Raw genomic sequence first — 115,343 nt, 5'->3', positions numbered from 1 at the left:
CCGTGCTGCCCCGCCTGGAGGCAGTCGTCCCGGAGGCCGCCCGGCGCGGCACACCCGCCAACTCGCCCGCGCTGCGCGCCGTGCGCTGCCTCTCCTCGGTGCTCGCCCAGTCCGGCGGCGAGCACACCATCGCGCTGGCCGAGCAGGTGCTGCAGGACGAGAGCGTCGCCCACGGCTCGTTCGACGGGGTGGCCTTCGCCATCCAGTCCCTCGTCTACGCCGACCTGATCGACACCGCGGCCGACTGGTGCGAGCGGCTCCTCGCCGGCACCCGCGAGGACGACACCCCCGCCTGGCAGTCCTGGCTGCGCTCGCTGAGCGCGCAGGTCGCGCTGCGCCGGGGGCAGATGGACGAGGCGATCGCGCTGGCCGAGCGGGCGCTGGCCTACTTCACCGAGTGCGGGTACGGCGAGGCGGCCGCGATGCCGCTGTCCGTGCTGGTCGAGGCGCACACCGCCACCGGCAACCTGGAGGAGGCGGCCGCCTATCTCACCCGGCCCATGCACCCCGCGCTCTTCGAGACCCGGCAGGGCCTGCACTACCTCTACGCGCGCGGCCGCCACCACCTGGCCTGCAACCGCGGGCACGCCGCGCTCGCCGACTTCCTGGCCTGCGGCGAGCGGATGGACCACTGGAACATCGACACCCCGGCCCTCGCCCCCTGGCGCACCGGCGCCGCGGAGGCCTGGCTGCGGATCGGCGACCGGGAACGCGCCGCCCGGCTCATCGACGAGCAGCTAGCCAAGGTCGGTACGGGCCTCACCCGCACCCGCGGTATCACCCTGCGCTCCCTCGCCGCGGTGCGCGAGGTGCACGAACGCCCCTCGGTCCTGGCCGACGCCCTCGACGTACTGCAGCTCAGCAACGACCGTTACGAGAGCACCCGCGCACTGGTCGACCTGAGCGAGGCCTACCAGACCCTCGGCGACAAGGCGCAGGCGCGGACGGCGGCCCGCAGGGCGCGCCGCACGGCGAAGGGCTGCCACGCCGACGACGGCCATCAGTCCTTCATGGCGGCCTGTTCGCTGCCGGGCTCCCCGGCGAATCCGGGGCACTCGGGGAAGAGTTCCTGCGTCGTCCCCGACGACCACTTCGCGGAACTGAGCGACTCCGAGCGCAGGGTGGCGATCCTCGCCGCGAGCGGCTATTCGAACCGCGAGATATCCGCGAAGATCTATGTCACGGTCAGCACCGTCGAGCAGCATCTCACCCGTGTGTACCGGAAGTTGAAGATAAGGAATCGCGAGGAACTCCCCGTGGAATTCCACGCCGACGCCGCCGAACTGGCGTAGGGCGGACCCGGCAAAGCAGTGGCCGGTACCGGAGAGATCCGGTACCGGCCACTGCTTGCTGTCCGGGAAGAAACGCGCGACGGAAGCCGCCCACGCGTCACGCGATATACGTGGAGACCTCCATGCCGTCGCCGACGTTGATCAGGTTCGAGACGAAGTTGCCGCCCCGCACGTGGTCGAAATAGGCCTGCTGCGGGAACAGCCCCATGTCGTCGGCGATGATCAGGGCGTTCGGCGCGAGCTGCGGCTCCAGGACCTTGAGCACCGGCAGGTACAGGTCCTTCCAGCCGTCGAGGAACACCATGTCGACCGGGCCCGGCAGGTTCGCGAGCGACTCCAGGGCGTCACCGTCGCGCACGTCGGTGATGTCGTCGAGGCCGGCGTCCGCCATGTTCTTGCGGGCGGTCGCGGCCTTGTCGGCGTGCCACTCCGACGTGATGACCTCGCCGCCGTTGTCCCGCGCGGCCGCCGCGAGGAACACCGTGGAGATGCCGAACGAGGTGCCGAACTCGACGATGCGCTTGGCGTTGCGGGCGCGGGCCTGCTGGTAGAGGAAGTCACCGCACTCGCGCGGAATCGCGAGGTAGGCACCGGACAGCATCGTGGTCTGTTCCTGGTGCGTGAAATCGTCGATCGGCCGGTTCTTGGCGATGAGTTCCGCCGTCGCCGGTCCTTCGACGACTTCCTGGTCGGCAAAGAGATGGTTGATTGTCGCCTGGACACGTTCCGTCGTCAGGGTGTTCATTCCGCGCCTTTCGAGAAGGACTGCAACGGCGGCCGATGCTACGGGCCCGAGGTCGCGAGAAGGAAGGTGATCGGCCCCCATGACCCCATGGTTAGGGGGCAGTTGACGGTTCTTAGGGGGCGGACCCCGTGGTGCGGCCCAGCGCGTCGCGTATTGAATGGGCGGCAGTTCAGGAGCCTTGTGCCGAGGGCTCGGACAAGTACACCGCACGTACCACGAAAAGGAGTCGATCAACGATGAGCATGCTTGATCTGAAGCCCGTCTCGCTGACGTGTCTTCACATGCTCGGTGTCCCTTTTGGGGAGCCCTCGCGCTATTCCTTCGAGGAGCGCGTCGCCGCTGCCGCGACTGACGGAATCGCCGACCTCGGAATGGACGCGAGCGAATTCGACACCCTCCTCGCCGAGCGCTCCGCCGACGACATCAAGGCCATCCTCAAGGACCACGGGGTGCGCTTCGGTGAGCTGATGGGCCACTACGGCTGGCACTTCGGCGGCGACTACGGCAAGCAGGCCCGGCAGATGGAGGACCGTCTGTACGAGATCTGCGACACCTTCGAGATCACGAACCTGAAGACGTTCGTCATGACGCCGACCGAGATGCCCACGAAGGAGGAGCTGGTCGAGCGCTTCACCGGCGTCTGCGACCGCGCCGCCGGCCACGGCGTCCAGATGGTCCTGGAGCCCGTCACGGTCAACCCCGGCTTCGGCTACACCGAGGCCATCGACCTGCTCATCGCGGCCGACCGCCCCAACACCGGCCTGATGATCGACTGCTGGCACTTCTTCCGCGACCCCGACAACTACAAGGCCCTGGACCGGCTCCCCGCCAAGTACTTCCTCGGCGTCGAGCTGCGTGACGCGGCGGCCGAGCCGCAGGGATCCCGCCAGGACGACTGCACCACGTACAACAAGCTGCCCGGCCAGGGCGAGTTCGACCTGCTCGGCCTGCTGCGCCACCTGGACTCGCGCGGCATCGACGTCCCGCTGTCGGTGGAGTGCATGTCCGACGAGCTGCGCAAGGTGTCCGCGCAGGAGAACGTCGACCTCACCGTGGCCGCCGTCCGGTCGCTGCTGGCCGGCGCCTGACGCGCATCCCGGCGGATTCGCGAATCTCCAAGATCTCAAAGGATTGATGGGTGTCGGCGGTGAACGATGACAAGGTCCGTGACTATCTCCGGCGTGCCACGGTAGAGCTGAAACAGGCTCGGCACCGGCTGCACGACATCGAGACGCGGAACACGGAACCGATCGCCATCACCGCCATGAGCTGCCGTTTTCCGGGGGAGGTGAGCTCGCCGGAGCAACTGTGGGAGCTGGTGACCACAGGCACCGACGGGATCTCGCCCTTCCCGGAGAACCGCGGCTGGGACACCGGGCGGCTCTACGACCCGGAGCCCGGCACCCCCGGCAGGAGCTACACCCGGCACGGCGGATTCCTGCACGAGGCGGGGGAGTTCGACGCCGAGTTCTTCAAGATCAGCCCCAACGAGGCGCGCGAGATGGACCCGCAGCAGCGGCTCCTGCTTGAGACGTCCTGGGAGGTCCTGGAGCGCGCCGGCATCGACCCCGCCTCCCTCAAGGGAAGCAGGACCGGCGTCTTCGCCGGCATGGTCTACCACGACTACGCCTACAACAGCAGTACGGGCTCCATCGCCTCCGGCCGCATCGCCTACAGCCTCGGCCTCGAAGGCCCCGCGGTCACGGTCGACACCGCCTGCTCGTCCTCCCTGGTCGCCCTGCACTGGGCGATCCAGGCACTGCGCTCCGGCGACTGCACCCTGGCGCTCGCCGGCGGCGTGAACGTGATGGCGACCCCCGAGGCCTTCATCGCGTTCAGCGGCCAGCGCGGGCTCTCCGCCGACGGCCGCTGCAAGTCCTTCGCGGCCGCCGCGGACGGCACCGGCTGGGGCGAGGGCGTCGGCATGCTCCTGGTGGAGCGGCTCTCGGACGCCCGGCGCAACGGCCACCCCGTTCTCGCCGTCATCCGCGGCTCGGCCGTGAACCAGGACGGCGCGAGCAACGGCCTCACCGCGCCCAGCGGCCCCTCGCAGCAGCGGGTGATCCGCCAGGCCCTCGCCAACGCGGGCCTGACCTCCGCCGACGTCGACGCGGTGGAGGCACACGGCACCGGCACGGTCCTCGGCGACCCGATCGAGGCACAGGCACTGCTCGCGACGTACGGCCAGGACCGCCCGGAGGACCGGCCGCTCTGGCTGGGCTCCCTCAAGTCGAACATCGGCCACGCCCAGGCGGCGGCCGGTGTGGGCGGCATCATCAAGATGGTGCAGGCGATGCGGCACGGCCTGCTGCCCAAGACCCTGCACGTCGACGAGCCGACACCCCAGGTCGACTGGTCGGCCGGGAACGTGGAGCTGCTCACCGAGCCACGGGACTGGCCGCGCACCGATGGCCGCCCGCGCCGCGCGGGCATCTCGTCCTTCGGCATGAGCGGCACGAACGCCCATGTGATCGTCGAGGAGGCGCCGGCCGCTGCCGAGGCGGAGTCGCAGGACCCCGCACCGTCCGGTCCGCCCGCAGGCGCCCCGATCCCGTGGCTGGTCTCGGCGCGCGGTGACGACGCCCTGCGCGCCCAGGCGTCCCGCCTCGCCGGGTACGCGGACGGAGTGGGGGCGGCCGACTCCCTGCCGGACATCGGCTACTCGCTCGCCGTGACGCGCACGGCCCTGGAACGGCGGGCCGTGGTCCTCGCCGACGACCGGGAGAGCGCGCTGGGCGGCCTCGCGGCGGTCACCGACGGAATCTGGCGTCCGGGCGTGCTGAGCGGCACCGCGACCGAGGGGCTCACGGCGTTCCTGTTCACCGGGCAGGGGAGCCAACGTCTCGGGATGGGCCGGGAGTTGTATGAATCGGTTCCCGTGTACGCCGATGCTTTCGACGCGGTGTGTGCGGAGCTGGACGCGCACCTGGACGGCGACGGTTCGGTGCGGGATGTGATCTGGACCGATGAACAGGCCCTGAACCGCACCGAGTTCACGCAGGCGGGGCTCTTCGCCGTCGAGGTGGCGCTGTTCCGGTTGATGGAGCACTGGGGTGTGCGCCCCGATTTCCTGCTGGGGCATTCGGTGGGGGAGCTGGTTGCGGCGCATGTGTCAGGAGTTCTGTCGCTGGCGGATGCGGCCCAACTGGTCGCGTCGCGCGGCCGGTTGATGCAGGCGCTGCCCGCAGGCGGCGCGATGGCGGCCGTCCAGGCCACCGAGGAGGAGATCCGGGAGACGCTGACCGACGGTGTGGGCATCGCCGCCGTCAACGGGCCGTCCGCCACCGTGATCTCCGGTGACGAGTCGGCGGTCGCCGCGCTCGTCGACGTATGGCGGGCGCGGGACCGCAAGGTGAAGCGGCTGAACGTCAGCCACGCGTTCCACTCCGCGCGGATGGAACCGATGCTGGCCGAGTTCCGCGGCGTCGCGGAAGGGCTGACCTTCGCCGAACCCCGTATCCCGATCGTCTCGAACGTGACCGGCGCCCTGGCGACCGCCGAGGAGCTGGCGTCCCCCGACCACTGGGCCCGGCACGTCCGGCAGGCCGTGCGGTTCGCCGACGGGGTGCGGCTCCTGGAGGCGCAGGGCGTGACGACATTCGTCGAACTGGGGCCGGACGCCGCGCTCTCGGGCATGGGCCCTGACTGCCTGAGCGGCGACACCGACGAGCCCGGCGACACCGACGACATCGCCTTCCTCCCCCTCCTCCGCAAGGGCCGCGACGAGGTCCGCCAGACGGTCACCGCCCTGGCGTCCGCGCATGTGCGGGGCGTGCGGGTGGACTGGCGGTCGTACTTCGGCGGCCAGGGAGCGCGGGTGGATCTGCCCACGTACGCCTTCCGGCGCAAGCTCTACTGGGAGACGGCCGACCCCGCGCCGGCCGCCGATGCCGGGCCGCAGGGCACGGACTCCTGGCGCTACCGCCTCGCCTGGGCCGCGGCCGAAGCTCCGGCGGCGCCCACGCTGACCGGCACCTGGCTCGCGGTCCTGCCCGCCCAAGACGGCATCGACCGGCGAATCCCGGCAGTCCTCGACGGTCTCGCCGGGCACGGAGCCCGCGTCGTCACCGTCGAGCTGCCGGACGACGCCGACCGCTCCGACGTGCTGCGGCTGCTCCGCGCGCACACCTCCGGGACGGCTCCCGCCGGAGTCCTGTCCCTGCTCGCCCTCGACGACCGCGCCCACCCGCGCCACTCCACGCTCTCGCGCGGCACCGCCGCCACGATCGCCCTCGTGCAGGCGCTCGACGAGGCCGGGAGCGGATCGGCCAGGCTCTGGTGCCTGACGTCCGGCGCCGTGGCGGTCGACTCCGACGCGGAGGTCGGCAGCCTGCCGCAGAGCGGGATCTGGGGAGCCTCCGCCGCGCTCGCGCTGGATCACCCCGACTTCTGGGGCGGCGTCATCGACGTACCCGAAGAGATCGGCCGCGAGACGCTGCGGCACCTCTGCGGTGTGCTGTCCGGTGAGGTCGCCGAGGAACAGATCGCCCTGCGCCCCGGCGGGATCTTCGGGCGGCGCATGGTCCGCGCGGAGTCCAACGGCCAGTCCACCCAGGCGACTTGGAGCCCGACCGGTACGACGCTGATCACCGGCGGGACCGGCGGCGTAGGAGCACATCTGGCGCGCAAGCTGGCCCGCGAAGGCGCCCGGCATCTGCTGCTCACGAGCAGGCGGGGCCGCGCCACCGACGGTGTCGCGGAACTGGAGGCCGAGCTGACGGCCCTGGGCGCCGAGGTCACCACGGAGTCCTGTGACGTCACCGACAGGGAAGCGGTACGGCGGCTGCTCGCGGCCATCCCCGAGGACCGCCCGCTGACGGCGGTGATGCACGCGGCCGGTGCCATCCAGCTCGACGCCCCGCTGCCGAAGACCACGCTGGAGGAGTTCGCGGAGGTCGGCCACGCCAAGATCGGCGGCGCGCTCGTCCTCGACGAACTGCTCGCGGACCGCCCCCTGGAGGCCTTCGTGCTGTTCTCCTCCGGGGCCGCCGTCTGGGGCAGCGCGGGACAGCCCGCGTACGGCAGCGCCAACGCCGTGCTCGACGCGCTCGCGCACCGCCGCAGGGCCCGCGGGCTCACCGCGACCTCGATCGCCTGGGGCGCCCTGGAGAGCGGCATGGTCGACGCGGAGATCAGCGCGTTCATGCGGCGCATCGGCGCACCCGCGATGGACCCCGGGCAGGCGCTCGACGTGCTGCGGCAGGCGATCGTCCGGGACGAGAGCCATCTGGTCGTCGCCGACTTCGACTGGGCCCGCTTCGCGCCGACGTACACCCTGTCCGGACCGCGCCCGCTGCTCGACGCGCTGCCCGAGGTACGGGCGGCCCTGGACGGCGGCGACACCGCCGGGGGCGCGGAAGGACCGGAGCGGGGCGCGCTCGCCGACATCGCGGGGAAGCCCGAGGCGGAACAGCGGCGGACCCTGCTCGACCTGGTGCGCCGCACGGTGGCGGGCGTGCTCGGCCACGACGGCCCGGCCGCCGTCGAGCCGAAGCGGGCCTTCCAGGACCTCGGCTTCGACTCCGTGGCCGCCGTCGAGCTGCGCACCCAGCTGAACCGGGCGACGGGACGGCGCCTTCCGGCCACCGTCGTCTTCGACTACGCCACGCCCGTGGCGCTCGCCGGCTACCTGTGGGACGAGATCTGCCGCGGCACCGGCGGCCAGGTCCTGCCCGTGACCGCGGAGCTGGACCGCGTCGAGGCGCTCCTTTCCGGCCTCCCGGCGCAGGAGATCGAGGCCCACCGCGTCACCGCCCGGCTCAAGGCCCTGGTGGCGACGCTCGACGAGCGGCTCGGCGGACCGGACGCGGCTGATGTGAGCGACGTCCTGGAGAGCGCGTCCGCCGAGGACGTCCTCGCGTTCATCGACAAGGAACTCGGCTCGGCCTGACGGCGACGGGTCGTTCTCTGAGAAAGCTGTGAGGCCTGGATGCCGACTGACGACAAGCTCCTCGACTATCTCAAGCGGGTCACCGCCGATCTGCACCAGACCCGCCGCCGCCTCCAGGAGGCCGAGGCGCGGGAGCCGGAGCCCGTCGCGATCATCGGGATGAGCTGCCGCTACCCCGGCGGGGTCCGCTCGCCGGAGGACCTGTGGCGGCTGGTCGACGAGGGCAGGGACGGCGTCGCGGACTTCCCCGACGACCGCGGCTGGGACCTCCAGGAGCAGGGTACGAACTACGTCCACGAGGGCGGATTCATCGACGGGGCGGGCGACTTCGACCCGGCCTTCTTCGAGATCTCGCCGCGCGAGGCCGTCGCGATGGACCCCCAGCAGCGGCTGCTGCTCGAAGGGTCCTGGGAGGTCTTCGAGCGGGCCGGTATCGCCCCGCGCGGCATGCGGGGCAAGCCGGTCGGCGTGTTCGTCGGCTCCGGCATCCAGGACTACGGCGATCTCCTGCTGCGCGCGCCCGAGGCCGCCGAGGCGTACATGTCGACGTCGGTGTCCCCGGCGGTGCTCTCCGGCCGGGTGGCGTACGCGCTGGGCCTCGAAGGACCCACGCTCACCGTCGACACGGCCTGCTCGTCGTCGCTGGTCGCGCTGCACCTGGCGGCGCAGTCGCTGCGCAACGGCGAGTGCTCGCTGGCGCTCGCGGGCGGCGTCATGGTGATGTCGACGCCCGCGGCGTTCGTCGCGTTCAGCCGCCAGCGCGGCCTCGCGCCGGACGGCCGCTGCAAGGCGTTCTCGGACGCGGCGGACGGCACCGGCTGGGCGGAGGGTGTCGGACTCCTCCTGGTGGAGCGGCTCTCGGACGCGCGCCGCAACGGCCACCGGGTACTCGCCGTCGTACGCGGCTCGGCCGTGAACCAGGACGGCGCGAGCAACGGCCTGACCGCGCCGAACGGTCCCTCGCAGCAGCGGGTGATCCGCCAGGCCCTCGCCGACGCGCGGATCTCCGCAGCGCAGGTGGACGCGGTCGAGGGACACGGCACGGGCACGACGCTCGGGGACCCGATCGAGGCGCAGGCGCTGCTGGCGACGTACGGCCAGGACCGCCCGGAGGGCAGCCCGCTGTGGCTGGGCTCCCTCAAGTCGAACATCGGCCATGCGCAGGCGGCAGCGGGCGTGGGCGGCATCATCAAGATGGTGCAGGCGATGCGGCACGGCGTCCTGCCCAAGACCCTGCACGTGGACGCGCCTTCGTCGGAGGTCGACTGGGCGTCGGGCGCCGTGGAACTCCTGACGGAGGGCCGCCCCTGGCCCGAGTCGGACCACCCGCGCCGGGCCGGCATCTCCTCGTTCGGCGTCAGCGGCACGAACGCGCATGTGATCGTGGAGGAGGCCCCCGCGGAGCCCGCGTCCGAAGAGGCCGAGCCGTCCGGGCCGCCCGCCGGCGCGCCGGTCCCGTGGCTGGTCTCCGCCCGCAGCGCGGACGCCCTGCGCGCCCAGGCGTCGACTCTGGCCCAGTACGCCGATGACGCCGGCGCCGCCCACTCCGTACCGGACATCGGCTACTCCCTCGCCACGACGCGCTCGCCGCTGGAGCGCCGGGCCGTGGTCCTCGCCGCCGACCGCGCGGAGGCGCTGGCAGGGCTCGCGGCGGTCGCGGCGGGCACCTCGCGCGCGGGCGTCCTGACGGGCACGGCGACGGACGGCCTGACGGCGTTCCTCTTCACGGGGCAGGGCAGTCAACGCCTCGGAATGGGGCGGGAGTTGTACGAGATCTTCCCTGCGTACGCCGATGCCTTCGACGCGGTGTGCGAGGAGCTGGACGCGCACCTGGACGGCGACCGTCGGCTGCGTGACGTGATCTGGGGCAGCGACGAAGAGGCCCTGAACCGCACCGAGTTCACGCAGGTGGCGCTCTTCGCGGTGGAGGTGGCGCTGTTCCGGCTGATGGAGCACTGGGGCGTGCGCCCCGACTTCGTGGCCGGCCACTCGGTGGGCGAACTGACGGCGGCCCACGTGTCCGGCGTGCTCTCCCTCACCGACGCGGCGCGACTGGTGGCGGCCCGCGGAAGACTGATGCAGTCGCTGCCTGCGGGCGGGGCGATGATGGCGGTACGCGCCTCCGAGGAGGAGGTGACTCAGCTCCTCGGAGAGAGCGAGGGTGCGGGCGAGGGCGTGGGTGTCGCCGCGGTCAACGGCCCCGAGTCGGTGGTGATCTCCGGCACCGGGGCGGCAGTGGAAGCGGCGGCGGCGCGGCTCGCCGACGCGGGCCGGAAGACGACCCGGCTGCGCGTCTCGCACGCGTTCCACTCACCGCTGATGGAGCCCATCCTCGACGAGTTCCGGCGGATCGCGTCCGCACTGACCTACGGCGAACCCCGCATCCCCGTCGTGTCGAACGTGACGGGCACCCTCGCCACCGGCGACGACCTGCGGACCCCCGAGTACTGGGTCCGCCATGTGCGCGAGGCGGTGCGGTTCGCCGACGGGGTGCGCCGCCTTGAGCAGGAGGGCGTGACGACGTTCGTCGAGCTGGGCCCGGACGCCGCCCTCTCGGGCCTCGGCCCGGACTGCCTCACGGGCGACACCGACACGGACATCGCGTTCGTGCCGCTGCTGCGCAAGGGCAGGGAAGAGGTGCCGCAGGCGCTCACGGCTCTGGCGTCCGCGCATGTGCGGGGCGTGCCGGTGGACTGGGAGACGTACTTCGGCCCCCGCAGGGCGCCCGTCGACCTGCCCACGTACGCCTTCCAGCGGGAGCGGTACTGGCTGCGGCCCGAGGCGGGCGCGGCCGACGTGGCGGCGGCGGGCCTGGACCGCGCCGACCATCCGCTGCTGGGCGCGGCGGTCACCCTGGCGGACTCCGACGCGGTGGTCCTGACCGGCCGCCTCTCGGCCCAGGCACAGCCGTGGCTCGCCGACCACGTCGTACTCGGCAGCATTTTCGTACCCGGCACCGCCTTCGCCGAACTGGCGATCCGCGCCGGCGACCAGGTGGGCTGCGGCCGCGTCGAGGAGCTCACCCTGCGCGCCCCTCTGGTGCTGCCCGAGCGCGGTGCGGTCCAGGTGCAGGTCGCCGTGGGCGCACCGGACGGCACCGGACTGCGCCCGGTGAACGTGTACTCGCGCGGCGAAGACGCGGCGGAGTGGACCACGCATGCGACGGGAGCACTGGCGGCGGGAGCACTGGCGACGGGCGCACTGGTGGCGGGAGCACTGGCGGCGGCCGGGTCGCGAGGTGCCGATGCGGCGGATCTGGGTTCGTCGTTGGAGCAGTGGCCGCCGGTCGGGGCTGACCCCGTCGAACTCGACTCCCTGTACGCGGACTTGGCGACGACCGGCCTTGAGTACGGGCCGGTGTTCCAGGGCCTGCGGGCGGCATGGCGGTCGGGCGACGACGTGCTCGCGGAGGTGGCGCTGCCGGAGGGTGCGGAGGCGGGCGCCTTCGGGTTGCATCCGGCGCTGCTCGATGCGGCGTTGCACGGCATCGCGTTGAGTGGCGTGGCGGGGGAGCGGGCGATGCTGCCGTTCTCGTGGAGCGGCGTGGAGCTGCACGCGTCCGGTGCTTCGGTGCTGCGGGTCCGGCTCTCGCCGGTCGGGACGGACGCTGTGTCGCTGGTCGCCGCCGATGCGGTCGGCCGGCCGGTGGTGACGGTGGACTCACTGGCGCTGCGGGAGGTTTCGGGAGAGGGGGTCGCCGGGGCCGCTCGGGGCGGGGGCGGGTCCTTGTTCCGGGTGGAGTGGGTGCCGGTTTCGCCGGGTGCCGGGGATGTCGACTCGTCGGTCGCCGTGTTGCGGTGTGGTGGTGGCGGTGATGTTCGTGGTGAGTTGGGCCGGGTTCTTGAGGCGTTGCAGGGGGGTTCTTCGTCGGGTCGGTTGGTTGTTCTTACTCGGGGTGCTGTGGCGCTTGAGGGTGAGGATGTCCGCGATTTGGCGGGTGCGGCTGTGTGGGGGTTGGTGCGGTCTGCTCAGTCGGAGGATCCGGATCGGATTGTGCTGGCTGATGTGGATGCCGATGAGGCTGACCTTGGGTTGATCCTTGGGTCGGGGGAGCCGCAGGTTGTTGTGCGGGAGGGTGTGGCGTACGCGGCGCGACTGGCTCGTGTTTCGGGTCAATCGGGTGGGTCTGAGGGTGTGTTCGGGGCGGAGAGCGCTGTTCTGATCACTGGTGGTACGGGCATGTTGGGTGCGTTGGTGGCCCGGCATCTGGTTGCCACTCATGGCGTACGCAGTCTGCTGTTGACCAGCAGACGGGGGCTGGAGGCTCCGGGGGCGTCGGCCCTCGTGTCGGAGCTGGAAGAGCTGGGTGCTGAGGTCGAGGTCGCGGCCTGCGATGTCGCGGACCGGGGTCAGCTCTCGGCTCTCCTTGAAGGTCGGACCCTCACGGGCGTCGTGCACACGGCCGGTGTCCTGGACGACGGCGTGATCACCTCCCTGACCCCGGAGCGCCTGGCCACGGTGCTCGCCCCGAAGGCGGACGCCGCCCACCACCTGCACGAACTGACCCAGGACATGCCGCTGACGGCGTTCGTCCTCTTCTCCTCCGCATCCGGGGTGATGGGCACGCCCGGCCAGGGCAACTACGCCGCCGCCAACGCCTACCTCGACGCCCTCGCCACCCACCGCCGCGCCCAGGGCCTCCCGGCCCAGTCCCTCGCCTGGGGACCGTGGGACCAAGACGGCGGCATGGCAGGGGAGCTGGGCGACGCGGACCGGGCCAGGATGGCGCAGGGCGGCATCGTCCCCCTCTCCGCCGATGACGGCCTCGTACTGCTTGACGCAGCTGTCGCGGCAGCCTCCGAGCCTCTGCTCATCCCGGTGGATCTGAACGTCCCGGCGCTGCGGGCGCAGGCCGACAGCCTCCCCCCGCTGTTCCGGGGGCTGGTGCCGGCGGGGCGGCGGAGTGCGGCGGGGAGTGCCCGGGAGGACGCCGACTCCCTGCGCAGGCGGCTCGCGGAGCTGCCTGAGGAGGAGTGGGAGGGCGCGCTGCTGCTGATGGTGCGGGAGCAGGCGGCCGAAGTCCTCGGCCACGCGTCGGTTGACGCGGTCGAGGCGGACCGGGCCTTCCGTGACCTGGGCTTCGACTCGCTCGCCGCGGTCGAACTGCGGAACAGCCTGGGCGGCGTGACCGGCCTCCGGCTGCCCGCGACGCTGGTCTTCGACTACCCGTCCCCGCTGGTCCTCGCCCGGTTCCTGCTGGGTGAGGTGTCGGGATCGGTGGACGAGGTCGCCGCGGTGGGCGCGTCCGCGGTCACGGCCGACGGCGCCGACGATCCGATCGTGATCGTCGGCATGAGCTGCCGCTACCCCGGCGGCGTGGAGTCGCCGGAGGGCCTGTGGCGGCTGGTGGCCGAGGGGAGCGACGGCATCGCGCCGTTCCCCGAGGACCGCGGCTGGGACGTCGAGAACATCTACGACCCCACGGCCCAGCGCCCCGAGACCAGTTATGTGAACGAGGGCGGATTCCTCTACGACGCCGCCGACTTCGACGCCGACTTCTTCGGCATCAGCCCCAACGAGGCGCCGATCATCGACCCTCAGCAGCGCATGCTCCTTGAGGCGTCCTGGGAGGCGCTGGAGCGCGCGGGCATCGACCCCGGCTCGCTCAAGGGCAGCAGGACCGGCGTCTTCGCCGGAATGATGTACCACGACTACACGTACAACAGCAGCACGGGAGCCATCGCCTCCGGCCGCGTCTCGTACAGCCTGGGGCTCGAAGGTCCCGCCGTCACCGTCGACACCGCGTGCTCGTCGTCGCTGGTGGCGCTGCACTGGGCGATCCAGGCGCTGCGTTCCGGCGAGTGTTCGCTGGCGCTCGCGGGCGGTGTCGCGGTGATGGCGACCTCCGAGGTCTTCGTGGAGTTCAGCCGCCAGCGCGGCCTGGCGCGGGACGGCCGCTGCAAGTCCTTCGCGGCTGCGGCGGACGGCACCAACTGGGCCGAGGGGATCGGCATGTTGGTGGTCGAGCGGCTGTCGGACGCGCGGCGCAACGGGCACCCCGTGCTGGCGGTCGTGCGCGGCTCGGCCGTGAACCAGGACGGCGCGAGCAATGGGCTGACCGCGCCGAACGGTCCCTCGCAGCGTCGTGTCATCCGTCAGGCGCTGGCGAACGCGGGTCTTTCCGTGGCCGATGTCGACGCGGTCGAGGCGCATGGCACCGGTACGACACTCGGCGACCCCATCGAGGCGCAGGCGCTGCTCGCGACGTACGGACAAGACCGTCCGGAGGACCGGCCGTTGTGGCTCGGGTCCCTCAAGTCGAACATCGGCCACGCCCAGGCCGCGGCAGGCGTCGGCGGCATCATCAAGATGGTCGAGGCGATGCGGCACGGCACGCTGCCCAAGACCCTGCATGTCGATGAACCGACCCCTCAGGTCGACTGGGCGGCCGGGAATGTGGAGCTGCTGACCGAGGCGCGCGAGTGGCCGCAGCTCGACGGGCGCCCGCGCCGCGCGGGAGTCTCCTCGTTCGGCATCAGCGGCACCAATGCCCACGTGATCCTTGAGGAGGGCCCGGCGCTCTCCGTTCCGAGCGGCGAACCGCGTACCGAGGAGCCGACGGAGACGGAGACGGAGACGGAGACGGAGACAGCGACGGCATGGCTGCTGTCCGCCCGCAACGACGCCGCGTTGCGGGAGCAGGCCGAGCGGCTCGCCTCGTACGTGAGCGATCGTCCCGGACTCGACCCGCTGAGCGTCGCGTCGACCCTCACGCAGGGGCGTGCGCGGTTCGGGCGGCGGGCGGTGGTCGTCGGTGCGGGCCGGGACGATCTGCTCCAGGGGCTGCGGACGCTCGCCGAGGGGCAGGAGGGTCCGGACGCCGTACTCGGCACGGTGGCTCCGGGGCTCACGGCGTTCCTGTTCACGGGGCAGGGCAGCCAACGCCTCGGAATGGGAAGGGAGTTGTACGAGACCTTCCCTGCGTACGCCGATGCCTTCGACGCGGTGTGCGAGGAGCTGGACGCGCACCTGGACGGCGACGGTTCGTTGCTGGACGTGATCTGGAGCGATGAAGAGGCCCTGAACCGGACGGAGTTCACTCAGGCCGCGCTCTTCGCGGTGGAGGTGGCGCTGTTCCGGCTGATGGAGCACTGGGGCGTGCGCCCCGACTTCGTGGCCGGCCACTCGGTGGGCGAGCTGACGGCGGCCCATGTGTCCGGCGTGCTCTCGCTCGCCGATGCCGCACAACTCGTCGCGGCACGCGGCAAGTTGATGCAGGCGCTCCCCGCCGGTGGCGCGATGGCGGCGGTGCAGGCCGGCGAAGAGGAAGTACGCGAACTGCTCGTCGATGGTGTCAGTGTCGCCGCCGTCAACGGTCCGTCGTTGACGGTGGTCTCGGGCGACGAAGCCGCCGTCGAGAAGATCGCCGACACGCTGCGGGCGCGCGGCCGGAAGGCCAAGCGGCTGGTGGTCAGCCATGCCTTCCACTCGGCGCTGATGGAGCCGATGCTGGCGGAGTTCGGACGCGTGGCGTCGGCACTGACCTTCGGTGATGCGCGCATCCCGGTCGTGTCGAACGTGACCGGCGCGGTGGCCGACGTGGCCTGCGCCGAGTACTGGGTGCGCCATGTGCGGGAGGCGGTGCGATTCGCCGACGGGGTACGCCAGTTGGAGTCGCAGGGCGTGACGCGCTGGGTGGAGCTGGGTCCGGGCGGGGTGCTCTCGGCCATGGCCCAGGAGTCCATCGAGGGCGACGAGGCGCTGGTCGTGCCAGTCCTCCGCAAGGACCGCGAGGCGCTCGGCCTGCTGTCCGCGCTAGGTCGGCTGCACGTCTCCGGTGTGCCGGTCGACTGGGAGAAGGTCCTGGGCGCCGGTCGACCCCGGGTCGAACTGCCGACGTACGCCTTCCAGCGTCGGCGGTACTGGCTGCAGGCCCCCGTGACCTCGGGCGATGTCACGTCGGCCGGTCTGGACGGTGCCGGGCATCCGCTGTTGGGTGCGGCGGTCGCGTTGGCGGGGTCCGGTGGTGTGGTCCTGACGGGGCGGTTGTCGGTGCAGGGTCAGCCTTGGCTGGCGGACCACGCCGTCGGCGGCGTGCCGCTGTTCCCCGGCACCGGGTTCGCGGAGTTGGCGATCCGGGCCGGTGACGAGGTCGGCTGTGGTGTGGTGGAGGAGCTGACGTTGCAGGCTCCGCTGGTGCTGCCCGAGCGTGGCGGTGTCGCCGTGCAGGTGGTCGTCGGTGAAGCCGATGAGACGGGTCGGCGTCCGGTGAACGTGTACTCGCGTGGCGAAGACGCCGGGGAGTGGACCAATCACGCGGAGGGCGAACTGGCTCCCAGCGGCGCCGAAGGGCCCGCGTTCGACCTGGGCCAGTGGCCTCCGGCGGGCGCCGAGCCGGTCGAAGTCGCCGATCTGTACGACGGTTTCGGCGAGGTCGGCCTCGACTACGGGCCGGTGTTCCAGGGGCTGCGCGCCGCCTGGCGGTCGGGCGACGACGTGTACGCCGAGGTCGCGCTCCCGGAGGGCACGGAGGCGGGAGCCTTCGGGGTGCATCCGGCGCTCCTCGACGCGGCACTGCACGGCATCGCGCTCAGCGGGATCGCGGGGGAGCGGGCGATGCTGCCGTTCTCCTGGAGCGGCGTGGAGCTGCACGCGTCCGGGGCTTCGGTACTGCGGGTCCGGTTGTCTCCGGCCGGCACGGACGCGGTGTCCGTCGTCGCCGCCGATGCCGGGGGCCGCCCGGTGGTCTCGGTCGGGTCGCTGGCGCTGCGGGAGATCACCGCGGGGCAGATTTCCGCGGCACGGTCGGGCGGCGGGGGCCCGGAGCCGCTGCTGCGGGTGGAGTGGGTGCAGACGCCCGTGCGGACGCGGGAGGTCGGGGACGACGTCACCGTGCTGCGGTGCGGCGGCGGCAGCGACGTACAAGGCGAACTCGTCCGGGTGCTGGAGGCTCTGCGGGGTTCGTCGGGGCGGTTGGTTGTTCTTACTCGGGGTGCGGTGGCACTGGAGGAGGGTGACGATGTCCGTGATCTCGCGGGTGCGGCGGTGTGGGGCCTGGTGCGCTCGGCACAGTCGGAGGATCCCGATCGAATCGTGCTGGCTGATGTGGATGCCGATGAGGCTGACCTTGGACTGATCCTTGGATCGGGGGAGCCGCAGGTCGTCGTACGGGACGGGCATCTCTACGTCGCGCGGCTGGCCCGCGTTTCAAGTCAACAGGGCGCGTCTGAAGGTGTGTTCGGGGCGGAGAGTTCCGTTCTGATCACTGGTGGCACGGGCATGCTGGGGGCCCTTGTCGCCCGGCATCTGGTTGCCACTCATGGCGTACGCAGTCTGCTGTTGACCAGCAGGCGGGGGCTGGAGGCTCCGGGGGCCGAGGCCCTGGTATCGGAGCTGGAGGCTCTCGGTGCTTCGGTCGAGGTCGCGGCCTGCGATGTCGCCGACCGGGGACAACTCTCGGCTCTCCTGGCGGACCGCGCCCTGACGGGCGTCGTGCACACGGCCGGTGTCCTGGACGATGGTGTGATCACCTCCCTGACTCCCGAGCGCCTTGCCACGGTGCTCGCCCCGAAGGCGGACGCGGCCCGGCATCTGCACGAGCTGACGCAGGACATGCCCCTGACGGCGTTCGTCCTCTTCTCCTCCGCATCCGGGGTGATGGGCACGCCCGGCCAGGGCAACTACGCCGCCGCCAACTCCTACCTCGACGCCCTCGCCACCCACCGCCGCGCCCACGGCCTCCCCGCCCAGTCCCTCGCCTGGGGACTCTGGGACCAGGCCACCGGCATGACGGACCAGCTGGCCGACGCCGACCGGGCGCGGCTCGCGCAAGGCGGAGTCATCCCGCTGGGCACAGAGGAGGGCCTGGCCCTGCTGGACGCGGCGGCCTCGTACCGGCACCCCGTGCTCGTCCCCATCCGCCTCGACCTCCAGGCGCTGCGTGCGCAGGCCGACGCGCTGCCGCCGCTCTTCCGCACCCTCGTCCCCGCGGGCCGGCGCAGTGCCTCGGGGGCGCGGCCCGACGCAGGCTCGCTGCACAAGCGCCTGGCCGGGCTCTCCGAGGCGGACCAGGAGCGCGAGGTGCGGGAGCTGGTGCTCGGGCAGGCCGCGGCGCTGCTCGGGCACAGCGACAGCGGTGCCGTCGACCCCGACCGGGGCTTCCTGGACTCGGGATTCGACTCGCTCACCGGCATGGAGCTGCGGAACTGGCTCGGCAGGGCCACCGGGCTCCGGCTGCCGACCACGCTGATCTTCGACTACCCGAATCCCCGGACCCTGACCGCGTACCTCCTGGAGCAACTGGCGCCCGAAGCGGGGAGCGGCGCGGGCGCGGACACCGAGCAGGAGGTGCGCCGCATCCTCCAGGCCATTCCGATGACCCGGCTCCGTGACGCGGGCCTGATGGACGCGCTGCTCGAACTCGCCGGAGTCTCCGCCGGGTCCGGGGCCGGGCTCGACGGCCTCGCGGGAGTCGCCGGTCTCGGGAGCCCCACCGGGCAGGACTCGGCGGCGATCGACGAGATGGACGCGGATTCCCTGATCACCATGGCTCTCGATGGCGTTGGCATCGAGGACGAGATACGAGAAGTGTGAGAGAGCGATAGCGATGACGACGTCAAACGAGAAGCTGGTAACCGCACTTCGCACTTCCCTCAAAGAGACGGAACGCCTGCGGGCGCAGCAGCAGAAGCTGACCGCCGCCGCGCGCGAACCCATCGCCATCGTCGGCATGAGCTGCCGATATCCCGGCGGCGTCGCGTCGCCGGGCGATCTGTGGCGGCTCGTGGCCGAGGGCACCGACGCCATCGACGTATTCCCCACGGACCGCGGCTGGGACGTGGAGCGGCTCTACGATCCGCTTCAGGAACGGCCCGACACGAGTTATGTGAACGAGGGCGGATTCCTTTACGGGGCAGCCGAGTTCGACCCCGGGTTCTTCGGGATCAGCCCCAACGAGGCGCTGCTGATGGATCCGCAGCAGCGGCTGCTCATGGAGACGTCCTGGGAGGTCCTGGAGAGCGCGCGGATCGATCCGGGCACGCTGCGCGGCAGCCGCACCGGCGTCTTCACCGGGATGATGTACCACGACTATCTCTACAACAACAATGTGGGCGCGGTCGCCTCGGGCCGGGTCTCCTACGTGTTCGGCTTCGAGGGCCCGTCCGTCACCGTGGACACGGCGTGCTCGTCGTCCCTGGTGGCGCTGCACCTGGCCGTGCAGTCGCTGCGGTCCGGCGAGTGCTCGCTCGCGCTCGCCGGCGGTGTCGCGGTGATGGCGACGGCGGAGACCTTCATCGAGTACTCGCGGCAGAAGGCGATGGCACGCGACGGCCGCTGCAAGTCCTTCGCGGGCGCGGCCGACGGCTCCAACTGGTCCGAGGGTGTCGGCATGCTGCTCGTGGAGCGGCTCTCGGACGCCCGGCGCAACGGCCACCCCGTCCTCGCGGTCGTCCGTGGCACCGCCGTCAACCAGGACGGCGCGTCCAGCGTCATGACGGCCCCGAACGGTCCCTCGCAGCAGCGGGTGATCCGCACGGCCCTCGCCAACGCGCGGGTCTCCGCCGACCAGGTGGACGTGGTCGAGGGGCACGGCACCGGCACGAAGCTGGGCGACCCCATCGAGGCGCAGGCCCTGCTGGCGACGTACGGACAAGAGCGTCCCGCGGGCCGGGCCCTGTGGCTGGGCTCGTTGAAGTCGAACATCGGGCACACGCAGGCGGCGGCCGGTGTCGGCGGCATCATCAAGATGGTGCAGGCCATGCGGCACGGCGTGCTGCCCAAGACGCTGCACGTGGACGAGCCGACGCCGCAGGTGGACTGGTCGGAGGGCAACGTCCGGCTGTTGACCGAGGCGCGCGACTGGCCGGAGCCCGAGGGCCGCCCGCGCCGTGCGGGAGTCTCGTCCTTCGGGATCAGCGGCACCAACGCCCACGTCATCCTCGAACAGGCCACGGAGCCGGTCGCGGAGCCGGTCGCGGAGCCCGATCCGGCCCCGGACGCGGACACGGACTCCGAGCCCGCCCTCCAGGCACCGGCCCCGGTCGCCGCCGACGGAACCCTCGTCCCCTGGATCCTCTCCGCCAAGAGCCGCGAAGCCCTCCGGGCCCAGGCGCTGCGCATCGCCGCGCACACCGAACTCCACCCCGAGCTGAGCCCCGTCGACATCGGGCACTCGCTCCTCGCCACCCGCGCGGGCTTCGGCCACCGGGCGGCCGTGATCGGCGGCGACCGCGACGACTTCCTCGCGTCCCTCAAGGCGCTGGGCGCCGACGAGCCCGCCTCCGGCCTCGGCCTCGTCCATGGACGCCGCACCGCATCCGGCAGGACGGCCTTCGTCTTCCCCGGCCAGGGCTCCCACTGGCACGGCATGGCAGCCGAACTCCTCGCCGAATCCCCGGCGTTCGCCGACAGCATCGACGCGTGCGAGCGGGCACTGGCCCCGCACGTCGACTGGTCGCTGCGCTCGGTCCTGGAACAGCGCCCCGACGCGCCCACCCTGGACCGGGTGGACGTGGCGCAGCCCGCGCTCTGGTCGGTCATGGTGTCCCTCGCGGCACTGTGGCGGGCACTGGGCGTGCGGCCCGACGCCGTCGTGGGCCACTCGCAGGGCGAGATAGCCGCCGCCTGTGTGGCGGGCGCGCTCTCCATGGAGGACGGCGCACGCGTGGTCGCACTGCGCAGCAAGGCCCTGACGGCGATCGCGGGCAAGGGCGGCATGCTGTCGGTCGTCAAGTCGGAGGAGTGGGTACGCGAACACCTCGCGCCCTTCGCCGGACGGCTCTCGGTGGCGGCCGTGAACGGGCCGAGCGCCGTGGTCGTCTCCGGCGACGCCGACGCACTTCAGGAGTTCGGCGTCGTACTGGCGAAGGCGGGTGCCATGCGCTGGCAGATCCCCGGCGTCGACTTCGCCGCGCACTCCGCCCATGTCGACCTGATCAAGACGGAACTCGAGGACGTACTCGCCGGCGTCACGCCCCGCCCGACCGACGTCGCGTTCTACTCGACGCTCACCGGCGGCCGCGTCACCGACACCACGGACCTCGACGCCGACTACTGGTACCGCAACCTCCGCTCCACCGTCGAGTTCGAGCGCGCGACCCGCGCCCTCGTCGCCGACGGCTACGCCCTCTACGTCGAGTCCAGCCCGCACCCGGTGCTCAGGCCCGGCCTGGAGGAGACCTTCCAGGACACGGGCGCCGACGCGGTCTCCGTGGAGTCCCTGAAGCGCGACGAGGGCGGCCTGCGCCGCTTCGCGCTGTCGCTCGCCGAAGCGCATGTCGGCGGCGCCCCGGTCGACTGGTCGGCGTTCTTCGCCGGCACCGGAGCCGAGACGGTCGACCTTCCCACGTACGCCTTCCAGCGCGAGCGCTTCTGGCTGGAGGCGCCCGCCGAACTCGCCGACGCGACGGACCTCGGCCAGACTCCGGTCGACCATCCGCTGCTCGCCGCCGCCGTGGCGGTCGCCGACAGCGACGCACACCTGTTCACCGGCCGCCTGAGCCTGCGCACCCACCCCTGGCTGGCCGATCACGCGGCGTGGGGCACGGTCCTCCTTCCGGGCACCGCGTTCGTCGACCTGGCGATCCGCGCGGGCGACGAGGCCGGCTGCGGCACCCTGGAGGAACTGACCCTGCACGCCCCGCTCGTCCTCCCCGAGGACGGCGCCGTCCAGCTCCAGCTGGCCGTGGGCGCGGCGGACGCGTCCGGCCGCCGCACCGTCAGCGTCCACTCCCGCCCGGACGACGGCCCCGCACTGTGGACCGTCCACGCCCAGGGGCTGCTCGCACCCTCGGGCCAGGCGCCCGAGTACGACCTGAGCGCCTGGCCGCCGGCCGGCGCGGAGCCCGTACCGCTGGAGGGCACGTACGAGGCCCTCGCGGACCAGGGCTACGACTACGGGCCGGTGTTCCAGGGCCTGCGGGCCGCCTGGCGGCTCGGGGACGACGTGTACGCGGAGGTGGCGCTGCCGGAGGGCACGGAGACGGATGCCTTCGGGTTGCATCCGGCGCTGCTCGACGCGGCGCTGCACGGGATGAGCCTGCGGCCGGGCGCCGGGGGCGAGCGGATGCTGCTGCCGTTCTCGTGGAGCGGCGTGGAACTGCACGCGTCCGGGGCCTCCGTGCTGCGGGTCCGCTTGTCCCCTGCCGGGACGGACACGGTGTCGGTCGTCGCGGCGGACGCCGCCGGCCGCCCGGTTCTGTCGGTGGACTCGCTGGCACTGCGGGAGGTTTCGCAGGAGCAGCTCGCCGGGGCGCGCGAGGGCGGGGACGGGGCGTCGGATTCCTTGTTCCGGGTGGAGTGGGTGCCGGTTTCCGCTGCGGCTGCGGCAGTTGATGGTGACGTGGCTGTGTTGCGGTGTGGTGGTGGCGGTGATGTTCGTGGTGAGTTGGGCCGGGTTCTTGAGGCGTTGCAGGGGGGTTCTTCGTCGGGTCGGTTGGTTGTTCTTACTCGGGGTGCTGTGGCGCTTGAGGGTGAGGATGTCCGCGATTTGGCGGGTGCGGCTGTGTGGGGGTTGGTGCGGTCTGCTCAGTCGGAGGATCCGGATCGGATTGTGCTGGCTGATGTGGATGCCGGTGAGGCTGATCTCGGGTTGATCCTTGGGTCGGGGGAGCCGCAGGTTGTTGTGCGGGAGGGTGTGGCGTACGCGGCGCGGCTGGCTCGTGTTTCGGGTCAATCGGGTGGGTCTGAGGGTGTGTTCGGGGCGGAGAGTTCCGTTCTGATCACTGGTGGTACGGGCATGTTGGGTGCGTTGGTGGCCCGGCATCTGGTTGCCACTCATGGCGTACGCAGTCTGCTGTTGACCAGCAGACGGGGGCTGGAGGCTCCGGGGGCGTCGGCTCTCGTGTCGGAGCTGGAAGAGCTGGGTGCTGAGGTCGAGGTCGCGGCCTGTGATGTCGCGGACCGGGGTCAGCTCTCGGCTCTCCTTGAAGGTCGGACCCTGACGGGCGTCGTGCACACGGCCGGTGTCCTGGACGACGGTGTGATCACCTCCCTGACCCCGGAGCGCCTTGCCACGGTGCTCGCCCCGAAGGCGGACGCCGCCCACCACCTGCACGAACTGACCCAGGACATGCCCTTGACGGCGTTCGTCCTGTTCTCCTCCGCGTCCGGGGTGATGGGGACGCCCGGCCAGGGCAACTACGCCGCCGCCAACGCCTACCTCGACGCCCTCGCCACCCACCGCCGCGCCCAGGGCCTCCCGGCCCAGTCCCTCGCCTGGGGGCTCTGGGATCAAGTCAGCGGCATGACCGGTGACTTGGCGGCCGTCGACCGGGCCAGGATGGCGCAGGGCGGCGTGCTCCCCCTCGGTACCGAGGAGGGACTCGCGCTCCTTGACGTGGCCGTCTCGCAGGGCAGCCCCGCCCTCGTCCCTGTCCGTCTCGACCTCCGCGCACCGGCCGGGGCCGAGATCCCGCATCTGCTGCGCGGACTCGTCCGGGGCCCTCTCCGCCGGGTCGCCGAGGGCGGGGCGGCCGCCGCGTCGGACCTTGCCGGGCGGCTCGCCGGGCTGCCGGAGCGGGAGCGCGAGTCGGTGCTCCTGGAGATCGCCCGTACTCAGGCCGCGGCCATCCTCGGGCACGCCAAGGGCGAGGCGATCGATGCCTCGCTGCCCTTCCGCGACCTGGGCTTCGACTCGCTGGCGGCGGTGCAGTTCCGTAACGCGATGAGCGCGGCCACCGGGCTGCGGCTGCCCGCCACGCTCGTCTTCGACTACCCGACGCTGCAGGCGCTCGCGGGGCACCTTGTCACGGAACTCTCCGACGCCGTGGACGAGAGCGCGGCGCTCGTTCCCGCCTCCGTCGCGGTCGCGGGCGACGACCCGATCGTGATCGTCGGGATGAGCTGCCGCTATCCGGGCGGCGTCGCGTCGCCCGAGGACATGTGGCGCCTCGTCGCGGACGGCGTCGACGCGATCTCGGAGTTCCCGCGGGACCGCGGCTGGGACATCGAGCGTATCTACGACCCGACCAGGGAGCGTCCCGAGACGAGTTACGTCAAGGAGGGCGGGTTCCTCTACGACGCCCCCGAGTTCGACCCGGACTTCTTCGGGATCAGCCCCAACGAGGCGCTCACCATGGACCCGCAGCAGCGTCTGCTGCTCGAGGCGTCCTGGGAGGCGATGGAGCGGGCGGGCATCGACCCCGCCACGCTGAAGGGCAGCGCCACCGGTGTCTTCGCCGGGCTGATGTACCACGACTACACGTACAACAGCGCGACCGGAGCCATCGCCTCGGGCCGGGTCGCCTACAACTTCGGCTTCGAGGGCCCGGCGGTCACGGTCGACACCGCCTGCTCGTCGTCGCTGGTCGCGCTGCACCTCGCGGCACAGGCGCTGCGCTCCGGCGAGTGCTCGCTCGCTCTCGCCGGCGGTGTGTCCGTCATGGCGACGCCGGAGATGTTCGTCGAGTTCAGCCGCCAGCGGGGCATCGCGGGCGACGCGCGCTCCAAGGCGTTCGCTGACGCGGCGGACGGCGCGGGATTCAGCGAGGGCGTCGGCATGCTGCTTGTCGAGCGGCTGTCGGACGCGCGGCGCAACGGGCACCCCGTGCTGGCGGTCGTGCGCGGCTCGGCGGTGAACCAGGACGGTGCGAGCAATGGGCTGACCGCGCCGAACGGTCCCTCGCAGCGTCGCGTCATCCGTCAGGCGCTGGCGAACGCGGGTCTTTCCGTGGCCGATGTCGACGCCGTGGAGGCACACGGCACGGGCACCAGGCTGGGCGATCCGATCGAGGCGCAGGCGCTGCTCGCGACGTACGGACAAGACCGTCCGGAGGACCGGCCGTTGTGGCTGGGCTCGCTGAAGTCGAATGTCGGCCACGCCCAGGCGGCGGCCGGTGTCGGCGGCATCATCAAGATGGTGCAGGCCATGCGGCACGGAGTGCTGCCGAAGACACTGCACATCGACGCGCCGTCCACGGAGGTGGACTGGACGGAAGGCAACGTCGAGTTGCTGACCGAGGCGCGGGACTGGCCCCGGCTCGACGGCCGCCCGCGCCGTGCGGGAGTCTCGTCGTTCGGGATCAGCGGCACCAACGCCCACGTCATCCTCGAAGAAGGGCCCGCGATCCCGGCGTCGGCGGCGCTTGGTGCCGGTGACCCGGTCGAGCCCGACCCCGTCGAGCCCGGCCCCGTCGCCTGGCCCGTGTCCGGCAGGAACGAGTCCGCGCTGCGTGAGCAGGCTCAGCGGCTGCTCGCGTATGTGGAGCGTGGTGAGGCGGGGAGTGATCGGGGGAACTACCCGGTGAACGACCGGGTGAACGACCCTGCAGCAGACCTGGCCGGCATCGGCTACTCCCTCGCCACCGGCCGCGCGCACTTCGATCACCGCGCGGTCCTCGTCGCCCAGGACATCGACGGCTTCAAGTCGGCGCTGACCGCGCTGGCTTCGGGCACCCCGTCCCCCGAACTCGTCGGCGGGACGGCCTCCCGCACCCTCGGCAAGACCGTCTTCGTCTTCCCGGGGCAGGGCACCCAGTGGGTCGGCATGGGGGCCGAACTCCTCGCGGAATCCCCGGTGTTCGCCCAGTCGATGGCACGCTGCGAGGAGGCGCTCGCCCCGCACGTCGACTGGTCCCTCACGGAGATACTCTCCTCGCGCGCCGAACTGGACCGCGTGGACGTCATCCAGCCCGTCACCTGGGCGGTCATGGTGTCGCTCGCCGAGCTGTGGCGTGCGGCGGGCGTCCGGCCGGGAGCGGTGATCGGCCACTCCCAGGGCGAGATCGCGGCTGCGGCGGTGTCCGGCGCGCTCTCCCTGGAGGACGCGGCGCGCGTGGTGGCGCTGCGGGCCCAGGTGATCGGGCGCGAGCTCGCGGGCCTGGGCGGCATGGCGTCCATCCCGCTGCCGGTGACCGAGGTCGAGGCGCGGATCGGCGAGGGCTTGAGCATCGCCGCCGTCAACGGCCCGGGCTCGACCGTCGTCTCCGGGGACGCGGAAGCCGTGGGCGCGCTGGTGGCGGCGTACGAGGAAGAAGGCGTCCGGGCCCGTCGCATCCCGGTGGACTACGCCTCGCACTCCGCGCACGTCGAGCGCATCGAGGAGGAGCTTCTGGAGGTCCTGGGGCCCATCAGGCCCCGCTCGGCCGCCGTGCCCTTCTATTCGACGGTCGAGAGCGCGCTGCTCGACACGGAGGCGCTCGACGCCGGGTACTGGTACCGCAACCTGCGGCAGACCGTCCTCTTCGAGCCGACGGTCGACGCGCTGGTCGCGGACGGCTTCGGCGTCTTCGTCGAGTCCAGCGCGCACACGGTGCTCACGGGAGGCATCGAGGAGACCGCCGACGCCGAGGTGGTGACGTGCGGTTCCCTGCGCCGCAAGGAGGGCGGGCTCGCCCGTTTCCTGCTCTCGGCCGCCCAACTGCACGTGGCGGGCGTCGAGTTGGACTGGACCCCGTTCTTCGCCGGACGGGGCACGGGCGGGGCGCTCGACCGCCCCCGGCGGGTCGAGCTGCCGACGTACGCGTTCCAGCGGCAGCGCTACTGGCTGGAGTCCGCGGCGGGCGCGGGTGCCGGAGATGTGGCGGCCGCGGGCCTGGACCGCGCAAACCATCCGCTGCTGGGCGCGGCCGTCGCCCTCGCCGACTCGGGCGGCGTGGTCCTGACCGGCCGCCTCTCGGTGCAGGCCCAGCCGTGGCTCGCCGACCACCTGGTACTCGGCAACATCCTCACCTCCGGCACCACCCTCGTGGAACTGGCCGTGCGGGCGGGCGACGAGGTCGGCTGCGGCACGCTGGAGGAACTGACGCTGCACGCCCCGCTGGTGCTGCCCGAGCAGGGCGGTGTCGCGGTGCAGGTGGTCGTCGGTGAGCCCGACGACGCCGGGCGCTGCGCGGTGTCCGTGTTCTCGCGCGGCGACGACGGCCGGGGCGACCGCACGTGGGTGCGGCACGCCGAGGGCCTGCTGGCCCCCGGCACCGACGCGCCCTCGTTCGACCTGACGCAGTGGCCTCCGACGGGCGCCGAGTCCGTCGACGTATCCGATCTGTACGCCGCTTTCGCCGACGTCGGGCTCGACTACGGGCCGGTGTACCAGGGCCTGCGGGCTGCCTGGCGGCTCGGGGACGACGTGTACGCCGAGGCCGACCTGCCGGAGGGCACGGAGGCGGGCGCCTTCGGGTTGCATCCGGCGCTGCTCGACGCGGCGCTGCACGGGATGAGCCTGCGGCCGGGCGCCACGGGTGACCGGCTGCTGCTCCCGTTCTCCTGGAGCGGCGTGGAGCTGTATGCCTCCGGGGCTTCGGTGCTGCGGGTCCGGTTGTCGCCCGCGGGCCCGGACGCGGTCTCGATGGTCGCCGCGGACGCCGCGGGCCGGCCGGTGGTGTCGGTGGGTTCACTGGCACTGCGGGAGGTCGCTCCGGAACAGCTGGCCGCTGCGGGTGGGGCGGCCGGGGAGGGGAGTCTGTTCCGGGTGGAGTGGGTGCCGGTTTCCGCTGCGGCTGCGGCAGTTGATGGTGACGTGGCTGTGTTGCGGTGTGGTGGTGGCGGTGATGTTCGTGGTGAGTTGGGCCGGGTTCTTGAGGCGTTGCAGGGGGGTTCTTCGTCGGGTCGGTTGGTTGTTCTTACTCGGGGTGCTGTGGCGCTTGAGGGTGAGGATGTCCGCGATTTGGCGGGTGCGGCTGTGTGGGGGTTGGTGCGGTCGGCTCAGTCGGAGGATCCGGATCGGATTGTGCTGGCTGATGTGGATGCCGATGAGGCTGACCTTGGGTTGATCCTTGGGTCGGGGGAGCCGCAGGTTGTCGTGCGGGAGGGTGTGGCGTACGCGGCGCGGCTGACCCGCACGGATGCTCAAGTCCTTTCTAGTGATGGGGTGTTCGGGGCGGAGAGCGCTGTCCTGATCACTGGTGGTACGGGCATGCTGGGTGCGTTGGTGGCCCGGCATCTGGTTGCCACTCATGGCGTACGCAGTCTGCTGTTGACCAGCAGGCGGGGGCTGGAGGCTCCGGGGGCGTCGGCTCTCGTGTCGGAGCTGGAGTCTCTCGGCGCCGAGGTTGAAGTCGCGGCCTGTGATGTCGCGGACCGGGATTCGGTGGCGTCGCTGCTGACTGGGCGCACCCTGACGGGCGTCGTGCACACGGCCGGTGTCCTGGACGATGGTGTGATCACGTCTCTGACTCCCGAGCGCCTTGCCACGGTGCTCGCCCCGAAGGCGGACGCGGCCCGGCATCTGCACGAGCTGACGCAGGACATGCCGCTGACGGCGTTCGTCCTGTTCTCCTCCGCGTCCGGGGTGATGGGCACGCCGGGCCAGGGCAATTACGCGGCCGCCAACGCCTACCTCGACGCCCTCGCCACCCACCGTCACGCCCAAGGCCTCCCGGCCCAGTCCCTCGCCTGGGGATTCTGGGATCAAGTCAGCGGCATGACCGGCAACTTGGACGACGCGGACCGGGCGCGGCTCGCGCAGGGCGGTGTGCGGCCGCTGGCCAGCGAGGAAGGGCTCGCCCTCCTTGACGCGGCGGTCGCGCAGGACCGCCCCGCCCTCGTCCCCGTCCACCTGGACGTCTCGGCCCTGCGGGCCCTTGGTGACTCCCTCGCCCCGCTGTTCCGGGGGCTCGTGCCCGCCGTACGGCGCAGTGCGTCGGCGGCGCGGCCGGACGCGGACTCGCTGCGCAAGCGCCTGGCCGGGCTCTCCGAGGCGGACCAGGAGCGCGAGGTGCGGGAAGTGGTGCTCGGCTACGCCGCCGCGCTGCTCGGACACAGCGACAGCAGTGCCGTCGACCCCGACCGGGGCTTCCTGGAGTCGGGCTTCGACTCGCTCACCGCGCTGGAGCTGCGCAAGAACCTCAATAACGCCACCGGGCTGCAACTGCCGCCCATGGCGGTCTTCAACAGCGGCAACCCCGCTGCCCTCGCGCGCGAGATCCTGGAAGCACTGGCCGCCGCACCGGCGGCGCAGACTTCCGGAAGCGCGGCGCCGACGGCCGGCGCGGGTACCGGGAGCGGCGGCCATGGGGCGCCCGACACCCTGAGCGCGCTGTTCCGTACGGCGGTGCTCAGCGGCGGAGACATCCCCAAGAGCTTCACCATGCTCAGGGCGGTCGCCGATCTGCGCCCGCAGTTCACGGCGAAGGACCAGCTCGACCGGTTCCCCGAGCCGACCCTGCTCGCCGACGGGCCGGAGAGCCCCCGGCTGATCTGTGTCACTACGCCCATGGTGGCCGGCGGTGTCATCCAGCACGCCAGGCTCGCCGCCGCCTTCCGCGGCAACCGGAAGGTGTCGGGCCTCGAACTGCCCGGCTTCGGCATGGACGAGCCGGTGCCCGTCACCGGCGACGCGGCGGTGGAGGCGGTCGCGGAGAGTGTCGCCCGGACCGCGCAGGGCGAGCCGTTCGTCCTGGTCGGCTACTCGTCCGGCGGCCTGCTCGCCTACGGGGCGGCGAACCATCTCGAACAGGTCATGGGCATCAAGCCGGCCGGTGTCGTCCTCCTCGACACCTATTCCGTGAAGGACAACGGAATGCAGTCGGGATTCGAGCACATGACGTACCGCATGCTGGAGATGGAAGAGACCTTCGGCCCCTACACGAGCGCGCAACTCACGGCGATGAGCCGCTACTTCCATCTTCTTCCGGAGTTCCACCAGAAGGGAATCGAGGCGCCGGTCCTGTTCATCAGTGCCGACAAGAGCTTCATCCCCGACACCGACACGGAGTGGAGTCCCGGCGACTTCCCGCGCGCGCTGCCGTGGCGCCCGGAACACACCTTGCGCATGTCGCCGGGCAATCACTTCACGATTGTCGAGGAGGACGCCGAGTCGACGGCCGGGATGATCGAGGAGTGGCTCGGCTCCATGGCGTGACGGCCGGGGAAAGGGCGTGACGGCGGCGGAATCGCCGTGACGGCCAGGCAGGAAAGGTAGGGGGCGGTCCGGAGACCTTAGGGGCTTCCAGGCCGCCCCCGCCTCACTACTGTCACGAAGAGGCTGTGCCGAGTCGATTGAGGTGGTTGGAATGACGCTGGCTCCCGACGCCAAGGGGACCGTGCCATTCGGTGAGTTCGAGACCTGGTACCGCGTGACGGGCGATCTGCGCTCCACAAGGCCCGCACTCGTCGTCGTACACGGCGGACCCGGCGCCACCCACGACTCGCTGATCAATCTGACCGAACTCGCCCGCGAAGGCTGGCCGGTCGTGCACTACGACCAGATCGGCAACGGCGGCTCCACCCATCTGCCGGACAGGGGCCCGGAGTTCTGGACCGTGGACCTCTTCCTCGACGAGCTGGACAACCTCCTCCGGCGGATCGGGGCGGCCGACGACTACGTCCTGTTCGGCCACTCCTGGGGCGGCGTGCTCTCCGCGAAACACGCCGCGGGCAGGCCGCGGGGCCTGCGCGGACTCGTGCTCGCCGATTCCCCGGCCTCCTATCCGCTCTGGCGGCAGGAAATGGAGACACTGCGCGCCCAGCTCCCGCCGGAAGTCGACGCGACGCTCCGGCGCCACGAAGAGGCGGGAACGACGGACAGCGAGGAGTACTTCCAGGCCGCGCTCGTCTTCTATGCCAAGCACGTCTGCCGGCTTGATCCCTGGCCCCGCGAGTACATGGCCACCTTCATGGAGATCTACAACGATCCCACGGTCTACCGGACCATGAACGGCCCCACCGAATTCCATGTCACGGGCACCCTGCGGGACTTCTCGGTCACGGACTGCGCGGCGGACATCGACGTCCCCACGCTGCTGCTCTCCGGGCGTCACGACGAGGCGACCGAGGCGACGGTCCGGCCCTTCCAGGAGCTGATACCGGACGTCCGCCGGCACATCTTCGAGGAATCCAGCCACGTACCGAATCTCGAAGAGCCGGAGCGATTCCGGGAAGTGCTGCTCGAATTCCTGAAGGGCCTCGGCTGACGCCGCCGTACGCCCTCTCTTTCCTTCTTACGCACCCCGTTCGAGCAAAGGATGAAGATCGCCATGGAGGCATCCGTCGAGGAGGTCGTGGCAGCGCTCCGCACCTCGCTGGTGGAGAACGAGCGGCTGCGACAGCAGAACAACCGGCTGCTGTCGGCAGCCGCCGAACCCATCGCCGTCGTCGGCATGGCCTGCCGCTTCCCCGGCGGCGTGACCTCCCCGGAGGACCTCTGGCGGCTCATGGCGGACGGCACGGACGCCATCTCCGGCTTCCCGGACGACCGCGGCTGGAACCTCGACGAGGTGTACGACCCCGAACCGGGCAAGCCCGGCAGGACGTACGTCAAGGACGGCGGATTCCTCTACGACGCCGGTGAGTTCGACGCCGGATTCTTCGGCATCAGCCCGCGGGAAGCACTCACCATGGACCCGCAGCAGCGGCTGCTCCTGGAGACGTCCTGGGAGGCGATCGAGCGCGCGGGCGTCGACCCCGCCTCCCTGCGCGGCAGCCGCACCGGCGTCTACGCCGGCGTGATCTACCACGACTACGGCACGAACAGCGGCAACGGCAGCCTCGTCTCGGGCCGCGTCGCCTACACCCTCGGTCTCGAGGGCCCCGCCGTCTCGCTCGACACGGCGTGCTCGTCCTCGCTGGTGGCGATGCACTGGGCGATGCAGGCGCTGCAGCGCGGCGAGTGCTCGCTGGCGCTCGCGGGCGGTGTGACGGTGATGTCGACCCCGCAGACGTTCGTCGAGTTCAGCTCGCTGCGGGGCCTGGCCGCCGACGGCCGCTGCAAGCCGTTCTCGGCCGCCGCCGACGGCACGGCCTGGGGCGAGGGCGTCGGCATGCTGCTCCTGGAACGGCTCTCCGAGGCACGGCGCAACAACCACCCCGTGCTCGGCGTGATCCGCGGCTCGGCGGTCAACCAGGACGGCGCGAGCAACGGCCTGACCGCGCCCAGCGGCCCCTCGCAGCAGCGCGTCATACGCCAGGCGCTGAGCAACGCGGGCCTCACGGCGGCGGACGTGGACGCGGTGGAGGCGCACGGCACGGGCACGAAGCTGGGCGACCCGATCGAGGCGCAGGCGCTGCTCGCGACGTACGGCCAGGACCGCCCGGAGGGCAGCCCCCTGTACGTCGGCTCGCTGAAGTCGAACCTCGGGCACACCCAGGCCGCGGCCGGTGTCGCCGGAGTCATCAAGATGATCGAGTCCATGCGGCACGGAACGCTGGCCCGCTCGCTGCACCTGGACGAGCTGTCGCCGCACGTGGACTGGACGGCGGGCGCGGTACGCCCGCTCGCCGAGAACCGCCCCTGGCCGGACACCGGCGGGCGGCCGCGACGAGCGGGCGTCTCGTCGTTCGGCGCGAGCGGCACGAACGCGCACCTGATCCTGGAGCAGGTCCCGGCGCCCGCTCCTTCGGACGAGCCGACCGGCGGCGACACCCCGCCACTCCTCCCCGTACCGCTCACGGCCAAGACCCCGGACGCCCTGCGCGACCAGGCAACCCGTCTGCGCGCCCACCTCACCGCCCACCCGGAGCAGCCCCCGGCCGACGTGGCCCTCGCCCTGGCCACCACCCGCACAGCCTTCGAGCACCGCGCGGCCCTCCTCGCCCAGGACCGCGCGGAGCTTCTCGAAGCACTGGGGACGGTGGAGCGCGGCGAGTCGTCGGCGCGGGTGGTCCGGGACAGGGTCGCGGAGGGGAAGCTCGCGTTCCTGTTCACGGGGCAGGGGAGTCAGCGGTTGGGGATGGGCCGGGAGTTGTATGAGGCCTTCCCTGTGTACGCCGATGCTTTTGATGCGGTGTGTGCGGAGCTGGACGCGCACGTGGGCGGCGACGGTTCGGTGCGGGATGTGGTCTGGGGTGATGAAGAGGCCCTGAATCGGACGGAGTTCACGCAGGCGGGGCTCTTCGCGGTGGAGGTGGCGCTGTTCCGGCTGATGGAGCACTGGGGTGTGCGGCCGGACTTCTTGCTGGGGCATTCGGTGGGGGAGCTGGTGGCGGCGCATGTCGCCGGAGTTCTGTCGCTTCCCGATGCGGCTCGGCTGGTGGTGTCGCGTGGTCGGTTGATGCAGGCGTTGCCTGCTGGTGGTGCGATGGCGGCGGTGCAGGCGACTGAGGATGAGGTTCGCGAGGTTCTGTCTGACGGGGTGGGCATCGCTGCGGTCAACGGGCCGTCGGCGGTTGTGGTCTCGGGTGATGAGGCGGCGGTGGATGCGATCGCTGAGGTGTTGCGGGGCCGGGGTCGGAAGGTGAAGCGGCTGAACGTGAGTCATGCCTTCCACTCGGCGCGGATGGAGCCGATGCTGGACGAGTTCCGCAGGGTTGCGGAGGGTCTGACGTTCGCCGAACCGCGTATCCCGGTGGTGTCGAACGTGTCGGGTGTGTTGGCGACGGCGGCTGATCTGGCGTCGCCGGAGTACTGGGTGCGGCATGTCCGCGAGGCCGTCCGTTTCCACGACGGCGTACAGACACTACTCACCGAACGAGTCACGACCTTCCTGGAGTTGGGCCCGGACGGCGTGCTCTCGGCGATGGGCCAGGACTGCCTGCCGTCAGGCGCCTCCGACGTGGTGTTCCATCCGCTCCTGCGCAAGGGCCGCGACGAGTCCCGCCAGGCTGTGACCGCAGTGGCATCGGCCTACGTACGCGGGGTCTCGCTCGGCTGGGAGCAGTTCCTCGGTGGCTCGCGCCCGCGTGTCGACCTGCCCACTTACGCCTTTCAGCACGAGCGGTACTGGGAGCGTTCCGGAGGTGTCGCCTCGGCGGCCGGTCTGGATGGTGCCGGGCATCCGCTGTTGGGTGCGGCGGTCGCGTTGGCGGGGTCCGGTGGTGTGGTCCTGACGGGGCGGTTGTCGGTGCAGGGTCAGCCTTGGCTGGCGGATCATGCTGTGGGCGGGCTGGTCCTGTTCCCCGGTACGGGATTCGCGGAGTTGGCGATCCGGGCCGGTGACGAGGTCGGCTGTGGTGTGGTGGAGGAGCTGACGTTGCAGGCTCCGCTGGTGCTGCCCGAGCGTGGCGGTGTCGCCGTGCAGGTGGTCGTCGGTGAGGCCGATGCCGCGGGCCGGTGCCCGGTGGGCGTGTTCGCCCGCCTCGATGACGGTCAGGGCGACCGGGAGTGGGTGCGGCACGCGGAGGGCGTGCTGGCTCGCAGCGGTGCCGAGGAGCCTTCGTTCGACTTGGGGCAGTGGCCTCCGGTGGGTGCGGAGGTGGTGGACGTCGCGGATCTGTACGACGGTTTCGGCGAGGTCGGCCTCGACTACGGGCCGGTGTTCCAGGGGCTGCGCGCCGCCTGGCGGTCGGGCGACGACGTGTACGCCGAGGTCGCGCTGCCGGAGGGGGTGGATGCTGAGGCCTTCGGGCTGCACCCGGCGCTGTTGGACGCGGCATTGCACGGCATGGCGCTGAGTGGCGTGGCGGGGGAGCGGGTGATGCTGCCGTTCTCGTGGAGCGGCGTGGAGTTGCACGCGTCCGGCGCCTCGGCCCTGCGCGTGCGGGTGCGGTCGCTGCGGGACGGCGTGGTGTCGCTGGCGGCGGCGGATGTGAGCGGGCGGGCCGTGCTGTCCGTGGAGTCCCTGACGCTGCGGGAGTTCGCTCCGGAGCAGTTGGCCGCTGCCGGTACGGAGCCGGGTGACGGTTCCCTGTTCCAGGTGGAGTGGGTGCCGGTTTCCGCTGCCGGTACGGCAGTTGGGGACGACGTCACCGTGCTGCGGTGCGGTGGGGGCGACGACGTACAGGGTGAGCTGGGCCGGGTCCTGGAGGCCGTGCAGGCCTGGACGGCGGAGAAGCAGGAGGCGGCGGGCGCGCGGCTGGTCGTGCTGACGCGCGGCGCGGTGGGCCTGGACGGCGAGGACGTCCCTGACCTGGCCGGCGCGGCGGCGTGGGGCCTGGTGCGGTCCGCGCAGGCCGAGGACCCGGACCGCATCGTCCTCGCGGACGCCGACGAGTCCGACCTGGCGCTGGTCGTCGGTACGGGGGAGCCGCAGGTGGTGGTGCGCGATGGTGTCGCGTACGGCGCGCGGCTGGGGCGGGTGTCTGCTCAACAGGCCGACGGACAGGGTGTGTTCGGGCCGGGGAGTTCGGTGCTGGTCACGGGTGGTACGGGGGCGCTTGGTGCGTTGGTGGCCCGGCATTTGGTTGCTACTCATGGCGTACGACGTCTGCTGTTGACCAGTAGGCGGGGGCTGGAGGCTCCGGGGGCGTCGGCTCTCGTGTCGGAGCTGGAAGAGCTGGGTGCTGAGGTCGAGGTCGCGGCCTGCGATGTCGCGGACCGGGATTCGGTGGCGTCCCTGCTGGCTGGTCGCGCCCTGACGGGCGTCGTGCACACGGCCGGTGTCCTGGACGACGGCGTGATCACGTCTCTGACTCCCGAGCGCCTTGCCACGGTGCTCGCCCCGAAGGCGGACGCGGCCCGACACTTGCACGAGCTGACCCAGGACATGCCGCTGACGGCGTTCGTCCTGTTCTCCTCCGCATCCGGGGTGATGGGCACGCCGGGCCAGGGCAATTACGCGGCCGCCAACGCCTACCTCGACGCCCTCGCCACCCACCGCCGCGCCCAAGGCCTCCCGGCCCAGTCCCTCGCCTGGGGGCTCTGGGATCAAGTCGATGGCATGAACGGTCAGTTGGACGACGCGGACCGTGCCCGTATGGCGCAAGGCGGCGTGCTCCCCCTGTCCGCCGAGGACGGCCTCGCTCTTCTGGACGCCGCAGCCGTCTGCGGCCGGCCTGCCCTCGTACCCGTACGGCTCGATCTCCAGGCCCTGCGATCACAGGCGGAGACGCTTGAACCCCTGTTCCGGGGGTTGGTGCCGGTGGGGCGGCGGAGTGCGGCCGGTGCGCGGGAGGACGCGGGCTCCTTGCGCAGGCGGCTCGCGGGGTTGCCTGAGGAGGAGTGGGAGGGCGCGCTGCTGCTGATGGTGCGGGAGCAGGCGGCCGAGGTGCTCGGCCACGCGTCCGCCGATGCGGTGGAGGCGGACCGGGCCTTCCGGGACCTGGGCTTCGACTCGCTGGCGGCGGTGGAGCTGCGCAACAGTCTGGGCGGGGCCACTGGCCTGCGGCTGCCCGCCACGTTGATCTTCGACTACCCGTCCCCGCTGGTCCTTGCCCGCTACTTGCTCGCTGAGGTGTCCGGTTCGGTCGACGAGAGTGCGGCGGTGGCCGCACGTACGGTGACGTCCGGCGGCGGCGCTGGCGACGATCCGATCGTGATCGTGGGGATGAGCTGCCGCTACCCCGGCGGCGTGGAGTCGCCGGAGGACCTGTGGCGGCTGGTGGCCGAGGGGAGTGACGGCATCGCACCGTTCCCCGAGGACCGGGGCTGGAACACCGCGCAGCTCTTCGACCCCGACAGCAGCCGACCGGACACCAGCTATGTGAACGAGGCCGGATTCCTTTACGGCGCCGCCGAGTTCGACCCGGACTTCTTCGGGATCAGCCCCAACGAGGCGCTCACCATGGACCCGCAGCAGCGTCTGCTGCTCGAGGCGTCCTGGGAGGCGATGGAGCGCGCCGGCATCGACCCGGCGTCCCTGCACGGCAGCGACACGGGTGTCTTCACCGGGCTGATGTACCACGACTACACCTACAGCAGCGCCGCGGGCTCGATCGCCTCGGGCCGGGTGTCGTACAACTTCGGCTTCGAGGGCCCTGCGGTCACGGTGGACACCGCCTGCTCGTCGTCGCTGGTGGCACTGCACTGGGCGATCCAGGCACTGCGCGCGGGCGAGTGCTCGCTCGCCCTCGCGGGCGGAGCCACCGTGATGGCGACGCCGGAGAACTTCGTGGAGTTCAGCCGCCAGCGCGGCCTGGCACGGGACGGCCGCTGCAAGTCCTTCGCGGACGCGGCGGACGGCACCAACTGGTCCGAGGGCGTAGGCATGTTGCTCGTCGAGCGGCTGTCGGACGCGCGGCGCAACGGGCACCCCGTGCTGGCGGTCGTGCGCGGTTCCGCCGTCAACCAGGACGGCGCGAGCAACGGGCTGACCGCGCCGAACGGCCCCTCGCAGCGTCGCGTCATCCGCCAGGCACTGGCGAATGCGGGCCTCACGGTCGCTGATGTCGACGCGGTCGAGGCGCATGGCACCGGCACGACACTCGGGGACCCGATCGAGGCGCAGGCGCTGCTGGCGACGTACGGCCAGGACCGCCCGGAGGGCAGCCCGCTGTGGCTGGGCTCCCTCAAATCCAACATCGGTCACGCGCAGGCGGCGGCGGGCGTGGGCGGCATCATCAAGATGGTGCAGGCGATGCGGCACGGCGTCCTGCCCAAGACCCTGCACGTCGACGCGCCGTCCACGCAGGTGGACTGGACGGAGGGAAATGTTCAACTGCTCACCGAGGCGCGCGAGTGGCCGCAGGCCGATGGTCGCCCGCGCCGCGCGGGAGTCTCGTCCTTCGGGATCAGCGGCACCAACGCCCACGTCATCCTCGAAGAGATATCGCCGACTGAGACGGCTGACACTCCTGAGACGGACAAGGTCCCTGGGCTTGCGCCCGGCGTGATCGTCCCGTGGGTGATCTCGGCGAAGAGCGAGCAAGGCGTCCTGGAGCAGGCGGCCCGAGTCGCCGCTCAGCTGACGGTTCACGCCGACGCCGAGCCGGCGGACATCGCGTACGCCCTGGTCACCTCCCGAGCCCGGCACGAGCACCGCGCGGCAGTCGTCGGCGCCGACCGGGGGGAACTCCTCCAGGGGTTGCGGGACCTGGCAGACGGTCTGGGCGAGGTACGTGGGGCCGAGGCCCGAGGGCGCACGGCGTTCCTGTTCACGGGGCAGGGGAGTCAACGCCTTGGGATGGGACGGGAGTTGTACGAGACCTTCCCTGTGTACGCCGATGCTTTTGATGCGGTGTGTGCGGAGCTGGACGCGCACGTGGGCGGTGACGGTTCGGTGCGGGATGTGGTGTGGGCTGATGAACGGGCCCTGAACCGCACCGAGTTCACGCAGGCCGGGCTCTTCGCGGTGGAGGTGGCGCTGTTCCGGTTGATGGAGCACTGGGGTGTGCGGCCGGACTTCTTGCTGGGGCATTCGGTGGGGGAGTTGGTGGCGGCGCATGTGTCTGGTGTGCTGTCGCTGGCGGATGCGGCTCGGCTGGTCGTGTCGCGTGGTCGGTTGATGCAGGCGTTGCCTGCTGGTGGTGCGATGGCGGCGGTGCAGGCGACGGAGGACGAGGTCCGCGAGGTCCTCTCCGACGGGGTCGGTATCGCTGCGGTCAATGGGCCTTCGGCGGTTGTGGTCTCGGGTGATGAGGCGGCGGTGGATGCGGTCGCTGAGGTGTTGCGGGGCCGGGGTCGGAAGGTGAAGCGGCTGAATGTGAGTCATGCCTTCCACTCGGCGCGGATGGAGCCGATGCTGGACGAGTTCCGCAGGGTTGCGGAGGGTCTGACGTTCGCCGAACCTCGTATCCCGGTGGTGTCGAACGTGTCGGGTGTGTTGGCGACGGCGGCTGATCTGGCGTCGCCGGAGTACTGGGTGCGGCATGTCCGCGAGGCCGTCCGTTTCCACGACGGCGTACAGACACTACTCACCGAACGAGTCACGACCTTCCTGGAGTTGGGCCCGGACGGCGTGCTCTCCGCGATGGGCGAGAACTGCCTGCCCCCGACCGCTTCCGACGGGGAAGTGGTGTTCCATCCGCTCCTACGCAAGGGCCGTGACGAGTCCCGCCAGGCTGTGACCGCAGTGGCATCGGCCCATGTACGGGGCGTACCCGTGGACTGGTCCGCGTTCTTCGGCGGCGGCCCGCGCCCCCACGTGGACCTGCCCACCTACGCCTTCCAGCGTCAGCGTTTCTGGCTGGAGTCCCCCGCCACCACCGGCGACGCGGCAGCGGTCGGCCAGGACAGCGCGGATCACCCCCTGCTGGGCGCGGCCGTCACGCTGGCCGAGACCGGCGGCGTGGTCCTGACCGGACGCCTCTCGCTCCAGACCCAGCCCTGGCTGGCGGATCACCGACTGGAGGAGACCGCCGTACTACCTGGCAGCGTCTTCGTCGAGTTGGCGGTCCGCGCCGGTGACCAGGTCGGCTGCGGTCTCGTCGAGGAGTTGGAGCTGAAGGCGCCGCTGATCCTGCCCGAGCGCGGCGGTGTTCAGCTGCACGTGATGGTGGGGGCGGCTGACGCCGAATCCGGGCGGCGCGGCTTCACCGTGTTCTCGCGCAGTGAGGACTCCCCGGCAGAACAGGAATGGGCCCGGCACGCCGAGGGCGTCCTGAGCGCTGGCGTCTCCGAAGCGCCCGCCGGAACGGCCGCCGATCTCGTGGCCTGGCCCCCGCCCGGTGCGGTTCCGGTGGACGTGGACGGTGCGTACGACCGGCTGTTCGGCCGGGAGCACCTGTACGGCCCGGCGTTCCAGTGCCTGCGGTCCGCCTGGCGGCGCGGTGACGAGATCTTCGCCGAGGTCGCCCTGCCCGACGGGGCGGAAGCGGACGCGGGCCGGTTCGGCCTGCACCCCGCGCTCCTGGACGCGGCGACGCAGCCGTGGCTCGCGGCCGGGGACGACGCAACCATGGTGCTCGCCTCGTCATGGCGCGACGTCACTCTGTACGCGACCGGAGCCTCCTCCCTGCGGGTGCACATCTCGGCGGGAGGCGGCGACGACGCGAGGCTGACGCTGGCCGACGAGAACGGCCGGCCCGTGGGGTCCGCCGCCGCGCTGACGTGGCGTCCCGTCGAGCCGCACCAGCTCGGCACGGCGCTCGACGGCCTCGACGGCATCGGCGGTGCCCTGTTCCGGGTGGAGTGGCAGCCGCTGACCGTCGAGGGGCTTGCCACCGAGGAGCCCGACGGCCGGGTCGAACTCGGGGAAGTCGCCGAACTCGCCGAGTACGGCGAACTCGGCGAACTCGCCGAGCTGATCGACACTGCCGAACTCCCCGAGCCCGCAAGCTTCCCCGAGTCCGCAGGCCTCCTCGAGTTCACCACCGAGGTCACGACCCCTGCCCACACCCTCCTCCACTGCCCCGAATCCCCCGGCGAAGCCCTGAAGGCCGTCCAGTCCTGGCTGGCCGACGAGCGGTCCTCCGCAGCGCGGCTCGTCGTCGTCACCCGTGGTGTCACCGACGGAGCCGACCTGCGCCACGCCCCTGTATGGGGCCTGGTCCGGGCGGCCGAAGCGGAGAATCCGGGCCGCTTCGTCCTCGTGGACCTCGTGGACCTCGCGGCCGACGACCATGACCACCTCCCCGCAGAGTTCGCCCCGGCCATCGCCACCGGCGAACCCGAACTGTCCCTGTGCGCCGGACAGGTGCGCGTGCCCCGGCTCGTCCGAGTCCCCGCGCCCGACGCCCCGGCCCCGTCGGACGCCCCCGCGGCCCCGAACCCCGACGGCACCGTCCTCATCACCGGCGGTGCGGGCCCGCTCGCCATCGAGGTCGCCCGGCATCTCGTGACGCAACACGGCGTACGCCACCTCCTCCTGACCGGCGGCGACGCGCCCGCCGACAACAGTGAAAGCCGTGAAAGCCGTGAAAGCGGTGAAACTCACAGCTTCGCCGACCTCACCGACCTCACCACCCTCGGCGCCACCCCCCAAGTCGCCCCCTGCGACCCCGCCGACCGCGAGGCCCTCACCGCCCTCCTCGCCGGCATCCCCCCGGAGCGCCCCCTCGCCGCTGTCGTGCACATCGTGCCCCCGGCGGCCAACGGGCTCATCGGATCCCTGCGGCCCGACGCGTTGGACGCCGCGCTGCGTCCCGCGACCGACGCTGCCTGGAACCTGCATGAACTGACCCAGGAATCAGCCGACTTGACCGCCTTCGTCGTGCTGTCCGACGCCGGTGGCACCCTCTTCGCCGCGGGGCAGGCGGCGTACGCGGCGGGCAACGCCCAGTTGGACGCCCTCGTCGCGTACCGCAGGGCGCGTGGACTTCCCGTCACGTCCATGGCGTTCGGGCCCTGGGAGGCCAGGCCCGGACTCGGCGACGAGGACCGGCGGCGCCTCGCCGCGCAGGGCGTGCCCTCGCTCACCAGGGACGAGGGCTTCGCGCTCTTCGACGCCGTGCTCGGCGGCGCCGACGACGATGCCGTGCTGCTGCGGCTCGACGCCCGTGCCCTCAGGGCGCAGGCGAGGGCCGGCGCCGCCGCGGCCGAGCAGACCCCGGCGCTGCTGCGCGGTCTCGTCCCCGCGCCGTCCCGGCAGCCGGCCCGCGCCGGAGGGGTGTCTCCGGACCGGTTCGTGCAGAGCCTCGCCGGGCTCTCGCCGGAGGAGCGGATGCGTACCGTGCTGACGTTGGTGCGTACGCAGGTGGCGTCGGTCCTCGGTCACGCGTCGGCCGAAGCGGTGCGCCCCGAGCGGGCGTTCCAGGAGCTGGGCTTCGACTCGCTCACCGGCGTCGAGCTGCGCAACCGGCTCCGCGCGGCCACCGGGCTGCCCCTGGAGGCGACCCTGGTCTTCGACTTCCCCAGCGCGCAGGCGGTGGCGGGCCGTATCGACGAACTCGCGGCGCCCGCAGAGGGGAACGCCGCGCAGCCCGTGCTCGCGGAGCTGGACCGGCTCGAAGCGGCCCTGGCCGGGGCGGCGTTGGCGGACCGGGATCATTCCCGGGTCACGGCCCGGCTCGACGCCCTGCTGCGGAAATGGCGGGACGCCGACGCGGGCGCGGCGTCGCAGACGCCTGCCGACGATTACGAATCCGCTTCGTACGAAGAGCTATTCGAGGCCATCGACGACGAATTGGGAGCGGTCTGACCGCACACCCGGGGAGCTTAGGGGAGCTTAGGGGTAGGGGGTCCAGGGCGGGCGCCATAGCCTTTCCGACAGGTATTCAATTCCGTTCCGTCGGGAAGCGATCCCGCCGGGAAAAAGGTCCTGCCGAGATCGGAGTCCGTGATGTCGATATCTGATGCCGCCATTCAGGAGGCAGAAGAGGCGATTATGAAGCTGGGCACCCCGCCCCAGCCGGTGGATCCCTATCCCCTCTATGAATCGCTGCGCAAGATCAACCGCGTATACGAGAGCACCACGCTCGGGGCGTTCGCCATCACCGGCTACAAGGAGGTGTCCGCCGCCGCGAAGATGCCGAGCATGCGCAACGGCACCCGCGGCTTCACCAAGCGCCGTGAGGACTGGGAGCAGCACGACGCGCTGCGGCTGCTCCTTCGCGCGATGGTCACCCTGGACCCGCCGGAGCACACCCGTATCCGGGACTTCGCGGCCTCGCTCTTCTCGCCGGCGCTGATCAAGCAGATGCGCGCCTCGATCGAGCGGCTCGCGGACCGGCACCTGGACGACCTCGCGGACAAGGCGAGCGGCGGCACGGTGGTGGACCTCGTCAAGACGGTCGCGAGCCCCTTCCCGGTCTCGGTGATCAGCGAGATCCTCGGCGTTCCCGACGAGCAGGGAATGATGTTCTACGACCTGGCCAACGACTGGACCCGGGTCTGGGGCGGCGGCGGTTACAGCGAGGAGGAGCTCGCGCGGGCCGATGTCGCGGTGATGGAGCTGCGCGGGCACTTCGAGGAGATCTTCAAGGAGCGCCGCAAGAAGCCGCAGGACGACCTCATCTCGACGCTCCTCAAGGCCACGGACGACGGCCAGTTGAGCGACGAGGACCTGATGGCGCTCTCCACCTTCCTCTTCATCTCGGGCTTCGAGACCACCACCAACCTGATCAGCATGGGTCTTTACACGCTTCTCGAGAACCGTGACCAGCTGGCCCTGTGGCGGAACAAGCCGGAGATCACGCCCGGTGCGGTGGAGGAGCTGCTGCGGCACGGCACGCCGATCGCGGGCACGATCCGGCTGACCTCGGAGACCATCCAGCTCGGCGACAAGACGATCCCCGACGGCCGGCTCATCTTCCTGATGACGGCGGGCGCGAACCGCGACCCCGCGCAGTTCACCGACCCGGACCGGCTCGACCTGACGCGCAGCGAGGGCCCGCACGTCAGCTTCGGCGGCGGCGCGCACTACTGCCTGGGCGCGAACCTGGCCCGGATGGAGGCGCAGGTCATCCTGCCCAAGATGATCAACCGCTTCTCCGAGATCGATGTCGCGGGAGTGACCGAGCGCCGCACGGCCACCGGTCTGCAGGGCTTCGAGTACCTGCCGCTCCAGGTCAAGGAGTAGTCACCGCGGGCACAACGCGAAGGCGCCGGGGCGGATGCGACCGCCCCGGCGCCTTCGCGTGTTCCGTACGTGGTGGATCAGCCGCCCATGCGGAAGCCGGCCTCGATCTTGCCGATCATGCCCGCGTCGATCTTGAGCTGGGCGCCGGTGATGTAGCGCGACTCGTCGGAGGCCAGGTAGACCACCGCGTGCGACACGTCGTTCGGCTCCAGATAGGCGATCGGCATGCCGTGGCTCATCTGGAAGACCATCTCCACGTCCGCCGCGGTCGGGCTCTCCAGGTCGGGGCGGAAGGTGCGGTACGCGGCCTCGTTCTTGAGCAGGTCGGTGGCGATATTGGTCGGGTGCACCACGTTGACCCGCTTGCCCGACGGCGCGAGCTGCACCGAGAGCCAGTTCGCGTACTCGGAGATCGCGTGCTTGGAGAAGGCGTACGCGGCGGGGCCGGGGCCCGCGCCCGGATTGCCGTCGTACCGGGGAAGGAGACCGGCGACCGAGCCCATCAGGACGATGGAGGCGTTCTCGCCCAGGTGCGGCAGGGCCGCGTGCACGGTGTTCAGCGTGCCGACCAGGTTCACGTCGACGGTCTCGGTGAAGGCGCTGACGGGTTTGTCGGCGCCCATCGGGTTGATGCCGGCGTTGGCGACGACCACGTCGAGGCGGCCGCCGAGTTCGGCGACGCCCTCGCTGACGGCCTGTTCAAGGGCGGCCCGGTCGCGTACGTCGGCGGTGCGGGCGACCGCGCGGCGGCCCGCCTTCTCGACGAGCCGGACGGTCTCCGTCAGATCGGCGGGGGTGGCACCCGCGTACTCCGCGTTGGCGGAGTCGGCGCAGACGTCGAGCGCGATGATGTCGGCGCCCTCCTCCGCGAGCCGGACCGCATGGCTGCGGCCGAGACCTCGCGCCGCGCCGGTGATGACGACAACTTTTCCTGCTACCCGGTTCATGGTTCTCCTGCCACATTTCTCGGAAGCCCTCGGAAGCCTTCGGCTATGGATTTCCTATCGCCGGGCGGCCGGACGAGAAAAGGGAAGAGACCCCCTAACCCCGTTTTCACGGCCGGGTTAGGGGGAGTTTCGGGTCAGTCGAGCACCCAGCCGTGGCTGCGCGCCGCCTGGCTGAAGCGTTCGCGGATCTGCACGATCTGCTGGCCCGTGGCGGTGGGCGCACCCTCGATGATCAGATCTGTCACCTCGCGCAGGAACTCGGAGATGGTGAGCGCGTCGGAGACGACAGGGGCGGTCACGCGGTCCGGTTCGCTGCCGCCGATGTGGCGCACGTCGATCGCCCGGATGCCACGCTCACTCTCCACGGTTTCGAATTCCACGAGACTTCCCGGCTTCAGGAGGGAATCGTCGGAAAGGAATTCGTTCGCGTGCATGAAAACGTCGCTCCCACCGCCTTGGGGAGTGATGAATCCGTACCCGCGGGCCGCATCGAAGCGAATCAACCTACCCACAGTCACAGTTTTGGCCTTCCACGATCAGTACGGATGGCGCCGCCGCCCGCACCGGGGGTGCGGGCGGCGGGTCGCCCTTCGCTAGCGTGCGCGCGACTCGTCGGGGGTCAGGCGCGCGGTGGGCAGCTCGGCCCCCTGGGCCGGCTGGGCCCCGGTCTCCTCGGCCGGCTCGTCCGTGAACACCCTGGGCAGTCCGCGCAGGGTGATCAGGGTGAGCAGACAGATCGCGGCGAGCACACCCGCGTTGACCAGGACGGCGGCCTGCATGCCGTCGGCGTAGGCGGCCTTGGCGGACTCCGTGATCTGCTCGGCGACCTGGCCCGGCGACTGGGCGGCGACCTGCATGGCGGAGCCGATGGAGTCGCCGGCCTGCTCGGCCTGTTCCTTGGTCAGCCCCGAGGGGGTGTCGAAGTTCTTGTGGTACAGGCTGTTGAGGATGGTGCCGAGTACGGCCATGCCCATGGCGGCGCCGAGTTCACCGCCGGTGGTGGCGAGCCCGGAGGCCGTACCGGACTTCTCCTTCGGCGCGCTGTTCACGATGATGTTGACGGTGCAGGCGAAGATGCAGGACGCGGCGGCGCCGTGCACGATCGTCGGGATCAGGACGGTCACGTAGTCGGAGTCGGCACCGGCGCGGCTGTAGAGGACCATCGCCAGGGAGAGCAGCCCGAGGCCGAGCGCGACCACGCGGGCCTGGCCCCAGCGGGGGATGAGCGCGCCGATCAGCGGGGCGCAGAGCATGCCGGCACCGGCCGGCGGCAGCAGACCGAGGGCGGCCTTCAGCGGCGACCAGTCCTGGACGAACTGCAGGTACTGGCTGACCAGGAGCAGCACACCGACCGACGCGAACATGGTGAAGGCGTTGGCGATGAACGCCCCGGAGAACGCGCGGTTGCGGAACAGCTTCAGCTCGACCATCGGCTGGTTCAGGCGCGTCTGCCGGAAGCCGAACAGGGCGAGGGCGACGATGCCGATGGCGAGGGCGGCGAGGATCTTCGGCTCGGTGAAGCCGTCACGGACGGACTCCTGCACCGCGTACACGACCGCGACGATGCCCAGCGCGCAGAGCACCATGCTGGGGATGTCGGGGCGGGCGGCGTTCGGGTTGCGCGACTCGGGGAGCAGGATGATGCCGGTCACGATGAGCAGGCCCATGAGCGGCAGGTTGATGAGGAAGACCGAGCCCCACCAGAAGTTGTCGAGCAGCGGGCCGCCGATGACCGGGCCGAGCGCGGTGCCACCGCTGATCATGCCGGTCCAGATGCCGATCGCGGCGGTGCGTTCCTTCGGGTCGGTGAAGACGTTCCGGATGATCGAGAGCGTCGTCGGGTAGATCGTCGCGCCGGATACGCCGAGCAGTGCGCGGCTCGCGATGAGCAGCTCCGCGTTGGGCGACCAGGTGGCGAGCGCCGAGGCACCGGCGAAGGTGAACGCGCCGATGAGCATCAGCTTCTTGTGGCCGATGCGGTCACCGACGATGCCCATCGTGATGAGCATGCTCGCCATGACCAGGCCGTAGATGTCGGCGATCCACAGGATCTCGGTCGACGTGGGGGACAGGTCCTCGGTCACGGACGGGATGGCCAGCTGGAGCACCGTCAGGTCGACGCTGATGACCAGCGCGCCCAGACAGAGGGCACCCAACGCGAACCAGCGCCGTGCCGGGCTGAGATTGGGGCGTTCGGCTGTCTTTTGCCCGCCCAGGTGATCGGTCATCTTCTGCTCTCCGTGTGTGCTCCCGGCGCAAACTGTATACGCCGCAGACGTTGGTGTTTATGTTATACACAAATGCTCGCCGAGGTGTCAACGAGTGCCCCGGTCGAGGCCCTGTCAAGGGGGTGGGACACGTGTGCGGACGGGGGTCAGCGCCCCGCGGGGCACCGGATCGAGCCGTGCCGGGTCCGCCGTGCAGTCGTACCGGAATCGACCGCAAAGGCGCCCCCGGCACGCCGCATTTCATTCGCGAATTCCCTGAACATAGGGGGGTTCCGGCAATCTCTAGGGGTTGCCCGGCGATCAGCCATTTCCGTACCGTCTTCATCGGTATAGACACCGATGAATTGACCGGAAAGCAGTTATGCGGAGGCTTGGAGGTTCGGTGGCGACAGCGCAGGCAGAACACCGGCTCGCCATCTTGGGAGCGGGCGTCATGGGCGGGAACATCGCCACCATGGCCATCGGACGCGGCATCCCCGTCGTCCTGATCGACACCAGCGCGGCGGCGCTCGAAGCGGCCGGGCCGCGCATCCGCCAACAGCTGCGGCACGCCCAGCTGTTGGGGGCGCTGCCCGCCGACGGCACGCCCGGTGAACTCGTGACCGCTCAGTCCGTCACGGAAATCGCCGACGCCACCGCCGTCGTCGAGGCCGTCACCGAACTGACCGACGTCAAGACAAAGGCGCTCGCCGAGGCCTCGGAAACCGTCCGCCCCGGCACCCCGCTGATCTCCAACACCTCGGGCATCCCGATCGACGAACTCGCCGATTCCGTGGCCCGCCCCGGCGAACTCGTCGGCGCCCACTTCATGAATCCCACGTACCTGATCAAGATGGTCGAGGTCATCAGGGGCCCGCGCACCAGCGAGGCCACCATGAGCTCCGTCGCCGCCCTGCTCGCCGCCGCGGGGCGCGAGCCGGTCGTCGTCGCGGACGCCCCCGGCTTCGTCACCAGCAGGCTGCTGCACCCGATGATCAACGACGCGGCGCGCGTCGTAGCCGAGGGCACCGCCTCCGTCGAGGCGGTCGACCGCCTGATGGAGGGCTGCCTCGGCCACCCGACGGGCCCCCTGCGCACGGCCGACCTGATCGGCATCGACAACCTCGTCGACGCCCTCAACGCGCTGTACGAACGGACCGGCGACGAGCGCTGCCGCCCCAGCGAACTGCTCGTCGAGAAGGTGCGCGAAGGCTCCCTCGGCCGCAAGTCCGGCCGCGGTTTCTACGACTACGGAAAGGCAAAGCCGTGACTGACCAGTTGAGCGAGAGCGCCCCGCTGACCGCCGAGGGCATCGAGCAAGGACTGCTCCGCCACCTGGAGGGCAAGCTCGGCACCTCGATCACCGCGGACCACGACCTCTTCGCGTCCGGACTCGTCTCCTCGATGTTCGCCATGGAGCTGGTCGTCCACCTGGAGGGCACGTACGCCGTCGCCATCGTCGGCCCCGACCTCAAGCTGGACAACTTCCGCACCGTGCAGCGCATGACGTCCCTGGTGCTCGGCCTGCGCGACGCCTCGGCCGGCGATGTCTGACCGGCTCACGGCGGCCCGCGCCCTCCTCGGCGACCTGGTCGGGGAGAACGCCGACGCCTGGGACCGCGCGGGCCTGCTGCCCGACGAGGTGCTGCGCAAACTCGCCGCCCAGGGCATCCTCTGCGCCCAAGTGCCCGCCGAGTACGGCGGAATCGGGGCGAGCAGCCTGGAGAACGGCGAGTTCACGGCGTACGCGGGCAGCCTCTGCAGCTCCCTGCGCAGCGTCATGACCTCGCAGGGCATGGCGGCCTGGACCGTCCAGCGGCTCGGCACCCTTGAGCAACGCAGGCTCTACCTCGGCGAGTTGGCCTCCGGGCGGCTCGCCGCCGTCGGGTTCAGCGAGCCGGACGCGGGCAGCGACCTCTCCGCGATGGCCGCCGAGATCCGCCGCGACGGCGACGAGATCGTCCTCGACGGCGAGAAGAAGTGGGTCACCGCAGCGGCCTACGCCGATCTGCTCCTGATCGTGGGCCGCCACGAGGACGGCGTCGCCTTCGCCGCCGTGCCCGCCACCGCACCCGGCGTCCACGTCGAACGGGTCGCCGACCCCATGGGCTGCCGCGCCGCCGGCCACGCCAACCTGCGCTTCGACGCGGTACGGCTGCCCGCCGCGAACCTGCTCGGCGGTACCGCGCTGCCGCTGCCCCTGGTCGTGACCACCGCGCTGTCCTACGGCCGGATGTCGGTCGCCTGGGGCTGCGTGGGCATCCTGCGCGCCTGCCTCGACGCGGCGACCCGGCATGCCGCGGGACGCCGGCAGTCCGGCAAACCCCTTGCCGAACACCAGCTGGTGGCACGGCATCTGGCCGAACTCCTGGTGTCGGAGCAGACCGCGACCCGCGTCTGCGAACACGCCAGCCGCAGCTGGGACGCCGGATCGCCGGACATGGTGATCGAGAGCGTCCTCGCCAAGCACACCAGCGCCGGACACGCCGCACGCGGCGCCGCGTCCGCCGTCCAGGTCCTCGCGTCGGCCGGCGCCCAGGACGGCCATGTGGTCGCGCGCGCCTACCGGGACGCGAAGCTCATGGAGATCATCGAGGGGAGCAATGAGATCTGCCAGACGATCCTTGCCCGGCACGCCCTCACCGCATCGAGATGAACCAACCACCGATTCTGGCCCCGATTCTGGAGGAAGCGTGGCGGACCGTCCGACCCTGGTGAAATGCCTGGTCTGGGATCTCGACAACACCCTGTGGCAGGGCACCCTGCTGGAGGACGGCGACGTGGAGCTGCCCGACGGGATACGAGAGGTGATCAGCACCCTCGACTCGCGCGGCATCCTGCAGTCCGTGTCCAGCAAGAACGACTTCGACCTCGCCTGGGAGCGGCTGGAAAAACTGGGCATCGCCCAGTACTTCGTGCTGCCCCGGATCGGCTGGGGACCCAAGTCCGAGTCGGTGGCGGCGATCGCCGAGCGCCTGAAGTTCGCACACGGCACCATCGCCTTCATCGACGACCAGCCCGCCGAGCGCGCCGAGGTGGCCTTCGGGCTGCCCGAGGTGCGCTGCTACCCCGCCGAGCAGGCACTGGGCCTCGTCGACCTGCCCGAGTTCACCCCCGGCACGGTGACCGTCGACTCCCGCAGGCGCCGCGAGATGTACCAGGCGACCTTCCGCCGGGAGGCCGAGCAGTCCGAGTTCAAGGGCCCGGACGAGGAGTTCCTGCGCTCCCTCGCGCTGGAGATGACCATCGGCCGCGCCGGGCCCGACGAGCTCTCCCGCGTCGAGGAACTCACCCTGCGCACCAGCCAGATGAACGCGACCGGCGTGCACTACTCCGACGCCGCGCTGCGCGCACTGCTCTCGGACCCGGACCACGAAGTACTCGTCACGACGATGGCCGACCGGTTCGGCCCGCACGGCGCGGTGGGCGTCCTGCTCATCGAGCGCAGGCCCGGGGTGTGGAACCTGAAGCTCCTCGCCACCTCGTGCCGGGTGGTGTCCTTCGGCGCCGGCACGGTCATCCTGAACTGGCTGACTGACCGGGCGGCGGCAGCGGGCGTCCATCTGGTCGCCGACTTCCGGCGCACCGAACGCAACCGCATGATGGAGATCGCCTACCGCTTCGCGGGCTTCGCCGACGAGCCGTGCGACTGCCTCGCCGCGCTCGGCGACGGCGGGCCGGGGACGGCCGAGGTGCAGCACCTGCATCTGCGCCCCGAGCCGAAGGAGGCGCCCACCACGCTCCGGCTCACCGCGGTGGACCTCGCCGCGGCGGCTCCGGCTCCCCAGCCGTAACGGGAGAACCGGAGCACGGCGGCAGCGCGGCCCGTCGCCGCTCAGCCCTGCGACTTGCGCACCAGCGTGACACCGTCGGCCACCGGGAGGAGCGAGATCTCCACCCGGTGGTCGTCGCGCAGCAGCGCATTGAGCTCACGCACCGCGACCGTGTCCCGGTCCTGGGCCTCCGGGTCGATGACCCGGCCGAAGAACAGCGTGTTGTCGACGACGGCCAGACCGCCGGGGCGGAGCAATGCGAGCGCCGCCTCGTAGTACGCCGGGTAGTTCGCCTTGTCCGCGTCGATGAATGCGAGATCGACGGATTCCTCGCCCAGTTCGGCGGTCAGTTTGCCGAGCGTTTCGATCGCGTCACCAATACGTACGTCGATTTTCTCCGCGACCCCGGCCCGCTCCCAGTATTTCCTGCCGATGTCCGGCCAGCGGTCGGTGATGTCGCAGGTGATGACCCGTCCGGCGGGCGGCAGGGCGCGGGCCATGCAGAGCGTGCTGTAACCGGTGAAGGTGCCGATCTCCAATACCGTGCGCGCCCCGGTGAGCCCGACCAGGAGTGCGAGCAACTGGCCTTCCTCCGCCATGACTTGCAGGGCGTGACCGGCCGGGAGCGCGCCGGTCTCCGCGCGCAGGCCGCTGAGGACCGGGTCGTCCCGCAGCGATATTTCACGGACGTAGGAAAGCAGTTCGGGAGTGCATTCCACTTGATTAGCCATGCGATGAAGGCTATTGAGCGGGCCGTCGGTTCAGGTTCGCACAAGGCTCCGATAGGGGGCGGCCCGCCATCATTAGGGGGCGCGCACACCGTACGGACCGTCGCGCGGACCGGGCTCCGTACCGCGTCCGCTGGTACCCTGCGACGTACCCCCCGAGAAGTCCCCCGCCGACTGTCTGTCGTGTATACAGTCTGAGTGGACCATGGTCCATGAGCACATTTCACAAGCATCCGTGTGTCGGAGGGCCGCGGAACTGAGCGCCGGGAGTGCAGATGTCTGTGGGAAGGAATGGCGCACCTCGTGGAGTCGCCCGCAGCACGAAGTTGCTGTGGGGCGAGAGCGAACGGCCGAGCCGTGGCCCCAAGCCGGGACTCTCCATCGAGCGGATCGTGCAGACCGCCATCGAGGTGGCGGACGTCGAGGGCCTGTCGGCCGTCTCCATGCAGCGCGTCGCGAGTGAATTCGGTTTCACCACGATGTCGCTGTACCGCTATGTGCCGGGCAAGGCCGAGCTGATCGACCTGATGCTGGACGCGGCGCTCGACGGCGCCCCCGGCCTCGGCGACCTCGGCGACGGCTGGCGTCCCAAGCTGGAGAAGTGGGCCAGGGACTTCCGGGACGTCCACCACCACCACCCGTGGATGTTCGAGCTCGCGGCACGGCCCCGGCTGATGGGCCCCAACCAGGCGCAGTGGCTGGAGGCCGCCGTCGCCGCCCTCGCCGACACGGGGCTGACCGGCGCCGAGAAGCTCGACGTCGTCTTCACCCTCACCGGCCTGGTGCAGAGCTGGAACCACCGCACGCCCGCCGCCGAGCCCGAGCAGGACCAGGCCGGCGTCCCGGACGAGGAGTGGGACGCCGTGGCCGTGAGCGTCCTGCGGGAGCACGGGGACCACTACCCCGCCCTGATGGAGGCGATGTCGGCGGGCGCCTTCGACCCGACGGCCGCCGACGGCGAGGAGTTCGGCCTGCGCTGCGTCATGGACGGCATCGCCGCCCGCGTCGCCGCACGGGCCTCCGTCACGGCTTGAGCGGAGGCCCGCGCGTGAGCGGAGGCCGCGCGACGGGGCCCGAGCGGCGACGCGGGGCCCCCTGCGGCGGAGGCTCAGTGCACCAGGGCGTCCGCCGCGAGCCGTCTGCGGTCGATCTTCCGGTTCGGGTTCAGCGGGAACTCGTCGATGTGCCGGTAGTGCCGGGGCACCAGACCGCTGGGCAGCACCTCGCGCGCCTGCTTGGTCAGCAGGGCCGGCGAGGTCGGGACGCCCGTGTAGTAGACGAACAGCTCGGTGCCGTGGGCCGCGGGCCGGGTCACCGTCGCCGCGTCGGTCACCCCCTCGCAGGACCTGATCGCGTCGTCGACCTCGGCCAGCTCGACCCGCCAGCCCTGGATCTGCACCTGGCTGTCCGCACGGCCCAGATAGACGAGCTCGCCGTCCGGCAGCCTGCGTACCCGGTCGCCGGTGCGGTACCAGGTGCGCCCGGCGTGGTGCAGGAACCGCCCCTCGTTGTCCTCGGCGTCGACATAGCCCGCCGACATCTGCGGACCGGTGACGCACAGCTCGCCCTCGCCGTCGTCCCCGGAGGCCACGCCCTCCGGGCCGAGCAGCAGGATGTCGTGCCCCGCGTGCACCGCCCCGATCGGTACGACACCGTTCACGCCGAGCCGCGGTGAGCGCTCCGGATCCCAGCGGTGCCCGGTGATCGTGATGGTCAGCTCGGTCGGCCCGTAGAGGTTCTCCACCGCCGATCCGGGTGCCGCCGTCTGCCAGTCGGCGGTGTCGGCGCAGAGCAGCGCCTCACCGGCGAAGAAGCTCCAGCGCAGCGTCGGCATCGAACCGGGCTTGAGACCGCCCCTGCGGCGCACCGCGGCGATGCTGCTCGGCGTGGAGAACCACACGGTCATGCGCCGCTCGGCCAGGAACGCCGGCAGGTCCAGATAGGCGCGTCCGGGCACCGCGTGCACGCTCGCCCCCGCGCCCCAGGCGCAGTAGAGGTCGAACATGGAGCAGTCGAAGTTCACCTCCGTGGCCTGCGAGAAGACGTCGTCGGGAGTGAAGTCGTAACGCCGGTCCATCAGCCGGAAGTAGTGGTCGAGGCTGCCGTGGCTGATCGGCACCCCCTTGGGGCGTCCCGTCGAACCGGACGTGAAGAGCAGATAGGCCGGGTCGTCCGGGCCCACGGGGCGCGGCGCGTCCAGCGCGCGCCGGGGGTCCGCCTCGATCAGCCGGAACGCGGCGCCGGTCGCGCCGGCATCACCCGGGGCGAGCACCGGAATGTCCGTCACGCCGGTGTCGGCGAGCGCCGCGAGCCCCGCCGGGTCCGCGATCAGCGCGTCCACGCCCGACGCCGCCAGCATCCGCCGCGTACGGGACGCGGGGAAGCCGGGGTGCAGCGGGACGACCGCGGCGCCGGTGTAGAGGGCGGCGAGGATGCCCGCGTAACTCTCGATGCCCTTCTGCGCGAGGACCCCTATCGCCCTCGGCGGCTCGGGCAGCCCCGCGAGGAGCGCGCCGGACCAGCGCAGCGCGAGTTCGTGCAGGTGCTCGTAGCCGAACAGGTCGGCGCCGACGCGCAGGGCCGTGCCCTTCGGCGACGTGGCGAGGCCCCGCAGGAAGCGTTCCTGCGGGGAGTTCTTGACGGTGACGTGCATCAGCTCTCCAGCGAAAGAGGGGGCGCTAGGGGTAGGGGAGTACCCGGTGCCGGGGTTTAGCCTGACGGCCTGATCGTGTGTACGACGATTCTGGAGGCGCTATGTGGAACGACCAGTTCGAAGGAATACTCCGCCGGAATCTGCCGTCCCTCGCGGCCGATGAACCGCTGACCCCCGACCTCGTTCTCCGTGATTTCGGACTTGACTCGATGGCGATGGTGGAAGTGCTCGCCGAACTCGAGGACACCTTCGGCGTCCGCTTTGTCGACGACGCGATGGACATCGACAACTTCGCCACTCCCGCCGCGCTCTGGGGCACCGTCTCCACCATCGTCTCCGCTGCCGCCTGACCCGGAGCACCGCCGTTTCCACGGCGGTGCTCACCTGTATTCCCAGACGTTTTCCGAAACTTCCGCGCGCTCTATGCGGCGGTTTTCCTGCGGCGCGGCGCGAGTGCCTTCTCCGGTGTCAGCTGTACGACGTCGAAGTTCCGGGTCGCGACGCGCACCCGGCCCCAGAGGCTGTCCGGGCCCGCGACCCAGAGGGTGCCGATACCGCGTCCGCGCAACGTGTCGAGCGCGGTCGGCCACTGCACCGCCCGGACGATCCCGTCCAGGAGCATGGTCCTGATCTCGTCGCCCGTGTGCAGCGGCTTCCCGTCGTGGTCGCAGACGACCGGCAGCCGCGGATCGGCGAACTCCAGGCCGTCGAAGAGGGTGCGCTCGATGTCGTCGCGCAGCTCTCCGAAGGCCCGCGAGTGCATCGGCGGCCGCATCGTGTAGAGCGCGAGCCCGCCGATCGCGCGCAGCCGGTGGCGCAGCCAGTCGACCCGGCGTTCACGCAGCGACAGCATGTGGAAGTCCTCGTCGACCCGGCAGGCGATGTCGTACCACTCGCCCTCGGCGGTCAGCTCCGCGAGCACCTCGTCGAGCGCCTGCGACGGCACCCGCGCGAAGGACTGGGTGACCACGTCCCCGTACTGCTCGGCGAAGTACCGGTCCAGGCGGTGGCTCCAGCCGGCGGTGAGCCGCACCGCGTCGGCGAAGGCGAGGGAGCCCGCGTGCACCGCGGCGGGCGTGCCGCCGAAGCTCGGGCCGACACACGCCTCCGGTTCGGCGCCGAGCTCGTCCTCGGCCCACCGCGCGAGAGCCAGACAACTCACCAGGAAAGCCACCCGCGAGTATTCCGAGAAGGGGTCTTCGGTGGCCCGGCACCGCTCCACGAGCGAGTACCCGAGAATCTCGTCGGCCTCCGCCGTCAGACCACGCGCCGCGGGATTGATGAGCAGAAACTTGGCCACTTTATCGAAAGGGACTTCACTGATTCCCGGGAATACCATTGCCGAGGCTCTTGCGCCGTTCGTTCCCGTCTCTGTTTGTTCGCCTGCCTTGAAGTCGATCGCCATATGGATAAGCTTGTTGAACGGGTGATGCAGCCAGAACCCCTAGGGCCCCCTAACTTCGGCCGCCGCCCACAATGCGAACCTTGCCGCTCCCGATCCCGCCATGCTAGGAATTCCACTGCCGTCTCACTGTGGAGAGGGCCTCAGCGCAGTGCAGGCCGTCAAGGGGGATTTCAGGTGAGCAGCAATATCTGCGGATTTCTGCTGGCTGCCGGAGCGAATGCACCGGACCGGCCCGCCGTCGTCGAGCGGGACGCCGCCGGCGGCCTCGTCACGGTGACCTACGGCGGGCTCGCCGAGCGCGTCGACGCGTACGCCGCCGAGCTGGCGAAGCTGGGCCTCGACGTCGGCGACCGTGTCGTCCTGGAGTCCGACGTCTCGGCGTCGGCCGTCGCGATGCTGCTCGCCTGCGCCCGGCTCGGCCTGCCGTTCATCCCGGTCAGCCCGGAGACCCCCGCCAAGCGCCTGATCGCGGTCATCGACGCCGCCGAACCCGCGCTGTTCGTCCAGGCCTCCGACGGCTGCCGCGAAGGCATACCGGAGCCGGTCGCAACCGCCCGCTTCGGTCCCGAAGGGGTCCTCGTCGAGCGGGCCCCCGAGCCCCGCGTCCGGTACCGGAACACGGTGGTGGACACCGACGCGGCGTACATCATCTTCACCTCGGGCACCACGGGCCGGCCCAAGGGCGTGGTGATGAGCCACCGCTCCGTCATCGCGCTGTTCACCGCGCTCCTCGGCGAAGGGCTCCTGACACCGCAGGACCGGGTCGCCACCACCTCGCCGCTCCAGTTCGACTTCGCGCTCTTCGACATCGGCTTCGCGCTCGGCAGCGGCGCGACGCTCGTGCCGGTGCCGCGCCGCGAACTCAACTGGCCGCGCCGCTTCCTCGCCTTCCTGCGCGAGGCGGAGGTCACCCAGGTCGACGGCGTCCCCTCCATCTGGCGCCCGGTGCTGCGCCACGAACCGGAGATGCTGGCCGGACTCGACGCGCTGCGCGGCGTCCTGTTCACCGGCGAGGACTTCCCGCTGCCCGAACTGCGCCGCCTCCAGGGCCTGTTGCCCAAGGTGCGGATCACCAACGGCTACGGCGCGACCGAGTCCATGGCCTGCTCCTTCACCGAGGTGCCGTCCCCGCTCCCCGAGGAGACCGAGCGGCTCTCCATCGGCTTCCCGCTGCCCGGCTTCGACGCCACCCTCCTCGACGACGCGGGCCGCCCCGTCACCGAGCCCGGCGTCGACGGGCAGATCTACCTCCGCGCGCCCTCCCTGTTCACCGGCTACTGGGACGACCCGGAGGCCACCGGCCGGGCACTCGTCCCCGACCCGCTCGACCCGCGCTCCGGCCGGCTCGTGCTGCGCAGCGGCGACCTCGCCTACCGGGGAGCCGGCGGCGAGCTGTACTTCCGCGGCCGCGTCGACTCCCAGGTGCAGATCAGGGGCAACCGCGTCGAGCTCAAGGAGATCGAGCGGCGGCTCCTGGAATTCCCCGGCGTCGGCGTCGCCGTCGCACTCCTGGTGCCGCGGGACGGCCAGGACCCCGCCCTGCACGCCTTCGTCGCCATGAACCCGGCGGCGGCCTCCTCGTTCGACAGGAACCTGGTGCGCGAGTTCTGCCGCGAGGCGCTGCCCGCGTACATGGTGCCGCAGGACATCGCGGTCATCGACGAGATCCCGCTCACCGTCAACGGCAAGGCCGACCGCGCCGCGCTCGCGGACCGCGTCACCAGCCGTCCGTAGCCCCCGGCCGCCGCGGGCCCCCGCCCCGCGGCCCCCGTCGTCGAGCCGCCCCCGTCCTCCGGCCCCAGTCGTCGAGCCGCCCCCGCCCCGTGGCCCCGTCGTCGAGCCGCCCCAGCCCCTGTATGGAGTACGCAGATGAGTGAGCCCCTGAACATCCGGCGCCTCGCCGGGCTGTCCGCCCCCGAGCAGCACGGCGTCCTGCTCGACTTGGTGCGCGCGGAGGCGGCGGCCGCCCTGCGCAAGGCCCGCCCCGGCGACCCGCACCCCGCGGTCGACGCCGAGCGCGCCTTCCGCGACCTGGGGCTCGACTCGCTCGTCCTGGTGGAGCTGCACTCCCGCCTGGTGGCCCGCACCGGCACCGAACTGCCCGTCACGATCGGCTTCGACCACCCGACACCGGCCGCGCTCGCCCGGCATCTGCGCGCCGAACTCCTCGGACTCCCCGAGGCGGACGAGACCCCGATCCCCGTGCGGGCCAAGGGAGTCGACGACGAGCCCGTCGTCATCGTGGGCATCGGCTGCCGCTACCCCGGAGACGTCCGCTCGCCCGGCGAACTCTGGAACCTGGTCGCCGAAGGCACCCACGTCATCACCGGCTTCCCCGACGACCGCGGCTGGGACCTGGACAAGCTCTACGACCCCGACCCGGCCACCGTCGGCACCAGCTACGTACGCCAGGGCGGATTCCTGCCCGACGCCGCCGAGTTCGACGCGGACTTCTTCGAGATCGGCCCGAAGGAAGCCACCGCGATGGACCCCCAGCAGCGGCTCCTCCTGGAGACCTGCTGGGAGGCGCTTGAACGGGCGGGCATCGACCCGGCCCCGCTGCGCGGCAGCGACTCCGGGGTGTTCGTCGGCGTCGAACCGCACGAGTACGGACCCCGCGTCCACGAGGCGCCCGACGGACTCGACGGCTATCTGATGACCGGCACCGCGCCCAGCGTCGTCTCCGGCCGCGTCGCCTACACCCTGGGCCTGGAAGGCCCCGCCCTGACCGTCGACACCGCCTGCTCGGGCTCGCTCGCCGCCCTGCACCTGGCCGTGCAGTCGCTGCGCCGCGGCGAATGCTCCCTCGCACTGGCCGGCGGCGTCACCGTGATCACCAGTCCCGGTACGTTCACCACGTTCAGCCGGCAGCGCGGCCTCGCCGCCGACGGCCGCTGCAAGGCGTTCGCCGCGGCCGCCGACGGCACCAACTTCGCGGAGGGCGCGGGCGTCTTCGTACTGGAACGCCTCTCGGACGCCCGCCGCAACGGACACCGGATCCTCGCGGTCGTGCGCGGCTCCGCCGTCAACCAGGACGGCGCCAGCAACGGACTCACCGCGCCCAACGGCCTCGCCCAGCGCCGGGTGATCCGCCAGGCGCTCGCCGACGCGGGCCTGAGCGCCACCGAGGTGGACGCCGTGGAGGCGCACGGCACCGGCACGAAACTCGGCGACCCCATCGAGGCGCAGGCGCTCATCTCCGCCTACGGACAAGGCCGTTCGGCCGAGAGCCCGCTCTGGCTCGGCTCGGTCAAGTCGAACATCGGGCACACCGGGGCCGCCGCGGGCGCGGCCGGCATCATCAAGGTCGTCGAGGCGATGCGGCACGGCGTGCTGCCCAAGACCCTGCACGTCGACGAGCCGTCCCCGCACATCGACTGGTCGGCGGGCACCGTACGGCTCCTGACGGAGGCTCAGGAGTGGCCGGACGCCGAGGACAGGCCGCGCCGCGCCGGTGTCTCCTCCTTCGGCGTCAGCGGCACGAACGTCCACGTCATCCTGGAGCAGCCGCCGACGGACGACATCGAAGGGGCCGAGCCGGAGCCGGCGGACCGAGTCGCCCCCGCCCCCGTCGTCGTGTCCGCGAAGAGCGAGGCCGCCCTGCGCGACCAGGCACGCCGGCTGCGCGCCCTGCTCGACGGCGCGCAGCCCGTGTCCGTGGCCGACCTCGCGTACTCGGCGGCCACCACGCGGGCGGCCCTGCCCGTGCGCGCCGCGTTCGTCGCCGCCGACGACGAGGAGGCCCGGCGCGCGCTGACCGCGCTCGCCGACGGCGACACCTCCGCCGCCGTACTGCGGGGCACGGCCCCCGGCGGCAGGCTCGCCCACCTCTTCACCGGGCAGGGCAGCCAGCGGACCGGCATGGGCAAGGAGCTCTACGAGACGTTCCCCGTCTTCGCCAAGTCCCTGGACGAGACCGCCGGTTACCTCGACATCCAGCTCGAAGTGCCCCTCCTGGACGTCCTGTTCGCGGACGAGGGCACGGCCGACGCACACCTCATCGACCGCACCGACTACGCCCAGGCCGCGCTGTTCGCCGTAGAGGTCGCACTGTTCCGGCTCCTTGAGTCCTGGGGCGTGGTCCCCGACCGCCTCGCCGGACACTCCGTCGGTGAGCTGGCCGCCGCCCACGCTGGGGGCGTCCTCTCCCTGGAGGACGCGTCGCTGCTCGTCGGCGCGCGCGGCAGGCTGATGGCCGAGCTGCCCGCCGACGGCGAGATGGTCGCCCTGGAGGCCACCGAGGACGAGGTGACCCCGCACCTCACCGACCGCGTCGGCATCGCGGCGGTCAACGGCCCCTCCGCCCTGGTCGTCTCGGGCGACAAGGACGCGGTGGCCGCCGTGCTCGCCGCGTTCGACGGCCGCAGGCACAAGCGCCTGAACACCTCGCACGCCTTCCACTCGCCGCTCATGGAGCCGATGCTCGCCGAGTTCCGGCAGCTGGCCCTCGCGATGACCCACCACGCGCCGCGCATCCCGGTCGTGTCGGCGCTGACCGGGGAACACGCGCGGTTCGACGCCGAGTACTGGGTACGCCATGTGCGCGAGCCCGTGCGGTTCCTCGACGCGATGCGGGCGCTGGCCGCCGACGGCGTGACCACGTACCTCGAACTCGGCCCGGACGCCGTCCTTTCCGGCATGGGCCGCGACTGCCTGCCCGAAGACTCCGACGCCGTGTTCACACCCGTGCTGCGGGCGGGGCGCGCCGAGGAGCGCAAGCTGGTCACGGCCCTTGCCGCCGCGCATGTCCGGGGCACTGGGGTGGACTGGGCCGCGTTCTTCGCCGGGCACGGCGGCCGGCGCATCGAGTTGCCCACGTACGCCTTCCAGCGGCGCCGCTTCTGGCTCGACCCCGGCACGGACGCGGACGTCGGCGCCGCGGGCCTCGGCAGGCCCGACCACCCCCTGCTCGGCGCCGTCGTCGGCCTCGCCGGGTCCGACGGCTCCGTCCTCACCAGCCGCGTCTCCGCCCGCTCGCACCCCTGGCTCGCTGACCACGTCATCTCCGGCACGGTGCTGCTGCCGGGCACCGCGTTCGTGGAGCTCGCCGTCCGCGCCGGGGACGAGGTCGGCTGCGGAACCCTTGAGGAACTCACCCTGCACAGCCCGCTCGCGCTGCCCGACAGCGGCGACATCACCCTCCAGGTCGCCGTCGGCGCGCCCGACGCGTCCGGCCGCAGGCCCGTCGACGTCTTCGCCCGCGCCGACGAGGACGACGCCTGGGAGCGGCACGCCTCCGGCACCCTCGCCCCGGCCGACCCGGGGCAGCCGGAGCCGGACGGACTCTCCGGCGCCTGGCCGCCGCCGGGCGCACGGCCGGTCGACATCTCCGGTCTGTACGCCGAACAGGCCGCGGACGGCTACGAGTTCGGGCCGATGTTCCAGAACCTGCGGGCGGTCTGGCGCGACGGCGACGACGTCCTCGCCGAGGTCGCCTTCGCCGAGCTGACGACCGGCGCGCAGGCGGAGCGGTACGGACTGCACCCCGCGCTCCTGGACTCCGCGCTCCAGGCTATGGCCTTCCTCACCGCGCCCGGCGCCGAGCAGGGCACCAGCCTGCCCTTCGCCTGGAGCGACGTCGCCCTGCACGCCTCCGGCGCCACCTCCCTCCGCGTACGCCTGTCCCGCCTCGGCCCCGACTCGGTGACCGCCGTCCTCGCCGACGCCACCGGCGCACCCGTGGCCTCCGTCGGCTCCATCGCCGTACGCCCGCTGACCGACGACAGCCTGCGCGCCACCCGCCGTACGCGGCAGGACACGCTGTACCGGGTGCGGTGGGCACCCTTCGACGGCCCCGCTGTGACGGCCCCCGGCAACTGGGCGGTGCTCGGCGCCGGTGAGCCCGGCGCGGGCATGTCCGGGTACCCGGACCTCGCGGCGCTGGGCGAGGCGATCACGGGGGGTGCGCGGGTACCGGATGTGGTGGTGGCGCCGTTCACGGCGGCCCCGGCGGCTGAGGGCTCTCCCGCAACCGCCGCCCGCGCCGCAACCACCCGCCTCCTCGACCTGCTGCGGCAGTGGCAGGACGACGACCGTTTCTCGGCGGCACGCCTCGCCGTGGTCACATCGGGTGCCGTGGCGACAGCGCCCGGCGCACAGTCCGACCCCGGGACGGCACCGCTCTGGGGCCTGGTGCGCGCCGCGCGGGCCGAACAGCCCGGCCGCCACGTCCTGGTCGACACCGACCCCGACGCCACCGAAGCCCCGCTGACGGCGGACACCCTGGCCGCCGCCCTCGCCACCGGCGAACCCGAGTGCGCCCTGCGCGACGGAGCCGTCCTCACGCCGGGCCTGGAACACGCCCCCGTCCCGGACGACCCGCGCCCCGCCCCCTGGAACCCCACCGGCACCCACCTGATCACCGGCGGCACCGGAGGCCTCGGCGCCCACGTCGCCCGGCACCTGGTCACCGAACACGGCGTACGCCACCTGCTCCTCGCGAGCCGAAGCGGCCCCGAAGCGCCGGGCGCCGCCGAACTCGGCGCCGAGCTGCGCGAATCCGGCGCCGAGGTCACCTTCGCCGCCTGCGACGTCTCCGACCGGGACGCCCTCACGGCGCTCATCGCCTCCGTCCCGGCCGAGCATCCGCTGACCGCGGTGGTCCACACGGCGGGCACCGTCGCCGACGGCCTGGTCGGCTCGCTGACCGCCCGGGACGTGGACGACGTATTCCGCCCCAAGGCCGACGCCGCCTGGCACCTCCACGAACTGACCGCGGAAATGGCGGACTTGACGGCCTTCGTGCTGTTCTCCTCCGGCGCCGGCACCCTGGACGCGGCCGGGCAGGGCAACTACGCCGCCGCCAACGTCTTCCTCGACGCCCTCGCCGAGCGGCGGCACGCGGCGGGACTCCCCGCGACCTCCCTCGCCTGGGGACTCTGGGGCGGCGCCGGGGGCATGGGCGCCCGCCTCGACGAGACCACCCTGCGCCGCGCCGAACGCTCGGGCCTCGCCGCGCTCTCCGTAGCCGAGAACCTCGCCCTGCTCGACCGGGCACTCGGCCTCGGCGCCCCCTGCGTGCTGCCCCTGGCCGTCGACACCAAGGCCCTGCGCCGCCGCACCGACGCCGTCCCCGCACTGCTGCGGACCCTGCTCCCCGCCGCCCCCGCCACCCGCAGGACCGCCGCCAACGGCACCGCCGACGCCACCTCCGCGCTGGCCGGACGGCTCGCCGGACTCTCCGACGGCGAACGCGACCGGGCCGTGCTCGACCTGGTCCGGGTGCGCGTCGCCGAGGCCCTCGGGCACGACGGCGTGCAGGACGTCGACCCCGACCGCGCCTTCAGCGAGGCCGGATTCGACTCCCTCGCCGCCGTCGAACTGCGCAACGCCCTCAACTCCGCGACCGGCCTCCGGCTGCCCGCCACGCTGGTCTTCGACTACCCGACGCCCCGCGCGCTCGCCGCGTACATCCAGGCGAAGGCCCTCGACACCGGGAAAGCCGCAGCGGCCCCGCTGCCCACAGTGGCCGCCGCCGACGAACCCATCGCGATCGTCGGCATGGCCTGCCGCTTCCCCGGCAAGGTCGCGTCCCCCGAGGACCTGTGGCGGCTGGTCGCCCAGGGCCAGGACGGCATCGCGGAGTTCCCCGACGACCGCGGCTGGGACGTCGACGACCTCTACGACCCCGAGCCCGGAAAGCCCGGCAAGAGCTATGTCCGCGAGGGCGGATTCCTCTACGACGCCGCCGACTTCGACCCCGCGCTCTTCGGCATCAGCCCCCGCGAGGCGCTGGCCATGGACCCGCAGCACCGGCTGCTCCTGGAGACCACCTGGGAAGCCGTCGAAGGCGCGGGACTCGACCCGCTGTCGTTGCGCGGCAGCCGCACGGGCGTCTTCGCGGGCGTGATGTACCACGACTGGGCGACACGCCTGGCCGCGGCGCCCGAGGAACTCACCGGCTACCTCGGCATCGGCAGCGCGGGCTCCATGGCCTCGGGCCGGCTCGCCTACACCTTCGGCCTCGAAGGCCCCGCCGTCACCGTCGACACGGCCTGCTCCTCCTCCCTGGTGGCGCTGCACTGGGCGATCCAGGCGCTGCGCTCCGGCGAGTGCGAGATGGCGCTCGCGGGCGGCGTGACGGTCATGTCCACCCCGAAGACGTTCGTCGACTTCAGCGCGCAGCGCGGGCTCGCCTCCGACGCCCGCTCCAAGTCCTTCGCCGCGTCCGCCGACGGCACGAGCTGGTCCGAGGGCGTCGGCATGCTCCTCGTGGAGCGCCTCTCCGACGCGGAACGCCTGGGCCACAAGGTCCTCGCGGTGGTCCGCGGCTCGGCGGTCAACCAGGACGGCGCGAGCAACGGCCTCACCGCCCCGAACGGCCCCTCCCAGGAACGCGTCATCCGCCAGGCCCTCGCCGACGCGGGCCTCACCCCGGCGGACGTGGACGCGGTGGAGGCGCACGGCACGGGCACGAAGCTGGGCGACCCGATCGAGGCGCAGGCACTGCTCGCGACGTACGGCCAGGACCGCCCGGCAGGACGCGAACTGTGGCTCGGCTCGGTCAAGTCGAACATCGGCCACGCACAGGCCGCCGCCGGAGCCGCCGCGATCATCAAGATGGTCGAGGCGATGCGGCACGGCATCCTGCCGAAGACCCTGCACGTCGACGAGCCGACCCCCGAGGTCGACTGGTCGGCGGGCGGCGTCCGGCTCCTGACCGAGGCACAGGAGTGGCCGCAGACGGAGGGCCGCCCGCTGCGGGCCGGCATCTCCTCGTTCGGCGTCAGCGGCACCAACGCGCACATCATCCTGGAGCAGCCCCGAACGCCCGAGCCCGTCGAGGCGCGGCCCGCCCCCGCCCCCGCCACCACGCCGGTGCCGTGGCTGCTCTCCGGCCGCACGAACGAGGCCCTGCGGGCCCAGGCGGCCCGCCTCTGGTCCGCGACCGACCCCACGACGACCGAACCGGCCACCGTGGCCCACGCACTGGCCACCTCCCGCGCGGCCCTCGACCACCGCGCGGTGGTGGTCGGGGAGCGCCCCCAGGACTTCGTACGCGGCCTGACCGCACTGTCCGAGGGCGGGCAGTCGGCGGATGTGGTGCGGGGGAGCGTGTCTCGGGGTCTGGTGGCGTTCCTGTTCACGGGGCAGGGGAGTCAGCGGTTGGGGATGGGCCGGGAGTTGTATGAGGCCTTCCCTGTGTACGCCGATGCTTTTGATGCGGTGTGTGCGGAGCTGGAGGTGCACCTGGGCGGCGACGGTTCGGTGCGGGATGTGGTGTGGGGTGATGAAGAGGCCCTGGATCGGACGGAGTTCACGCAGGCGGGGCTCTTCGCGGTGGAGGTGGCGCTGTTCCGGTTGATGGAGCACTGGGGTGTGCGCCCTGATTTCCTGCTGGGGCATTCGGTGGGGGAGCTGGTGGCGGCGCATGTGTCTGGTGTGCTGTCGCTTCCCGATGCGGCTCGGCTGGTGGTGTCGCGGGGCCGGTTGATGCAGGCGTTGCCTGCTGGTGGTGCGATGGCGGCGGTGCAGGCGACTGAGGATGAGGTTCGCGAGGTTCTGTCCGAGGGGGTGGGCATCGCTGCGGTCAATGGGCCTTCGGCGGTTGTGGTCTCGGGTGATGAGGCGGCGGTGGATGCGGTCGCTGAGGTGTTGCGGGGTCGGGGTCGGAAGGTGAAGCGGCTGAATGTGGGTCATGCTTTCCACTCGGCGCGGATGGAGCCGATGTTGGACGAGTTCCGCAGGGTTGCGGAGGGTCTGACGTTCGCCGAACCTCGTATCCCGGTGGTGTCGAACGTGTCGGGTGTGTTGGCGACGGCTGCTGATCTGGCGTCGCCGGAGTACTGGGTGCGGCATGTCCGCGAGGCCGTCCGTTTCCACGACGGCGTCCAGACACTACTCACCGAACGGGTGTCGACGTTCGTGGAGTTGGGTCCGGATGGCGTGCTCTCGGCGATGGGCCAGGACTGCCTGCCGTCAGGCGCCTCCGACGTGGTCTTCCATCCGCTCCTGCGCAAGGGCCGCGACGAGCCCCGTCAGGCGGTGACCGCACTGGCGTCGGCCCACGTGCGCGGCGTACCCGTGGACTGGTCCGCGTTCTTCGGCGGTGGACAACGCCCTCACGTGGATCTTCCGACCTATGCCTTCCAGCGTCAGCGTTTCTGGCTGGAGTCCCCCGCCACCACCGGCGACGCGGCGTCGATCGGCCAGGACAGCGCGGATCACCCCCTGCTGGGCGCGGCCGTCACGCTGGCGGAGACCGGTGGCGTGGTCCTGACCGGACGCCTCTCGCTCCAGACCCAGCCCTGGCTCGCCGACCACGTCGTACTCGGCAAGATCCTCGTGTCCGGGACCACGCTCGTGGAGTTGGCGATCCGCGCGGGTGACGAGGTCGGCTGTGACGTCCTGGAGGAGCTGACGCTGCAGGCGCCCTTGCTGCTGCCCGAGCGCGGTGGTGTGGCCGTGCAGGTCGTCGTGGGCGCCGCCGACGAGGCGGGTGACCGCTCGGTCACCGTCCACTCGCGGCCCGGCGACGCGGCGCCCGGACAGGGCTGGACCCGGCACGCCGAAGGGACGCTGACCTCCGGGCTCGTCGAACCGGCGGCCGACCTCGCGCAGTGGCCGCCCGCGGGCGCCGAGGCGGTGGACGTGACGGATGCGTACGAGCGGCTCGCGGGCCGGGGTTACGCGTACGGCCCGGCCTTCCAGTGCCTGCGGTCCGCCTGGCGGCGCGGCGAGGAGATCTTCGCCGAGGTCGCGCTGCCCGACGGCGCCGACGCCGGCCGGTTCGGGCTGCACCCCGCGCTCCTGGACGCGGCGATGCACGCGGAGGCGCTGCTCGACGACGGCGGTCAGACGCTGCTGCCGTACTCGTGGGGCGGGGTGTCGTTGCACGCCGGCGGGGCCGCGACGCTCCGGGTGTGCCTGAGCCGCGAGGCCGGTTCCGACGTGTCGTCGATGCGGCTCGCTGATGGTGAGGGGAGGCCGGTCCTTTCGATACGTTCTCTGGTCGGACGGCCCGTGTCGGCAGGGCAGTTGGCGGAGCCTTCCGCGCTCGACAGCTCGCTGTTCCGACTGGCGTGGGAGCCGCTTGCGGCGGCTGCCGGGCAGGCGGACGGGCAGGCAGATGGGTCGGCCGACGGGGTTGCCGTCGCCTGGGTCGGTGGCGAGGAGCGGGGTGCCGACTGGTTCCCCGACCTGGCGGCGCTGGGTACGGCCGTCGAGTCCGGCACCCTGCCGCTGCCCGCCACTGTTCTCTTCTCCGCCTCCGGGGGCGACGGTGAAGTCCCGTACGAGACGCGCGAATTGACGTCTCGCGTGCTCGGTGCCGTGCAGTCCTGGCTGGCCGACGAGCGGTTCGGTGCGGCGCGGCTCGCCGTGCTCACCGGCGGTGCGGTGGCCCTCGACGGCGAGGACGTCACCGATCTCGCGGCGTCGGCGGTGTGGGGCCTGGTGCGGGCCGCGCAGTCCGAGGCGCCCGGCCGGCTGCTGCTCCTGGACGCGGCAGGCACGGAAGGTGCGGCAGGCACGGCAGGCACGGCAGGCACGGCAGGCACGGCAGGCGCGGAAGCTCTTGACGACGCGGTGCGCGCCCTGCCCCGCGTCATCGCGGCGGACGAGCCGCAGGCCGTCGTGCGCGGCGGCGAGGTCTACGCGGCGCGGCTGCGCACCGCGGCCTCCGGCACCGGCCTCGTGCCCCCGCAGGACGACGCGGCGCACTGGCGGCTGGAGGCCACCGGAAGCGGCGCGGGCACCCTCGACAGCCTGGCCCTGGTGCCGGCGGACGAGCCGGGAGCGGCGCTCGCGGCGGGCGAGGTGCGGGTCGCGGTCCGCGCGGCAGGGGTGAACTTCCGTGACGTACTCGTCGCGCTCGGCATGTATCCCGGCGGCGGCCAGATCGGCGGCGAGGGCGCGGGCACGGTCATCGAGGTCGGCTCCGGGGTGACGGACCTGAGGCCGGGCGATCCGGTGCTCGGCATCTTCACCAACGCCTTCGGCCCGGTGGCCGTGACGGACCGGCGACTCCTCGCCCGTGTCCCCGGCGGCTGGACCTACGAGCAGGCGGCGACCGTGCCGCTCGTCTACCTCACCGCCTGGTACGGCCTGGTCGACCTCGCGGCGACCCGCCCCGGCGACCGGGTGCTCGTACACGCGGCGGCGGGCGGCGTGGGCATGGCGGCCGTGCAGGTCGCCGCGCACCTCGGCGCCGAGGTGTTCGGCACGGCGTCGCCCGGCAAGTGGGAGACGCTGACCGGCCTCGGTCTCGACTCCGCGCACATCGCGGGTTCCCGGACGCTCGACTTCGAGGAGTCGTTCCTGGACGCCACGGACGGCCGGGGCGTGGACGTCGTACTGAACTCGCTGGCAAGGGAGTTCGTCGACGCGTCGCTGCGGCTGCTGCCCAGGGGCGGCAGGTTCGTGGAGATGGGCAAGACGGATCTGCGGGAAGCGGCGGAGATCGCCGAACAGTTCCCGGGGGTCGTCTACACGGCGTACGACATGATGGACGCCGGCCCGGACCGCATCCAGGAGATGCTCGGCGAGCTGATGGCGCTCTTCGAGTCGGGGGCGCTGCGGCCGCTGCCGGTCACGGCATGGGACGTGCGGCGGGCCCCGGACGCGTTCCGCCACCTCAGCCAGGCCAAGCACACCGGAAAGCTGGCCCTGACCATGCCCCGGCGGCTCGACCCCGACGGCACGGTCCTGGTCACGGGCGGCACCGGAGCCCTGGGCGCCCGCCTGGCCCGCCACCTGGTGACCCGGCACGGGGCGAACCGGCTGCTGCTGGTCAGCAGGCGCGGCGACACCGCTCCCGGAGTCGGCCAACTCGTGCAGGAGCTAAGGGAGTCGGGGGCGGCGGACGTCCGTGTCGCCGCCTGTGACGTGGCCGACCGGAGCGCGCTGGCCGAGCTGCTCGACGGCGTACCGGACGCGCATCCGCTGACGGCGGTGGTGCACACCTCCGGAGTACTGGACGACGCCGTGTTCGGGGCGCTGACCCCGGAGCGCGTGGGGCGGGTCCTCGGGCCCAAGGCGGACGCGGCCTGGCATCTGCACGAGCTGACCCGCGACGCCGACCTGGCCGCCTTCGTGCTCTTCTCCTCGGCCGCCGGCGTGGTCGACGGCGCGGGACAGGGCAACTACGCGGCGGCCAACGCCTTCCTGGACGCCCTGGCCCAGTACCGCCGCGCCCAGGGCCTGCCCGCGCAGTCGCTGGCCTGGGGCCTGTGGGCACTGGACGGCGCGGGCGACGGCGCGGGCACGGGTGCCGGCATGGGCGGCGACCTGACCGAGGCGGACCTGCGGCGCATGGAGAAGAAGGGGGCCAAGGCGCTCACCGCCGAGACCGGGCTAGCCCTGTTCGACGCGTCGGCCACGCTCGACGAGCCCGCGCTGGTGCCCCTGCCGATGGACCTGGACGCGCTCGCGGCGGCGTCGGGCGACGAACTGCCCCCGATCTACCGGGGGTTGGTCCGCGTGCCGACGCGGCGAGCGGTCAGAGCCGCGGCGGTGTCCTCCGGAAACGAGCAGGCGGCGGAGGAACCCCTGTCGGTACGCCTTGCCGCGCTGCCCGACGAGCGGCGGGGCGAGCTGCTGCTCGACGTGGTCCGCGAGCACGCCGCCGCGGTCATCGGACACTCCGGAGGCGGCGCGATCGAGGCGGACCGAGCCTTCAAGGACCTCGGCTTCGACTCGCTGACCACGATCGAACTGCGCAACCGGCTCAGCGCCGCGACGGGCCTGCGACTGCCCGCGACGCTGGTCTTCGACTACCCGGACCCCCAGGTCCTCGCCCAGTACCTGCTGTCCGAGCTGGCCCCGGAGAGCGCGGCGCTCGGCGCACCCGACGACGAGGAGAAGGCCATCCGCGACACCCTGGCTTCCATTCCGATCGTCCGGATGCGCGAAACGGGCCTGCTGGACGAGCTGTTGAGGCTGGCGGCGGCTGCCGACGAGGGTGTACGGGACGAGGACGGGGCCGGCGCTCCGGAGGGCGAGGCGGAGCAGGGGGCGGACATCCAGAGCATGGGGATCGCGGACCTGCTGCGGGCGGCGCAGCGCTCGGCGACGGACTGAGACGGCGGAGAGCGGGGGAGGCCGTACGCCGAGAGGGCGTACGGCCTCCCCCCTGCCTGTATGTCTCTACGCGTCACACCCGCCCGGCGACGCACCGCGCGAGCCAGTCGGAGGCGGCCATGAACGTCAGCTGAGACAGCTCGTCGTCCGGTTCCGGGGCGCCGACGGCCTCCCCGGCCCGCGGGTAGGAGCCGAGGAACCGCACCTTGGGGAAGATCTGCTTCAGCCCCATCAGCGCCTCGCCGACCCGCCGTTCGGTGAGGTGCCCCTGGCAGTCGACGGAGAAGCTGTAGTGCCCGATGCCGCGGCCGGTGGGCCTTGACTCGATGCGTACGACGTTCACTCCGCGCGAGGCGAACTCCTGGAGCAGTTCGAGCAGCGCCCCCGGATAGTCGTCGGTGAGCCACACCGCGAGGGAGGTCTTGTCGGCGCCGGTGGCGGCGGTGGGCCGGTCGGGCCGGCCGGCGAGGATGAACCGGGTCTGGGCGTTGCCCCGGTCGTGGATGTCGGTGACCAGGGGCTCCAAGTGGTAGATGGGGGCGGCGAATTCACCGGCGAAGGCCCCGTCGTAACGGCCTTCCTGCACCATGCGCGCGCCGTCCGCGTTGGATGCCGCCGACTCCCAGACGGCGTCCGGCCGGTGTTCGGCGAGCCAGCGGCGCACCTGCGGCTGGGCGACAGGATGCCCGGTCACGGTCTTCACGTCGGCGAGCCGCGTACCGGGGCGCACGAGCAGCGCGAACGAGATGGGGAGCAGCACCTCGCGGAAGATCATCAGCGGCTGCCCGAAGGTGAGTTCGTCGAGGGTGGCGGTGACCCCGCCCTCGACGGAGTTCTCGATGGGCACGAGCGCGGCGTCGACCTCGCCGGCCCGCGCGGCGTCGAGGGCGGCGGGTATCGACATCATCGGAAGGCACTCGGCGGTCCGTGCTTCGGGGAGGGTGCGCAGGGCGGCTTCGGAGAAGGTGCCTTCGGGCCCGAGGTAGGAGAAGCGGGCGGGGGCGGCGGTGGTCATGGCGGCAACACATCCATTCGGAGGGGGGAGGGGGAGGGGGAGGAGTGGGGCGGGATCACGAAGAAGCCGTACGCCCACGAGCTGCGGACGTACGGCTTCAAGAACAGCCAATTAGGGCTGAGCCAGAACGTTCTGACGACTCCTCAGATGTCAGACCTCAGACCTCAGACAAGAATCTCCCGGGCGATGGCCTCGACGTAGTCGGTGATGGTGATGTCGTGATCGAGGTAGGGCACGAGCTCGCGGGTCCGCTCGTAGAGCGCGCGGGTGCTGCTGGAGAGCCCTTCGGTCCCTCGTATGTCCACGGCCTGGCAAGCGCACAGCAGCTCGAAGGCCACGACGTACGTGGCGTTGGTGAGGACCTCCCGGGCGCGCCGGGCGGCGACGAACCCGAAGGAGACGATGTCCTGGAAGTCGGCGGTGGAGGTGAGCGACTGGACGGACATCGGCACGGACATCGCGCGGGTCTCGGCGGTCAGCGAGGCGGTCATGAACTGCCCGCCCATGAGCCCGAGCCGCAGCCCCGGGTCCTCCCGGCAGAGGAAGGCGGGAAGACCATTGCTGTTGCTCTTGTCGAGGTAGCGGTCGACGCGCCGGTTGGCGAGGTTGGTCAGGGTGGTGAGGGCGATGACGAGATGGTCCATGGCCATCGAGACGTACTGCCCATGGAAGTGCCCGTTGTGGAAGACGTCCTCTTCGTCCGGGACGACGAGGGGGTTGTCGTTGGAGGAGTTCAGCTCGTCGGCGAGGGTGTCGCCGATGTTGCTGAGGGAGTCGAGGACGGGCCCGAGGATCTGCGGTGTGCAGCGCACCGAGTAGGCGTCCTCGATGGACTGCGACCCGGCCTTCACGGAGTCGTCCATCTCTTCGGACAGCAGCGCCTCGGTGTCCGCCTCCAGCACGGCGAGACGCGAGTCCCGCAGGGCCTCCCAGAGATAGGCGGCCACCTTCTGCTGCCCCTTGTGCGGCTTGAGGGCGTGGACGCGGGGGTCGAAGGGCTTGGTCATGCCGCTGAGACCCTCGACGGAGAGGGCGGAGACCTGCAGATACAGGTCGAAGAGCCGCTGGGCGCGCTCGAAGACGACTCCGCCGAGGCCGACCATGCCGGAGGTGCCGTTGATCAGCGCGAGGCCCTCCTTGAAGCTGAGCTTCATGGGCTCGATGCCGACGCGCTGCAGCGCCTCGCCGCCGGGCAGTACCTCGTCCTTGTAGCGGGCGCGGCCCTGCCCCGCACAGACGAGGGCGATGGCGGCCAGCGGCCCGAGGTCCCCGCTGGTGCCGAGGGACCCCTTCTCGGGTACGCAGGGGACGACGCCGGAGTTGTAGACGGCGATGAGCTTGTCGAGATTGGCCTCGGTGATGGCGGAGTTGCCACGGGAGAGCGAGACGATGCGGGCCAGCATGATGGCGCGCACGACGGTGTCGTCAAGGTGCGCACCGACGTTGGTGGCAACAGCGTTGATGAGGTTCTCCTGCAACTGCTGAGCCTTGGCGATGGGCACCAGGTGGTCCACGAACCCGCCCATGCTGGTGTTGACCCCGTACACCACGCGACCGTCGTCGACGAACCGCTCCAGCGTCGCGCGGGACTCCTTGACCCGCTGCCGTACGGTGTCGTCGATCTCCACCGGGGTGAAATTCTTCGCGGCGGTCTCGATCTGTTCCAGCCGGATCCGCCGGCCGACGGAGAGCGTCAGTGTCATGCTGTCAGTCCTCTGCTGGGTGATCATCGCGAACGCGAAACGGAAGACATCAGACGGGCGAGAAACGGAACGACCGTGGATTCAGGTGCGCTCAAATAGAAATGCCCGCCAGGATGCGTGTGGAATTCAAAAGTTCCGGTGGTGTGCCGGGCCCAGGCACGCACCTCGTCGAGGGTGGCCTTCGGGTCGCTCTCACCGACATGCGCGTAAATGGGGGCGGACACGAGCGGCCCGCCGGGGAAGCGATAGGTCTCGACGGCCCGGTAGTCGTTGCGGATGGCGGGCAGCGCCATCCGCACGATTTCGGCATTGTCGAGGACGGCGGAACTGGTGCCGCTGAGTGAGGCGACCTCGGCGATCAACTCCGCGTCACTGCTGAGATGATGGGCCTCGTCCCGGTACGTGTCGGGCCCCCGCCGCCCGGACACGACAAGGGCGATGGGCTGCACCCCACGAGCCTCGAGCAGCCGGACGACCTCGAACCCGAGCAGGGCACCCATGCTGTGCCCGAAGAGGGCGAGGGGCCGCTCGGTGAAGGGCATGAGCGCGTCGGCAACGTGCCCGGCCAGCGCATCGATCCGATCGACGAACGCCTCGGTACGCCGATCAAGACGCCCCGGATACTGCACGGCAAGGACATCGACATCGGGCGAAAGGGCCCGGGAAGCGGAAAAGAAGAAACTGGCGGACCCGCCGGCATGCGGAAGACACACCAACTGAGTCTCGGCATCAGGTGCAGGATGAAATCTCCTGACCCACTTGTCCGATTCGCCGACCTTGCCACTCATCAGCGCACACCTTCCGCATCCTCGGCACGGCCGTTACCGCTTCCCGTATAACGACTGAATGCGATGCTGCTCTTACGAGGGATGCCGGACAACCCCTAAGTGGGGTTATGAACCCCCTAACGGGCCCTGCGCATAAGGAATGTGACGGGTAATAGGTGGGGGAGGGGGAGAGGCCGGGTACTGACCGGGCATGAACCGGATGCGGACCGGGTACGGCTCGGGAGACGGTGGGAAGAGGTATCCCGATCAAGGCCACATCCGAACGGTTGTCCGCCACATAGGGGTCACATAGGGGTATTCGCCCACGACCCCCCTCCTCGACGATACGAGCAGGCCACGGCGCTGGCCGGCCGAGCAGGGAGAGGCACCATTCCCCCGGGTGCCTCTCCCCGACCGAAAGCCGAAGAAGAAGACCCCGCCCTCAGCGATCACCAACGATCATCAACGATCGGCTGAGGGTGGGGTCTTTTCCGGCGCTTGCTACAAGGCGCCCGATCCCGAGCCGGCCTTGAGGTGCTGGGCGAGCTGCTGGAGTACGGTCCAGGCTTCGCCGCCCGTGCCGTCACCGAGGGGGTAGTGGAGTGCGGGCCGCGCCGCGGGGCCGAGTTGGACGGGGCGCAGGCTCAGGGGCGGGCGGCCGGCGTGGGTGAGGCCGATGTCGTGTACGTCGTCCGGGCCGAGCGTGAAGGAGAGCGGGACCGGCGGTGCCTCGAAGCGGGGCGGGACGGTGAGGTCTCGGCGGGCGGCGCGGAGTGTGGTGAGCATGGAGGTCAGGCCGTGCTCGGTGGCGAGGGTCTCGGCCAGCGGGGCGACGGCGTCCAGGGGTGGGACCTCGTCGGCGTCATAGCCGAGGGCGAGGGTGATGTGCTCCTCGACGCCTGCCGGGGTGTGGGTGACGCGGGTGGTGGCGACGGCCGGGCGGTCGGGGGTGCCGATCGTGGTCAGCCAGGTGGGGGTGTTCTTCTGGGCGCGGGCGCGCGCCAGTTCGGTCAGCTGACGCCGGGACCAGGGCAGGGCGATGGGTTCGGCGGTGCACCATCCGGACGGTGGGGCGCCGGTGAGGGTCTGCCAGGAGGCTTCCAGGGCCCCGCCGAGCTGGAGCTCTTCGTCTGCGGGGTGGGTGGTGTGGAGAGAGAGGACCAGCTGGCGTTCTCCCGCGGCGTCCGAGGCGGGGTCGGGCTTGAAGGCCTCCGCGAGCCGGGGGCTCCCCTCAGCGGACTTCACTGGAGTGAAGTGACCCTGATCCCAGTGGAGTACGGCTCCGGAGAGGCCGTCGTAGTAGCCGTGATCGGGGTCCTGGACGACCCAGCGGTTGGGGTGGCCGTGCAGGGCAGTGCGGGTGGGGAGGGTGAGGCGGGTGTGGGGTGGGGTGACGATCTGCAGGGCCAGGTCGCCGGCGGCGGCGGTCTGCAGGGCGTCGGCCAGCCAGCTGGTCATCGCGACCACGGGACGGTCCTGGATGACGACCGCGGCCTTGTCGGTCAGGACGTCGACCGCGGGCGGTGCCGAGTCCGGCGCCGGAGTGGCGGTGGCGGTTTCGTGAGTGAGCGGGACGACGTCGGTGTGGGCCGCATCCGGCGGCCAGACCGTGCCGCCGAGTACGGCAGCCAGGCGTCCGGCGAAGGAGCCGGCGAGGCGTTCGCCTTCTTCCAGGGCGGTGGTGGCGCGGGCCTCGGTCCACCAGAACGGCCCGTCGGGGGCGGCCACTTCGGCGCCGAGCAGCCGCTGCGCCTCGCCGGGGACCCGGACGAGCAGGGGCGATTCGACGGAGACGAGCGGGCGGCCGTTCGGGGTGCAGAGCTGCACGACGGCCCCCTCGGCGACTGAGCCGATGCCGAGGTCGGGACCGCCCGCGAAGAGCCCGGCGAGCAGGGTGTTGATGTCGGGCATCTTGGGGGTGAGGGCGATGACGTCCTTGGTCACGGTAGCTGGGTCTCCGTGTCGGTCTCTGCTGCCTGTGCTGCCTCTTCGGCGAGGGCGGTCTGGATGAGTTGGTGGCGGCGGCCCCGGCGGATGAGGGTGCCGCGTCCTGGGGGTTGGGTGGAGGCGTACAGGCCGGGGAAGAGCTGGCCCTCGGTGCGGTCGCCGGTCATGAGGAGGGCTGTGGTGCCGGTTTCGCGCAGGGTGGTGAGGAACGGTTCGTAGAGGGCGCGGGAGGCTCCGGCGACGCGGCGGGTGACGATGAAGTGCAGGCCGATGTCGGGGGCGGAGGAGATGTAGGGCAGGAAGGGTGCCAGGGGTTGTTGGCCCGCGGTGGTGAGGATGTCGTAGTCGTCGACGAGGATGACGATGCGGGGGCCGGTGAAGGCGGGCCCGTCGGTGAGTGTGTCCGGGTCGGCGGTTTCCGGCAGGCGCTTCTCCAGCTCGCCCGCGATGCCGGTGGCGAGGGCGGCGGCGAGTTTGGCGTTGTGGGCGTAGCCGCCGCGGTAGGGCTCGGGGATGACTCCGCGCAGGCCGCGGCGCGGGTCGAAGACGCCGAAGACCAGGTCCTTGTCGCCGTGGCGGTCGATGAGCTGCCGGGAGACGAGCTTGAGCAGGTTGGTCTTTCCGCATTCGTTGTCGCCCAGGATCAGCAGGTGCTGGTCGGTGCCGAACAGGTCCAGGAGCGCGGGGGCGAGGGCGTCCTGGTCGACGCCGAGCGGTATGCGGGCGGGTTCGGTGGCGGGTGAGGGGAGTTTCGTGGCGGGCAGGGCGGTGGGCAAGACGCGTACGGGGGCGGCGAGTTCGCCGTGCCAACTGGCGCGCAGCGTGCGGGCGGCGCGTTCCAGGGCGGGGCCCAGGTCGCCGGTGGAGGGTCGGCCGTCGATGCGGGGCAGGGCGGTGTGGGCGAAGAGTTTGGCGTCGGTCAGGACTCGGCCGGGGGTGTCGGCGCTGAGCGTCTCGGAGAGCTTGCGGTCGATGCTGGAGTCGGAGGGATCGTTGAGCCGCAGCTCGACGCGGGTGCCGAACAGGGACTGGGTGGCGATGCGTACGTCGTTCCAGCGGAGCATGCCCGCCACGATGTGGATGCCGTAGCCGCTGCCCCGCTTGAGGAGATCGGCGACGGTGTCGTCCAGCTCGGCGAACTCGTCGCGCAGGGCACCGAAGCCGTCGATGAACAGCACGATGTCGGTGGAGCCCAGTTCAGTCAGCTTGCCCTGGGCACGCAGGTGGCGCAGCTGGTCGACGGAGTCGATGCCGTACTCGCGGAAAAGCTCTTCGCGCAGGGCGAGTTGGGCGCGGACCTCGGCGACGGTGCGGGCGGCGCGCTCAAAGTCGGCGCGCCCCGCGATCCCGCCCACATGGGGGAGGCCGGACAGCGCGGAGAGTCCGCCGCCGACCAGGTCAAGGCCGTAGACGGCGACCTGGTGCGGGGTGTGGGTCAGGGCCAGGGAGAGGGCGAGGGTGCGCAGCAGGGTGGTCTTGCCGGACTGCGGGCCGCCGATGACGGCCGCGTGGCCTCCGGCGACGGTCAGGTCCAGGACCCAGGGCTGCTGCCACTGCTTGGCCGGATCGTCGAGGACGCCCAGCGGCACGCGCATGGCGCCGAAGCTGTCGGCGAGGTGCAGTCCGCGCTCGGAGGCCAGGACGGGCCCGGCGGCCGAGTCGAGCGTGACGGCATCGGGCAGCGGGGGCAGCCAGATGCGGCGTACCGGAGGGGCGGCGGCGCACAGCTGGTCGACCATGGCCGTCAGGACGGTCGGGCCGGTCTCGCGCTCCCGCGTCGAAGGTTCTTCCGGCGCACCGGGATTGGCGTCCTGGCCCGTATTGAAGGTGGGGTAGACCCAGGCGAGAGGCTCTGCGTCCGACTGCTCGCGCAGGGCCGGGCCGCGGTGGGCGCCGGAGACGTAGCCCGCCTTGAAGCGTTCGTACGTGGACGTGTCGACCTTGAGGTAGCCGAAGCCCGGCAGCGGCGGCAGTTGGAAGGCGTCCGTGGTGTCCAGGACGGTGCGGGATTCGTCGGCGGAGAAGGTGCGCAGGCCGAGGCGGTAGGAGAGGTAGGTCTCCAGGCCCTTGAGCTTGCCGGACTCGATGCGCTGGCTGGAGAGCAGCAGGTGGACGCCGATGGAGCGGCCGATGCGGCCGATGGAGAGGAACAGGTCGATGAAGTCGGGTTTGGCGGTGAGGAGTTCGCCGAATTCGTCGATGACGACGAAGAGGTGGGGCAGGGCCTCCAGGCCGAGTTCGGGCTGCTTGGCGCGCAGAGTGGCGTAGTGCCCGATGTCGGCGACGTTCCCCGCGTCCTTCAGTACCTGCTGGCGGCGCTTGACCTCACCGGCCAGGCTGGTGTGGACGCGTTCGACGAGTCCGGCCTGGTTCTCCAGGTTGGTGATGACGCCTGCGACGTGCGGGAGGTGGGTGAAGGGGGCGAAGGTGGCGCCGCCCTTGTAGTCGACCAGGACGAGTGCGAGGTCTTCGGGGGAGTGGGTGGCGGTGAGGGCCAGGACCAGGGTGCGAAGGAGTTCGCTCTTGCCGGAGCCGGTGGCGCCGACGCACAACCCGTGGGGGCCCATGCCCAGTTCGGAGGATTCCTTCAGGTCGAGGAGCACCGGCTGGTGGCGGTCGTCGAGTCCGATGGGTACGCGCAGGAAGTCCCGCTCGCCGCGAGGCGACCACAGTCGCTTCAGGTCGAGGTCGGCCGGGTCGTCGATGCCCAGCAGAGTGGGGAAGTCGACGGGACCGGAGATGGGGGTGCCCTCGGTGGCGGACTCGGCCGACAGGCGCAGCGGGGCGAGCATGCGGGCCAGGCCCTCGGCGCCCGCGATGCCGACCGCGTCCGACGTCCCCGCGGCGCCGGCGTTCTCCGGCATCCGCAGGTCCTCGACCGTGACACGGTCGCCGTCGACGGTGATCCGCACGGACACCTGGTCCGGTTCGTGCACCTGCTGTTCGAGCAGATGCAGCACGGTCACGCCCATGCTGGTGAGGTCAACGGCCGTATCGGGGCGGGGTAGTTCGGTGGCCGTACTCCCATGACAGTCGCTGACGACCAGAAGCCGGTCGTTCATCCGCAGGGCGTTCTTGTCGGACAGACCCCGGCGGACTTCGGCGGCGTAGGAGGCGCGGCGGCGCAGGTCCGGGGCGCACTGCCGGGCGAGCTGCTCCAGGCCCGGCGCGATCCGCCGGGCGGCGACCGGCCCGTCGTCCTGCAGCGGATCGAGGACGTGCGGCAGCCACTTCACCCACTCCCACGCGGGCAGCTGGTCACCCGAGACCGCGATGGCGATGGCGACGTCGTCGGGCGCGTGCGTGACCGCGGCCTGGACCAGCAGGGCGCGCGCGACGCGCAGCACACCGTCCCGGTCGCCGATGACGCTGACGTTGCCGGCCCGGTCCAGCGGGGCGGTGAGCGGGAAGTCGGTGGCGGTGGTGAACCGGTGCTGCAACGCCCGCGCCTCGTTCAGCATGAACGGGTCGGGCGGGGTGAGCACGCCACTGCCAGAGTTCTGCCCGATCACCAACTGCTGTACGGGTACGTCCCCGGTACCGAGCCGCACCCGCAGAAAGTCCCTGTCCAGGCGTCGCCGCTCCCACAGCCGGGCGGGGTCGCGCACCAGGTCGTACAGTGCGGTCGGCGGCGGATTGAGAACCCGCGCCTGGCGCCGCAACTCCCGCTCGGCCGCGCCCAGTTCCTCGCGCTGTTCCTCGACGTACTCGAGATACCGCTCGCGCTGGGTACGCCGGGTGCGCTGGGCCTTGCCGCGCTGGGACAGGAACAGGGCCACCGCGCCAAGGAGGGCGAAGACGAGGACGATCGCGCCGACGGCGGCGAACTGGCTGTTGCGGATGACCGTCATCATCACGACCGAGCCCATGACCCCGGCCATGGGCAGGAGGGCGGTCGCGGCGTTGCCCAACTTGCCCTCGGGCAGGTTGGGCGGCGGCTCGATGGTGCGCTCGGGGGCGGCGGCCAGCGGGCGGCTGGAGCGGGCCGGGCGGTGGACGAGGCGGTGGGTCATCGCACCCGCACCGCCCGCCCCATCGCCTCGGCGGCCAGCTGGACGGCGGCCTCGCGGGAGTGCTGGCCGAGCATGCCGGTGTGGATGGGGCCTCCTTGGGCCAGATGACGGTCGTACGGGAGAGGCACCACGGCCACCCCGGTCTCCCGCAGATGCGCGGCGGCCGTCTTCAAATCCAGGGTCGTATCAGGGGAGTTGGCGGACAGCGCGACCACCGTGGTGGCCAGGGCCGAGTGCGGCAGCTGGGCCAGCCAGTCCAGGACCACGCGGGTGCCGCCGACGCCTTCGGCGGTCATCGGGGCGACGACGACACGGGCGTGGGCGGTGTCCATCGCGGTGCGGGCCACCTCACCGGGCAGGCTCTTGCAGTCGACGACCGTGACGGCGAAGTAGCGGCGCAGGGCGAGGGTGACGGTGCGGTAGGTGGATACGTCGAGGGGGGCGCCGACGCGTCCTTGGCTCGCGGGCAGCAGCCAGCCGCCGTCGGCGACCGGCACCAGATAGCCAGTGACGTCGGTGAGTTGCATGGCCGGGCTGAGGACGGGGGCGAGATCGGCGCAGGCCCAGCGCACGGACTCCGCACCCAGCCGGACCGGGAGGGTGCCGAGCGCGGCATCGGCCTCCAGGGCCAGTACGGGGTCGTGCCGGTAGTGATTGAAGGTCCGCGCAAGGAGCGCGGAGACGGTCGACTTGCCCACCCCGCCACGGATGGAGGTCACCGCGATGACGCGCCCCGTGGTCACGGGCTGCTGCACCTCGTGGGCGAGCCGCGTCTGCTCGGCGACCTCCTGACCGGCCGACGCGGTCAGCTTGCGCAGTGAGCGTCCGGTGCGCCGCACCGCGGAGTCGCCGTGCTGGGGGCGGCCCAGGGCGTGGGCCAGGCGGGGGTCGACGGTCGGGACGGATTCAGGGGTGGGCAGGGGGAGACGAGGATCGCGTGGCGCCGGGCGGACCGGAGCCGGTGGACGGGGCGTCGTCGGCGTGCGTTCCCGCTCCGGTGTGGACTCGGAGGCCCCCGGATGCAGCACGGCAGTGGACTCCGCCGAAACGGAAGGCCTTACCGGCGTAGCGGCCCCCAATTCCCGCAGTACGTCGCGCTGCCAGTCGCTGTCGCTTCCCTGAGCCATGCCACACCCCTACGCGAAGGTGCCGAGCAGTCGCCCGTACACACCGAACACCCCGATGACCAGCGGCAGCATCGCGATCACGCCGACCGACTCCAGGACGTCCCCGAAACGGCGAAGCCGCACCCGCACATGCTCCGGCGGCTGAACCGCGAGCACCACGAGGGGAATCAGGGCGAGCACGCCGAGCACGGCCAGCGGCCCGGCGGCAGGGGAGCGCTCCAGCCACACCACGACGAGTGCGACGACGACGACCGCGGCGGCGGCGAACAACGCGACCACCTCGGCGACGAGGGGGAAGGCCCGCGCCCGCAGCGCGAGCACGATCGCGGTGACCACGGCCAGCAGCACGGTCCACACGGTCGGCTCCCGCAGCACCAGCATCCCGGCGCCGGCGGCCGAGACGGCAAGGACCACCGTGGCGATCGCGAGCCCCCGATGGGTCGCGGCCAACGCGGCACCCACCCGATACCGGCTCACCGACGCCCCGCCCGAACGCCGGTCATCAAGCCCCGAAAGACCGGACGCCATCAGCGCGAGCCGGGGCAGCACGCCGAGCACGACGAGGGATACGAGGACGAGCAGCGAACCCACGCGGGCCTGCTCGGCCGCAGTCCGTGCCCCGTCCTGCAACACGACGGACGCCTCCCACAAGACGAGGCAGCCGAGCAGGGCCGCGGCCCCGATCAACCCGCCCCGCCCCAACGGGGAGAACCACCCCAGGAGGAGCAGCACCAGCACCACGGCCAGGCCAACCCCGGCCAACCGCATCGCACCGGACCAGTGATGGGCATCGGCCGACGTCCAGGCCCCGAGCGCTCCCAGGGCCCCGGCGGCGACGAGCAGCGTGGCGGAGAGCCCCCGCCGCTCCAAACGCCCCAGCACGACCCCGGCGACACAGGCCAGAACGGCAACACCCACCAGGGCGTTGCCCACGTCCCCCAACGCGAACTCGCCGCGTGCCAGCACTCCGGCGACGAGGGCCCAGAGGACGGTGGCAAGCCCGGCGACCACCCGCCGCGCGGTGGGCCCCCACTTCCAAGCCCGCACGTCCAGATCATCGGCGGCCTCATCGGCGACGTCGTGCACCACGGGCGCGGACGGCGCATCCTCGGCCCGCACCAGCCGCAGCACGGCACCGTCCGCTATCCCGGCGGACTCCAGCGTGCTGTCATGCGCCAGGGCCGAACCGTCCGCGGTGACCAGATGCCGCAACATGGGTCGACCGGCAGCCTGATCATCGAGCAGCCGCAACACTTCGGGAAGCAGCAGCCCGACCGGCTCCTGAGAGGGAAGAACAAGATCCACCCGCCGCCGCTCACCGACCAGAGTGACCCGGCTCAAGGCCGTACGACTCGTGCCGCTCGTGCGGCTCAACGGCCCCGCAGATATCACGCGTTCGAACCTATCATCGAGAGGAAGGTGTTATGGAGGGTGAGGGGGTCGGTGCTGACGGAGAGGAAGAAGGAACGGAGGAGCTGTAGGGGCTCTTCCCGATAAGCCGATGCGAAATGAACGACCACCCCACACATCCGGCACACAGCACTGCGGCAATCACGACTCCGGCGAACACTTTTCCCAACCGTTCATCGGCCGTTCGCCGCTGCCGCTGAGACCCGAACAACAGGGCATCCCGCAGTCGTCGACGCCGCACCGACACCGACTCCAGCAACTGACTGTCGTAATCCTGGGCTGCCACGTCATCCGCTTCTGTTGAGCCAATTCACAAACATGCGTCCGCAGGGCGGAAGCGAGTCAGCCATGCCATTCCGGCATGTGGCGAGGCCCCGCGGGTAGCTCAGGTGTCGATCTCGCCCGCCCAGGCGAAGTCCAGCAACGCCTTCGGCAGGTACTCCGAGTCCACCTCGATCGGGAAGCCTCGGTCGCGTGCGAGGCAGGCGATGGCGAGCGGGCCGAGGGCCACGTTGCCTTCGCTGCTCATGGCGCGGTCGTCGTCCCCGCTCCAGTAGGACTTGTGCCACTTGATCGCGTCCACGAGGGCTTCGTTGAACTGGGCGTGGTCCCCGCGCAGGTAGCGGTAGAACAGGATGATCGGCGGATACAGGACGAACGACATCAGTTCCTGGTCGGCGTGCTGCGCTGAATCCGGGCCGGTGCCGTCCACGGCGGCCACCAGGTGGGTGCTCACGCCCTCCTGCCCCAGCCAGAAGCGTTGGAGGGTCTCGACCCAGGAGTAGATGTACTCATCGAACGTCGCGCCCGACTCGCGTAGCAGAGCGACGGGAACCTGGGCCAGCTCGCTCAGCCGCTCGTTCTCACGGCAGATCAGTGCAAGGTAGAAGGCCTTGATCCAGGAGCTGGCGTTTACGTTCGGCTGGGTCCCGGTAGCGGGAAGGTGCCACTCCTTCTCCTTGATCCTGCACGTCACGGTGCTGCCTTCAGGCGCGGTGGCCATGGCGAACCGCGCGGAGCCCAGTTGCATGGCCGTGACCCACGCTTCCCAGGTCTCGAACTCCTCAGCGTCCGGGTCCAGCTTGCATCGCGTCTCGGCCAGGATCAGCGTCGTATCGAACACTCGCCGTCGGGACATGTCCGACCGCTCGATCCGCTCCAACATCTCGTCAGCACGCTTCGCGAGCCCTTTCAGGCCCGCTGCCGTGTCGATGTCGCCTGCAAGGCTGGCAGGGTACTCGTGGCGGGAAATGTGCGTAACCAAGGACCTTCTTCGCCTCTCATCCAATTTCGAAGTGCTCCAGCTTCGCACCAGCGTAGGTACCTGGGTTCTCCGTGGCCTTCACCATGACGTACTTCAGTTTCCCGGCTTCCAGGGCATCGGAGATCTCGTTCGCGATGTCGAGGTTCGTCACTGGATTGCCTGCGCTGTCCCGCACCACGTTCCCAGCGCTGTCTCGCGCCATGAGTCCCGACTTCCTTTCCATCTGGAAAAGGATCGTCTCGATGTACGGTCGTGTGCCCTGCTGAACCATCCAGCCCTCCGCATCGCCGGCCCCCTTACGCCAGATCGGTTTGGCCTTCGGCGCCTTGGCCTCGGCGATGACGAGCGTTCCGTCGTCGAGCCGGTACAGCTGGTCGAACATGTTCGCGCCGTTGGGCGTCTTCGGCAAATCGATCCACTGGGCGTCCGTGAAAGCCTTGGGGATGACGTGCCGCATGGCCGCCTGCTCACCGAGCGCCTCGGCTATCGAGCTGTTGTTGGGTCTTCCGGGCATCTGGGCGTCGAACGCGTCTTGCGCCTTGTTGAGCTCCGCCAGGTTTTTGGCGGAGGGATCTTCCTTGAACGCCCGCTCGGCATTGGTCAGGGCGTTGGAGACCTTGCGGTTCGATGCCGCCTCGTCGAGGTGGCTCATCTCACCGTCGGGAACAGAATCGCGCGTGAACGGACTCTTGGGGTCGAGCGTGCTCTTCGCGCCCGGCTTCGGGGGCAGCGAGTCCTTGGCTATCCAGCTGCCGTCCGAGTCCTTGGCCAGGATCGGCAGCTCATCCCCGTTCTCGTCGAGCGTCTTGATGCTCTTGCGGTGACCGTCGGAGCGGTAGTTCCTCTCGAACCAAGTCTGGTCCGGATCGTTCGCCTTCCTGATCTGCTCCGCGATGACCTTCTTCTGCTCTTCGGGAGTTCGTTCCCGAGCAGGCGGTTGCCCATCGTCGGCAGCTCCCGCGCCGTTGTCCGCCTGACTGCCCGGCGTGGCTGCGTCATCACCGACGCGGCCGAAATCGTCCGGCAGTCCGTTCCCCGCCCCGGCCCCGCGGCCACTGGGCGGTTGGGATCCGCCGGATGAACCGCGGGCGAGATCGTCAACACTGGTGCTGTGAGGCGAACCCCCGTGGCCCGCTTCCGGCGGAACATCCCTCCCCGCAGCGGCCGCACCCTCGGGCCCTCTGGCCCCGGCGCCCACCAACGCCGGTTCCCGCCGGCCCGGCGATCCCTCCGAAGCCCGCTCGGCTGCCGAGAGCTCCTCTGGCGCCGTGTCCTCGATGCGGCGGCCCTCGGCGTCGACCCGGATGAACTTGCCGTCCTCGACGCGGACCCTGGAGCCGTCGAACTCGAGGTCGCTGTGTACGCGCTGCAACTCCGGCGCGGCGTCAGCGCCGGTGCGGACGCGGGTGGTGAGGTCGGCGACGCTCGGCAGCTTGCTGAAGGCCTTGCCGCCCACCGTGAGCCCGGCGGAGAGCGGGTCGGCGTAGGTGCCGATCTTCGCTGCGACGCCGGCGGCCTTCGAGGCCGCCCCGGCCTTGCCGCCTTTGGCAGCAGCCCCCAGGGGGCCGGCGCCGAGCGTGAGGACGTTGAAGGTGGCGGTCCCCGCGGCCTGGACGGGGTGCTCCTCCCACTGGTCCCAGGCAACCATGCCCTTGAAGAACTCACGGGCGGCCGTCTTCTGCCGCTTCTCCGTGGCGCTCTCCTCGTCCGGGCCGATCGTGTGGTCCAGGGCCCAGTCGACGGGAGTCATCGTGTACTGGCCGATGCCGCTGACGACATCGCCGAGGCCGCTCCAGGCATCCTTGGCCGAGCCGCCGATGCCGACCAGGTGGCCCAGGCCTTCGAGGGCGGCCCCACCGCCACCGACGATGAAGCCGTCCCACACGTAATGCTTCACATGCCGGTGGATCTCCCACGCGTGGATGGACTCGCTGACGTGGCTGCCCCACGGCAGTTCCTTGGCCTGCTTGAGGACGTCGGCGTCGTAGCCGTACATCACGGTCTTCTTCGTCGCCTTGTGGCTGCCGTCGTCCTCGATGAACCTCGGGCCGCCCACGATCGCCGAGATCTTGGTCGCGGCCCTTCGCTCGGCCGCCTCGAAGGCGGTCTTGGTGACGGCGACGTCGTCCATGAGCTCGTTGTTGCGGTCGGTCTTGTCGCCGTCGTAATGCCAGTCCTCGTCGCCCTCAATACTGGCGACGAACGCCCTGGCATCGGCCTCCAGCGTCTCCAGACGCTTGGCTAGTGGGCGCGCCTCGCTGGAGAAGGTGTCCAGCGCGTCGGCCACCGTCTCCAGATCCGCGGCGAAGGTGTCGGCCCGGTCCATCACCGGCTGGGTGGTGGCGAACAGATCGTCGGCTTCCGGCGCGGTGTAGTACGCCCCCAGCATCTGGAAGCGGGAGTGCACATCGGCCCCGCCGTTGCGGATACCGATGGCGTCGCTGCGCAGCGCGGAAACGTCCTTGTCCAGCTGCTCGAAGTCACCGGTGAACTGCGGTATGCCCCCGGGCTCGATCATCTTCACTGGTCGGCGCCCTTCTTGCGGGCGTCGGCGAGAAGGGCCTTCATGTCGGGGGCCTTCTCTGCGTTGCGCTGCGCGGTCGCGGCCTGCTCCAGATCCCCGGCCACATAGTGATTGGTCGCCTCAACGGCCCCGTTCACCGACTTCGAGGCCCGAGCACCGAGGAAGAGCACATCCTCCCCGGTCCTGTCCACGAACAGCGCCATCGCGATACCGATCGGACCGACGGGGACGTCCCCGCAGTACCCCGAGCTGATGGTGCCGGCCGAGGTGGCCGCACTCTTGGCGTCGGTCCCGTACGCCTTGACGTCCTTGGCCACGTCGTCCATCGCCAGCCCCACCAGCGACGTCACCGAGTCCACCCCGGACGGCGAAATGTCCCACGCAGGCATGCCAAACCCCCTACTGATCCCCGTAATTCAGCCCAGCCGCTCTACGCCGTCAATCAGCCGATGTTGTCGACCGCGGCCCGCGCCCGCGCGAGCGTCGACTGGGCGGTGCCGTCGTTCTGCTCCAGCGTGGTGCGCACGAGGCGGATGATTTCGCGTACCTCGTTGGCCGCCTTGTTCCAGCGGACTTCCTTGCCGTGGTAGTCGTCTGAGACACCGTCGGCCTGGTAGTCGGCCATCGCGGCCTTCACCGCGCGGTCGCGGTCGCCGAGGACCCGCTCCAGCTGTCCGATGATGATCTGCAGTCCGCCCTGTACGTCGGCGGATGCGCCGGTGTCGTAGGAGCGGCGGTCCTGGTTTCCAGCCATGGTGAAATCCCCCTGAAAGCCTGAGAAGTGGTGTCCGGGTCAGCCGGAGAAGCGGGCGGCCTCGAAGTTGGCGGAGCCCATGTTCTGGTGGGCGTTGTCGGACTGCTCCTGGTCACCGGAGCCGAAGGCGGTGTCCATGCCGGCCTGGCCGCCCAGGATCGAGGACAGTGCCCCGTTCAGATCCGAAGTGATCTCGTCCGCACGCAACTTGAACGAGTCGAACGTCGCCTTGCCCGCCCCGTTGAACTTCCCCTCCAGCGGCTCGGCCGCCTGCACCAGCAGACTGATCAGCGTGCCCAGATCGTCGCTGGACCCCACGGTGTTCTTCCCCAGCACCGCAAGAGTCGTGTCCCCCATGTCGAACTTCACGAATCCACCCCCGTGTATCCCCAATTGTCCGCTGCGTAGCGGCAGTTCATCCGTCACAGCATGCGCATGCGCCACTCACGCCACGTAAGCGTATCGAACATACTGTCCCCTCGGGCGTTGCATACGCAACAGGATTGAAGGTCAAGTGGCCTGATTCACCTGATGGCTGACGGGGTGTGGCGCAGGGCGACGACAGGAAGCCCCGCTGACCTGGACCTGGGCGGTCCGCGGCGGGCGGTGGCCGGCCTCGCGTCTGGCCGGAACCGTGCCCCGAGACGCGCCGACACGTGAAGGCTGTATGCCCAGTGGCAAACGAACGTGCGCCCTGCCCTGGATCGGCAACGGTGGGCTGCAGTGGAAGCGACGCGGCAGTTCCGTGCCCGCCGAATCTGGGGCGCAGCCCACCAAGGTCACTACGTCGCCAGTGCGTGATCACCGGTAAGCGGCTTCCTGCGGCGGCATTCGCCTGGGCATACGCAAAGACCCCGCACTCAGCGAAAGCGCTGATGGCGGGGTCTTCAGGCACCTACTACAAGGTGCCCCCGGCAGGATTCGAACCTGCGCACACGGCTCCGGAGGGCATGCCCCTGTAGCTGGCCGGGGCGTTGCTGACCTGCGAAAACGTTCACTGACAGCTTCGCGAGACCGATTCCCTATCGCATACCGTGCACGGACCCGGTCTCCGCGGGGCATGCTGTGCTCGCATGAGCTCAGAGCACGCTGTGTGTCAGTGCTCTGTGGGTTCGTCGACGGGGGTCGGCTGGTAGCCCGTCCTTGCCGGCTGGCACAGGGATGAGAGTCGGGACGTTGGAGCGAAGCAGTGTGTGGCATCGGTACGCGGAGGGGGAGGGCGCCTAGTGACCTCACCTGACTACGACTTCAAGGACCTCTCCCCCTACGACTTTGAAGTGCTAATCCGAGACTTGCTCTCCGTGCATGAAGGTTTTCCGTTTTCTACATACAGAGTAGGTCCCGACGGGGGGATCGATCTCAAAGCCCGTAAGGATGGCCTGCTTCACATTGCCCAGTGCAAGCATACGCCGGACGCCTCGCGGGCAAGGTTGAAGAGTTTGGCAGCAGAAGAGCGGGAAAAGCTGTCACGATCCGAAAGCTCCATTCAACGGTATATATTCGTCACATCTGCGGACATCACTCCAGGTGTCGAGGAGGAGCTGCGGGCCGATTTTGCAGGATGTGCTGCGACGGTTGAGGTCCATGGCAGAGGATGGCTCAACGCGCTTCTTGCGTTGCATCCCAAGATGGAGCGCCGGCACTTCAAGCTGTGGCTCAAGTCCTCGGTTGCGATTAAGGAAATGGTTGCAGGAGGTGTATTTTTTCGGGGGCAGTCGAGAGCGCGACGCATTGAGCAGAATTATTTTCGCTTCGTTCATCATGAGGCCTGTGAGCGGGCAGATAAGGCACTGGAATCCACGGGCGTGGTACTCCTGACCGGTTCGCCCGGCGCTGGTAAGACCGCTGTCGCAGAGTACCTAATCTTGCAGTGGTGGAGGCGAGGGTATCGAGTTATTGTCGATCCACGAACTGTGGACAACTGGTGGGAGTGGCTCGAAGACGACACTCCGACCATATTCTTCTTCGATGATGCGTGGGGGCAAACTCGACTGCACGACCACGCTACCAGTCATCACGACAAAGACTTTGCTGAGTTCCTGACGTCGATTCTGGAGAAGAACGTCTCTGCGAATGGATTTGTCGCCAGAGGCAAGGTTGCTGTGGTAACCAGCCGATCGCAAGTGCTTCACGACACGCGGCGTTTCAGTGACGCCACGAGTATGCTGCTGGAGCATATGCCGACTTCGGTCGTCGCGGTGGAGCGCCTCACGTCAGAGGTGAAGTCGCGGATTCTCTTCAACCACGTGAATCTTGCCGTGCTGGACGAGTGCGCTAGGCGAGAGCTGGCGAATGGTGATTGGTGGAGGGCGGTATCCGCTCATCAAAACTACTCTCCCCGCATAGTTGAGCTTGTTACAGCTAGGCGTCATTTCACGTCGGGGCATCAGCTCGTCAAGGAACTTCACGACGCGCTCGACGATCCGCAGCAGGTTTGGCAAACATCGTTCAACACGTTCTCGCCCCTTGAGCAGCTGCTGCTGTCCACCCTTGCTGTCTCGGACTCGCAGGGGGTGAGGCGTGAGAGACTGACTGCGCGTCTCCATGACTATTCGCCAACTGAATTCTGGAATGCGATTAGTCGGCTAGTTGGCACATGGATTGAGCGCTCATATGTGAGTGGATACGATGTTTTTACTCTCGCTGACCCGAGTCAGCGAGATTTTCTAATCGGGCTTATTGCGCGTGAGTCACTCGTCTGTCTTGACTTGATCAAGCACGCCGATTCTTTCGATGATCTAAAGCTCATGTGCGATCGAGGGAGGGCGCCGGAGCTTGAGTATCAACCTTCTCTGTTTTCCCTAGAAAATGATTCTCTGCGGGCTTCTATGGACGAGTGTGCCCAGCCGCTTTTGATCTCAATGCGTATGATGTGGGATCGACGACTTGAGGGCGTCAATGTCGTCCCGAGGGGCGTACTCACTCTGCCCACGGATGTCTTTGTCGACCTGCTTTCTACATTTGCCGAGATCGTCGTCTATCAAGCAGACCGCTACGCCGGAAAAGAGGTGGGCGAACTTGCTCTTGACGGTTGGTTTGAGTTGAACATTGGTAAACTCATGGGCCTGCTGAGGGATACAGATCCGGGCTCGTTCCACGAGTCCATGGATGCGGTCCAGCAGATTTATCATGCGTTTCGAAATGTGACACTGTTTAGGGAATTTGAAGCTCCCTGGTCTTTCCATATTGAAGCGCTGCGGGGTGCAATCCGAGAGGTTTGGGGCACTTGGGATGCGGAGGATCTTCGGGTGTTCGGTCCAGGCGAGTACTGGACTGGTCTCGTCGATGTCCTTATAGAGTCCACGTACCTATTTGAGGATCTTGGATTTCATGAGGCGGCTGCTTCCGTATTTCACTTGGAGGCGCTCGATGAGGAACTCGGCTCTCGGATTGAGGATGCTCCAGGCGGATCTAATTGGGTGCAAATTCTTGATGACCTTGAGACGCTACTTGACAGTGTCCTGCCGGAGTCGCGGGGAGTTCTTCGGAGCCACCGTTTGCTTTACGAGGACGACCCTGATCCGATCGAAGATGAAGTTGCTTCACCGAGAGGAATCGTAACGAACGAGCAAGTGGACCGTGATGTGTCAACAGGGGCGGTCGAAGCGCTTTTTCGTTCTTTGGGTAACCCATTGACAGATGGTGCGGGAGCAGAGTGGAACGGCGGGTGAAGCACTTCGGGCTTCAGCGAGGAACCCTGATCACGGGAGTGATGGAGGGCTCGGAAACAACTGACGCCCCTAGCGTGGGAAGCTGGAACCGTACATTCAGCGCTGGAAGACGTTGGTGAGGCCGAGGAAGGGGAAGCCACGTGCCGCAGGCCAGTCCGCGAGGTACGTACTTGCAGGTATCTGAATCGCTGCGTCAGCAGATTGAGTCGGGGGACATCGGTGAGACCTTGCCGTCAGAGGCCGCTCTGATGAGCTCCCACGGGGTCTCCCGCAACACCGTTCGCCGTGCCCTCAAGGTGCTCGAAGCTGATGGCGTTGTTGTGTCGGCTCCGGGCATCGGATGGCGCGTCGCCCGGGGCGGTGACCAACGCTCCCTCGCTGAGAAGATGACAGACCTGATCGCCGAGGATTCGCTGTTGGCTGGCGACGCATACCCGTCCGAGGCGAAGCTGTGCGAGCGGTTCGGAGCCTCCCGGACTGCCGTGCGGCGTGTTCTTGCTCAGATGGAGGGAAACGGCCTGCTCGCCACCGTCCACGGCAGGGGGCGAACGGTGCGCGCCCTCCCGACGCCCACCATCCGGCCGTAGTCTTGGCCGCCATGGGACTGACTGAGTGGGCGTACTCGCTCTCCGAATCGCTGCTGTCCGATCCGCTCCCGCGCCGGTGGGCGCACTCGCTGGGGGTCGCAAAGCGTGCTCGCTCCTTGGGCCCGATCATGGGTGATGATGCCGAGTTGCTGGAAGCCGCTGCGGTGCTGCATGACATCGGGTACTCGCCGGCCATCGCCACGACCGGCTTTCACCCCTTGGACGGTGCGCGGTTCCTCCGAGACCAGGAGAAGGCAGACGAGCGGGTTGTTCGCCTTGTGGCCCACCACTCCTGCGCCTTGCTGGAAGCAGAGGAACGCGGGCTGAGGCAAGAGCTAGAGGGAGAGTTCGAGCTAGAGCGTCCGGACCTGGTCGATGCCTTGCTGTACTGCGACATGACGACGACGCCCGATGGGACGCCGACCACCTCGACCGAGCGGCTGAATGAGATCGTGCACCGGTACGGTCCGGACACGATCGTCGGGCGGTTCATCCAGCGTGCGGCCCCGGAGATCCACGCGGCGGCGAAGCGTGTTGAGGGCCGGTTGGCGCAGGTCTCTGCTGACAGTTAGCCGATGTAGGGCTCCCGCCGCGTGTCATCGAGACCGTGGCGGATGCGCAGCATCATCGACGGGTGAATGTCCAGCCCATCAAGGTCCGTTGGGTCGACCCAGCGGACCTCCTTTGACTCGCTGCTCGTACGCAGGGAGCCGCCGACTGGGTGGGCTCGGAAGCAGATGGAGAACTGCTGCCGGACTTCTCCGTCGTCGTACGCAAGCACGTGTTCAGGGTCGGTGTAGAGCCCCACGATGCTGTCTACTTCGACGTCGATGCCGGTCTCTTCCGCGACCTCACGGACGGCGGTGTCTCCGATGCGCTCGCCGATGTCGTGGCCACCACCGGGCAGTGCCCACAGATCGTTGTCCGTCTTGTGGATCAGCAGCAACCGCCCCGCGTCGTCTCGGACGACCGCGGTGACCGAGGGCACCACCGAGTTGGCCTGGGGGGCGTCCGGGTCGCGGAAGTAGTCGATGCGGCTCATCAGGCAGTGCCTTCCCAATCGGCAGGTGAAGAGATCGGGCGGGCTGATTCCCAGACCTTCTCAACACTCTCAGCGTAGGCGTCGAAGAGTTCACCGCCGGGCACGCGTTGCAGGTGCAGCACGGGGGCCATGTAGGCGCCGACGCCGTAGAGGTGCCCGTTGGCCAGCATCTCGTCATCGGCCCGGTAGATGGAGTTGTAGAGGGTCGTACCGTGCAGCCGGAACTCCACTCCGGGGAGGCCGAAGAGCGGGCCGTAGTTGATGAGGGCGTTCCGGATCTTGCCAGCCATCGCCGCGCCGATCCCTTCGTCCTCGCCGCGCACCGCCACGGCCGGCGACGTGGGCTCTCCCAGGATGAAGCGGATGGGCACTCCGTCGGCTGACTTCTCTTTCACGATGCGGTGGAACGACGCGTCTTCCGTGAGCCAGAACCCGGAGTACACCAACAGGTCAAACTGACGGGTCGCCTTGGAGTAGAGGTTCGTCCAGAGGTTTTGCATCACGACGGACCGGTGCGGATAGAGCCTGACCAACTCCGCGTTGCCAGCGGCCGCGACCTCAGCTGACGTGCGCTCATCCGGCCACAGGTACGACACCTCGCACCTCAACAGCGATGCTGTTGCGAACTGGAAGCGGCGATATGGCTTGCGCTCAGGTTCGTTGATCCATCGTTCGACCGTCTTGGCCGCGACCCCGAGTCGTTCGGCGACCTCATCGAGCGTCAGGCCCAAGTCCACTATCGCGCCGCGTAGTCGCTCGTTCGCCATGCCAACCTCCCACCTCTTGGGACGACTTGGTTCGACTTCACGGTAGCTAAGAACGACCTGAGCCGCGCAACCGCGAAGTCGAACGTCGTCGCTGCCGACGCCAGTCTGTAGGTACATCGAGCGCGAGGGGCTCGCAGACCTCCAACAGCCGAAGGGCTTGACGGAGCGAACCTCTCTCTGCAAGATGAGGAACATGTAATACATGTTCCTCTTGCTCGGGTCGCGTCAGCGAACCGAGCGGGCGCACGACCAGGAGCCCCGCGTTGGACGGGGGGAGGGCACCGGACAGTCGCCTGTTTTAGGCGATCCCTTGGCAGTCCGGATGGCAGACCGAAAGGTCAGGTCTCTGCCTACAACGGGGCCCTAGCGAGCTGTTCCTTGATCCGGCAGCCGCGTCCCCGAAACGAGACCACTTAGCCACCGCAGTTGCCTGCGGCCGGTTGCCTCCTCCGCTCGTCTCGCACGAGCGGGGCTGAGGGGAGCCGGAACGCCCCTTCGCTTCCCGGGAGTACTCATGAGCGCTGCTGTTGAGATCGTCTCGTTCGGCTACCTGCACGCCGAGCCGCCCACGGCACACCTGACCATCGACCTGCGCCACCACTTCCGCGACCCGCACGTGTCGCCGGAACTCCGGTACATGACTGCCGACGACGAGCCGGTCCGCACGGCCGTCCTCAACACGCCCGGCATCACGGACCTGGTCGAGGCCACCGCCGCGGCGGTCTCCGCGTTCGCCTCTGGCCCAGGCGCCGGAACGGTCACCGTCGCCGACGGATGCGCCGGCGGCCGTCACCGCGCCCCCACTTTCGCTCGCGCACTCGCTGAGCGGCTGACCGCGGCAGGGCACTCCGTCAGCGTCCGACACCGCGACTTGGGCAAGCCGGTCGTCCAGCGCTGACGTCCTGCCCCTTCAACAGCCCCGACGGCAAGCCGGGTTCGACTCCCGGACGGGGCGCTACCCCTCCGCATGCGCGGCTCGGGGTCTCATCCGGGGCGGTCGCCTCTCGCCAAGGACCGCGACTACCCCGGCACTTCGCACGTCCCATCGACTTCCTGGAGCTCTTCCATGACCGAGCGCGTTTTCGACTCCAACACCTCCGGCCCGATCGTGCTGGGCATCTCGCTGCCGGTCGGCAGCGTCCGAGTCCAGGTCATCGACAGCCTTACGACTGCCCGCGTGGTCCTGCGCACCGACGACGCCACGGGGCCGGCGGCCGACGCCGTGAACCGCGCCCGCAGCACGCAGAACGGGCAGGCATTCGGTATCGAGGTGCCGGAGATGCCCGGCAACGTGATGGTGCAGAGCCGACGCGGCAACCGCATCGTGCAGAACTTCGGCACGGTCCACGGCTCGGTGACCGGCATGACCATCATCAACGGCCGCGTCGTCTCCGGTGGCACGAACAGCATGCAGACCGTCAGCCCGATCGAGGCCACGGTGTGCCTGCCCCCGCGCTCCTCCATCGCGGTGGTCTCGCAGTCCGCCGACGCGGCGGTCTTCGGCTACGTCGACCGGATCGAGTTCCGCTCCGTCTCCGGCGACCTGGACGCCGACGGCGTCCGAGAACTGCGGGCTAACACCACCTCCGGCGACATCCACGCCGGCCGCGTCACCGACCAGATCACCGCACAGTCGGTATCCGGTGACGTCGACGTGGACCTGTACGACGGCCGCGGCGCGACCCTGGGCACCACCTCCGGCGACATCACCGTGCAGGCCACCAGCGGCGCTGCCGGACACGTCAGCGCCAACAGCGTCTCCGGCGACGTCCGCATCTCCGGCGCCCGGCACCTGAACGTGTCGGCCAACACCGTCTCCGGCCGCGTCCGCAACCGCTGACCATCACTGCGGCGTAGCCGCGCCCCCGGCCGCGTACGCGGTCCGGTCTCGTCTTCCCGGGGCGGTCGCCTCTCGCCAAAGACCGCGACTGCCCCGGCATCCCTTCGATGTCAGGAGAACTGCTATGCGTACGTACATCGGCCGCCAACAGGCCATCTCTGCCGAGGACTTCGCGGAGCTCGCCCTCGGTACCCCCGTTGAGCTGTGGCTCGGGGTCGAGGGCGAGACGGACGAAGAACGCGCCGCCCGTGAGGACGCGGCGCGCGACATCCTCGCCGACAACCCGAACTTTCCCGACGACCTGGTCCGCATCGCGGCGCAGGTCATCGAGGAGAACCCGGACCTGTTCGACGTCGTCCCCCTGGTCCGCCCCGCTCGCCGGCGCACTGCACGCAAGGGGGGTGCGGCATGAGTGAGCTGCTGTTCGCCGCTGCGGCCGGAGTGCCGATGGCGGCCGGTTGGTCCCTGCATGCGCTGCGCCTGCGCCACCGCGTCGAGGCCGCCCGCCGTGACCCGCTCACCGGCCTGCTCACCCGCGACGCGTTCGCCGAGCGTGCCACGAAGGTGCTGGCGGGTGGTCGCAGCGCGGTCTACGTCATTGACCTCAACAAGTTCAAGGAGATCAACGACACCCACGGGCACGCGGCCGGAGACGTCATCATCGCGGCCACCGGCCGACGGCTGACCGAGTGGGCGGCCGTCAACCTGGCAACGGTGGTCCGCCTCGGGGGCGACGAATTCGCGGCTGTCGCCCGAGTGCTGAGCCTCGCGGATCTGTCCTGGACGCTCAATGAGCTGACCCGAGCCATCGAAGAGCCGGTGAGCGTCGACGGTCACACGCTCGCCGTGGGCGCTTCCATCGGCGCCGTCGCCTACGACCCGCGCACGGACGATGTCGACCTGTCCACGCTGCTGCGCCTGGCCGATGAGCAGATGTACGCGGCCAAGCGCTCCGGCGCCGACTGGCTGACGGCTCTGGACCTCACCCCGCAGACAGGAACGGTCAACAACCGCCGTGCCGGCCGCCCCGGTACGTCCGGCGGAACGGAGGCCACAGCATGACGACCACCCCCGAAACGCCCGCGCCCGGAGTGCCGCCGCTGACCCGCCCGGAGCTGGGACTCGCCGGAATCGGCGCGCTCGCCGCCGCTGCGGTCGGCGCGCTGGGACTGATCTCCTCCTTCGATGCGGTGTCCGCTGCCGCTGCAAGCTGGGGCTTCACCTCGCCGTGGATGCTGCCGGTCGGTATCGACGTGGCCATTCCGGTCTTCACCGTCGCCAACCTGCTGCTGATCCGCATGGATATGGCGCTCGCGTGGGTGCGGTTCGTGCCCTGGGCGCTGACGCTCATCACGTGCGGGCTGAACATCGCGGCCGGACACTCCCTGTCGGCCAAGGTCGCCCACGGCACGATGCCGCTGCTGTGGGTGGTCTTTTCCGAGATCGGCGCGCACATCTACGCCGTGCGGATCGGCGCGGCCACCGGCCGACGGATGGAGAAGATCCGGTTCTCCCGCTGGCTGCTCGCCTTCCCCTCCACCTTCGCGCTGTGGCGCCGCATGACGCTGTGGGAGGTCACCTCCTACTCCGAGGCACTGGCGCGGGAGAAGGAACGGCAGTTGGCCCGCGCCGACCTGCGCGAGCAGTACGGCCGCAAGTGGCGGTCCAAGACCCCGCGCCGCGAACGCGTGATGCTGCGCATGGGCGACCTCGCCCCCGCCACCGAAGAGACCACCCCCGCCCCGGCTGAGCCGCCGGCGCCTGCGGCCGACCCCAAGCCGCGCCCCCGCCGGCAGCCCGCCACCAAGACCAAGGCCAAGGCGAAGGCACAGCGCACCTTCGAGGAGCTGCTGACCGAGGCGCGCACGCTCACCGCGGAATGGACCGAGGCGGAGCTGACCGCGGACCGCATCCGCACCGCAGTGCACTGCTCGGCAACCAACGCCCGTGCACTGCGCGACGCGTTGAAGTCCGAGCGCGCTGAGGGCCGCCCGCTGCACTCCGTGGACGACGCGGAGGGCGAGGCGACCGAGGCTGAGGCCGCCTGATGCCCGCGGCCTTCGCCAAGTGCTACGACCCGGCCGGAAGCCAGTACGGCATCCCCACCTACCCGTGGCGCTACGCCCCCGACGGGCTTGCCACGCGCCGCCAACTGCGCGCCCGCGGCTTACGTCCGGGCGGTCAGCCGATCGCGGCTCAGGTGCTGCGCCCGCGCCACCGGCGCGGCCCGCTGGTCGCCTACCTCTACCGCATCGACCGCGCCAAGCCCGTCCGGCCGATGACGCCCGGCAAGCGGGCCGCGCTCGCCAAGGCGATGTGCGCCCGCCGCACCTGCCCGCAGTGCCGCACCGATGCGGGATACGTCATCCCGACCTCGATCGGCATGTGCGTGCCCTGCGCCTTCCCCGACACCCCGAGGAGGGGTTAACCATGGCCAAGCCCAACACCAGCCGCCTGGACCGCGAGATCCGGCAGACGGAACGCAAGCTCGAAGCGGTCCGCAAGGAAGAGATGTGGCCGCTCACCGGTCAGGAGCGGCGGGCGGTGATGCGGGCGCTCGCCGCAGGCTCGTACAAGGTCGTGCGAGGCAAGAGCACCGGCCGCGCGGAACGGAAGTTGGAGACGCTGTGGCAGTCGGTGCAGTCCCGGCTCACCGGGGAGCTGACCGCGTTGCAGAGCGAGCGGCAGCGGATCGTCAATGAGGCCGCCGCCGCCAAGGCCGCCAAGAAGTCCTCGGGGTGGTGGTGACCATGGCCGCCAAGGAGACGCCTCCGGGCCAGTGCCCGCAGTGCTGGCAGCACGCCCACGACCGGAGCATCCACCGCAGGCTCCGCCCCCGTGAGGACTGCCAGCCGTGCCTGGACCACATGAACAACGGCTGCCCGTACCTCGTGCCCAAGAGGAAGTCGAGCTGGTGGTGAACCTGAAACGGATCACCCGTCTCTTCCGCGGCTCGGGTGACTCGCTCGGTCGGCCGCTACCCGCCGACTCGGCGCGGGTCGTCTGCCTGTCCGGCAGCAAGTTCGGCGTGCACGGCGTGATCCCGGCGTCCTACGCCCGGTTCGAGGTCAGCCGACGCCGGGCCTGGGGCCACGACGTCCGCGCCTATCCGACCATCGGCCGTGATGGCACCCCGTTGACGGTCGTCTACACCCGCGTTGCCTACGTCGACGACCCCGGCCTTGAAGTCCTGGTCACGGTCTTCGAGTTCTCCGACGGCAGCGCGCTCCCGCCCGGCATGTAACCCCACGGGCCCGGCCGCTCACCTCCTACAGCGTCGGCCGGACCCGCTCTCCCTCTCACCCGAAAGTGGAAGGAATCTCAGTGAAGCACCCCGACGACGACAACGAACTCTTCAACCGGCTGGAAGCCGAAATGGTGGCTGACTCCGGGGGCGAGGTGGTCGACCTCGACAAGGCTCGATCGGCCCGCAACGAGTCGGCCGACCCGACCACCCGACCCGACTCCGACCCGTCGGCCGACCCCGAGAGCGGCCGGTCGGCTGCCGAGTCGGGCGACCCGACCACCCGCCGGTTGGTCGACCTTCCGACCGCCAAGGCGGCCGGTCCGGGCTACCTCGGTCGGCTGCTCGCCGCGCAGCGCCGGGACGTCGTTCCGGCGTGGCTGAAGTCCACGGCGGAGCTGAAGACCGCCACCGGATGGGTGGCCCGCCACTACGCCCACTCGGTCGGCTACCACGCGCTTCGCACGCCGGTCTACGCCGCGCGGCTCACGCTTCAGGCTCCGTCCGGGGCCGCGAAGTTCCTGGGCGGCACCCTGCGGTGGGTGGCCGACCGCGAGGGCGAACCGGTCCGACTCGCCGCGGTCCGACGTGAGGACGCGGTCGAGTACCTGAAGCTGTCGCGGCAGCGCGATGGTCGGGTCCGGCTCCGGACCCTGGTGGCCGTGCTCGCGATGTTCGTCGGGCTCGGCTCCGCGCTCGCCATGTACGTGCTTGCCCCCGACTGGCTTCAGGCGGTGTCGGTGAGCGCGGTCGTGATGGCGCTCGGGTTCGCCGGCCGCAAGGCGGACGACCCGGTCATCCACCGCGCGGTGGAGCTCCCGAAGGCGGTCAAGCTCACCTCGGACATCGTGCTGCGTGCGCTCGGCTCGCTCGGCATCCCCGCCATCAACCAGGCACAGGGCAAGGGACGGGATGGCTTCGAGTTCACCGCCCCGATCACGCGCGATGGTCCGGGGTGGCGTGCGGAGGGCAACCTCCCGTACGGCGTGACGGTCACGGACGTCATCGAGCGGCGCGACCGGCTCGCCTCGGGCCTGCGCCGGCCACTCGGGTGCGTGTGGCCCGAGGCGGTCCCCAACGAGCACACCGGACACCTGGTGCTGTGGGTCGGCGATCAGGACATGTCGACCTCCCGCAAGCCCAAGTGGCCGCTGCTGACCAGCGGTTCGGTGAACCTGTTCAAGCCCGTCGCCTACGGCACCGACCAGCGAGGACGCTGGGTCGAGGTCACCTTGATGTACATCGCGGGCATCATCGGCGCCATCCCGCGCATGGGCAAGACGTTCCTGCTCCGCCTCCTGCTGCTCATTGCGGCACTGGACCCGCGCGCCGAGCTGCACACCTACGACATGAAGGGCACCGGCGACCTGGACCCGGTCGGCAATGCCGTCTCACACCGGCACGCCGCGGGCGACGATGACGACGCCATCGAGTACGCGCTCAAGGACTTCCGGGCGCTGCGCGAGGAACTGCGCCGGCGCACGAAGGTGATCCGCTCGCTTCCGCGGGACATCTGCCCGGAGTCGAAGGTGACCAGCGAACTCGCCGACAAGCGCTCCCTTGGCCTGCACCCCATCGTGATCGGGGTGGACGAGTGCCAGGTCCTCTTCGAACACCCCAAGCACAAGGACGAGTTCGAGGAGATCGCAACCGACCTGGTCAAGCGCGGTCCGGCCACCGGCATCGTGCTCCTGCTCGCCACCCAGCGGCCGGACGCCAAGGCGCTGCCCACCGGCATCAGCGCGAACGCGTCGGCCCGCTGGTGCCTGAAGGTCATGGGCCAGCTGGAGAACGACATGGTGCTCGGCACGTCCGCCTACAAGCGGGGCGTGCGGGCGACCATGTTCGCCTGGGGCGACAAGGGCATCCACTACTTCGTGGGTGAAGGCTCCGACGCCCGGATCGTGGGCTCGGTCTACGTCGACGGACCCGGCGCCGACAGCATCGCCGCCCGCGCCCGCAAGGCCCGTGAGCAGGCCGGACTACTGTCCGGGCACGCGCTCGGGGAAGAGCCGGAGACGGACACGAGCACCGGCTACGACCTGCTCGCCGACATCCTCGCCGTCGTCCCCGCCAAGGAGACCAAGGCGTGGTCCGAGACCGTCGTCGCGCGGCTCGCCGAACTGCGCCCCGAGGTCTACGACGGATGGGACTCCGACGCGCTCGCCGCCGCGTTGAAGCCGCGCGGCGTCTCCACCGTCCAGGTGGGCCGCCGCATCGAAGGCAAGTTCACCAACAAGCGCGGCATCGACCGCACCCACATCACCGCAGCGATAGCGGAGCGTGACGGAAAGCGGGACGCGAGCTGAGTCTCCGGGGCCGCTATCGATAGCGCCACACCCTGCTATCGATAGCGGCCCCGATAGCGCCCCAAACCCGCGCTGATCAGGCCGCTAGCGCATAGCGGCCCACCTGCGGAAACCCCTGAAACCCGCCTGGAAGGGCGCTTCATGGCCTTCACCCTGCTCGCTATCACTCTCCTTCTCGGCGTGACTCTGTGTTACGCCGCTGTGTGTGCGGCCTCGCCGTTCGGCAACTGCCGCAAGTGCCGCGGCATGGGCCATGCGCTCAAGACCGACCGCAAGGGACGCCTCAAGCGCGGCAAGGACTGTCGCCGGTGCAAGGCCACCGGCAAGCGCATCCGCGCCGGCCGCTGGCTCTACAACCGCTGGGCGCGCATCTACCGCGCCGGCACCGCCAACTGACCCCGGGAGAGCAGCCATGACCCACAACCCCGAACGTCGTCAGCCGCCCGTCATCATCTGCCGCGACGAAACGGCGGACTTCCTCCCCGCCGACTCACAAGCCCGCCTCCGCACGGCGCCGCTCATCGTCGCCGACCTCCAGCGCCTGGCCACCGACATGGAGGCCCGGTTCACCAACCCCGCCCGTCCGGAGGACTCCTGATGATCCTGAACATCTCCGCCGTGCTGTTGTTCGGCGCCGCATCCGCCCTCGCCGTCAAGACCCGCTCCGCCGGAGGCGGCGCCGCCGTCGCGCTCTTCCTGTTCGGATTCTTCGCCGCCGGGACCGGCGCGTACGAGCCCATCCACAACCTCGTGCAGGCATCCGCAGACGCCCTCTCCGCCCTCGGCAAGTGACAGGAGAGATCCTCGTGAACGACCCCACCACCGCCCGGCACTGGCTCGCCGCTGCCGCGCCCAAGGCGGCACCCGCCATCGCCACCACGACCGTGCTCGCACTCGCCCGGATCTGGAACGCCAACGGCGCCGAACACTCCGTCGGCAACGCCGTACTCATGGCCGCGCTGTCCCTTGGGGCCGCTGCCGCGGGTGTGGTCGCGGGCAACGCCACCGGAGACTCCGTACTCGTCGGGACCGCGTTCGCCGCGTCCGGCGCGCTCGCCTTCGCCGGGGTCGCCGGATACTCCGACGGACTGTCGCTGCCGCTGCTGCTGTGGTCCCTGGCCACCGCCGGCGCCTACGGACTCGCCGCCCGCTACTGGCGCACCGACCGGCGCGAGCGCGTCGCCCACGAGCGGGACATGACCGAGCGGCGCGAGAAGTACGCCCACGTCGAGCGCGTCGAGACCCTGCGCGCCACGACACAGATCGAGGTGGCCCGCACCGGTGCCACCTACGCCGAACAGCTCGCGCAGGCACTCGTCACCCGCGCCACGCTGCCCGGCTTCGACCCTCGGACCGTCGAGGCCGCGGGTCTGCCGCACCTGCCCGCCATCGAGACCAGCAAGGAGCAGTAAGCCATGTTCGAGATCCGCATCATCTGCGACCCCGCCGACACCGAACCGATCGTCGCCGCGCTGGACCGCACGTTCACGACCGGCACCGTGAGTGTCTACCCCTCCCGTGACCGCAAGCGGAACCGCCTCTACGCCCGTGCCGAGTACAAGCCCGCCGACGCAGAGCCCACCGCATCCTGGCCCACCCCCGAGGAGTCGTACGCCAGCGCCCCCAGCATCAACAGCGAGATCGGCTGGGTCGCGCGCACCCTCGCCCACAGCGAGTGCTTCACCGAGCTGGGGCGTGACTTCTACCTGCGCAAGGCCGCGCTGCTGGACCGCATCGCGCTCCTGGACGAGCCCGACGCCCCGGACGGTGACGCCACGGCGACCGCTGACGCGGCGGCCGTGTTCTTGCTGGACATGGACCAGGCGGGCCCGTTCTACGACCCGCGCGCCTACGTCCGCCAGCAGTACGCCCACTCGCTCAGCGCCGAGCAGTAGCTGTGGCTGGGGCGGTCGCCTCTCGCCAAAGACCGCGACCGCCCCGGTTCTCCGTCCCTTCGACAGAAACAGGAGACCCCCAGCATGACCCAACCCACCCCCATCCGGCGAGACCAGACCCGGCCGCGCCTGCTGGCGCTGTGCGCCGGCTACGGCGGGCTCGAAGAGGCGATCCGCGCCGGGACCGGCGGTGAGCCGGTCGCGTTCGCGGAGAACGACGCGCACGCCTCCAAGGTGTTCACCGCGCACCACCCCGGGGTGCCCAACCTCGGGGACATCACCGCCGTGGACTGGGACCAGGTCCGCGATGTGCACGCGCCCGACGTGATCGGCGCCGGTTTCCCCTGCCGCAACATCTCCAACGCTGGACGAAAGGACGGGATCAATGGCCAGTGGTCGCGTATCTGGAAAAACGTCGCTCAGGCTGTGGGCGTCGTTCGACCGAGCGTCGTCTTCCTGGAAAACGTGGCGGCGCTCCGCTCGCGGGGGCTGGACGTCGTCGCCCAAGACCTGGCCGCGCTCGGGTATGACGCGCGGTGGACATGTCTACGAGCTGGTGACTCCGAGGTCGGCGCCCCGCACCCGCGGGATCGTTGGTTCGCAGTTGCCCATCCCGCTGATGCCGACCCCGACCAGCTCGGACGGCACTGGCGGCCCCGGAACATCGCCGAACCGCAGGGGCGGACTGAACCTGCGCACCGCCGTCACGAAGCTGCCCCCGCCCACCGACTGAGCCTCCTGCCCACCCCTAAGGCGTCCGACGGACCGCACGGCGGACCCAACCAACGCGACGCGAAGGGCAACTACTACCTGCCCGGAGCCGTCGTACACCTCCTGCCGACCCCGCGCGCCGCCGCCGACCGCACCAGCCGGCGGTCGGCCATGGCACGGCGCTCCCGTTCGGCCCCCTCGTTGGAGCAGGCGATCGAGATCGCAGACGGCACCCTTCCGCGAGAATTGCGCACGTGGAGCGAGGCACCCCGGTCCTGGCAGCCCGAACAGCTTGATCAGGAGTGGGGCAAGTACGAGTTGGCGATTCGTCGATGGGAGCGGGTCCTGGGGCGCCCGGCACCCCTGCCCACCGAACCCGGCACCCGCGGCAACCGCCGCCTGTCCCCTCAGTTCGTCGAGTGGATGATGGGGCTCCCCGCCGGCTGGGTCACCGGTGTGCCCGACATCCCCCGCAGGGAACAACTGAAGATCCTCGGCAACGGCGTGGTGCCCCAACAGGCCCACCACGCCTACGGCCTGCTCTTGGGCGCACACGTCCCCGCGCGCCTGGAAGGGAGGGCGGCATGACCGCCACCCGCTCCCACCTGCTCACCGCGCTTGAACTCGCTGTGGCCGGTGTGCCGGTACTGCCGCTACGTCAGGGCAAGGTGCCGTTCGGGAACTGCCGTGCGTGCGCCAAGAACGCGTGCGGCGGCCGGCCGAACATGAAGCGCGCGGGCGCCTGCCGATGCCCTGCCCCCTGCCACGCGTGGGCGGCAGCCACCGCCGACCGGAACGTCGTCGTCTCCCCTCTGTGGGGGGCGGCTTGGGAGCGGGCGGTCTGTGTTGGCTACCACCCCGGAGGGGCGGGGCTGACCGTGGTCGACCTCGACAACGGGCGGGCTGTCGCCTGGGCCCGCGAGACCCTGCCCGCCACCCGAACGGTGGCGACGACGCGCGGTGAGCACTGGCTCTACCGGGGCGTCATGGGCTCGCACAACGCGGTCCGGTCGGGCGTCGACATCAAGTCCCTGATGTCGTACGCCCGTTGGCTCGGTCCGGGCGCCGGCCGCATGGCCGATCTGCCGCCGGCCGTCCGCGCTCTGCTGGTGAGGGAAGAGACCACCCCCGCCCGCGGGGAGGTGGTCTCTTCCCTCCCCGAGCGCGCCACGTGGGACCGGACGGTTGCCACCGGATGCCGCCACACCGACGGCTACGTCCGCACCGGCCTGGAACGCGGCCTCACCCTCGTGCGCTCCCGCGTCGAATCCGGCGCCGGATCACAGGCGTTCGGCGTGGCCCGGTTCCTCGCCGCACAGCACACCGCATGCCCCGGCCCGTGCGGACTGGACGCCATCGGGGAAGAGATCGTGGCCGCGGCCGTCTCGGTAGGTGTCCCCGAGCCCTACGCCCGCCGCGCGGTCACCAACGGCCTCAGCGCGGCCGAGAGGGGCGCCGCATGACCTATAAGCCCTTCAATCCCCCGAAACAACGTCAGAACGCCACACAGGCCGCTCCACGGGCCACCGTAGGCGACCGAAGGAACGTCGCCGAAGGCGTCCGCACTGCTCTCGGCTCTGACCCGCACACCGGCGATCCCACCGAAGGGAGGACAGTCTCATGACCGCACAGCCTGTGGACAGCACCGACCTGTGGGCCGGACTGCCCACCCTCGACGAACCGCCCGCACCCGTGTGGGAGGACCCCGTCCCCCTCGCCGGACCCCGCAAGCTCGCCCCCTTCCCCACCGCCTCGCTGCCGGGCTGGCTGCGAGAGTTCGTGGCCGCGGTCGCCGAGGAGACACAGACCCCCGTCGACCTCGCCGGATGCATCGCACTGTCCGTGCTCGCCACCGCGGCGGGCGGCAGGGCAGTGGTGCAGGTGCGCGGGCACTGGCGCGAGCCCACCAACCTCTACGTCGTCGTCTCCCTGCCGCCCGCCAACCGCAAATCCGCCGTGTTCGGCTTGCTCACCGACCCGCTGTACGAGGCCGAACAGCAGCTCCGCACGCTGACCCAACCGGCCATCGTGGAAGCCGAGATGACCGCACGGCTCGCCAAGGAGGCAGCCGACAAGGCCACCGCCAAGGCGGCATCCGCGAGCGCGGACGAGCGCGATGAACTGGTCTCCACGGCGATCGCGCTGGCGCAGACCGCGGAGAGCGTCAGCGTGCCGGCCAAACCACAGTTGCTCGCCGACGACACCACCGCCGAGACGGTCACCTCCCGCATGGCGGAGCAGGGCGGCCGGATCTCCGTCATGTCCGCGGAGGGCGACATCTTCGACATCATCGCCGGACGCTACTCCGGCAAGCCCAACATGGGCGTCTTCCTCAAAGGCCATGCCGGAGACCGGCTCAAGGTCGACCGGCAGACCCGCGAGGAATACATCGAACACCCCGCCCTCACCATGGGGTTGTGCGTGCAGCCGCAGGTCTTGGACGACATCGGACGTCAGGACGGGTTCAAGGGCCGCGGCCTGCTCGGCAGGTTCCTCTACTCGGTTCCCGAGTCGCTGGTCGGCCGCCGCAAGATCGAGCCGGACCCCATCCCCGAGCAGGTGATGGAGACCTACCGGCGTCACGTCCTCGACCTGACGCTGTTCCTCGCCGAGTGGACCGATCCGGCCCTCATCCAGCTCACCCCCGAGGCGGTCGCCGCCCTGAAAGCCTTTCAGGCGCGCGTGGAACCGATGCTGGAAGCCTGCGGCGGCATCATGGGCCAGATCGGCGATTGGGGCGGCAAGTTGGTCGGCGCCACCGCGCGCATGGCCGCCCTGCTCCACCTCGCCGAACACCTCACCAAGGGGCACATGGTGCCCGTGGCGGAAGCGACCATGCGCGACGCGATCGGGCTGGCGGAGTACTTCATCAGCCACAGCCTCGCCGCGTTCGACTCCATGGGCGCCGACCGCATCGTCGAGCGCGCCCGCACCGTGCTGGAAGTACTCCACGCCCACGGGTGGCGTGAGGTCAGCAAGCGGGACCTGATGGTCAAGCTCTCCCGCTCCGAGTTCCGCACCGCCAACGACCTCGACCCCGTGCTGGCCCTGCTGGAAGACCACGGCTACGTGCGCGCCCAAGCCGTCCAGCGCACCGGAGGACGCGGCCGGCCGCCCTCCCCCCGCTACCTCATCCACCCCCGGCTGACCGACCCGACCGCCTGACCCCCGCCACAGAAACCACAGAATCACAGAAATAACCCCGGCAAGCCCCTGACCAGCACAGACAGCCCCGGCAGGGGCTTGCGGAGTGCTGCCACAGAAACCAACCGAGAAGCCACAGAAATAGCCCGGCACCGGCAGCGCCGGTCCGGCCGCCTATTTCTGTGGAACTTTCCGCGATTTCTGTGGCAGCCCCCACCGTGCGGCATCACCGCAGGTCAGCCCACCAATCCAGGGTTTCTGTGGTTTTCGTGGTTTCTGTGGCGGGCTCTCGGCTGGTCCCACCACCTTCCCTTGCTCTCTCGCCCAAGGAGGAGTCGTGGCCAAGCCCCGCGACGAGATGCTGACCATCCCCGAAGTGATCGAAGAGATAGGCGTACCGCGAGCGACCTTCTACCGCTGGCGGCAGTACAAGAAGGGCCCGAAGTCCATCAAGCTCCCGAACGGCGCAGTGCGCATTCGCCGGTCCGAGCTGAGTCGGTGGCTCCAGACGCTGGAGGAGAGCGCGTGACGAAAGACACCGACAACGGGGCCGAGCAGAACAACCGCCCTGCCCCGGACGGGTTTTCGCTCGATGTGCGCCTCTGGAAAGTGACCAAGGCGCAAAGCAAGACCCGCCCCTACCAACTCCGTTGGAAAGTCGGAGGAAAGGTCAGTAGCGCCACCTTCGCCACGGTGGCTCTCGCGGAGAGCCGTAGATCTGAACTGTGGCAGGCAATGCGCCGTGGCGAGGCATTCCGCATCGCGGACGGGCTGCCTGAATCCGAGGTACGGGCCGAGGCGAGTGCGGAGCAAGCCCGTGAGGAACTTCCCTGGTTCGCATTCTGCCGCGAGTACATGGCGATGCGCTGGCCGACCGCTGCGGCCAAGACCCGTGAGGGAATCGCCGACGGGCTCGCAGCGGTGACGCTGGCCCTGGTGGAGCAGGAACAGAAGATGCCGTCACCGGAAGAGCTGCGCCTCGCCTTCCGATGGGCTGTCATTCCCAAGAACGCCGAACTTGACCCGCCGGAGGAACTTGAAGACGCCTACGGGTGGATCTCCAAGAAATCGCTTCCCGTCTCCTCGCTGGAAGACCCGAAGATTCTCCGCGACGTTCAGTATCGGATCTCCTTCAAACTGGACGGCACCCCCGCGGCGGGGGAGACCTCCCGCCGTCGTCGGCGCGCGCTCAACACGGCGGTTGAATACGCCATCGAGCGCAAGCTTCTGACAGAGAACCCACTCACCGCCCTCAAGAAGGTGAAGAGTTCCTCATCGGACCGTGTGGACCCCCGTGTTCTCGTGAACAAGACGCAGGCTGCTCAACTCCTCGCCTCGGTCTCGTACGTCGGGACATGGGACCGAAAGAAGGGCCGGCGCCTGGTGAGCTTCTACGCGGTCATGTACTTCGCGGGGCTCCGCCCCAGTGAGGCTGTGGGCCTCAGGAAGGCTGATTGCTTCCTCCCAGAGAAGGGGTGGGGCGTTCTGACGCTCCACGACACGCACCCCGTGTCTGGCAAGCAGTGGACAGACAGCGGAGAGCGACACGACAAGCGCGGTCTGAAGTCGAGGGAGGCCAAGGAAGACCGGCCAGTCCCGATCCCTCCGCCGCTCGTGGCCATGCTCCGTGCCCACCTGAAGGAGTTCGGCACGGCCAAGGACGGGCGGCTCTTCACGAACGAGCGGGGCGGTCTCGTGGGCAGCAGCACCTATTGGCGCGTGTGGCGGGACGCTCGGGAGTACGCGTTTCCGCCGGACCTTCAGGCATCCATCCTCGGGGGACGCCCGTACGACCTGCGGCACACCTGCATCACCACGTGGCTGAACGCCGGCGTGCCCGTGGCCGAAGTCGCCCGTCGGGTGGGCAACTCGCCCGAGGTGATCCACCGCGTCTACGAGGGATGTATCTACGGCCAGGAGGAGGCCATGAACAAGAAGATCGAAAAAGAACTCGACTGGCAAGAGGAGCGAGGTGGTAACTGAGCCTTCCCCCTGGTTGCCGATGCAGTGAATGCCGGCTGCGAGCCGTTGCCTGGCATTCACTGCTGGGCGGGGGAGCATGCTGTGCCTCACGAGCCGCACTGGTCCAGGCAGAGTGAAGGCACATTCGTCGATCAACCGGCGACGAACCTTCGAACTGTGATCCCAAGTGCGGCGGCGCCCATGAAGGCCGTGCCACCTGCTGCCAGGGCCCCGGACACCTGCATGCCGGTGCTCCAAAAGATGCCTGTAGTAGCAATGGCGATGGTCAGGGAGACGGTCATGATGATCGCTGCCCAGAGACCACGGAGTGACGTGTCGATGTTGGCCATGATGCGTAGGTCCTCTCGAACGGATTCAGGGGTTCGTAGCGACTAGGTATCTGGCGGTCGCTACCCATGCAGAGAGGCTCTCAGGAGGTAAAGACGCAGGTCAAATGGGCTGTAGCGCGTTTGTGAAGGAGGGTTATTGCGTTAATGCAGGGAGGCTTTGTCCCCTTCGCTGTACCTATTTTGCAGCTGTGCTGCTGCATTTTGAGGGCTGTGCTGGAATCCTTATAGGAAGAACGGCCATGACCCCCGGACCCCGGTACCCCCGCACCCCTGTTTCTCCTGCAGGAAGGTAAAAAATCTTGGAGAATCCCGACCTGCGCGCCGATGCGATAGATCTCTTGCGGGGAGCAGCGACAAGGTCTAAGCGCTCCGTGGTGCCGTTTCCGCCGGAGTTCGTCACCGCCAAGGCGGGGCAAGGGCGTGCCGCACCGCTGGCTCGCATGATTCAAGGCGGCCGCGGGGGCTCTGTCAGGCTTCGGCTCTACATGTGCATCACGATGATGGCTACGAGGCAGCCCTTCGATCTCAAGGCGCCGCCCAAGCCGAAGTCGTGGGCGAAGCTGCTGGCCCTGGATCCGACGAAGGGCGATCGGAACGTGGTGCGCGGCCTGAAGTGGCTTGCGGACAACAAACTCATCAAGCTGACCCCGCGTTGGGGTGGTCCGCCTGCGATCACTCTGCGCAGCGCCGATGGGAACGGGCGCGAGTATGTCCGCCCCATTGAGCAAGGCCGGTATATCCGAGTGCCTGTGGAGTTCTGGACGGAAGGCTGGGTGCTGGAGCTGTCACCGACAGCGATCGCACTGCTGCTTGTTCTCATGGATGCGCTGGGCGGCCACAGTGAACCCCAGTACGTCTCGACAGAGAGGCGTCGGCTCTACGGCCTCTCCCACGACACCTGGACCAAGGCAACCAAGGAGCTGCAGAAGCACGACCTGCTGACCGTACGGCGAGACTCGCAGGGAAGCTTCTACGACTACGAGCGGATGAGGAACCTCTTCTGGCTTGACGTTGATCGACTCAAGGAGCCGCCTGAGCAGTCTCCGAGTTGAGGCCAGACGGTCCCTCTATCGCAGGTCTATCGCGATCAGCGCGCAGCAACAACAAAGAGCCGGACTCAGTGAGACTGAGTCCGGCTCTTTGTTCAAGGCATCAGCGCTGGTCAACCGCTAGATCGAGCTGGTCGAAGCGAAGTGCCCCCGGCAGGATTCGAACCTGCGCACACGGCTCCGGAGGCCGTTGCTCTATCCCCTGAGCTACGGGGGCGTCCGCTACGCGGTGCGTGGCGACGGGTAGAACCCTACCAGCTCCTACGGGCTCCCCATGAACAGGTATTTCCCTGCCTTCGTGGGCGCCGGAGGCGGCACATCCGCATCGTCTGTCCCCGGCGTCACCTCGGACTCGCCCGCACGGGGCGGAAGTGGGGAAAACCCGGACGCGGCGGTGTCGCTCGACCTACTCTCGAGTTGTGTCAGGCGTGCCCGGCCGCGTGCTTGTTGTGGACGACAACAAGGTCATCCGGCAACTGATCAGGGTCAACCTCGAGCTGGAGGGCTTCGAGGTCGTGACCGCGGCTGATGGTGCCGAATGCCTGGACGTGGTGCACCAGGTCAGGCCCGACGCGGTCACCCTGGACGTCGTGATGCCCCGCCTCGACGGGCTGCGGACCGCCGCGCGGCTGCGTTCCGATCCACGGACCCGGCATCTGCCCCTCGTCATCGTCAGTGCCTGTACGCAGTACGAGGTCGAGAGCGGGCTCGAAGTGGGCGTCGACGCCTTCCTCGCCAAGCCCTTCGAACCCGCCGAACTCGTCGGCATCGTCCGGCAGTTGCTCGAGCGCGGCCCCGGTCGCGATCCACTCGGCGGAGAGCGCGGCGGGACGGGTGAGGCGGAGCGTGCCGGTCGCAGCACGGGTGGCTGAGCGCGGATCAGGGGAGCGGCTGAGCGTGGGTGGTGGCTGAGGGTGACTCCGTTGGGCTTTGCCGCGCTGCGTCGCCGTGCCCAGCCCTCCGGTGCCTAGCCGCGTCGCCCCGCCCCGTCCACATCCCGGACCATCCGGGAAACCAGGTCGCGTCCCTACCCCCCTCCTCCCATACGCTTGTCCCGTGACCCCCGTCGAGCTCTCCCGCACCGTGCTGCGCGCCATGCGTCGCGCCGTCGATGACGGGGAGCTGCGTGACGTGGGCATGATCGGGGCGGGGAAGGTCGTCGTTGAGCGGCCACGGCCCGGAGGGCGGGGGGACTACGCCACCAACGTCGCCCTGCAGGTCGCCAAGGCCGCCGGGCGGTCACCTCTGCAGGTCGCCGAGATTCTGTCGCCGCGCATCGCCCGCGAGCCCGGCATCGCCGGCATCGACATCACCGGGCCCGGGTTCCTCAACATCACCCTCGCCGAGAGCAGCGACCACGGGGCCGCTCTCGTGCGGGATGTTCTTGACCGCGGGGCCCGCTATGGGCACGTTCACCCCGGCCCCGGCTCCGGCTCCGGCCCCGGCCCCGGCACAAACACCCAGTACCTCCACTTCCCCCGCGAACCCCGCGCCGCCGTCCTCGCCGACGCCCTCCGCCGCATCCTCCACTCTCAGGGCTGTCCCGTACGGAGTACCTGCAGCGACGCGCCCGACCCCGCGTGGGGCGCCCTCGGCGTACACATCGATGAGATCGACCGGATCGGCGAGGCCGACGGGATCGACCGGATCGACGGGGACGAGCACGCCTCCCACCGCGCCATCACCCTCCGCCCCGTCCCCGCCCCCCACGACCCCACCCCCCTCGGCCGCGACGCCGCCCGCTGGGCCCTGCTCTATCCGGCCGGGCACGACCAGCCCCGCATCGAAGCGAGCGAGACCCTCGCCCAGCGCGAGAGCAATCCCCGCATCGAAGCCGGCCACCACCTCGCCCAGCGCGAGAGCAACCCCCTCTTCCGGGTGCGGTACGCCCACTCCCGCAGCCGAGCCCTCCTCCGTAACGCCGCCGCCCTCGGCTTCAGCAGTGAACCCGGCGCGACCACCGAAGCCGTAGACGCCGCCCCCGAAGCCGTACCCGCCGCCGCCCTCGAAGCCGCCCTCCTCGACCGCCTCGCTGAGTACCCCCGCGTCCTCGCCACCGCCGCCCGTCGGCACGCCCCCGACCGGCTCGCCCGGCATCTCGTCGACACCGCCGACGCCTTCCTCGCCTTCCAGCCGACCGTCCTGCCGCGCGGGGACGAGAAACCCCTGGCCGCCCACCGCGCCCGGCTCGCGCTCGCCGAAGCCGCCGGGACGGTGCTCGCAGGCGGCCTGTCCCTGCTCGGCATCAGTGCCCCCGAGTATCTGTGACACGTGAGTACGTGAAGATGACACGTGAACGTGAAGACGTGAGAGAGACGACTGCGCCATGAGCCGTTCCGCACACCCCGCCGGGCCCCGCCACGCCGACGTACTGCCCGAAGGGCACTACGCCGCGCCGCCCGCCGACCTGAACTCCCTCGACCCCAAGGTCTGGGCCCAGACCGTCAGCCGTAACGCAGACGGTGTCGCCACCGTCGGCGGCATCGAAGTGACCCGGCTCGCCGAAGAGTTCGGCACCCCCGCCTACTTCCTGGACGAGGCCGACTTCCGCGCCCGCTGCCACGCCTGGCGCGGTGCCTTCGGCGCCGACGCCGACGTCTTCTACGCCGGCAAGGCCTTCCTCTCGCGTGCCGTCGTGCGGTGGCTGCACGAGGAGGGGCTGAACCTGGATGTGTGCAGTGGGGGCGAGCTCGCCACCGCCCTCGACGCCGGGATGCCCGCCGAGCGCATCGCCTTCCACGGCAACAACAAGACCCCGGACGAGATCGAGCGCGCCATCACCGCCGGCGTCGGACGCATCGTGCTCGACTCCTTCCAGGAGATCGTGCGCGTCGCGCACATCGCCGAGCGGCTCGGCAAGCGGCAGCGCGTGCAGATCCGTGTGACCGTCGGCGTCGAGGCGCACACCCACGAGTTCATCGCCACCGCCCACGAAGACCAGAAGTTCGGGATCGCTCTGGCCGGGGGACAGGCCGCCGAGGCCGTGCGCCGGGCCCTGCAGCTCGACGGGCTCGAGCTCATCGGCATCCACTCCCACATCGGCTCGCAGATCTTCGACATGGCGGGCTTCGAGGTCTCCGCCCGGCGCGTCGTGCAACTGCTCGCCGAGGTGCGGGACGAGCACGGCATCGAGCTGCCCGAGATCGACCTCGGCGGCGGCCTCGGCATCGCGTACACCTCCGACGACGATCCCCGTGAGCCCCACGAGATCGCCAAGGCGCTCGGGGAGATCGTCACGCGGGAGTGCGAGGCCTCCGGCCTGCGCACCCCTCGTATCTCCGTCGAGCCCGGGCGCGCCATCGTCGGGCCCACCGCCTTCACCCTGTACGAGGTCGGCACCGTCAAGCCGCTCGAAGGGCTGCGTACGTACGTCTCCGTCGACGGCGGCATGTCCGACAACATCCGTACCGCGCTCTACGACGCCGAGTACACCGTCGCCCTGGTCTCGCGCGAGTCCGACGCCGAGCCCATGCTCGTACGCGTCGTCGGCAAGCACTGCGAGAGCGGGGACATCGTGGTGAAGGATGCGTTCCTGCCGGCTGATCTGGCTCCTGGTGATCTCATCGCCGTGCCCGCCACCGGTGCCTACTGCCGTTCCATGGCGAGCAACTACAACCACGCTCTTCGCCCGCCCGTCGTCGCCGTGCGCGACGGCGCGGCGCGGGTGATCGTCCGGCGTGAGACGGAGGAAGATCTCCTGCGTCTCGATGTCGGTTAATGAAATAGATGTCTCATGATTCGGACAAGGGGCAGAAACTCCGGTCCGGTGGGTGAGACTGGTCCCATCGTTTAGATGTAACGAGAAGTATGAGAAGTGAGGTCGGATGATGCGTACGCGTCCGCTGAAGGTGGCGCTGCTGGGCTGTGGGGTTGTCGGCTCAGAGGTGGCGCGCATCATGACGACGCACGCCGACGACCTCACAGCCAGGATCGGCGCCCCGGTGGAGCTCGCCGGGGTCGCCGTCCGCCGTCCGTCGAAGGTGCGGGAGGGGATCGACCCCGATCTCATCACCACTGATGCGACCGCGCTGGTCAAACGGGGGGACATCGACGTCATCGTCGAGGTCATCGGCGGCATCGAGCCCGCCCGCACCCTCATCACCACCGCCTTCGAGCACGGTGCCTCCGTCGTCTCCGCCAACAAGGCGCTCATCGCCCAGGACGGCGCCGCGCTGCACGCCGCCGCCGAGGAGCACGGGCGGGATCTTTACTACGAGGCCGCCGTCGCCGGTGCCATTCCGCTGATCCGGCCGCTGCGCGAGTCCCTCGCCGGGGACAAGGTCAACCGGGTCCTCGGGATCGTCAATGGGACCACGAACTTCATCCTCGACGCGATGGACACGACGGGGGCGGGTTACCAGGAAGCCCTCGACGAGGCCACCGCTCTCGGGTATGCCGAAGCCGACCCGACCGCCGACGTCGAGGGCTTCGACGCCGCCGCCAAGGCCGCGATCCTCGCCGGCATCGCCTTCCACACCCGTGTGCGTCTCGACGACGTGTACCGGGAAGGAATGACCGAGGTCACCGCCGCCGACTTCGCTTCCGCGAAGCGCATGGGATGCACCATCAAGCTGCTCGCCATCTGTGAGCGGGCCGCGGACGGCGGCTCCGTCACCGCGCGCGTCCACCCCGCGATGATTCCGCTCAGCCATCCGCTGGCGTCCGTGCGCGAGGCGTACAACGCCGTCTTCGTCGAGGCGGAGGCCGCGGGACAGCTGATGTTCTACGGGCCCGGCGCCGGTGGCTCGCCCACCGCGTCCGCCGTCCTCGGCGACCTCGTCGCCGTCTGCCGCAACAAGCTCGCCGAGGCCACCGGACCCGGCGACTCCGCGTACACCCAGCTGCCCGTGAGCTCCATGGGCGAGGTCGTCACGCGGTACCACATCAGCCTCGACGTGGCCGACAAGCCGGGTGTCCTCGCCCAGGTCGCGACGGTCTTCGCCGAGCACGGCGTATCGATCGATACGGTCCGCCAGACGGGCAAGGACGGCGAGGCATCCCTCGTCGTCGTCACCCACCGCGCGCCCGACGCCGCCCTCAGCGGCACCGTCGAGGCGCTGCGGAACCTCGACACCGTGCGTGGTGTCGCCAGCATCATGCGGGTTGAAGGAGAGTAACCAGCAATGACCCACCAGTGGCGCGGAATCATCGAGGAGTACCGGGACCGTCTTCCGGTCTCCGACACGACGCCGGTCGTGACGCTTCGCGAGGGCGGCACGCCGCTCGTACCCGCGCAGGTGCTCTCCGAGCGCACGGGCTGCGAGGTCCATCTCAAGGTCGAGGGCGCCAACCCGACCGGGTCCTTCAAGGACCGCGGCATGACCATGGCGATCACCAAGGCCAAGGAGGAGGGCGCGAAGGCCGTCATCTGCGCCTCCACCGGCAACACCTCGGCCTCCGCGGCCGCCTATGCCGTACGCGCCGGGATGGTCTGCGCGGTCCTCGTGCCGCAGGGCAAGATCGCGCTCGGCAAGATGGGCCAGGCGCTCGTCTACGGCTCGAAGATCCTCCAGGTCGACGGCAACTTCGACGACTGCCTGAACCTCGCGCGCGGGCTTTCGGAGAACTACCCCGTGGCCCTGGTCAATTCGGTGAACCCGTTCCGCATCGAGGGGCAGAAGACCGCCTCCTTCGAGATCGTCGACGCGCTCGGCGACGCCCCGGACATCCACGTCCTTCCGGTCGGCAACGCCGGCAACATCACGGCCTACTGGAAGGGCTACAAGGAGTACGCCGCCGACTCGGTGTCGACCCGTACCCCCCGGATGTGGGGCTTCCAGGCCTCCGGGTCCGCGCCCATCGTGCGGGGTGAAGTGGTCAAGGACCCGTCGACCATCGCCACCGCGATTCGCATCGGCAACCCCGCTTCGTGGGACTTCGCACTTGCCGCGCGCGACGAGTCGGGCGGCTTCATCGACGAGGTGACGGACCGTGAGATCCTGCGCGCCTACAAGCTGTTGGCGTCCCAGGAGGGTGTCTTCGTCGAGCCTGCGTCCGCCGCGTCCGTCGCCGGTCTGCTGAAGGCCGCCGAGCAGGGCAAGGTCGACAAGGGCCAGAAGATCGTCTGCACGGTCACCGGAAACGGCCTGAAGGACCCCGACTGGGCCGTCGCAGGCGCCCCGCAGCCGGTCACCGTGCCGGTCGACGCGGTCGCCGCCGCCGAGCGCCTCGGCCTGGCGTAACCAACGGCCGTAACCACGGCCGTATCCACGGGCGTAATCCTGGGCATGTCCCCAGGCATAACCCCGGGGAAAACCCGCAACTCCCCACAGGGGGTGCACAGGGGGCTTACGACACGCATCGTGCGCCTCCTGTGCGCCCTATGTCGCCACAGAACCTTCCTTCGATAGGCTGTACCGAACCCGCCCCGCCGCATATGCCGCGGTGCCGCCGTGTATCGGCCTTCGGGTACTGCCTCACATGTGGCACGTCCTCCAAAAGATCGCAGCTCAAGGAGAGTCATCGAGCGATGGCCGGTCCCGCCTTCCGCGCCGCCGCCGTCCGGGTGCGCGTCCCCGCCACCAGCGCCAACCTCGGGCCGGGCTTCGACGCCCTCGGCCTGTCGCTGGGGCTGTACGACGACGTCGTCGTCCGAGTGGCCGATTCCGGACTGAACATCGACATCGCAGGTGAGGGCAGCGAGACGCTCCCGCGCGACGAGTCGCATCTGCTTGTACGTTCCCTGCGTACCGCCTTCGACCTGCTCGGCGGACAGCCGCGCGGGCTCGAAATCGTCTGCGCCAACCGCATTCCGCACGGCCGGGGCCTCGGCTCCTCGTCCGCGGCCATCTGCGCCGGAATCGTCGCCGCGCGCGCCGTGACGATAGGCGGTGACGCCCGGCTCGACGACAACGCCCTGCTGGAACTCGCCACCGAGATCGAGGGCCACCCCGACAACGTCGCCGCCTGTCTGCTCGGCGGCTTCACGCTCTCCTGGATGGACGGGGGAGCGGCCCGGGCGATCAGGATGGACCCCGCCGATTCCATCGTTCCGGTGGTTTTCGTACCGGGGAAGCCGGTCCTCACGGAAACCGCGCGCGGACTCCTTCCGCGCACCGTCCCGCACGTGGACGCGGCCGCCAACGCCGGCCGGGCCGCCCTGCTCGTCGAGGCGCTGACCAGGCGCCCCGAGCTGCTGCTGCCCGCCACCGAGGACCGACTGCACCAGGAGTACCGCGCGCCCGCCATGCCGGAGAGCGCCGCCCTGGTGGACCGACTGCGCGCGGACGGCGTCCCCGCGACGATCTCCGGCGCGGGACCCACGGTCCTCGCGCTGGCCGATGAGAGTACGGCCGACAAGGTCGCACGCCTCGCGGGCGAGGGCTGGGCGGCCAACCGTCTGGCGCTCGACGCGAGCGGGGCGAGCGTGCTGCCGCTCGCGCCTTGACGCAGTGACCTCCGGGTAACCGGATTTGGAGAGGGGGAATGTTTGTTGGATCCGGTAGTGTTAACCTCAAGTCTGCACCCGACCCCACCATGGCGAGGTGCTTCGTGTCCCCGTCCGGGACATCCATCCTTCCGGGAGCCTCCCAAACTGCTTCGTGCATTGCACTGAGTGCAGCGCACTGAGCAGTGCCGAGCACGCTCCGGAACCGGCGTGACCGAGCCGAGTGACACCGCACCTCAGTGGCACCTCACCGGGACTCGCCATCACCAGTGAATTCTTCCGCCGCGCATTGGCGGACCACCGCCCCGGCCAGGTCCACACACCAAGGGACCGCCGG

At 70.4% G+C, this 115,343-nt stretch carries 66 protein-coding genes, 1 tRNA gene and 3 pseudogenes (1 of these 70 only partly in view); 46 read left to right on the top strand and 24 right to left on the bottom strand.

Annotated elements, in window-relative coordinates; genetic code table 11:
* On the top strand, positions 1-1,292 hold the 3' end of the coding sequence (locus tag ACIBKX_RS19080) for an AAA family ATPase (protein WP_399375836.1). It extends 1,525 nt beyond the left edge of the window; only the last 1,292 of its 2,817 coding nucleotides appear in the window; the start codon falls outside the window, past its left edge; it ends in the stop codon at positions 1,290-1,292.
* Between the two features lie 97 nt (positions 1,293-1,389).
* On the opposite strand, the gene ACIBKX_RS19075 is transcribed toward ACIBKX_RS19080, so the two are convergent.
* Entirely contained in the window at positions 1,390-2,037 is a 648-nt protein-coding gene (locus tag ACIBKX_RS19075) for a class I SAM-dependent methyltransferase (RefSeq protein WP_363277663.1), read from the bottom strand.
* A 236-nt stretch (positions 2,038-2,273) separates the two neighbouring features.
* Between ACIBKX_RS19075 and ACIBKX_RS19070 the strand changes: the two genes are divergently transcribed.
* The 7 genes and pseudogenes from ACIBKX_RS19070 (at position 2,274) to ACIBKX_RS19040 (ending at position 42,792) form a co-directional block, all read left to right on the top strand.
* Positions 2,274-3,125 carry a sugar phosphate isomerase/epimerase gene (locus tag ACIBKX_RS19070; protein WP_363277664.1) on the top strand — a complete coding sequence of 284 codons (852 nt, stop codon included), beginning with the start codon at positions 2,274-2,276 and terminating at the stop codon, positions 3,123-3,125.
* 59 nt (positions 3,126-3,184) lie between these two features.
* Positions 3,185-7,927: pseudogene (locus tag ACIBKX_RS19065) on the top strand (type I polyketide synthase); the annotation flags it as partial.
* 39 nt (positions 7,928-7,966) lie between these two features.
* The gene (locus tag ACIBKX_RS19060; RefSeq protein ID WP_399375835.1) at positions 7,967-18,460 is read left to right on the top strand and encodes an SDR family NAD(P)-dependent oxidoreductase; all 10,494 of its coding nucleotides are present in this window, start codon (positions 7,967-7,969) and stop codon (positions 18,458-18,460) included.
* A 7-nt stretch (positions 18,461-18,467) separates the two neighbouring features.
* The gene (locus ACIBKX_RS19055; RefSeq protein WP_399375853.1) at positions 18,468-29,666 is read left to right on the top strand and encodes an SDR family NAD(P)-dependent oxidoreductase; all 11,199 of its coding nucleotides are present in this window, start codon (positions 18,468-18,470) and stop codon (positions 29,664-29,666) included.
* Positions 29,667-29,817: 151 nt separating this feature from the next.
* A complete protein-coding gene (locus ACIBKX_RS19050; protein ID WP_363278022.1) occupies positions 29,818-30,717 on the top strand; it encodes a proline iminopeptidase-family hydrolase in 900 nt (299 codons plus the stop codon).
* An 87-nt stretch (positions 30,718-30,804) separates the two neighbouring features.
* Positions 30,805-41,412: pseudogene (locus ACIBKX_RS19045) on the top strand (SDR family NAD(P)-dependent oxidoreductase); the annotation flags it as partial.
* Positions 41,413-41,553: 141 nt separating this feature from the next.
* Complete coding sequence (locus ACIBKX_RS19040) at positions 41,554-42,792, top strand: cytochrome P450 (RefSeq protein ID WP_399375834.1); 1,239 nt, start codon at positions 41,554-41,556, stop codon at positions 42,790-42,792.
* 77 nt (positions 42,793-42,869) lie between these two features.
* Here the strand turns inward: ACIBKX_RS19040 and ACIBKX_RS19035 are convergent, their stop codons facing one another.
* The 3 genes from ACIBKX_RS19035 to ACIBKX_RS19025 all read right to left on the bottom strand — a co-directional run bounded on the left by ACIBKX_RS19035 (position 42,870) and on the right by ACIBKX_RS19025 (position 45,967).
* Entirely contained in the window at positions 42,870-43,739 is an 870-nt protein-coding gene (locus ACIBKX_RS19035) for a mycofactocin-coupled SDR family oxidoreductase (RefSeq protein ID WP_363275260.1), read from the bottom strand.
* Positions 43,740-43,873: 134 nt separating this feature from the next.
* Entirely contained in the window at positions 43,874-44,251 is a 378-nt protein-coding gene (locus tag ACIBKX_RS19030) for a cold shock domain-containing protein (RefSeq protein WP_363275259.1), read from the bottom strand.
* A gap of 81 nt (positions 44,252-44,332) precedes the next feature.
* Positions 44,333-45,967: a DHA2 family efflux MFS transporter permease subunit gene (locus ACIBKX_RS19025; RefSeq protein WP_363275257.1), complete on the bottom strand. Its 1,635-nt coding sequence runs from the start codon at positions 45,965-45,967 to the stop codon at positions 44,333-44,335.
* Between the two features lie 382 nt (positions 45,968-46,349).
* On the opposite strand from ACIBKX_RS19025, the gene ACIBKX_RS19020 reads away from it, so the two are divergent.
* The 4 genes from ACIBKX_RS19020 to ACIBKX_RS19005 are packed head-to-tail and all read left to right on the top strand — an operon-like array spanning position 46,350 to position 49,740.
* Complete coding sequence (locus tag ACIBKX_RS19020; RefSeq protein ID WP_363275256.1) at positions 46,350-47,216, top strand: 3-hydroxyacyl-CoA dehydrogenase family protein; 867 nt, start codon at positions 46,350-46,352, stop codon at positions 47,214-47,216.
* Positions 47,213-47,500 (top strand): acyl carrier protein, encoded by a 288-nt coding sequence (locus tag ACIBKX_RS19015; RefSeq protein WP_363275255.1) that lies wholly within the window; start codon positions 47,213-47,215, stop codon positions 47,498-47,500. The genes ACIBKX_RS19020 and ACIBKX_RS19015 overlap by 4 nt, the downstream gene beginning before the upstream one ends.
* Positions 47,493-48,602 (top strand): acyl-CoA dehydrogenase family protein, encoded by a 1,110-nt coding sequence (locus ACIBKX_RS19010; protein WP_363275254.1) that lies wholly within the window; start codon positions 47,493-47,495, stop codon positions 48,600-48,602. The genes ACIBKX_RS19015 and ACIBKX_RS19010 overlap by 8 nt, the downstream gene beginning before the upstream one ends.
* Positions 48,603-48,639: 37 nt before the next feature.
* Positions 48,640-49,740 carry an HAD-IIIC family phosphatase gene (locus tag ACIBKX_RS19005; RefSeq protein ID WP_363275253.1) on the top strand — a complete coding sequence of 367 codons (1,101 nt, stop codon included), beginning with the start codon at positions 48,640-48,642 and terminating at the stop codon, positions 49,738-49,740.
* 41 nt (positions 49,741-49,781) lie between these two features.
* On the opposite strand, the gene ACIBKX_RS19000 is transcribed toward ACIBKX_RS19005, so the two are convergent.
* On the bottom strand, positions 49,782-50,450 hold the full coding sequence (locus ACIBKX_RS19000; protein WP_363275252.1) for a class I SAM-dependent methyltransferase: 669 nt from the start codon (positions 50,448-50,450) through the stop codon (positions 49,782-49,784).
* Positions 50,451-50,722: 272 nt separating this feature from the next.
* Here ACIBKX_RS19000 and ACIBKX_RS18995 point away from each other — a divergent pair, with 272 nt between their 5' ends.
* Positions 50,723-51,481: a TetR/AcrR family transcriptional regulator gene (locus tag ACIBKX_RS18995; RefSeq protein WP_363275251.1), complete on the top strand. Its 759-nt coding sequence runs from the start codon at positions 50,723-50,725 to the stop codon at positions 51,479-51,481.
* Between the two features lie 74 nt (positions 51,482-51,555).
* Here ACIBKX_RS18995 and ACIBKX_RS18990 read toward each other — a convergent pair whose 3' ends face one another.
* The gene (locus tag ACIBKX_RS18990; protein WP_363275250.1) at positions 51,556-53,100 is read right to left on the bottom strand and encodes an AMP-binding protein; all 1,545 of its coding nucleotides are present in this window, start codon (positions 53,098-53,100) and stop codon (positions 51,556-51,558) included.
* 101 nt (positions 53,101-53,201) lie between these two features.
* Between ACIBKX_RS18990 and ACIBKX_RS18985 the strand changes: the two genes are divergently transcribed.
* A complete protein-coding gene (locus ACIBKX_RS18985; RefSeq protein ID WP_363275249.1) occupies positions 53,202-53,450 on the top strand; it encodes an acyl carrier protein in 249 nt (82 codons plus the stop codon).
* Positions 53,451-53,521: 71 nt separating this feature from the next.
* Here the strand turns inward: ACIBKX_RS18985 and ACIBKX_RS18980 are convergent, their stop codons facing one another.
* Positions 53,522-54,400, bottom strand: a complete 879-nt coding sequence (locus ACIBKX_RS18980; RefSeq protein WP_363275248.1) for an ACP S-malonyltransferase — start codon at positions 54,398-54,400, stop codon at positions 53,522-53,524.
* Between the two features lie 279 nt (positions 54,401-54,679).
* On the opposite strand from ACIBKX_RS18980, the gene ACIBKX_RS18975 reads away from it, so the two are divergent.
* Both ACIBKX_RS18975 and ACIBKX_RS18970 read left to right on the top strand, forming a co-directional pair.
* Complete coding sequence (locus ACIBKX_RS18975) at positions 54,680-56,239, top strand: AMP-binding protein (protein WP_363275246.1); 1,560 nt, start codon at positions 54,680-54,682, stop codon at positions 56,237-56,239.
* 153 nt (positions 56,240-56,392) lie between these two features.
* Positions 56,393-68,524, top strand: a pseudogene (locus tag ACIBKX_RS18970) (SDR family NAD(P)-dependent oxidoreductase); the annotation flags it as partial.
* A 73-nt stretch (positions 68,525-68,597) separates the two neighbouring features.
* Here ACIBKX_RS18970 and pheA read toward each other — a convergent pair.
* The 13 genes from pheA to ACIBKX_RS18905 all read right to left on the bottom strand — a co-directional run bounded on the left by pheA (position 68,598) and on the right by ACIBKX_RS18905 (position 85,417).
* A complete protein-coding gene (pheA, locus tag ACIBKX_RS18965) occupies positions 68,598-69,539 on the bottom strand; it encodes a prephenate dehydratase (protein WP_363275243.1) in 942 nt (313 codons plus the stop codon).
* A 164-nt stretch (positions 69,540-69,703) separates the two neighbouring features.
* On the bottom strand, positions 69,704-71,242 hold the full coding sequence (locus ACIBKX_RS18960) for a phenylalanine aminomutase (D-beta-phenylalanine forming) (RefSeq protein ID WP_363275242.1): 1,539 nt from the start codon (positions 71,240-71,242) through the stop codon (positions 69,704-69,706).
* 23 nt (positions 71,243-71,265) lie between these two features.
* Positions 71,266-72,030: an alpha/beta fold hydrolase gene (locus ACIBKX_RS18955; RefSeq protein ID WP_363275241.1), complete on the bottom strand. Its 765-nt coding sequence runs from the start codon at positions 72,028-72,030 to the stop codon at positions 71,266-71,268.
* 480 nt (positions 72,031-72,510) lie between these two features.
* Positions 72,511-73,953 (bottom strand): DUF6177 family protein, encoded by a 1,443-nt coding sequence (locus tag ACIBKX_RS18950; protein ID WP_363275240.1) that lies wholly within the window; start codon positions 73,951-73,953, stop codon positions 72,511-72,513.
* Positions 73,950-77,969, bottom strand: a complete 4,020-nt coding sequence (gene eccCa / locus ACIBKX_RS18945; RefSeq protein ID WP_363275239.1) for a type VII secretion protein EccCa — start codon at positions 77,967-77,969, stop codon at positions 73,950-73,952. The genes ACIBKX_RS18950 and eccCa overlap by 4 nt, the downstream gene beginning before the upstream one ends.
* Positions 77,966-79,096, bottom strand: a complete 1,131-nt coding sequence (locus ACIBKX_RS18940; RefSeq protein WP_363275238.1) for a hypothetical protein — start codon at positions 79,094-79,096, stop codon at positions 77,966-77,968. The genes eccCa and ACIBKX_RS18940 overlap by 4 nt, the downstream gene beginning before the upstream one ends.
* Positions 79,097-79,105: 9 nt before the next feature.
* Positions 79,106-80,470 carry a type VII secretion integral membrane protein EccD gene (gene eccD / locus ACIBKX_RS18935; RefSeq protein ID WP_363275268.1) on the bottom strand — a complete coding sequence of 455 codons (1,365 nt, stop codon included), beginning with the start codon at positions 80,468-80,470 and terminating at the stop codon, positions 79,106-79,108.
* Between the two features lie 31 nt (positions 80,471-80,501).
* Positions 80,502-80,792 (bottom strand): hypothetical protein, encoded by a 291-nt coding sequence (locus ACIBKX_RS18930; RefSeq protein ID WP_363275237.1) that lies wholly within the window; start codon positions 80,790-80,792, stop codon positions 80,502-80,504.
* A 99-nt stretch (positions 80,793-80,891) separates the two neighbouring features.
* A complete protein-coding gene (locus tag ACIBKX_RS18925) occupies positions 80,892-81,770 on the bottom strand; it encodes an immunity 49 family protein (RefSeq protein ID WP_363275236.1) in 879 nt (292 codons plus the stop codon).
* A gap of 16 nt (positions 81,771-81,786) precedes the next feature.
* Complete coding sequence (locus ACIBKX_RS18920; protein WP_399375833.1) at positions 81,787-84,096, bottom strand: hypothetical protein; 2,310 nt, start codon at positions 84,094-84,096, stop codon at positions 81,787-81,789.
* Positions 84,097-84,290: 194 nt separating this feature from the next.
* Positions 84,291-84,683, bottom strand: coding sequence for a DUF6507 family protein (locus ACIBKX_RS18915; protein ID WP_363275234.1), 393 nt, complete (start codon positions 84,681-84,683; stop codon positions 84,291-84,293).
* Positions 84,684-84,736: 53 nt separating this feature from the next.
* On the bottom strand, positions 84,737-85,048 hold the full coding sequence (locus ACIBKX_RS18910) for a pore-forming ESAT-6 family protein (RefSeq protein WP_361461276.1): 312 nt from the start codon (positions 85,046-85,048) through the stop codon (positions 84,737-84,739).
* Positions 85,049-85,087: 39 nt separating this feature from the next.
* Positions 85,088-85,417, bottom strand: a complete 330-nt coding sequence (locus ACIBKX_RS18905; protein ID WP_363275233.1) for a hypothetical protein — start codon at positions 85,415-85,417, stop codon at positions 85,088-85,090.
* Between the two features lie 857 nt (positions 85,418-86,274).
* On the opposite strand from ACIBKX_RS18905, the gene ACIBKX_RS18900 reads away from it, so the two are divergent.
* The 3 genes from ACIBKX_RS18900 to ACIBKX_RS18890 all read left to right on the top strand — a co-directional run bounded on the left by ACIBKX_RS18900 (position 86,275) and on the right by ACIBKX_RS18890 (position 89,878).
* Positions 86,275-88,719 carry a restriction endonuclease gene (locus ACIBKX_RS18900; RefSeq protein WP_363275232.1) on the top strand — a complete coding sequence of 815 codons (2,445 nt, stop codon included), beginning with the start codon at positions 86,275-86,277 and terminating at the stop codon, positions 88,717-88,719.
* A gap of 140 nt (positions 88,720-88,859) precedes the next feature.
* Positions 88,860-89,306, top strand: a complete 447-nt coding sequence (locus ACIBKX_RS18895) for a winged helix-turn-helix domain-containing protein (protein ID WP_363275230.1) — start codon at positions 88,860-88,862, stop codon at positions 89,304-89,306.
* Between the two features lie 11 nt (positions 89,307-89,317).
* The gene (locus ACIBKX_RS18890; RefSeq protein WP_363275229.1) at positions 89,318-89,878 is read left to right on the top strand and encodes an HD domain-containing protein; all 561 of its coding nucleotides are present in this window, start codon (positions 89,318-89,320) and stop codon (positions 89,876-89,878) included.
* On the opposite strand, the gene ACIBKX_RS18885 is transcribed toward ACIBKX_RS18890, so the two are convergent.
* Entirely contained in the window at positions 89,875-90,348 is a 474-nt protein-coding gene (locus tag ACIBKX_RS18885; protein WP_363275228.1) for an NUDIX domain-containing protein, read from the bottom strand. The two genes, ACIBKX_RS18890 and ACIBKX_RS18885, sit on opposite strands and share 4 nt — an antisense overlap.
* On the bottom strand, positions 90,348-91,115 hold the full coding sequence (locus ACIBKX_RS18880) for a helix-turn-helix transcriptional regulator (RefSeq protein ID WP_363275227.1): 768 nt from the start codon (positions 91,113-91,115) through the stop codon (positions 90,348-90,350). Before ACIBKX_RS18880 ends, ACIBKX_RS18885 begins: the two co-directional genes overlap by 1 nt.
* Positions 91,116-91,629: 514 nt before the next feature.
* Here ACIBKX_RS18880 and ACIBKX_RS18875 point away from each other — a divergent pair.
* The 20 genes from ACIBKX_RS18875 (at position 91,630) to ACIBKX_RS18780 (ending at position 106,241) form a co-directional block, all read left to right on the top strand.
* Positions 91,630-92,013 carry an RNase adapter RapZ gene (locus ACIBKX_RS18875; RefSeq protein WP_363275226.1) on the top strand — a complete coding sequence of 128 codons (384 nt, stop codon included), beginning with the start codon at positions 91,630-91,632 and terminating at the stop codon, positions 92,011-92,013.
* Between the two features lie 168 nt (positions 92,014-92,181).
* Complete coding sequence (locus ACIBKX_RS18870; protein ID WP_363275224.1) at positions 92,182-92,955, top strand: DUF4097 family beta strand repeat-containing protein; 774 nt, start codon at positions 92,182-92,184, stop codon at positions 92,953-92,955.
* A 124-nt stretch (positions 92,956-93,079) separates the two neighbouring features.
* Complete coding sequence (locus tag ACIBKX_RS18865; protein ID WP_363275223.1) at positions 93,080-93,367, top strand: hypothetical protein; 288 nt, start codon at positions 93,080-93,082, stop codon at positions 93,365-93,367.
* Positions 93,364-94,017, top strand: coding sequence for a GGDEF domain-containing protein (locus tag ACIBKX_RS18860; protein WP_363275222.1), 654 nt, complete (start codon positions 93,364-93,366; stop codon positions 94,015-94,017). Before ACIBKX_RS18865 ends, ACIBKX_RS18860 begins: the two co-directional genes overlap by 4 nt.
* Entirely contained in the window at positions 94,014-95,003 is a 990-nt protein-coding gene (locus ACIBKX_RS18855; RefSeq protein ID WP_363275221.1) for a DUF2637 domain-containing protein, read from the top strand. Before ACIBKX_RS18860 ends, ACIBKX_RS18855 begins: the two co-directional genes overlap by 4 nt.
* Complete coding sequence (locus ACIBKX_RS18850; protein WP_363275220.1) at positions 95,003-95,383, top strand: RRQRL motif-containing zinc-binding protein; 381 nt, start codon at positions 95,003-95,005, stop codon at positions 95,381-95,383. Before ACIBKX_RS18855 ends, ACIBKX_RS18850 begins: the two co-directional genes overlap by 1 nt.
* Before the next feature lie 2 nt (positions 95,384-95,385).
* Positions 95,386-95,703 carry a hypothetical protein gene (locus ACIBKX_RS18845; RefSeq protein ID WP_363275219.1) on the top strand — a complete coding sequence of 106 codons (318 nt, stop codon included), beginning with the start codon at positions 95,386-95,388 and terminating at the stop codon, positions 95,701-95,703.
* A gap of 2 nt (positions 95,704-95,705) precedes the next feature.
* Complete coding sequence (locus ACIBKX_RS18840) at positions 95,706-95,876, top strand: pRL2-8 (RefSeq protein WP_363275218.1); 171 nt, start codon at positions 95,706-95,708, stop codon at positions 95,874-95,876.
* Positions 95,870-96,199 carry a hypothetical protein gene (locus tag ACIBKX_RS18835; protein ID WP_363275217.1) on the top strand — a complete coding sequence of 110 codons (330 nt, stop codon included), beginning with the start codon at positions 95,870-95,872 and terminating at the stop codon, positions 96,197-96,199. The genes ACIBKX_RS18840 and ACIBKX_RS18835 overlap by 7 nt, the downstream gene beginning before the upstream one ends.
* Positions 96,200-96,279: 80 nt before the next feature.
* Positions 96,280-98,508 (top strand): cell division protein FtsK, encoded by a 2,229-nt coding sequence (locus tag ACIBKX_RS18830; protein WP_363275216.1) that lies wholly within the window; start codon positions 96,280-96,282, stop codon positions 98,506-98,508.
* A gap of 141 nt (positions 98,509-98,649) precedes the next feature.
* Positions 98,650-98,904 (top strand): hypothetical protein, encoded by a 255-nt coding sequence (locus ACIBKX_RS18825; RefSeq protein WP_363275215.1) that lies wholly within the window; start codon positions 98,650-98,652, stop codon positions 98,902-98,904.
* 16 nt (positions 98,905-98,920) lie between these two features.
* Entirely contained in the window at positions 98,921-99,106 is a 186-nt protein-coding gene (locus ACIBKX_RS18820; RefSeq protein ID WP_363275214.1) for a hypothetical protein, read from the top strand.
* Positions 99,106-99,300 (top strand): hypothetical protein, encoded by a 195-nt coding sequence (locus ACIBKX_RS18815; protein ID WP_363275213.1) that lies wholly within the window; start codon positions 99,106-99,108, stop codon positions 99,298-99,300. Before ACIBKX_RS18820 ends, ACIBKX_RS18815 begins: the two co-directional genes overlap by 1 nt.
* A 14-nt stretch (positions 99,301-99,314) precedes the next feature.
* The gene (locus ACIBKX_RS18810) at positions 99,315-99,920 is read left to right on the top strand and encodes a hypothetical protein (RefSeq protein WP_363275211.1); all 606 of its coding nucleotides are present in this window, start codon (positions 99,315-99,317) and stop codon (positions 99,918-99,920) included.
* A gap of 3 nt (positions 99,921-99,923) precedes the next feature.
* Entirely contained in the window at positions 99,924-100,403 is a 480-nt protein-coding gene (locus tag ACIBKX_RS18805) for a hypothetical protein (RefSeq protein ID WP_363275210.1), read from the top strand.
* Between the two features lie 84 nt (positions 100,404-100,487).
* Positions 100,488-101,702, top strand: a complete 1,215-nt coding sequence (locus tag ACIBKX_RS18800) for a DNA cytosine methyltransferase (protein WP_363275209.1) — start codon at positions 100,488-100,490, stop codon at positions 101,700-101,702.
* The gene (locus ACIBKX_RS18795) at positions 101,699-102,577 is read left to right on the top strand and encodes a bifunctional DNA primase/polymerase (protein WP_363275208.1); all 879 of its coding nucleotides are present in this window, start codon (positions 101,699-101,701) and stop codon (positions 102,575-102,577) included. The genes ACIBKX_RS18800 and ACIBKX_RS18795 overlap by 4 nt, the downstream gene beginning before the upstream one ends.
* Positions 102,578-102,734: 157 nt before the next feature.
* Positions 102,735-104,279: a YfjI family protein gene (locus ACIBKX_RS18790; protein WP_363275207.1), complete on the top strand. Its 1,545-nt coding sequence runs from the start codon at positions 102,735-102,737 to the stop codon at positions 104,277-104,279.
* A gap of 316 nt (positions 104,280-104,595) precedes the next feature.
* The gene (locus ACIBKX_RS18785) at positions 104,596-104,787 is read left to right on the top strand and encodes an AlpA family transcriptional regulator (RefSeq protein ID WP_101400676.1); all 192 of its coding nucleotides are present in this window, start codon (positions 104,596-104,598) and stop codon (positions 104,785-104,787) included.
* Positions 104,784-106,241, top strand: coding sequence for a tyrosine-type recombinase/integrase (locus ACIBKX_RS18780; RefSeq protein WP_363275205.1), 1,458 nt, complete (start codon positions 104,784-104,786; stop codon positions 106,239-106,241). The genes ACIBKX_RS18785 and ACIBKX_RS18780 overlap by 4 nt, the downstream gene beginning before the upstream one ends.
* 131 nt (positions 106,242-106,372) lie before the next feature.
* Here ACIBKX_RS18780 and ACIBKX_RS18775 read toward each other — a convergent pair whose 3' ends face one another.
* Positions 106,373-106,570, bottom strand: coding sequence for a hypothetical protein (locus ACIBKX_RS18775; RefSeq protein WP_363275204.1), 198 nt, complete (start codon positions 106,568-106,570; stop codon positions 106,373-106,375).
* Positions 106,571-106,869: 299 nt separating this feature from the next.
* Between ACIBKX_RS18775 and ACIBKX_RS18770 the strand changes: the two genes are divergently transcribed.
* Positions 106,870-107,622, top strand: a complete 753-nt coding sequence (locus tag ACIBKX_RS18770; protein WP_363275203.1) for a hypothetical protein — start codon at positions 106,870-106,872, stop codon at positions 107,620-107,622.
* Between the two features lie 142 nt (positions 107,623-107,764).
* Here ACIBKX_RS18770 and ACIBKX_RS18765 read toward each other — a convergent pair.
* A tRNA-Arg gene (locus tag ACIBKX_RS18765) sits at positions 107,765-107,836 on the bottom strand.
* A 154-nt stretch (positions 107,837-107,990) separates the two neighbouring features.
* Between ACIBKX_RS18765 and ACIBKX_RS18760 the strand changes: the two genes are divergently transcribed.
* The 6 genes from ACIBKX_RS18760 (at position 107,991) to thrB (ending at position 115,006) form a co-directional block, all read left to right on the top strand.
* Complete coding sequence (locus ACIBKX_RS18760) at positions 107,991-108,491, top strand: response regulator (protein WP_363275202.1); 501 nt, start codon at positions 107,991-107,993, stop codon at positions 108,489-108,491.
* 184 nt (positions 108,492-108,675) lie between these two features.
* Positions 108,676-109,887: an ArgS-related anticodon-binding protein NrtL gene (nrtL, locus tag ACIBKX_RS18755; protein WP_363275201.1), complete on the top strand. Its 1,212-nt coding sequence runs from the start codon at positions 108,676-108,678 to the stop codon at positions 109,885-109,887.
* A gap of 58 nt (positions 109,888-109,945) precedes the next feature.
* A complete protein-coding gene (gene lysA / locus ACIBKX_RS18750; protein ID WP_363275200.1) occupies positions 109,946-111,337 on the top strand; it encodes a diaminopimelate decarboxylase in 1,392 nt (463 codons plus the stop codon).
* 109 nt (positions 111,338-111,446) lie between these two features.
* Complete coding sequence (locus ACIBKX_RS18745) at positions 111,447-112,736, top strand: homoserine dehydrogenase (RefSeq protein ID WP_363275266.1); 1,290 nt, start codon at positions 111,447-111,449, stop codon at positions 112,734-112,736.
* Between the two features lie 6 nt (positions 112,737-112,742).
* Entirely contained in the window at positions 112,743-113,801 is a 1,059-nt protein-coding gene (thrC, locus tag ACIBKX_RS18740) for a threonine synthase (RefSeq protein ID WP_363275198.1), read from the top strand.
* Between the two features lie 287 nt (positions 113,802-114,088).
* Entirely contained in the window at positions 114,089-115,006 is a 918-nt protein-coding gene (thrB, locus tag ACIBKX_RS18735; protein ID WP_363275197.1) for a homoserine kinase, read from the top strand.
* Positions 115,007-115,343 lie beyond the last annotated feature (337 nt).

It is taken from the genome of Streptomyces sp. NPDC050658 (assembly GCF_044457025.1).
GTDB lineage: Bacteria > Actinomycetota > Actinomycetes > Streptomycetales > Streptomycetaceae > Streptomyces.
Note: the sequence above shows the minus strand (reverse complement) of the source record. Positions and strands in the feature narration are given on the sequence as shown.

What these genes read in the sequence shown, in the direction of transcription:
- ACIBKX_RS19075 (WP_363277663.1), bottom strand. Translation starts at nt 2,037, where the DNA reads ATGAACACCCTGACGACGGAACGTGTCCAGGCGACAATCAACCATCTC.
- ACIBKX_RS19070 (WP_363277664.1), top strand. Translation starts at nt 2,274, where the DNA reads ATGAGCATGCTTGATCTGAAGCCCGTCTCGCTGACGTGTCTTCACATG.
- ACIBKX_RS19060 (WP_399375835.1), top strand. Translation starts at nt 7,967, where the DNA reads ATGCCGACTGACGACAAGCTCCTCGACTATCTCAAGCGGGTCACCGCC.
- ACIBKX_RS19050 (WP_363278022.1), top strand. Translation starts at nt 29,818, where the DNA reads ATGACGCTGGCTCCCGACGCCAAGGGGACCGTGCCATTCGGTGAGTTC.
- ACIBKX_RS19040 (WP_399375834.1), top strand. Translation starts at nt 41,554, where the DNA reads ATGTCGATATCTGATGCCGCCATTCAGGAGGCAGAAGAGGCGATTATG.
- ACIBKX_RS19035 (WP_363275260.1), bottom strand. Translation starts at nt 43,739, where the DNA reads ATGAACCGGGTAGCAGGAAAAGTTGTCGTCATCACCGGCGCGGCGCGA.
- ACIBKX_RS19025 (WP_363275257.1), bottom strand. Translation starts at nt 45,967, where the DNA reads ATGACCGATCACCTGGGCGGGCAAAAGACAGCCGAACGCCCCAATCTC.
- ACIBKX_RS19010 (WP_363275254.1), top strand. Translation starts at nt 47,493, where the DNA reads ATGTCTGACCGGCTCACGGCGGCCCGCGCCCTCCTCGGCGACCTGGTC.
- ACIBKX_RS19000 (WP_363275252.1), bottom strand. Translation starts at nt 50,450, where the DNA reads ATGGCTAATCAAGTGGAATGCACTCCCGAACTGCTTTCCTACGTCCGT.
- ACIBKX_RS18995 (WP_363275251.1), top strand. Translation starts at nt 50,723, where the DNA reads ATGTCTGTGGGAAGGAATGGCGCACCTCGTGGAGTCGCCCGCAGCACG.
- ACIBKX_RS18990 (WP_363275250.1), bottom strand. Translation starts at nt 53,100, where the DNA reads ATGCACGTCACCGTCAAGAACTCCCCGCAGGAACGCTTCCTGCGGGGC.
- ACIBKX_RS18985 (WP_363275249.1), top strand. Translation starts at nt 53,202, where the DNA reads ATGTGGAACGACCAGTTCGAAGGAATACTCCGCCGGAATCTGCCGTCC.
- pheA (WP_363275243.1), bottom strand. Translation starts at nt 69,539, where the DNA reads ATGACCACCGCCGCCCCCGCCCGCTTCTCCTACCTCGGGCCCGAAGGC.
- ACIBKX_RS18960 (WP_363275242.1), bottom strand. Translation starts at nt 71,242, where the DNA reads ATGACACTGACGCTCTCCGTCGGCCGGCGGATCCGGCTGGAACAGATC.
- ACIBKX_RS18955 (WP_363275241.1), bottom strand. Translation starts at nt 72,030, where the DNA reads ATGAGTGGCAAGGTCGGCGAATCGGACAAGTGGGTCAGGAGATTTCAT.
- eccCa (WP_363275239.1), bottom strand. Translation starts at nt 77,969, where the DNA reads ATGACCCACCGCCTCGTCCACCGCCCGGCCCGCTCCAGCCGCCCGCTG.
- ACIBKX_RS18940 (WP_363275238.1), bottom strand. Translation starts at nt 79,096, where the DNA reads ATGGCTCAGGGAAGCGACAGCGACTGGCAGCGCGACGTACTGCGGGAA.
- ACIBKX_RS18920 (WP_399375833.1), bottom strand. Translation starts at nt 84,096, where the DNA reads ATGGACCGGGCCGACACCTTCGCCGCGGATCTGGAGACGGTGGCCGAC.
- ACIBKX_RS18915 (WP_363275234.1), bottom strand. Translation starts at nt 84,683, where the DNA reads ATGCCTGCGTGGGACATTTCGCCGTCCGGGGTGGACTCGGTGACGTCG.
- ACIBKX_RS18910 (WP_361461276.1), bottom strand. Translation starts at nt 85,048, where the DNA reads ATGGCTGGAAACCAGGACCGCCGCTCCTACGACACCGGCGCATCCGCC.
- ACIBKX_RS18890 (WP_363275229.1), top strand. Translation starts at nt 89,318, where the DNA reads ATGGGACTGACTGAGTGGGCGTACTCGCTCTCCGAATCGCTGCTGTCC.
- ACIBKX_RS18885 (WP_363275228.1), bottom strand. Translation starts at nt 90,348, where the DNA reads ATGAGCCGCATCGACTACTTCCGCGACCCGGACGCCCCCCAGGCCAAC.
- ACIBKX_RS18880 (WP_363275227.1), bottom strand. Translation starts at nt 91,115, where the DNA reads ATGGCGAACGAGCGACTACGCGGCGCGATAGTGGACTTGGGCCTGACG.
- ACIBKX_RS18875 (WP_363275226.1), top strand. Translation starts at nt 91,630, where the DNA reads ATGAGCGCTGCTGTTGAGATCGTCTCGTTCGGCTACCTGCACGCCGAG.
- ACIBKX_RS18870 (WP_363275224.1), top strand. Translation starts at nt 92,182, where the DNA reads ATGACCGAGCGCGTTTTCGACTCCAACACCTCCGGCCCGATCGTGCTG.
- ACIBKX_RS18865 (WP_363275223.1), top strand. Translation starts at nt 93,080, where the DNA reads ATGCGTACGTACATCGGCCGCCAACAGGCCATCTCTGCCGAGGACTTC.
- ACIBKX_RS18860 (WP_363275222.1), top strand. Translation starts at nt 93,364, where the DNA reads ATGAGTGAGCTGCTGTTCGCCGCTGCGGCCGGAGTGCCGATGGCGGCC.
- ACIBKX_RS18855 (WP_363275221.1), top strand. Translation starts at nt 94,014, where the DNA reads ATGACGACCACCCCCGAAACGCCCGCGCCCGGAGTGCCGCCGCTGACC.
- ACIBKX_RS18850 (WP_363275220.1), top strand. Translation starts at nt 95,003, where the DNA reads ATGCCCGCGGCCTTCGCCAAGTGCTACGACCCGGCCGGAAGCCAGTAC.
- ACIBKX_RS18845 (WP_363275219.1), top strand. Translation starts at nt 95,386, where the DNA reads ATGGCCAAGCCCAACACCAGCCGCCTGGACCGCGAGATCCGGCAGACG.
- ACIBKX_RS18840 (WP_363275218.1), top strand. Translation starts at nt 95,706, where the DNA reads ATGGCCGCCAAGGAGACGCCTCCGGGCCAGTGCCCGCAGTGCTGGCAG.
- ACIBKX_RS18825 (WP_363275215.1), top strand. Translation starts at nt 98,650, where the DNA reads ATGGCCTTCACCCTGCTCGCTATCACTCTCCTTCTCGGCGTGACTCTG.
- ACIBKX_RS18820 (WP_363275214.1), top strand. Translation starts at nt 98,921, where the DNA reads ATGACCCACAACCCCGAACGTCGTCAGCCGCCCGTCATCATCTGCCGC.
- ACIBKX_RS18815 (WP_363275213.1), top strand. Translation starts at nt 99,106, where the DNA reads ATGATCCTGAACATCTCCGCCGTGCTGTTGTTCGGCGCCGCATCCGCC.
- ACIBKX_RS18805 (WP_363275210.1), top strand. Translation starts at nt 99,924, where the DNA reads ATGTTCGAGATCCGCATCATCTGCGACCCCGCCGACACCGAACCGATC.
- ACIBKX_RS18800 (WP_363275209.1), top strand. Translation starts at nt 100,488, where the DNA reads ATGACCCAACCCACCCCCATCCGGCGAGACCAGACCCGGCCGCGCCTG.
- ACIBKX_RS18795 (WP_363275208.1), top strand. Translation starts at nt 101,699, where the DNA reads ATGACCGCCACCCGCTCCCACCTGCTCACCGCGCTTGAACTCGCTGTG.
- ACIBKX_RS18790 (WP_363275207.1), top strand. Translation starts at nt 102,735, where the DNA reads ATGACCGCACAGCCTGTGGACAGCACCGACCTGTGGGCCGGACTGCCC.
- ACIBKX_RS18775 (WP_363275204.1), bottom strand. Translation starts at nt 106,570, where the DNA reads ATGGCCAACATCGACACGTCACTCCGTGGTCTCTGGGCAGCGATCATC.
- lysA (WP_363275200.1), top strand. Translation starts at nt 109,946, where the DNA reads ATGAGCCGTTCCGCACACCCCGCCGGGCCCCGCCACGCCGACGTACTG.
- ACIBKX_RS18745 (WP_363275266.1), top strand. Translation starts at nt 111,447, where the DNA reads ATGCGTACGCGTCCGCTGAAGGTGGCGCTGCTGGGCTGTGGGGTTGTC.
- thrC (WP_363275198.1), top strand. Translation starts at nt 112,743, where the DNA reads ATGACCCACCAGTGGCGCGGAATCATCGAGGAGTACCGGGACCGTCTT.
- thrB (WP_363275197.1), top strand. Translation starts at nt 114,089, where the DNA reads ATGGCCGGTCCCGCCTTCCGCGCCGCCGCCGTCCGGGTGCGCGTCCCC.